The 115,343-nt window shown below is 31.0% G+C and carries 100 protein-coding genes and 1 pseudogene (1 of these 101 cut by a window edge); 25 read left to right on the top strand and 76 right to left on the bottom strand.

What is annotated here, in order from left to right; all coding sequences use genetic code 11:
• A partial coding sequence (locus HMPREF9709_RS07325; protein WP_005398966.1) for a G5 domain-containing protein occupies positions 1 to 6,004 on the bottom strand: 6,004 nt, incomplete at its 3' end.
• Between the two features lie 636 nt (positions 6,005 to 6,640).
• Here HMPREF9709_RS07325 and HMPREF9709_RS09690 point away from each other — a divergent pair.
• Positions 6,641 to 10,051 carry a SpaA isopeptide-forming pilin-related protein gene (locus HMPREF9709_RS09690; RefSeq protein WP_005398967.1) on the top strand — a complete coding sequence of 1,137 codons (3,411 nt, stop codon included), beginning with the start codon at positions 6,641 to 6,643 and terminating at the stop codon, positions 10,049 to 10,051.
• A gap of 69 nt (positions 10,052 to 10,120) precedes the next feature.
• On the opposite strand, the pseudogene HMPREF9709_RS07335 reads toward HMPREF9709_RS09690, so the two are convergent.
• The 3 genes and pseudogenes from HMPREF9709_RS07335 to HMPREF9709_RS07345 form a co-directional block, all read right to left on the bottom strand.
• Positions 10,121 to 10,600 (bottom strand): annotated as a pseudogene (locus HMPREF9709_RS07335) (IS3 family transposase); the annotation flags it as partial.
• Complete coding sequence (locus HMPREF9709_RS07340) at positions 10,575 to 10,916, bottom strand: helix-turn-helix domain-containing protein (RefSeq protein WP_005398969.1); 342 nt, start codon at positions 10,914 to 10,916, stop codon at positions 10,575 to 10,577. The gene HMPREF9709_RS07340 and the pseudogene HMPREF9709_RS07335, both read right to left, overlap by 26 nt.
• 336 nt (positions 10,917 to 11,252) lie before the next feature.
• The gene (locus HMPREF9709_RS07345) at positions 11,253 to 11,861 is read right to left on the bottom strand and encodes a TetR/AcrR family transcriptional regulator (RefSeq protein WP_005398970.1); all 609 of its coding nucleotides are present in this window, start codon (positions 11,859 to 11,861) and stop codon (positions 11,253 to 11,255) included.
• A gap of 259 nt (positions 11,862 to 12,120) precedes the next feature.
• Between HMPREF9709_RS07345 and HMPREF9709_RS07350 the strand changes: the two genes are divergently transcribed.
• Entirely contained in the window at positions 12,121 to 12,510 is a 390-nt protein-coding gene (locus HMPREF9709_RS07350) for a hypothetical protein (RefSeq protein ID WP_005398971.1), read from the top strand.
• Positions 12,511 to 12,707: 197 nt separating this feature from the next.
• On the opposite strand, the gene HMPREF9709_RS07355 is transcribed toward HMPREF9709_RS07350, so the two are convergent.
• The 3 genes from HMPREF9709_RS07355 to HMPREF9709_RS09695 are packed head-to-tail and all read right to left on the bottom strand — an operon-like array spanning position 12,708 to position 17,244.
• Positions 12,708 to 13,463, bottom strand: a complete 756-nt coding sequence (locus HMPREF9709_RS07355) for a Rib/alpha-like domain-containing protein (RefSeq protein ID WP_005398972.1) — start codon at positions 13,461 to 13,463, stop codon at positions 12,708 to 12,710.
• Positions 13,403 to 16,039, bottom strand: a complete 2,637-nt coding sequence (locus tag HMPREF9709_RS07360; protein ID WP_005398973.1) for an Ig-like domain-containing protein — start codon at positions 16,037 to 16,039, stop codon at positions 13,403 to 13,405. Before HMPREF9709_RS07360 ends, HMPREF9709_RS07355 begins: the two co-directional genes overlap by 61 nt.
• Before the next feature lie 5 nt (positions 16,040 to 16,044).
• Positions 16,045 to 17,244: a hypothetical protein gene (locus HMPREF9709_RS09695; RefSeq protein WP_050855444.1), complete on the bottom strand. Its 1,200-nt coding sequence runs from the start codon at positions 17,242 to 17,244 to the stop codon at positions 16,045 to 16,047.
• Between the two features lie 238 nt (positions 17,245 to 17,482).
• Here HMPREF9709_RS09695 and HMPREF9709_RS09970 point away from each other — a divergent pair, with 238 nt between their 5' ends.
• Positions 17,483 to 17,635 carry a hypothetical protein gene (locus HMPREF9709_RS09970; RefSeq protein WP_005398975.1) on the top strand — a complete coding sequence of 51 codons (153 nt, stop codon included), beginning with the start codon at positions 17,483 to 17,485 and terminating at the stop codon, positions 17,633 to 17,635.
• A 504-nt stretch (positions 17,636 to 18,139) separates the two neighbouring features.
• On the opposite strand, the gene HMPREF9709_RS07365 is transcribed toward HMPREF9709_RS09970, so the two are convergent.
• The 9 genes from HMPREF9709_RS07365 to agaB all read right to left on the bottom strand — a co-directional run bounded on the left by HMPREF9709_RS07365 (position 18,140) and on the right by agaB (position 27,288).
• On the bottom strand, positions 18,140 to 19,048 hold the full coding sequence (locus tag HMPREF9709_RS07365; protein WP_005398976.1) for an ROK family protein: 909 nt from the start codon (positions 19,046 to 19,048) through the stop codon (positions 18,140 to 18,142).
• A 2-nt stretch (positions 19,049 to 19,050) separates the two neighbouring features.
• Positions 19,051 to 19,755 (bottom strand): N-acetylmannosamine-6-phosphate 2-epimerase, encoded by a 705-nt coding sequence (locus HMPREF9709_RS07370; protein ID WP_005398977.1) that lies wholly within the window; start codon positions 19,753 to 19,755, stop codon positions 19,051 to 19,053.
• Positions 19,752 to 20,699, bottom strand: a complete 948-nt coding sequence (locus HMPREF9709_RS07375) for an ABC transporter permease (RefSeq protein WP_005398978.1) — start codon at positions 20,697 to 20,699, stop codon at positions 19,752 to 19,754. Before HMPREF9709_RS07375 ends, HMPREF9709_RS07370 begins: the two co-directional genes overlap by 4 nt.
• A complete protein-coding gene (locus HMPREF9709_RS07380) occupies positions 20,689 to 22,197 on the bottom strand; it encodes a sugar ABC transporter ATP-binding protein (protein ID WP_005398979.1) in 1,509 nt (502 codons plus the stop codon). The genes HMPREF9709_RS07375 and HMPREF9709_RS07380 overlap by 11 nt, the downstream gene beginning before the upstream one ends.
• Positions 22,198 to 22,214: 17 nt before the next feature.
• Positions 22,215 to 23,180, bottom strand: coding sequence for a sugar ABC transporter substrate-binding protein (locus HMPREF9709_RS07385; protein ID WP_005398980.1), 966 nt, complete (start codon positions 23,178 to 23,180; stop codon positions 22,215 to 22,217).
• A gap of 27 nt (positions 23,181 to 23,207) precedes the next feature.
• The gene (locus HMPREF9709_RS07390; RefSeq protein ID WP_005398981.1) at positions 23,208 to 23,930 is read right to left on the bottom strand and encodes a GntR family transcriptional regulator; all 723 of its coding nucleotides are present in this window, start codon (positions 23,928 to 23,930) and stop codon (positions 23,208 to 23,210) included.
• Positions 23,931 to 25,211: 1,281 nt separating this feature from the next.
• A complete protein-coding gene (agaD, locus tag HMPREF9709_RS07395) occupies positions 25,212 to 26,021 on the bottom strand; it encodes a PTS galactosamine transporter subunit IID (protein WP_005398982.1) in 810 nt (269 codons plus the stop codon).
• On the bottom strand, positions 26,011 to 26,805 hold the full coding sequence (agaC, locus tag HMPREF9709_RS07400) for a PTS galactosamine transporter subunit IIC (protein ID WP_005398983.1): 795 nt from the start codon (positions 26,803 to 26,805) through the stop codon (positions 26,011 to 26,013). Before agaC ends, agaD begins: the two co-directional genes overlap by 11 nt.
• 18 nt (positions 26,806 to 26,823) lie before the next feature.
• Entirely contained in the window at positions 26,824 to 27,288 is a 465-nt protein-coding gene (gene agaB, locus HMPREF9709_RS07405; protein WP_005398984.1) for a PTS galactosamine transporter subunit IIB, read from the bottom strand.
• A 456-nt stretch (positions 27,289 to 27,744) separates the two neighbouring features.
• Here agaB and HMPREF9709_RS07410 point away from each other — a divergent pair, with 456 nt between their 5' ends.
• The 3 genes from HMPREF9709_RS07410 (at position 27,745) to lacD (ending at position 30,914) form a co-directional block, all read left to right on the top strand.
• Entirely contained in the window at positions 27,745 to 28,674 is a 930-nt protein-coding gene (locus tag HMPREF9709_RS07410) for a 1-phosphofructokinase family hexose kinase (protein ID WP_005398985.1), read from the top strand.
• Between the two features lie 96 nt (positions 28,675 to 28,770).
• The gene (locus HMPREF9709_RS07415) at positions 28,771 to 29,922 is read left to right on the top strand and encodes an SIS domain-containing protein (RefSeq protein WP_005398986.1); all 1,152 of its coding nucleotides are present in this window, start codon (positions 28,771 to 28,773) and stop codon (positions 29,920 to 29,922) included.
• A 14-nt stretch (positions 29,923 to 29,936) separates the two neighbouring features.
• Positions 29,937 to 30,914 (top strand): tagatose-bisphosphate aldolase, encoded by a 978-nt coding sequence (gene lacD / locus HMPREF9709_RS07420; protein WP_005398987.1) that lies wholly within the window; start codon positions 29,937 to 29,939, stop codon positions 30,912 to 30,914.
• A 963-nt stretch (positions 30,915 to 31,877) separates the two neighbouring features.
• Here lacD and HMPREF9709_RS07425 read toward each other — a convergent pair.
• The 7 genes from HMPREF9709_RS07425 to HMPREF9709_RS07455 all read right to left on the bottom strand — a co-directional run bounded on the left by HMPREF9709_RS07425 (position 31,878) and on the right by HMPREF9709_RS07455 (position 41,893).
• Positions 31,878 to 37,472: a TIM-barrel domain-containing protein gene (locus HMPREF9709_RS07425; RefSeq protein WP_005398988.1), complete on the bottom strand. Its 5,595-nt coding sequence runs from the start codon at positions 37,470 to 37,472 to the stop codon at positions 31,878 to 31,880.
• A gap of 1,042 nt (positions 37,473 to 38,514) precedes the next feature.
• Positions 38,515 to 38,766, bottom strand: coding sequence for a hypothetical protein (locus tag HMPREF9709_RS07430; RefSeq protein ID WP_157573247.1), 252 nt, complete (start codon positions 38,764 to 38,766; stop codon positions 38,515 to 38,517).
• Between the two features lie 95 nt (positions 38,767 to 38,861).
• The gene (locus tag HMPREF9709_RS07435; RefSeq protein WP_005398989.1) at positions 38,862 to 39,287 is read right to left on the bottom strand and encodes a PTS sugar transporter subunit IIA; all 426 of its coding nucleotides are present in this window, start codon (positions 39,285 to 39,287) and stop codon (positions 38,862 to 38,864) included.
• Between the two features lies 1 nt (position 39,288).
• Positions 39,289 to 40,293, bottom strand: a complete 1,005-nt coding sequence (locus HMPREF9709_RS07440; RefSeq protein WP_005398990.1) for a PTS system mannose/fructose/sorbose family transporter subunit IID — start codon at positions 40,291 to 40,293, stop codon at positions 39,289 to 39,291.
• Positions 40,283 to 41,077, bottom strand: a complete 795-nt coding sequence (locus HMPREF9709_RS07445) for a PTS mannose/fructose/sorbose/N-acetylgalactosamine transporter subunit IIC (RefSeq protein ID WP_005398991.1) — start codon at positions 41,075 to 41,077, stop codon at positions 40,283 to 40,285. Before HMPREF9709_RS07445 ends, HMPREF9709_RS07440 begins: the two co-directional genes overlap by 11 nt.
• 33 nt (positions 41,078 to 41,110) lie before the next feature.
• Positions 41,111 to 41,590 carry a PTS N-acetylgalactosamine transporter subunit IIB gene (gene agaV, locus HMPREF9709_RS07450; RefSeq protein WP_005398992.1) on the bottom strand — a complete coding sequence of 160 codons (480 nt, stop codon included), beginning with the start codon at positions 41,588 to 41,590 and terminating at the stop codon, positions 41,111 to 41,113.
• A gap of 18 nt (positions 41,591 to 41,608) precedes the next feature.
• Positions 41,609 to 41,893 (bottom strand): preprotein translocase subunit YajC, encoded by a 285-nt coding sequence (locus tag HMPREF9709_RS07455; protein WP_005398993.1) that lies wholly within the window; start codon positions 41,891 to 41,893, stop codon positions 41,609 to 41,611.
• A 570-nt stretch (positions 41,894 to 42,463) separates the two neighbouring features.
• Between HMPREF9709_RS07455 and HMPREF9709_RS07460 the strand changes: the two genes are divergently transcribed.
• Complete coding sequence (locus tag HMPREF9709_RS07460) at positions 42,464 to 43,180, top strand: GntR family transcriptional regulator (RefSeq protein ID WP_005398994.1); 717 nt, start codon at positions 42,464 to 42,466, stop codon at positions 43,178 to 43,180.
• A 72-nt stretch (positions 43,181 to 43,252) separates the two neighbouring features.
• Here the strand turns inward: HMPREF9709_RS07460 and HMPREF9709_RS07465 are convergent, their stop codons facing one another.
• From HMPREF9709_RS07465 to HMPREF9709_RS07570, 23 genes are all read right to left on the bottom strand, one after another.
• Complete coding sequence (locus HMPREF9709_RS07465) at positions 43,253 to 43,696, bottom strand: PTS sugar transporter subunit IIA (RefSeq protein ID WP_005398995.1); 444 nt, start codon at positions 43,694 to 43,696, stop codon at positions 43,253 to 43,255.
• Positions 43,697 to 43,708: 12 nt separating this feature from the next.
• Positions 43,709 to 45,100: a PTS fructose transporter subunit IIC gene (locus tag HMPREF9709_RS07470; protein ID WP_005398996.1), complete on the bottom strand. Its 1,392-nt coding sequence runs from the start codon at positions 45,098 to 45,100 to the stop codon at positions 43,709 to 43,711.
• On the bottom strand, positions 45,097 to 46,035 hold the full coding sequence (gene pfkB, locus HMPREF9709_RS07475; RefSeq protein ID WP_005398997.1) for a 1-phosphofructokinase: 939 nt from the start codon (positions 46,033 to 46,035) through the stop codon (positions 45,097 to 45,099). Before pfkB ends, HMPREF9709_RS07470 begins: the two co-directional genes overlap by 4 nt.
• Before the next feature lie 74 nt (positions 46,036 to 46,109).
• Positions 46,110 to 46,430: a hypothetical protein gene (locus HMPREF9709_RS07480; RefSeq protein ID WP_005398998.1), complete on the bottom strand. Its 321-nt coding sequence runs from the start codon at positions 46,428 to 46,430 to the stop codon at positions 46,110 to 46,112.
• Between the two features lie 544 nt (positions 46,431 to 46,974).
• Positions 46,975 to 47,913 carry a hypothetical protein gene (locus tag HMPREF9709_RS10155; protein WP_211204499.1) on the bottom strand — a complete coding sequence of 313 codons (939 nt, stop codon included), beginning with the start codon at positions 47,911 to 47,913 and terminating at the stop codon, positions 46,975 to 46,977.
• A 191-nt stretch (positions 47,914 to 48,104) separates the two neighbouring features.
• Positions 48,105 to 49,580 carry a glycoside hydrolase family 38 N-terminal domain-containing protein gene (locus HMPREF9709_RS10160; protein WP_005399000.1) on the bottom strand — a complete coding sequence of 492 codons (1,476 nt, stop codon included), beginning with the start codon at positions 49,578 to 49,580 and terminating at the stop codon, positions 48,105 to 48,107.
• A complete protein-coding gene (locus tag HMPREF9709_RS07490) occupies positions 49,573 to 50,598 on the bottom strand; it encodes a PTS fructose transporter subunit IIC (RefSeq protein ID WP_005399001.1) in 1,026 nt (341 codons plus the stop codon). The genes HMPREF9709_RS10160 and HMPREF9709_RS07490 overlap by 8 nt, the downstream gene beginning before the upstream one ends.
• Positions 50,598 to 50,921 carry a PTS fructose transporter subunit IIB gene (locus tag HMPREF9709_RS07495; protein WP_005399002.1) on the bottom strand — a complete coding sequence of 108 codons (324 nt, stop codon included), beginning with the start codon at positions 50,919 to 50,921 and terminating at the stop codon, positions 50,598 to 50,600. The genes HMPREF9709_RS07490 and HMPREF9709_RS07495 overlap by 1 nt, the downstream gene beginning before the upstream one ends.
• Complete coding sequence (locus HMPREF9709_RS07500; protein WP_005399003.1) at positions 50,918 to 51,361, bottom strand: PTS sugar transporter subunit IIA; 444 nt, start codon at positions 51,359 to 51,361, stop codon at positions 50,918 to 50,920. Before HMPREF9709_RS07500 ends, HMPREF9709_RS07495 begins: the two co-directional genes overlap by 4 nt.
• Positions 51,358 to 53,283 carry a BglG family transcription antiterminator gene (locus HMPREF9709_RS07505; protein WP_005399004.1) on the bottom strand — a complete coding sequence of 642 codons (1,926 nt, stop codon included), beginning with the start codon at positions 53,281 to 53,283 and terminating at the stop codon, positions 51,358 to 51,360. Before HMPREF9709_RS07505 ends, HMPREF9709_RS07500 begins: the two co-directional genes overlap by 4 nt.
• A 185-nt stretch (positions 53,284 to 53,468) precedes the next feature.
• On the bottom strand, positions 53,469 to 54,467 hold the full coding sequence (locus HMPREF9709_RS07510; protein WP_005399005.1) for an SIS domain-containing protein: 999 nt from the start codon (positions 54,465 to 54,467) through the stop codon (positions 53,469 to 53,471).
• Between the two features lie 13 nt (positions 54,468 to 54,480).
• Entirely contained in the window at positions 54,481 to 55,299 is an 819-nt protein-coding gene (locus HMPREF9709_RS07515) for a PTS system mannose/fructose/sorbose family transporter subunit IID (RefSeq protein WP_005399006.1), read from the bottom strand.
• Entirely contained in the window at positions 55,289 to 56,083 is a 795-nt protein-coding gene (locus HMPREF9709_RS07520; RefSeq protein WP_005399007.1) for a PTS mannose/fructose/sorbose/N-acetylgalactosamine transporter subunit IIC, read from the bottom strand. Before HMPREF9709_RS07520 ends, HMPREF9709_RS07515 begins: the two co-directional genes overlap by 11 nt.
• 13 nt (positions 56,084 to 56,096) lie before the next feature.
• Positions 56,097 to 56,567 carry a PTS sugar transporter subunit IIB gene (locus HMPREF9709_RS07525; protein ID WP_005399008.1) on the bottom strand — a complete coding sequence of 157 codons (471 nt, stop codon included), beginning with the start codon at positions 56,565 to 56,567 and terminating at the stop codon, positions 56,097 to 56,099.
• Positions 56,568 to 56,576: 9 nt separating this feature from the next.
• Positions 56,577 to 56,990, bottom strand: coding sequence for a PTS sugar transporter subunit IIA (locus HMPREF9709_RS07530; RefSeq protein ID WP_005399009.1), 414 nt, complete (start codon positions 56,988 to 56,990; stop codon positions 56,577 to 56,579).
• Positions 56,987 to 57,808, bottom strand: coding sequence for a sugar phosphate isomerase/epimerase family protein (locus HMPREF9709_RS07535; RefSeq protein ID WP_005399010.1), 822 nt, complete (start codon positions 57,806 to 57,808; stop codon positions 56,987 to 56,989). The genes HMPREF9709_RS07530 and HMPREF9709_RS07535 overlap by 4 nt, the downstream gene beginning before the upstream one ends.
• A 104-nt stretch (positions 57,809 to 57,912) precedes the next feature.
• A complete protein-coding gene (locus tag HMPREF9709_RS07540; protein ID WP_005399011.1) occupies positions 57,913 to 58,626 on the bottom strand; it encodes a GntR family transcriptional regulator in 714 nt (237 codons plus the stop codon).
• A complete protein-coding gene (locus HMPREF9709_RS07545; protein ID WP_005399012.1) occupies positions 58,607 to 59,116 on the bottom strand; it encodes a hypothetical protein in 510 nt (169 codons plus the stop codon). Before HMPREF9709_RS07545 ends, HMPREF9709_RS07540 begins: the two co-directional genes overlap by 20 nt.
• 230 nt (positions 59,117 to 59,346) lie before the next feature.
• Positions 59,347 to 60,399, bottom strand: a complete 1,053-nt coding sequence (locus HMPREF9709_RS07550) for a s-methyl-5-thioribose-1-phosphate isomerase (RefSeq protein WP_005399013.1) — start codon at positions 60,397 to 60,399, stop codon at positions 59,347 to 59,349.
• Positions 60,400 to 60,413: 14 nt separating this feature from the next.
• The gene (locus tag HMPREF9709_RS07555; protein ID WP_005399014.1) at positions 60,414 to 61,580 is read right to left on the bottom strand and encodes an iron-containing alcohol dehydrogenase; all 1,167 of its coding nucleotides are present in this window, start codon (positions 61,578 to 61,580) and stop codon (positions 60,414 to 60,416) included.
• A 55-nt stretch (positions 61,581 to 61,635) separates the two neighbouring features.
• The gene (locus tag HMPREF9709_RS07560) at positions 61,636 to 62,313 is read right to left on the bottom strand and encodes a class II aldolase/adducin family protein (protein ID WP_005399015.1); all 678 of its coding nucleotides are present in this window, start codon (positions 62,311 to 62,313) and stop codon (positions 61,636 to 61,638) included.
• Between the two features lie 9 nt (positions 62,314 to 62,322).
• On the bottom strand, positions 62,323 to 63,531 hold the full coding sequence (gene mtnK, locus HMPREF9709_RS07565; RefSeq protein WP_005399016.1) for an S-methyl-5-thioribose kinase: 1,209 nt from the start codon (positions 63,529 to 63,531) through the stop codon (positions 62,323 to 62,325).
• Positions 63,532 to 63,541: 10 nt separating this feature from the next.
• Positions 63,542 to 64,870 carry a Na+/H+ antiporter NhaC family protein gene (locus tag HMPREF9709_RS07570; protein WP_005399017.1) on the bottom strand — a complete coding sequence of 443 codons (1,329 nt, stop codon included), beginning with the start codon at positions 64,868 to 64,870 and terminating at the stop codon, positions 63,542 to 63,544.
• Positions 64,871 to 65,056: 186 nt separating this feature from the next.
• On the opposite strand from HMPREF9709_RS07570, the gene HMPREF9709_RS07575 reads away from it, so the two are divergent.
• Positions 65,057 to 65,830 carry a DeoR/GlpR family DNA-binding transcription regulator gene (locus tag HMPREF9709_RS07575; RefSeq protein WP_005399018.1) on the top strand — a complete coding sequence of 258 codons (774 nt, stop codon included), beginning with the start codon at positions 65,057 to 65,059 and terminating at the stop codon, positions 65,828 to 65,830.
• A gap of 461 nt (positions 65,831 to 66,291) precedes the next feature.
• On the opposite strand, the gene HMPREF9709_RS07580 is transcribed toward HMPREF9709_RS07575, so the two are convergent.
• From HMPREF9709_RS07580 to rpe, 8 genes are all read right to left on the bottom strand, one after another.
• Positions 66,292 to 66,498: a DUF6904 family protein gene (locus HMPREF9709_RS07580; protein WP_005399019.1), complete on the bottom strand. Its 207-nt coding sequence runs from the start codon at positions 66,496 to 66,498 to the stop codon at positions 66,292 to 66,294.
• Complete coding sequence (locus HMPREF9709_RS07585; RefSeq protein WP_005399020.1) at positions 66,471 to 66,680, bottom strand: DUF6904 family protein; 210 nt, start codon at positions 66,678 to 66,680, stop codon at positions 66,471 to 66,473. The genes HMPREF9709_RS07580 and HMPREF9709_RS07585 overlap by 28 nt, the downstream gene beginning before the upstream one ends.
• Positions 66,681 to 66,821: 141 nt before the next feature.
• Positions 66,822 to 67,277 (bottom strand): hypothetical protein, encoded by a 456-nt coding sequence (locus tag HMPREF9709_RS07590; RefSeq protein WP_040463919.1) that lies wholly within the window; start codon positions 67,275 to 67,277, stop codon positions 66,822 to 66,824.
• A gap of 23 nt (positions 67,278 to 67,300) precedes the next feature.
• Positions 67,301 to 68,263 (bottom strand): oxygen-dependent tRNA uridine(34) hydroxylase TrhO, encoded by a 963-nt coding sequence (gene trhO, locus HMPREF9709_RS07595; protein ID WP_005399022.1) that lies wholly within the window; start codon positions 68,261 to 68,263, stop codon positions 67,301 to 67,303.
• Between the two features lie 78 nt (positions 68,264 to 68,341).
• Positions 68,342 to 70,183: an LTA synthase family protein gene (locus HMPREF9709_RS07600; RefSeq protein ID WP_005399023.1), complete on the bottom strand. Its 1,842-nt coding sequence runs from the start codon at positions 70,181 to 70,183 to the stop codon at positions 68,342 to 68,344.
• A 161-nt stretch (positions 70,184 to 70,344) separates the two neighbouring features.
• Entirely contained in the window at positions 70,345 to 71,733 is a 1,389-nt protein-coding gene (locus HMPREF9709_RS07605; RefSeq protein ID WP_005399024.1) for a PTS transporter subunit EIIC, read from the bottom strand.
• Positions 71,734 to 71,769: 36 nt separating this feature from the next.
• The gene (rpiB, locus tag HMPREF9709_RS07610) at positions 71,770 to 72,219 is read right to left on the bottom strand and encodes a ribose 5-phosphate isomerase B (protein ID WP_005399025.1); all 450 of its coding nucleotides are present in this window, start codon (positions 72,217 to 72,219) and stop codon (positions 71,770 to 71,772) included.
• Between the two features lie 32 nt (positions 72,220 to 72,251).
• Positions 72,252 to 72,905, bottom strand: coding sequence for a ribulose-phosphate 3-epimerase (rpe, locus tag HMPREF9709_RS07615; RefSeq protein ID WP_005399026.1), 654 nt, complete (start codon positions 72,903 to 72,905; stop codon positions 72,252 to 72,254).
• Between the two features lie 175 nt (positions 72,906 to 73,080).
• Between rpe and HMPREF9709_RS07620 the strand changes: the two genes are divergently transcribed.
• On the top strand, positions 73,081 to 74,079 hold the full coding sequence (locus tag HMPREF9709_RS07620) for a LacI family DNA-binding transcriptional regulator (protein WP_005399027.1): 999 nt from the start codon (positions 73,081 to 73,083) through the stop codon (positions 74,077 to 74,079).
• A 50-nt stretch (positions 74,080 to 74,129) separates the two neighbouring features.
• Positions 74,130 to 75,137, top strand: coding sequence for an alpha/beta hydrolase (locus HMPREF9709_RS07625; RefSeq protein WP_005399028.1), 1,008 nt, complete (start codon positions 74,130 to 74,132; stop codon positions 75,135 to 75,137).
• A gap of 117 nt (positions 75,138 to 75,254) precedes the next feature.
• On the opposite strand, the gene HMPREF9709_RS07630 is transcribed toward HMPREF9709_RS07625, so the two are convergent.
• Together HMPREF9709_RS07630 and HMPREF9709_RS07635 are read right to left on the bottom strand one after the other, a co-directional pair.
• Positions 75,255 to 75,992 carry a GntR family transcriptional regulator gene (locus tag HMPREF9709_RS07630; RefSeq protein WP_005399029.1) on the bottom strand — a complete coding sequence of 246 codons (738 nt, stop codon included), beginning with the start codon at positions 75,990 to 75,992 and terminating at the stop codon, positions 75,255 to 75,257.
• Between the two features lie 16 nt (positions 75,993 to 76,008).
• The gene (locus tag HMPREF9709_RS07635; RefSeq protein WP_005399030.1) at positions 76,009 to 76,401 is read right to left on the bottom strand and encodes a PTS sugar transporter subunit IIA; all 393 of its coding nucleotides are present in this window, start codon (positions 76,399 to 76,401) and stop codon (positions 76,009 to 76,011) included.
• A 173-nt stretch (positions 76,402 to 76,574) separates the two neighbouring features.
• On the opposite strand from HMPREF9709_RS07635, the gene HMPREF9709_RS07640 reads away from it, so the two are divergent.
• Genes HMPREF9709_RS07640 through HMPREF9709_RS07660 form a run of 5 tightly spaced genes read left to right on the top strand, consistent with a single transcriptional unit; the run spans position 76,575 to position 80,332 of the window.
• Positions 76,575 to 77,048, top strand: a complete 474-nt coding sequence (locus tag HMPREF9709_RS07640; protein WP_005399031.1) for a PTS sugar transporter subunit IIB — start codon at positions 76,575 to 76,577, stop codon at positions 77,046 to 77,048.
• 10 nt (positions 77,049 to 77,058) lie between these two features.
• The gene (locus tag HMPREF9709_RS07645; RefSeq protein ID WP_005399032.1) at positions 77,059 to 77,871 is read left to right on the top strand and encodes a PTS mannose/fructose/sorbose/N-acetylgalactosamine transporter subunit IIC; all 813 of its coding nucleotides are present in this window, start codon (positions 77,059 to 77,061) and stop codon (positions 77,869 to 77,871) included.
• Between the two features lie 11 nt (positions 77,872 to 77,882).
• The gene (locus tag HMPREF9709_RS07650; RefSeq protein WP_005399033.1) at positions 77,883 to 78,698 is read left to right on the top strand and encodes a PTS system mannose/fructose/sorbose family transporter subunit IID; all 816 of its coding nucleotides are present in this window, start codon (positions 77,883 to 77,885) and stop codon (positions 78,696 to 78,698) included.
• A 19-nt stretch (positions 78,699 to 78,717) separates the two neighbouring features.
• Positions 78,718 to 79,683, top strand: coding sequence for an SIS domain-containing protein (locus HMPREF9709_RS07655; protein ID WP_005399034.1), 966 nt, complete (start codon positions 78,718 to 78,720; stop codon positions 79,681 to 79,683).
• A 10-nt stretch (positions 79,684 to 79,693) separates the two neighbouring features.
• The gene (locus HMPREF9709_RS07660) at positions 79,694 to 80,332 is read left to right on the top strand and encodes an HAD family hydrolase (RefSeq protein WP_005399035.1); all 639 of its coding nucleotides are present in this window, start codon (positions 79,694 to 79,696) and stop codon (positions 80,330 to 80,332) included.
• 121 nt (positions 80,333 to 80,453) lie between these two features.
• Here the strand turns inward: HMPREF9709_RS07660 and HMPREF9709_RS07665 are convergent, their stop codons facing one another.
• Positions 80,454 to 81,002, bottom strand: a complete 549-nt coding sequence (locus HMPREF9709_RS07665) for a hypothetical protein (protein ID WP_005399036.1) — start codon at positions 81,000 to 81,002, stop codon at positions 80,454 to 80,456.
• Positions 81,003 to 81,170: 168 nt separating this feature from the next.
• Here HMPREF9709_RS07665 and HMPREF9709_RS07670 point away from each other — a divergent pair, with 168 nt between their 5' ends.
• Positions 81,171 to 81,761, top strand: coding sequence for a chromate transporter (locus HMPREF9709_RS07670; RefSeq protein WP_005399037.1), 591 nt, complete (start codon positions 81,171 to 81,173; stop codon positions 81,759 to 81,761).
• Positions 81,761 to 82,330, top strand: a complete 570-nt coding sequence (locus HMPREF9709_RS07675; RefSeq protein ID WP_005399038.1) for a chromate transporter — start codon at positions 81,761 to 81,763, stop codon at positions 82,328 to 82,330. The genes HMPREF9709_RS07670 and HMPREF9709_RS07675 overlap by 1 nt, the downstream gene beginning before the upstream one ends.
• Positions 82,331 to 82,697: 367 nt before the next feature.
• Here HMPREF9709_RS07675 and HMPREF9709_RS07680 read toward each other — a convergent pair whose 3' ends face one another.
• Positions 82,698 to 84,605, bottom strand: coding sequence for a leucine-rich repeat protein (locus HMPREF9709_RS07680; RefSeq protein WP_005399039.1), 1,908 nt, complete (start codon positions 84,603 to 84,605; stop codon positions 82,698 to 82,700).
• 110 nt (positions 84,606 to 84,715) lie between these two features.
• Between HMPREF9709_RS07680 and HMPREF9709_RS10330 the strand changes: the two genes are divergently transcribed.
• Positions 84,716 to 84,850 (top strand): hypothetical protein, encoded by a 135-nt coding sequence (locus HMPREF9709_RS10330; RefSeq protein ID WP_280985308.1) that lies wholly within the window; start codon positions 84,716 to 84,718, stop codon positions 84,848 to 84,850.
• A 656-nt stretch (positions 84,851 to 85,506) separates the two neighbouring features.
• Here the strand turns inward: HMPREF9709_RS10330 and HMPREF9709_RS07685 are convergent.
• A complete protein-coding gene (locus HMPREF9709_RS07685; protein ID WP_005399042.1) occupies positions 85,507 to 86,433 on the bottom strand; it encodes an AEC family transporter in 927 nt (308 codons plus the stop codon).
• Positions 86,434 to 86,676: 243 nt separating this feature from the next.
• Here HMPREF9709_RS07685 and HMPREF9709_RS07690 point away from each other — a divergent pair, with 243 nt between their 5' ends.
• Positions 86,677 to 87,327 carry an SIMPL domain-containing protein gene (locus tag HMPREF9709_RS07690; protein ID WP_005399043.1) on the top strand — a complete coding sequence of 217 codons (651 nt, stop codon included), beginning with the start codon at positions 86,677 to 86,679 and terminating at the stop codon, positions 87,325 to 87,327.
• A 207-nt stretch (positions 87,328 to 87,534) separates the two neighbouring features.
• Here HMPREF9709_RS07690 and HMPREF9709_RS07695 read toward each other — a convergent pair whose 3' ends face one another.
• The 8 genes from HMPREF9709_RS07695 to HMPREF9709_RS07730 all read right to left on the bottom strand — a co-directional run bounded on the left by HMPREF9709_RS07695 (position 87,535) and on the right by HMPREF9709_RS07730 (position 101,653).
• Positions 87,535 to 93,159: an endo-alpha-N-acetylgalactosaminidase family protein gene (locus HMPREF9709_RS07695; protein ID WP_005399044.1), complete on the bottom strand. Its 5,625-nt coding sequence runs from the start codon at positions 93,157 to 93,159 to the stop codon at positions 87,535 to 87,537.
• Positions 93,160 to 93,260: 101 nt separating this feature from the next.
• Positions 93,261 to 94,358 (bottom strand): ABC transporter ATP-binding protein, encoded by a 1,098-nt coding sequence (locus HMPREF9709_RS07700; protein WP_005399045.1) that lies wholly within the window; start codon positions 94,356 to 94,358, stop codon positions 93,261 to 93,263.
• A gap of 21 nt (positions 94,359 to 94,379) precedes the next feature.
• On the bottom strand, positions 94,380 to 94,559 hold the full coding sequence (locus HMPREF9709_RS07705) for a DUF6903 family protein (RefSeq protein WP_005399046.1): 180 nt from the start codon (positions 94,557 to 94,559) through the stop codon (positions 94,380 to 94,382).
• 3 nt (positions 94,560 to 94,562) lie between these two features.
• Positions 94,563 to 96,746 carry a 1,3-beta-galactosyl-N-acetylhexosamine phosphorylase gene (gene gnpA / locus HMPREF9709_RS07710; RefSeq protein ID WP_005399047.1) on the bottom strand — a complete coding sequence of 728 codons (2,184 nt, stop codon included), beginning with the start codon at positions 96,744 to 96,746 and terminating at the stop codon, positions 94,563 to 94,565.
• Complete coding sequence (locus HMPREF9709_RS07715) at positions 96,746 to 97,600, bottom strand: carbohydrate ABC transporter permease (RefSeq protein WP_005399048.1); 855 nt, start codon at positions 97,598 to 97,600, stop codon at positions 96,746 to 96,748. Before HMPREF9709_RS07715 ends, gnpA begins: the two co-directional genes overlap by 1 nt.
• An 8-nt stretch (positions 97,601 to 97,608) precedes the next feature.
• Entirely contained in the window at positions 97,609 to 98,502 is an 894-nt protein-coding gene (locus tag HMPREF9709_RS07720; protein ID WP_005399049.1) for a carbohydrate ABC transporter permease, read from the bottom strand.
• A gap of 57 nt (positions 98,503 to 98,559) precedes the next feature.
• A complete protein-coding gene (locus tag HMPREF9709_RS07725; RefSeq protein WP_005399050.1) occupies positions 98,560 to 99,981 on the bottom strand; it encodes a carbohydrate ABC transporter substrate-binding protein in 1,422 nt (473 codons plus the stop codon).
• Between the two features lie 280 nt (positions 99,982 to 100,261).
• Positions 100,262 to 101,653 carry a PhoH family protein gene (locus tag HMPREF9709_RS07730; RefSeq protein ID WP_005399051.1) on the bottom strand — a complete coding sequence of 464 codons (1,392 nt, stop codon included), beginning with the start codon at positions 101,651 to 101,653 and terminating at the stop codon, positions 100,262 to 100,264.
• Positions 101,654 to 101,893: 240 nt separating this feature from the next.
• Between HMPREF9709_RS07730 and HMPREF9709_RS07735 the strand changes: the two genes are divergently transcribed.
• Together HMPREF9709_RS07735 and HMPREF9709_RS07740 are read left to right on the top strand one after the other, a co-directional pair.
• Positions 101,894 to 102,325 carry an Hsp20/alpha crystallin family protein gene (locus HMPREF9709_RS07735; RefSeq protein ID WP_005399052.1) on the top strand — a complete coding sequence of 144 codons (432 nt, stop codon included), beginning with the start codon at positions 101,894 to 101,896 and terminating at the stop codon, positions 102,323 to 102,325.
• A gap of 141 nt (positions 102,326 to 102,466) precedes the next feature.
• Positions 102,467 to 102,697 (top strand): zinc-ribbon domain-containing protein, encoded by a 231-nt coding sequence (locus HMPREF9709_RS07740; RefSeq protein ID WP_005399053.1) that lies wholly within the window; start codon positions 102,467 to 102,469, stop codon positions 102,695 to 102,697.
• A 63-nt stretch (positions 102,698 to 102,760) separates the two neighbouring features.
• Here the strand turns inward: HMPREF9709_RS07740 and HMPREF9709_RS07745 are convergent, their stop codons facing one another.
• The 9 genes from HMPREF9709_RS07745 to HMPREF9709_RS07780 form a co-directional block, all read right to left on the bottom strand.
• A complete protein-coding gene (locus HMPREF9709_RS07745; RefSeq protein WP_005399054.1) occupies positions 102,761 to 103,348 on the bottom strand; it encodes a histidine phosphatase family protein in 588 nt (195 codons plus the stop codon).
• Positions 103,349 to 103,477: 129 nt separating this feature from the next.
• Complete coding sequence (locus HMPREF9709_RS07750) at positions 103,478 to 104,716, bottom strand: prolyl oligopeptidase family serine peptidase (RefSeq protein WP_280985310.1); 1,239 nt, start codon at positions 104,714 to 104,716, stop codon at positions 103,478 to 103,480.
• 6 nt (positions 104,717 to 104,722) lie between these two features.
• The gene (locus HMPREF9709_RS09975) at positions 104,723 to 104,869 is read right to left on the bottom strand and encodes a hypothetical protein (RefSeq protein WP_005399056.1); all 147 of its coding nucleotides are present in this window, start codon (positions 104,867 to 104,869) and stop codon (positions 104,723 to 104,725) included.
• 671 nt (positions 104,870 to 105,540) lie between these two features.
• Positions 105,541 to 106,557, bottom strand: a complete 1,017-nt coding sequence (locus HMPREF9709_RS07755; RefSeq protein WP_005399057.1) for a hypothetical protein — start codon at positions 106,555 to 106,557, stop codon at positions 105,541 to 105,543.
• A gap of 24 nt (positions 106,558 to 106,581) precedes the next feature.
• Positions 106,582 to 107,607, bottom strand: coding sequence for an SGNH/GDSL hydrolase family protein (locus HMPREF9709_RS07760; RefSeq protein ID WP_005399058.1), 1,026 nt, complete (start codon positions 107,605 to 107,607; stop codon positions 106,582 to 106,584).
• Between the two features lie 48 nt (positions 107,608 to 107,655).
• The gene (locus tag HMPREF9709_RS07765; protein ID WP_169311911.1) at positions 107,656 to 109,095 is read right to left on the bottom strand and encodes an MBOAT family O-acyltransferase; all 1,440 of its coding nucleotides are present in this window, start codon (positions 109,093 to 109,095) and stop codon (positions 107,656 to 107,658) included.
• Between the two features lie 142 nt (positions 109,096 to 109,237).
• Positions 109,238 to 109,468, bottom strand: coding sequence for an acyl carrier protein (locus HMPREF9709_RS07770; RefSeq protein WP_005399060.1), 231 nt, complete (start codon positions 109,466 to 109,468; stop codon positions 109,238 to 109,240).
• Entirely contained in the window at positions 109,455 to 110,237 is a 783-nt protein-coding gene (locus HMPREF9709_RS07775; RefSeq protein ID WP_005399061.1) for a GNAT family N-acetyltransferase, read from the bottom strand. Before HMPREF9709_RS07775 ends, HMPREF9709_RS07770 begins: the two co-directional genes overlap by 14 nt.
• Positions 110,227 to 111,744 carry an amino acid adenylation domain-containing protein gene (locus HMPREF9709_RS07780; RefSeq protein ID WP_005399062.1) on the bottom strand — a complete coding sequence of 506 codons (1,518 nt, stop codon included), beginning with the start codon at positions 111,742 to 111,744 and terminating at the stop codon, positions 110,227 to 110,229. The genes HMPREF9709_RS07775 and HMPREF9709_RS07780 overlap by 11 nt, the downstream gene beginning before the upstream one ends.
• A 315-nt stretch (positions 111,745 to 112,059) precedes the next feature.
• On the opposite strand from HMPREF9709_RS07780, the gene HMPREF9709_RS07785 reads away from it, so the two are divergent.
• The 4 genes from HMPREF9709_RS07785 to phnE (HMPREF9709_RS07800) form a co-directional block, all read left to right on the top strand.
• Positions 112,060 to 113,121, top strand: a complete 1,062-nt coding sequence (locus HMPREF9709_RS07785; protein WP_005399063.1) for a phosphate/phosphite/phosphonate ABC transporter substrate-binding protein — start codon at positions 112,060 to 112,062, stop codon at positions 113,119 to 113,121.
• An 83-nt stretch (positions 113,122 to 113,204) separates the two neighbouring features.
• Positions 113,205 to 114,053, top strand: coding sequence for a phosphonate ABC transporter ATP-binding protein (phnC, locus tag HMPREF9709_RS07790; RefSeq protein ID WP_005399064.1), 849 nt, complete (start codon positions 113,205 to 113,207; stop codon positions 114,051 to 114,053).
• Positions 114,053 to 114,874 (top strand): phosphonate ABC transporter, permease protein PhnE, encoded by an 822-nt coding sequence (phnE, locus tag HMPREF9709_RS07795; RefSeq protein ID WP_005399065.1) that lies wholly within the window; start codon positions 114,053 to 114,055, stop codon positions 114,872 to 114,874. Before phnC ends, phnE (HMPREF9709_RS07795) begins: the two co-directional genes overlap by 1 nt.
• A gap of 10 nt (positions 114,875 to 114,884) precedes the next feature.
• A protein-coding gene (gene phnE, locus HMPREF9709_RS07800) for a phosphonate ABC transporter, permease protein PhnE (RefSeq protein WP_005399066.1) crosses the window boundary here: on the top strand, positions 114,885 to 115,343 show its 5' portion. It continues 351 nt past the right edge of the window; the window shows 459 of its 810 coding nt (coding positions 1–459); the start codon lies at positions 114,885 to 114,887; the stop codon falls past the right edge of the window.

The following is a 115,343-nucleotide window of genomic DNA, read 5'->3' on the forward strand; positions in this document are numbered from 1 at the left end:
TTTCTGGGGCTTTTGGTTCTTCTTCCCTTGGAGTTTCTTCACCTGGTGTTTCTGGATCTTTTGGTTCTTCTTCAGATTTAGTTTCAGCCGGAACCAATGGTATTAATGGAATTTCACACACTTTCTTAGTACCAATCGCTATTATCTTTTTAACAGGATCTTTTTCTATTACTTCTTCTCTTGATTGTTCTTTATTATCTTCTACAGAAACAGTAGTTACTTTCTTGCCTACACTCCCTTCTTGTCTTGTTTCAGTTTTACCTGCTTCTAGATTAGAATCTTCAACAACCTCTACCTCATAAGGAATTTCACTTTCAATTATTACTTTTCCTTCTGTAGATTTAGTACCTACACGAATAATATGTTTAATAGGTTCTTCATTTGTTTTTTCTTCTAGTACTTTTGCTTCACCTTCAGGTTTACCATTAACTATATTTTGTTCATATTTTGTAGTCTTGTTTCCTGGTTTACCTTCTTGTTCTACAACTGATCTACCTTTTTCTAAAGTGTCATCTTCGATAACTTCTACTTCAAATGGTATTTCAGTAGTTACTTCATATTCATATTTTCCTGTAAGATCTTTTGTACCTACAACAATTATTTGTTTAGCTTTTGTTACAACTTCTTCTACAGTTTGTTCTACTTTACCAGTTTCAGGATTATATTTGTCAACAACCTTAGTTTCTACCTTACCAGGTATTAATTCTCCAGTTTCAACTACACCCTTATCCTTAGTATCATCGTAAACATATTCAATTTCTACTTCTACATCTTTTGAATAGTTGTTTTCAGGAGTCTCAACTTTTCTGCCAATTTCAATTATATGTTTTTTAGGTTCTACTCTTTTATCTTTAAGTTCAGTTTCAGTCATTTCTCCATCAGGTTGACCATTTTTGATGTTTTGTTTAAATTCAATAGTATATGATCCTTTTTCACCTTTTTGTATTTCTTTACTTGTACCTGCAGGTAGATCATCATTATATCTAACTTCTACTTCAAATGGTATATCGAAGTCTTTAGTATGTTTTACTTCACCTGTGAAATCTTCATCACCCACTAGAATAACTGCATTCTTAGCTTCTCTAGTAGTTTTATATTCAGACACTTCGGTTACTTGAGAGTTTACTATAGTGATTGTTCTCTCTTTTAGACCACTTTCACCTTTTTGTTGAACTCCATCTACTTCAGCATATTTCCATTCACCTTTCTTAAGTGATGGATCTTTTCTTACTTCAATTTCAAATGGAATTGTTTCTGTTTCTTTGTATTGACCATCTGTTTGAGAACCTACTCTGATTTTTCTATTAACTGGTTCTTTTGTTACTGTAGTCTTACCATAGCTTGGTTCCCCAGCTTCACCATTTGTGATTGCTCTTGTGACCTTAGTTTCTTGTTCACCAAGTTCACCCTTTTGGTCTTCTACAACTTCACCTGGTTTTAGGCTTGAATCAACTGTTACTTCTGTTTCAAATGGAATTGGATCTTTGTCCACATATTCCACTGTGCCAGTAAAATCAGCATTACCTACTTCGATAATTTCTTTAACTGGTGCTTTTGTTTGTTTTGGTTCAGAAGTATTGGTTACTTTTGAGTTTTCAATAGTAATTGTGTATTCTTCTTCACCTTCCACACCTTTTTGAACTACCTTATATTCGCCTTTTGGAAGCTCTGGGTTTACTCTTACTTCTACTTCAAATGGTTTTTTGCTTGTGTAAGTGTGTGTACCATTAGTTGTTCCTGGGCCAACTTCTACAATTCTCTTAACCGGATCCTTGGTTTGTTTAGTTTCCCCTTCTACTGACTCAGTAACTTGACCATTTACAATTGTATGAGTAACTAGTGTTTCTTTTTCACCAAGTTTACCTTCTTGTACTACTTTTACTTCACCTGGTTTTAATTCATTGTTAACTTTGTATTCTGTTTCAAATTCAATAGCTTCAGTCTTAGTTGTTTTGAATTCACCTGTGAAGTCTTTGTTACCAACTTTGATAACTGCATCAACTGGTTTAGTCTCTACAGTCTTTGGTTCCCCAACAACTTCAGAGTTTTTAATAGTCCAAGTAGTAATTCTTTCACCAACTCTACCTGGAGTTTCTTCTACATATTTACCTGCTTCTAATTCAGGATCATATTGAATTGTGTATTTAAATGGTAGTTCTTCCTTGTGTTCTACTTTACCTTCGGTATTTCTACCAACTTTTATAACTCTATTAACAGGAGTTATATTTTGTTCATATTCACCCTCTTTAGTTTCAGTAACCACACCATCTTCAATAGTTAGAGTATTAGTTCTAGTTTTTTCACCAAGTTTACCTTCTTGTGAAACTTTTTGTTCGCCTGGTGCAATATTATCATCAAATTCAATAATTGTTTCAAATGGAACCGGAACTTTTTCTACCACTTCATGAGTACCAGTATTTGTTCCCATACCAACATTGATGATAGCATCTTCAGATTCAACAATAACTTCTTTTGGTTCTCCAACAACTTCAGAATTTTTAATTGTCCATGTTGTTGTTTTAGTTCCAACCTTACCTGGTTTTACAATCTCGTATTCACCCTTCTTAAGTGTGTTTACTTCGTTTACCGTATATTTAAATGGTAATTCTTCAACGTGTTTTACTTCCCCTTCAGTATTTCTACCTACTTTGATAATTTTCTTTGTAGGAGCTTTTGTTTGAGTAAATTCACCTTCTTCAGTATTTATAACCTTGCCATTTTCAATTGTTAGAGTTGTATTTCTTGTTTTTTCACCTGGTACACCTTCTTGACTTACTACTTGTTCACCTGGTGCTAGGCTGTCATCAAACTGAATTTCAACTTCAAATGGTACTTCAACTACTTCTTGAATTTCATGAGTTCCATTAGATTTTGCACCTATTCTGATTTTTCTATTTACTGGATCTTTAGTTTGAATAGTTTCTCCACGTACTTCTTCACCAGCTTCACCATTTTTGATTTCTCTAGTTACTTTGGTTTCTTGTTCACCAAGAACTCCAGCCTGATCTTCTACGATCTTATTTGGTTCTAGATTTGTATCAATTGTTACTTCGGTTTCAAATGGTACTGGGTCCTTGTCGATGTATTCAACCTTACCAGTGAAGTCTTCATCACCTACTAGGATTACAGCGTTTTTCGGTTCTTTAATTGTCTTATATTCTGACTCTTCAGTAACTAGTGAATTTTCAATAGTAACAGTTCTTTCTTTTAGACCATTTTCACCAGTTTGTTGAACACCGTCAACTTCAGCATATTTCCATTCACCTTTTTTAAGTGATGGATCTTTTTTAACTTCTGTTTTAAATGGAATTATCTCTGTTTCCTTATATCGTCCTTTTGTATTAGATCCAACTCTTATTTTTCTTGTTACCGGCTCTTTAGTACGCGTAGTCTCACCACGAACTTCTTCACCAGCTTCACCATTTTTAATTTTTCTTGTTACTTTAGTTTCTTGTTCACCAAGTTTACCAGCTTGATCTACTTCTATAACATTTGGTGCAAGACTTGGATCAACTGTTACTTCAGTTTCGAAAGGTATCGGGTCTATGTCTACATATTCAAGGGTGCCTTCAAAGTCTTTGTTACCAACTTCTATAATAGCATATACTGGATCTTTTCTCTCTTCTTGAGTATCTACAATTTTAGAGTTCTCTATTGTCCAAGTAGTTTTTACTTCACCTGCTTGACCTTTTTGCTCTACTCCATCAACTGTTTTATATCTCCATTCACCTTTAGGTAGTTCATTATTAACTTCTACTTTTACGTCAAATGGTACTTTTTCTGTATGCTCTATTCTATTATTTGTACCAGAAGCTAAAAACTGTGCAGTTGCTTCTCGTGTACCAACATCTTGTCCATCTTCTAAATAATGAGCAGTTACAGGCACAGATATTATAGTTCCATCTAACTTATCTCCATCTTTTATATTAGGAATATTCGCTGTTACTATACCCGTTTTCTCATCAATTGATACAGTCCATTTGTTTCCTTTATTATCTGTGTACTCTGTATCCTCTATTGAGTATCTTGCTGGAGTTCTTGTATCCACTTCACCAGCTTTTTTTACTATAGGTGTAGAAGTTAGAGTTTCTCCTGCCTTACCATTTTTGGCATCATATCTTGGTGGTAGGTTTTCTTTTTGCTTTATAACGAACGCTGCCCTTACTTCTTCAGTAAATTTTATCTCAGGATTTTTCTCTTCTACATAGTGGGCTGTGACAGGGACTACTAGCTTTTCACCACCGATAAAATCTTTTGCATCCTTTGGTTTTACAGTAACAATCCCTGATTCAGTATCGATTGAAGCAGTCCATTCATTACCGTGGTCATCAGTATATGTGTCTTTTTCTATGGTGTATTCAACTGGTCGCCTTTTCTCTTGGTCTTCTGCTTTTATAGAAAGATGAGGTATAGAAGTTTCTGTTTCTGTAGGATATAAAACTTGTGAATAGTACTGTGGTATATTGTTGCCAGATTCTTTTACAATTAGTGAAACCTTATGAACATCAACAGAACCGTTTGTATAGGTATATCTAATCGAGAACGGCATATAATCTAAAGCTTTTGCACTCTTAGGAGGTGTGATTTTAATCTCTGTTATAGAATTATTACTCTCTATCTTCCATTGGTCCTCAGGTTCCTTGCCTTGGTTATATCTATCTAGAAAACTAGTATCAAGGCTGGCACTAGCATGCTTCCTACCTACTGCGTCTGTAATGTCATCTGTTGATTCTTGAGTGTTATTCTTTATTATATAAGGAATCCCTGCCCTAACATATGACACTTCTGATGTCGATGCCTTTACTCCATCTTCATCAATATAGTCTTGGTCATGGTATTTGGTATCGTCAAGATTTAGACTGAATTCACCGATTAAGTTGTAGTGGTCGTAGCGTGCAATACCTTGTTTATCGATAACTACCTCTTTGCCCTTATGGCTGATGGTTTCTGCACCCGCACCTGTTGATATGTAGACTCCATATTCTCCTGTTGCCGCTTGAAATTCATCAGCTGTTCTTGGACGGGCAAAGAATTTTACCCTTAAATTTTGAAGCCCTGTATAGGATTTGTCTTTGTAGAAGATAGAGTCTTTGTTGACAGACCCATCGTCATTTACAGCACCTTTTGGCATTTCGATGACAACCTTGTCTTGGTCGTTGATATGGGCACTGGCACCTGGGACCACTTGGCCCGTCTCTGGGTGATAGACTTGGCCGACTAGTCGCTCTCGAGCACTAGCATCAAGGTTTGATACTGTTACATTCGTTGATAAGGTTTGACCCTTGACAAATACTTTTTCATTATGGCTGCCGGTTAAAGTTATCAGTGAAAGCTGGTCATTTTCATTTGGCCATGGGTTCACTGTAAAGCTAAAGGAACTGCTTTCTCCTTGGGTAGCTTTAATTGTCTGATTACTTGCATCTTTTGAATAGTTACCCTTCCATCCTATGGTAGTATTCTCGTTTTCGATACTGTTAATATGTTCAAGGTCTTTTACAGTAGCATAAAGGTTTAAATTTCTTTGAGTCCTAATGCCGTCTATTATTATTTCTGATTCAGCTTTATAATTAGCCTCTTTAAAGTCTCCCTTTTCTGCAATTTTTACTCCTACGTCATTTGAAGGTATATTTCCAGTATTAAGATAAGTTGCCATGTTACCAGTGTTAGTAAATACAAAATCAGTATAGGTTCTTTGACCCTGGTCTTTATCAAATTCAAATTCTATCCCCCACTTGGTTTTGTCTGGACTAGTTGCAGAGGGTTCCAGGGTTTTATAGCGGAAGCCGTCTTTGAAATCCATGCTACGATCACTAGTACTAAATGTTGGACCATCACCTCTTGTCAATTGGGTGTCACGGTATTCGCCAACATTTTTCTCATCTTCTGCATAATTAGGCTCGCTAGTTTGAGCTTCAATATAGTTTATTGGTAAAAAACTTACAATCAAAGAAAAAGCTAAAAAAAAGCTTAACATTTTTCTTTTATTAATACTATCTTTTTTCATTGTTTCTCCTTATATTTATTTTTTTCTTTGTCAAAGGTTTTATATTCCCCTTGTATAATAAAATCTTTTTACCTGTATAGTATTATATTATCTTATAAAAAATTAATCTAATAAAACAATGATTAACTCTGTTTTATAAACATTGAAATTAAATATATTTACATTTTATATTTTATATTTTATATTTTTTAACAATGTATTGAGTTTATACAATATCGAATGATTTTCACCTATAAAAATTAATATAATTATCTATTTTATAAGTAAAATAAGTAAATTACAATCTTATAATGTATATACCTATTTTTACTAACATAAAAATACAATAAATTAGCATATTTATTAATTTATTTTTTAATATATTAAATTGCATTTTATTAATTTTTTGTAATACTTTTATATTATATTAAAACAAGCATTTTGCTATTTATGTAACTATATTTTAATTATAACCTCAATATTATATATATAACTTTGTTCATTTTGTTGTAAATCTTGTGTAAATATGTCATAATATATTTTCAAAATAATGATAAATAAAACATAAAAATAATTTATTCATATGCCGATAAATATTCAATATCGCCGTTAATTATTTTTAATTTATTTATCTATATAAATTTAAGGAGGATCTAGATGAGAAAAAAAATAACTCTTCTATTTTTAGCTTTAGTGCTAATTATAACAAGTCATGCCCCCCTGTCGGTGGCAGCAAGCTTAAGTAATTCTAACGGAACAGAAAATACTGATAATCATCCTTACATAGGATATCAAGAAGGTTCTACTGAACTTACTAATAAACTTTATGTTGAAAAAAAAGGTGACCCAAGTGTTAGACGAATTGTTTATTGCTTTAATAAAGCGTTACACTGGCCAGACACAAAGGGAACTTTAGGAGATTTAGCTTATGAAAAGACTACTGGCAGTGTAGATCATTTTAAAGATGAAGTCCATACAAATTCTAAGTATAAAGGTCAAGAGTTAATTGATAAGTTAAAAATTGTATTGTTAAATGGTTATCCAAATGCCAATAAGATTCAAAACGCTCTAAATCTTACAAATGACCAAATGCAAAAAGTTACACAAATGGCTGTCTGGCATTTTACAGATAACGTGTACACAAGATTAGGACACTTTCAAAGTGTATCTGAGCTCGAAGCTCTAGCTCTTGCTACCCTGATTGAAATGGCAAAGCCTATTGCCAATGGTGAAAGTACTTTAGGAGCCGATGTTTTAAATCATTTTGAAAATGAACATAAAAAAACTCATCCTGATTATGTAAGACCTGAGTCTGTAGAAATGCCTGAAAACTCAACTCTTGACTTATATATACAAAATGGAGTTAAACAAGAAGATGGAAAGGGATACCAAAATCTTCTAGGTGCATTTTTAATCAATTCAGATACAAAAGAAATAATCGAGATACCTAAAGATGAGAAACCTGTAGAAAGAAAAAAACTTACTCTTACAAAGTATAATTCTAATTATCAACAATTAGAAGGGGCAGAATTCGAGATATCAAAAGTTGATGAACCTAATAAAGTTATAACTACTGTAAAAAGTTCATCTAATGGTCCTGTTGAATTTGAACTTGAAGCAGGTTCCTATATACTAAATGAAACTGTTTCACCAAAAGGTTATCAAAAATTAACAGAGGTAAAATTCACTGTAGAAAATAATGGACGCATCACAATAGATGATTACGGAAAATATGAAGATAACTCAAAACCTGATTCTTTTGAACTATCTACTATGAGTAATAATTTTTATATTACTGATAAAGAAAAACCAGAGCAACCAGAAGAACCTGGTCATCCTGAAGAACCAACTCCTACAAACACAAAGGTAATAATTAGAAAATATGCAAAAGGAGACTATAAAAAGCTTCTTGAAGGTGCAGAACTGGAATTATATAAAATAAGTGATGATGAGAAAGAAGGCACACTTGTAGGAGGCTCAAGCTTTATATCAGATAACAAAGGTAAAGAATTTGAGCTAACTGACGGTTTTTATATATTAAAAGAAAAGAAAGCTCCAAAAGGCTATAAACTAGCTGATGATATAAACTTTGAAGTCAAAAACGGAAAAGTTCTTATAGATGGTAAAGAAGCTCCAAAAGGAATTTCAAATCCATTCTCCTATGAAGCATACTCAGACTTCAATAATGACGGCGAAATGATTGCTAATAATCCTTATGGGAAATTTTATTATGTGAAAAAAGAAGGACAAAACCAAGTTGTATATTGCTTTAACGCAACAAAACATGCTCCAGCTGAATCTTATGATGATGGAGATTCTATCACTTATGAACCTCAATATGGTGAAGTAAAATACAACAAGATTATAAACTCAGAAGAACTTTATAAATATGCTCAAAATCCTAGAATTGCATCCGCTGAATTAGCTACTAAAGTAACAAGAATTATCCACGCTGGATATCCAAACAATAAGGCTGGTATTCAAAATATAGGTCTAACAAATACCCAACTTCGTGCAGCAACCCAGCTTGCAATATACTACTATACAGACAGTGCTGATTTAACAGACGAAGGTCTTGAAAAACTAGGTGACGGCTTCCAACTATTAAAAGGTAATGGAGAAACAGAGTCTAAAATTAAAGATTATGCTAAAGCTTTAATAAACTATTCAAATTCCGACCAAGCACCTAGCGACCTATCTTATGACTTCTATGTAGCAAACAATGGACATTATCAAAACTTAATAGGTACAGCCTATGATTCAAGCGACCTACATTATGTAATTTCAATGGAAGACGAAGAAGATAAAGTTAAAGAAACTAAGGTTTCATTTAGCAAAACTGATATCCTTGGAGAAGAATTAAAAGGTGCTACTTTACAAATTAAAGATAAGTCAAACAATGAAGTAATAAAAGAATGGACTAGTGGTGACAAACCTGAAACTTTTAATTTCAAACCAGGTAAGTATGAATTTGTTGAAACTGCTGCTCCTAAGGGTTACAAGATCGCTACAGCTATTGACTTTGAAATCACTACTGATGGCAAGGTTGTAGCTAATAAAGATAGTCTAAAAACTGAAGGTTCTGAAAATATCATAACAATGGTTGATGACTATGAAACTATAGATAAATTGGTAATCAAAAAAGTATGGAAAGGAAAACCTGTAGATGACTTACCTATTTACTTCAGACTTCATAAAGGAGTTGAAGGCGGAGATAGTAGTATAGAAGATCCTACTGTACCAAGTAATTCATTAAATGGAAACCAAAATCCTATTAAGTATGAAAATAAAGATATCGTAATAGAAGGATTATCTTTACCTACTATTAATCAATATGGTAACAAAGTTAAATACTCACTGACAGAAGTTACCTTAAAAGATAACCTATATACAAAATGGGAAAAGGCTGGATATGAAACTGTAGTTGAGTCAAAAATTGAAGGCAACACATTAACATTCACAGTTACAAATAAAGAAAAAGAAACTAAAGAAACTAATGTATTCTTCAGCAAACAAGATATCTTAGGTAAAGAACTAAAAGGTGCTAAACTACAAATCAAAGATAAAGAAACTGGTAAAGTAGTTAAAGAATGGATTAGTGGTGAAACTCCTCAAACATTTGGATTAAAACCAGGTAAATATGAATTTGTTGAAACTGCTGCTCCTAAAGGCTACAAGATTGCTACAGCTATTGACTTTGAAATCACTACTGATGGACAAATCATAGCTAACAAGGAAAACTTAAAGACTGTTGGTTCAGCTAATATCTTAGTAATGATTGATGCATATGATATAGAGGAATCTGAAAAGGAAACTGAAAAAGAATCTGAAAAAGAATCTGAAAAAGAAACCGAAAAAGAATCTGAAAAAGAATCTGAAAAAGAATCTGAAAAAGAATCTGAAAAGGAATCTGGAAGCAAAAATCCAAAAAATAAAAATGGAAAAATCAAAAACCCTAAAACTGGTGATACCTTTAATATTATATATTATCTAGGAATATCAACATTAGCCATTTTCATTTTATTAATCATTTCAAATAAGAATAAAAAAAATTCCTCTGAAAGATAATAAATAATGAAAAAAAGCAACTGTATTAATGAAGTGAACCCGTAAACACGGACTAAATTTAATATTTATTTATGCGGATTGTAACCTGTATTTTACAGGGGACAATCCGTTTAATTTTTCTTTTATTCTATCGATATTATACCAACGTATATATTCTTCAATCTCAATTTTTAAATGTTGATAACTCTTAAATTTTTCACCATAAAACATTTCTTGTTTTAACAAACCAAAGAAATTTTCCATTGGCGAATTGTCTAGACAATTAACCTTTCTAGACATGCTCTGCTTGATACCTCTATTTTTACGTTTTTCAATCCACGAATTATGTTGATAATGAAATCCTTGATCTGAATGAATAACTAAATCTTCTAATATTTCAAACTTATTTAAAGCTTCATCTAATGCCTTATTTGTGAATTGTATGTTGGTTTTTTTGCTTATTGAATATGATATTATTTCTCCATTAAAAACGTCTAAAATTGGTGATAGATACAGTTTGTCTTCCTTTCCATCCAATCTAAATTCAGTTACATCTGTTAACCATACTTTCTTCTTCATATTTTTTTGTCCAAGATGCGACCATTGAAGCATTGCGGATATTGAAATGCTCAGCAGTTTCTCTGTATGACAAATTATTTATTTGTCTATATTTTATTACAGAGAGCTTAAATTCTCCACTATATTTATCATTTGAATGTTTTTTCATCAAACCTTCAATACCTTCAATATTAAACCAATTTATCCAATTTTCTAATGTGCTATTGGGGATATTGAATTTTTTAGAAACAAGTTCTCTACCTCCTGATTTTCCGTCTAAATATTCTTTGACTACTTTTATCTTAAAATCTAAACTATATTTTGGCATGAAAAAACCCCTCCATCCGTTGTCCGGATTTTGGGGTTCACTTCAAAAATTCCCTGGCTCATTTTATTTTTATTATTTTACATCATTATACGGACATTACTGTAAGAAATTGGTACTAAAATTGAAAATCTGTATTTGTTACCAAAACGGCACCAGAACGATGCCAAGCGGACACAAAACCATTACAGAGCCTATAATCCGCACAAATCTGCAAAACCTACAAAGTGCGAAGAAGCCCAAAATCTCAAAGCCCCATAAATCACACAGCATCCACAACCTCTACAGTAGATACCCCTCCGGGGTATCTTCCTCTTCTATCTTAAAAAATATCCACCACTATTCTTTTCTAATTATTTTCCTGATATTTCTATACAGGTATGGCTTGATTACTTCGATTTTGACGGGTTCTTCATGGATGATGCTTGAATATAGCACAGCGCCGAGCATTTCTAGTATGATGAATAGATTGATTAGGAATTCTTCGCTTGTGAATGTATCTTCGAATTCTTTTTGTAATTCATTTAGGACTTTGACAATGATGTTGTCGGAGTCATTTTTTTTTAACACTTCTTTATATAATGAGGTTGAAATGTTTTTATGAATTAAGCTTAGTAATGCTTTATCATTTAATAGGTAGTTGATGATGTAGTCGCAGAAGGCGATGATTTTGTCTTCTCGATTTTCGTAGCTTTTGGCTTGAATGTGTTTGTATGCCATTTCAAAGACTTCGCTGGATTTTTCTATGATTAGTTTATTTCTAATGTCGATTTTGTCCTTGAAATATAGGTAGAATGTTCCTTTTGCAACTTTTGAGTTTTTTGTAATTTCGTCTATTGATGTGTTGTCAAATCCATTCTCAATGAATAGCTGAAATGCTGATGATAAAAGTTTTTTAATTTTAAGGTATTTATTTTTTTCTCGTCTACTATTTTCTTTATTTTCCACGTTATCCTCACATTTTGAATGTTATTGCTTTGTATTTAATATAACACTTTGAGAAATTTATACAAGTGCTGTTGTAGTATATTTCAAAAATATCTCGACATCTAACCATTCCAAACTTCTCATTATAAACAAACTTATTATCTCACCCTATTTTTCCAATGATTTAAACTATTGACTTTTAGTCATAAATGCATATAATATTAATGTATAAAATAAATGACTAATAGTCAGTATTTTAAAATAAGGAAGGAGTTAGAGGATGAAAATAGGAAAGTTTGTGTCTAAATATAGTAAGATGATCCTTATCATTTCCACTATATTGCTGGTGCCGGCGGTATTGGGATTTATGGCAAGTGATATTAATTATGATATTTTGAGTTATTTGCCTCAGGATATTGGATCTACTAAAGGACAAGATATTTTAGATAAGAAGTTTAATAGTGCGGCTACTTCGATGTTGATTTTGGAGGATAAGACTGAGTTTGAAGTGGACGAGATTAAAGAAAAGATTGCAGAGGTGAAGGGTGTAAATGATGTAATTTCTAGATCAAGTTTAGTGCCTAATATGGTGCCAAAATCGACTGGCGAAATTGGTACTAAAATTAAAATTTCAAAATTTGGTGCCAAAATAGTGCCAACCCCAATATAGTAGCTATAAAATCTACATAGCCCACAGTAACCTTTTCCCACCATAAAGCTTACAAGACCCCTAAAACCTCCAAAATCCCACAGCCCCAAAGATTTCATAAAATTATTGTAGATACCCCGCAGGGGTATCTACCTCTCCCCATCATACACATAGAAAAAAGAGGCCGCAGCCTCTTTTTCCTCTTTTGCTTTATTATATTATCTTCTTCCTATTAACTTGCCATCCCAGGTAAAGTTGTGCCATTTTCCGTCAATCCATTGTCTTCCGGAAACTCTTGTACCTGTATTAGGTCTTAGATATCTCCAAACACCATCAATCCATTGCCATCCATATGCTTGAGTACCTGTGCCCGGTCTGAAATACATCCAACCTAATGAAAGTTTTTGCCAACCTGTTGCAAGTGTACCAGATCTTCTGAAGTATCTCCAGTAGCCATCAATGAATTGTCTTCCTTTAATCATTGTGCCAGAAGATAATCTAAAGAAGTATGTGAATCCATTTTCTGGATTTGTCCACCAACCTTTTTGATATCTTGTGTTTGGACCTTCTAGGGAAAGCCAATTCATGCCATTTTCGTGGTATGTTTGTGTCATGGACTCACCTTTATAATTGAAGAAATTCCATGTTTTATTTATCCATTTCCATTCTGACCTTGCTTGTTTACCATGATCATAGTATGTCCATTTATTTCCAACTTTTTCCCAACCATGTTTAATCACTGGTCTATCTTCAACAACTATTTTTATTTTCACTTCATCTGTTGAAGCATCTTCATACTTAACTATGATAGTTGCATCAAATGTACCAGCAGCCTTAGTTTCAATATTTTCTTTGAATTCCAGTTTAATGTTTTTTGGTAATTCAGAAATATTTAAAATTCCACTTGAAGGATTTATTTTTTCATTGACAAATACTTCAATATCCTTTCCTTTTGGATCGTAGATATCAGCCATCTTCTTATTGTAAACATTAGTAATGTTATATTGATAATATTCTGTAGATAGTTGTTTTCATGCCATACTCTTATAACCAAAACTTCATTTCCATTTTCTTGTCTTGTGATATGGTCAACTTTAGCATTGACATCATTAGGAATGATTGTTAAATCAGACAAACTATATTTGTCTTTGAAATCAATATTTTTAGCATCAATTTGAATGGACTCATCGCCTAATTTGATTGATTTTAACCCGTCTTTAATATTTCTATGACGTAAAACATGCAATCTCAACATATCTGAAGGCTTGCCATCCTCTGCAATTGCTGAAATTTTGAATGAATTTACCCCATTGTAGATTGGAAGAGTAAATTCTCCATTTTCTGACTCATAAACTTTTCCAAAATCTTCAATTTCTAATTTAATTTTTTGAGTATTTTCGCTCGCTCCAACATTGATTTTTATTTCTTTATCATCAGTTTCAGTTTGAATGAATAGATTATCCTTTAATTCACTGAAATTCTTCAATGAAGTACTGATTTTCTCTAATTTTGCTTCACTAGATTTGATTCTATTTAGCTTAATTGTCTTACCTTCTATTTGAACGGAATCTTTGCCAGCAATACTTAAAGCATCTTTCTTTCCCCCTTGCTTAATTTGAAGTTTTTCCAAATCAGCAGGAATGTCAATTGTCATGCCATCTTTCACAATTGTATTATTAACATATAAACTAGTATCCTCTTTATGTTCAAAATTTAGAAGGCCAACTACTCCATACGGTCCATAAAGTATATCTTTAGAATAAGGTAATATATGAATATCATAATAATCTGGTTTATTTATTGTGAAATATTGACCATCGAAAAATGTTAATTCTCCGTCTTTTTCTATAATCAACTTTAGATCATAGTCTTCAAAACCTACTATTTTAAATTTATTGTTTTCTACGTGAACCGGTTCAAACGTATCTACATTAGGTTTTGATATATATTTTTCTGTAAATTTATGTATTTCACCATTTTTCAGATTATCTTTATTGCCTTCAACAAGCATAAATTCTGACGCCTTTACAATAGTATCTGCTTGGTCTGCATTCCAACCTACGATTGCTAAAGTGATTTTATCTCCAAGATAACTTACGTCTTGTTCATGAATCAAGTTAATTTCACCATTTACATCAGAATATAGTTTTACAATTTTGCCTTGTTTTTCAATAATAAATTTAGCATCACGAATGCTATTTTCTTCAGATTTTTCTGTAGCTAATTCGTTTCCATTCCCATTTCTTTCAACGACGACACCAAAGCCATTTCCATGAGCTCTCTTACCAACAGATAAATAATTATCCTTATCGGCAGTACCATCATCCTTTAATTTCATCAATGAAAAGTACACAGAATCCCAGTTACCTTGCATTCTAAGCGGTAAATCTGAGAATCTTATAGAAGCTGTAAAATTATCTTTATTGACGCCATCCAATGATAATTTAACAAGATTTGATAGTTTATTTGTGCCACCCCACAAATCTTCACCATTTCCTCTTCTTTGGAATGCGATCTGATCTTCTGTAATTTTTAATGTATTCGTTGGATTTTCAACATTTATAAAGTCAGCATTTTTAATTTCTTCCACTGGTTTATAGCTAATCACATAAATGTCTTCTGTAACGCCATCAATTGTAATTTTTACTTTTTGCATGCCAGCTTTTTTCACGGTAAATTTATTATCTTTAATATCAAAATACTCATTTTCTTCAACTGATAGAGTAAATTGACTTTGTTTCAACCATTCATCATCTTTAAATACCACTAGATAAGGTTTTTCTTCTCCAACATAGTATACATATTTATCTAATCCAAGTTTATTTGACTTTTTATCCGCTACATTTATGGTTTTTATATTAGATTTAATTATTCTACCATTACAAATATAGTAAGCGTAAATATCTGTCTTTCCTTTTGAAATAGCAGTCACCATACCATCAGCATCGATTTGAGCCACGTCTGGATTTGTAGATACATAATTTATCTTTCCTACCGCTTCATCTGGAGATAATTTTTGTCTTGAATTCAACACTTTCAGATCATCTTTTAGGCTATAGTTATTTTCAGTCATACCTTCAATTAAAATGTTTTTCTTTAATCCATCATCATATTGATTTCCTTCGATTACAACATTATTTGATTTCTTAAATTCAAGAACATTTGATTGAGACCCTTCATTATTTTCAGGCCCTCCTGGTAGACTTTCCAATACTTTTATAACATCGCCTGATTTTTCAACATTAAGTTTTAATGTTTGATTAACACCCATCTCAGTTTCACTTATGTTAGCTTTTAGTGAAATATTTGGATTAAATCTATAAATCTTATTATTGATAAATTTCAAATTATCAACACTTTCAGCCCTTAATACACTGTCCACATCCATGAAGAATGTATTATTTTCAATTAAAATATTTTTGTGAACCGGATTGTTCGTATCAGGCAAATTAGCACCTTTTGTCACTGGATAGAAATAAATCGCAGGTGCATATTTCCACCAAGTTCTACCCTTTGTCCTTACGTTGAATGTATTGTTTCTAATAGTCAAATCTCTTATCGGACCAGACTCATACCATTCATTTGAATCATTTGAGAAGAAAGAGTATCTCTAGAATAAAATATCACCTTATCCCCAGGATAAAATTGTCTAAATCCGCCTTGTTGCTTATGCACATATAACAGCTTCAAAGTATTATCATTTATTCTCTTTTCAACTCTTGTAAATGTCCCGTGAATGTTAATCGGATCATCATGTGTATTTGTAAAATATGAATTAGATATTTTAATCTTGCCCTTAGCACCAGACACATGAATACCATCCGCATAAGAAGTTGCAGATTTTCCAGTCTCCATATCTGGTTCCAATCTCAATTTATCAAAGAACACATCCTCTGACATTTGAACTAAAAATCCAAACCCGTGTAGATATGAAATCTTCACATTTTCAAACTTAACATTTTTACTTTCCCAAACCATTGATCCCGCAGTTGGTCTCTTATTATTTTCAGTAAATTGATAAGTCATTGCAAGCTCAGGTTTCAATGCAGGTTTACCAAAATATTTAAATCTCAAAAGTCCATTCTCCAACTCTTCAATTGAATTCAAATTAGTAAATGGATCTTGATTAGAATAATGTATCCTAGCCATTAAATCCTGTGCATATTTTGTAGAAATGGCATAATTAGGATGCGCATTCCTCTTTTGCCAATAATAATTCCCTTTTGAATCTTTCTCAGATAACCAAGTTATCCCCCTATTTTCCACCTTATGTGTGAATGTCTTCGGAACAAAAAAGTCTACTTCATTTCCAGCCTCATTCACATTGAATATTGACATTTCAGTTGTAGATGCCACTTTCACATCCCAAGATAAATTATTTACCTTAATATTTTCTGACTGAAAAATTCCCAAATACATCATATCGCCTTCAAACACAATATGAGAATTATTACCTTCAATCGTTAAATTCTTTATCCCTTCAACCAAAACACCAATTTTCTTCACAGGAAAATCTACACTATCCGTATTAGAAGTATGTACTTCCCTCTCCAAAGCACTCTCCTTAGTAATCTTATACAATCCCTCTTTATCAAAAGAAAGAACTACTTGCTTACCTTCCTTACTAAGCTCTTTCGCTTTTTCCAACGCCTTCTGTATAGCCGGACCACTATCCTTCTGTCCAAATGAGTCCGCACCAAAATCCCCTACCTTCAACACAACACTTGATTCTGCATAAACGTCATACATCACCATAAAGCCTAAAAAGGCAAAAAAATTAACGACATTGCAAAACTTGCAACTCTATAAAATTTTCTTTCCATTTCCCCTCCTAGTGAAATCGTTATCTATATTTTACCATATATATTCAAAAATGACCATATATAATGTTAAAAAATTGATGAAGTTTTTGGGGGGGATGATGATTTATGGGATGGCTTTGGGGGGTGAGGGGGTCGGGATTGATGTAGGTTTATAGGATGGGGTTGGGAAAATGAAGGTTTTGGGGGATGTGGATTTTGGCTTTGGAGGTTTTGGGGTTGGTTTTGGAGGTGGAGATTTTGGCGTTGAACGTTTTGGAATTGGAAGAATGGTGTTAATGCAATTTTGGGACATGAAAATTCGCGGAATAGAGAGTTTAAGCTAAAAAAAAAGAAAAAAAGTAGTCGAGTTATTTCTAAGTGAAACTGGAAGAATTACATGTATATTATAGGATTTCCATTCTATACATGTACATTTAATGAAACAATTACATGTGTAATGGATGATTTATGATATATACATGTATATTCTGAGCTAGCTTTACATGTATAGTTTAGGATTTTTCTTTTACACATGTAATGGCTTGACGGATTTTACATGTATATTATAGGATTTTCATTCTATACATGTAATTGATGTGGTGGTTTTACATGTATATTTTGTGATTTCTGTTATGTACATGTAATCCTTGGAATTTTTTTACATGTGTATTATAGGGATTGTTGATTACACATGTAAATGGACAAATTTTTTTACATGTGTATAAAGATAATCACTTTTTACACATGTAAATCTTAAATGTTAAAATTATTAAGCTAAAAACCAACTTATTGATTTGTAATGAAAAAATGGTGTCAAATATGACTTTGACACCATTTCCTCAATTTACTTACATTTTGTTATTTATTAAAGTAAGATATGCCATACCGTATAGCCCAGCTAAATTTCCTAATTTAGCTGGTAAAACTTTTGGCTTAAAAATATTTGTTAAAGGTGATTTGTCTAACTTGGAAATAAGATTCTCCCACCAATAATCTTTTGTATCAATCAAACCTCCACCTAAAATAAACACTTCCGGATCAATTGTATTAGAAAGCATCTCAATTGACAAACATAGGTCATCTACAAATTTATTTAATACATTGTAAGCAACCTTATCTTTTTTATCAATTAATTCAAAAAACTCATATCCATTGGAAATTTTATTTTTAGCTTTTTCATTATAAGATTTTACTAAAGAAGTTCCTGAACAATATTGTTCCATACATCCATTTAATCCACAATTGCAATTTTCACCACCAGGATGAATTATCATATGTCCTATTTCTCCCGCGCTCCAATGATGACCTCTAATAAGCTTATCCTCAATAATAATCGCTCCTGCAACTCCTGTACCTAATGTTATACATATACTGCTTTTAGTTGATTTTGAATTTCCTAACCAGTATTCTCCTAAACCAGCTGCATTTACATCATTTTCAATAATTACAGTTTTATTATATTTATGATAAAGAATCTCTTTTAACTTTACCCCTGTCCAATTAGGTAAATTATCGGTTGCGTAATAAACTTCACCTTTAGCGAAATCTATCCTACCCGCGGAAGCTACTCCAAGAATTGGCACGTTTTCAAACATTAGTAATTCATCAATTATCTCAAACAATGAGTTAATAAGTCCATCTTTCCCTTTATTTTTTTTTGTAGAAATTTTCTTATCAATCTCAATTTCTCCATTAGAATTAATTATTGCTGCATGTAATTTAGTGCCTCCAATATCTACCACTAAAGACTTTTGCATAACTAATTCTCCTTATCAATAAATTCATTCATTTCATCAACAATTTTTTTTGTAATGATTTGTGGACGAGTAATTCCAGCACCGATAGTTACAGCGTAAGCTCCACAATCTAAAGCTTTTACAGCATTTTTCGCATCCCAAAATCTTCCTTCTGCAACAATTGGTGTATCTATTTTAGCTTTAAGTTCCTTTATTATTTCGAAATTAGGTTCTCTTAATTCAGTTATTAATTCACTATTTTTATCAACTGTGTCTGGTGTATATCCATATAATGTAGTTGCGACATAGTCTACTCCTAAACTTGCAGCATAAACTCCCTCTTCAACAGTTGAAATATCAGCTAATATTTCTACATCATATTTTTCTCTTATATTTTTTACAAATTCTTCTAATGTCAATCCATCAGGTCTATCATAAGAAGTTGCATCAATAGCTATAATTCTACAACCAATTTTATACAAATCATCTACTTCGGCCATTGTAGGTGTTATATAAGGATAAAATCCTTCATATTCTTTTTTTATCAATCCTATTAATGGAATGGAAATTTCTTTCAAACACGCTATAACATCAGCAGTTGTATTAACTCTTACAGCAGAAGCACCCCCTATTTCTGCCGCTTTTGCCAATTTTGCCATAATAATATTTCCATAAAGTGGCTCATCTGGTTTTGCTTGACAAGACACTATCAATCCTCTTTTTATCATAATTTCCTCAATTCTCCTTTTCTTTTAATTACTTTGTCGTATGAAACAGCAAATAATAAAACTAATCCTTTTGCAATCCATTGTACATATTCACTTATTCCTAAATGAATCATACCATTTGATAATATTCCTATAGCTAATACACCACCAAGCACCCCTGCAAGATCTCCTTCTCCTCCAGACATAGCTACTCCGCCTAGAACAACTGCTGTTATTACATCCATTTCATAGCCAAATCCTGCATCAGGTTGAGCAGTATTAACTCTAGAAAGTAAGACTAAACCAGCTATTGATGCTAAAATTGAACAAATAATAAACACTAAATATCTGTTCTTCCTTATATCAACTCCTGAAAGTCTTGATGCTTCCATATTTCCACCAATACTATAAACTTTCATACCAAAAGAAGTCTTTGAAAGAAATATGAAGCCTATTAAAAATATACTTAACATTATAATAACTGGTATAGGAACAGGTCCTAAATACCCTTGCCCTATTATCTTATATTTAGGGTCAAAACCATAAATTGGAATTCCACCAGTAATCAAATACGATATTCCTTTCAATACCTGTAAAGTGGCTAAAGTTACTATCATTGAGTTTAAGTTATATTCATGAGTGAAGTATGCATTTACAATTCCAACTAATACACTAGATAGAATAGCAATGATACAAGCTAAAATTATAGGATATCCAGAAGTCATTAGCTTTGACGCAATTACTCCTGATACCGCTATTACACCACCAACTGATAAATCTATTCCACCAGTTAATATGACAAATGTCATTCCAACAGAAACTATTCCAATAATAGAAGCTTGCCTAATAATATTCATCAAGTTTGTCAAAGTCATAAAATTTGAAGAGGTTGATGTAAATATTATTACCTCTAATATAACTATAATGTATATTCCAAATTTTCTGAAAAAATCTTTAATTTTCATTAATAGCCCCCTCACCTAATGATGCTAATTTCATAATGTTCTCTTCATTCATCTCATTTAGGTCTTTTATTTCTCCAGAAATTTCACCTTCACTCATTACAATAATCCTATCACTAATACCAATTAATTCTGGCATTTCCGAAGAAACGACTATTATTGCTTTACCACTTCTAGCCAATTCATCTATTACAGCATATATTTCTTTCTTAGCACCAACATCAATTCCTCTTGTGGGTTCATCTAAAATTAACATTTCACAATTGTTTAATAGCCATTTGGCTAATACAACTTTTTGTTGATTTCCACCACTTAAAGTACTAACATTCTGGTGCATATCTACCATTTTAGTATTTAGTGATTTATTTACTCTTTCGATATCTGCTTTTGAAGATTTCCTTTCTATAAATCCTAATTTATTACTCTCATAATCCTTTAAATTTGGTAATAAATTATTGAAATAAATACTCTTATTTAAAATTATTCCCTCTGATGCTCTGTTTTCAGGAACTAAACCTATACCTTTAGAAACTGCCTGACTTATAGATTTTATTTTAATATAATCATTTTTTAATCGGATTTGTCCTTTTTCCATTTTATCCGCACCAAAAATCATTTTCATCAATTCAGTTCTTCCTGCTCCTACAAGTCCTCCAAATCCTAAAACCTCACCTTTATATACATCAAAAGAAACATTTTTTACAATTCCTCCAGATATATTTTCAAAAGAAAATAATTTTTCTCCTTTTTGATTTCTTTTATCAGGATATATATTTGATAACTTTCTACCTACCATAGAAGTTATAATTTCATCTTTTGTAATTTCTTCATTTTCAATAGTTTTTATATATTTTCCATCCCTTAAAATTGTTACTCTATCAGCAATTTCAAGGACTTCATCAAGTTTATGAGAAATATAAATAATAGTTAACCCATTTCTATTTAATTCTTTTGTAATATTAAGCATTATTCTTACTTCATGCTCAGTTAGAGAAGAGCTAGGCTCATCCATAATTAAAAGTTTAACATTTTTTACCAAAGATTTAGCTATTTCAACCATTTGTTGATAAGCTATAGGTACTTCTCTAACTTTTTTTCTAACATCTACTTTTACACCTAAATTCTTTAATACTTCTTCCGTATCACGAATCATTTTGGGTCTGTCTAAAATCCCATTTTTCTTTGGTTCGATTCCAAAATAAACATTCTCATAAATAGTTAAATTTGGAAATAAATTTAGTTCTTGATAAATAACGGATATTCCAATACCTATTCTATCTTTTGGGCTTTTATCGTCTAAATCCTTGCCCTCAAATGTTATTTTTCCCGAGGTTAATTTAATAGCTCCGGAAATAGCTTTAATCAATGTACTTTTCCCAGCACCATTCTCACCACATAAAGCATGTATTTCACCTTTTTTAACATTAAAGCTTACATTATCAAGGGCTCGGACTCCAATATAATCTTTTGTTATATCTTCTATTTTTAATATCTCTTCCATAAGTCCAAGCCTCCAATCTATTTAATATAATTTTTTATATTTTTCTTAGTTACAGGAACCATATCTATAGGAATCATTTCTTTAATAGGTCCGTTTTCAATTACTTTTTTCATAGTTTCAACAATTAGTTCTCCTGTTCCTTTAGGATTAATGTCAACAGTTGCTCTATATATACTATCTTCAGAAATAAGTTTCAAAGCTTGATCTGTTGCATCTAATCCGCCCATAAAGAAGTTTTTCTTATCAATATTTGACGCATTAACTGTTTCATATGCTCCAAGAACTCCAGCATCATTTACTCCTACAACAACTTTTACATTTGGATATTTTTGTAAAGTAGCCTCCATTGCTTGCATTCCTTTTTCAGGAGTATTCGCTGAAATACTTTGTACTATTTTTGCTTGTGGAGCATTTTTAGTAATACCATCACGAATTCCATCACCCCTTGCAATAATAGACTCAATTTCTGGATAATCTAATACTAAAACTTCAACTCCATCTTTAAAATATTCATTTATCCATTTAGCAGCTACTTCTCCAATTACTTTTCCGTATTCATACTCTGGAACAGTAATAAAAGCATCGACTCCTTCAACGTTTTGATTAGTTGCAATTACTGGTATTCCAGCATCTTGAGCTTGTTTAACAACATCTTTTAACGCTTTATCGTCTGTAGGAGCAATCGCAATTGCATCAACTTTTTGACTTATGTAGTTTTCAATTTGGCTAATTTGTTTTGAAGGGTCTTGATCACCATTACCTATAATTGTTTTTATTCCTTTTTCTTTTCCATATTTTTCAAAACCTTCAGTTAGAGTAGTAAAATATGGATTATTAAGGGTTTGTACTGTATATGCAAAAGTTAATTCTTTTTTACCAGAATTTGAATCTTTATCTTTTTTTTCTCCATTTTGGCAAGCCACAAGATTAAACATAGTAATTAATATCAATACTAAACTTAGTAATTTTTTAAAATTTTTCATTTCTTCTCCTTTTCTCTTATATATTATTTATCTCTTCAAATTTATTTGATATTTAAATTTATCTCCTGCTATTACCGATTTTGTATATTCTATTATTAAATCTTTTTCTTTTGTTATCCTTTCTATTAACATACTAGGAAGACCAGCCCCATAATTTAACATTTTCGCTTCTGCCTCTCTAGTTATTACAGGTTGTAAAGTTTCTAAAGCACTACTAAATTCAACATTATATTCTTTAATTAGAATGTCATACATTGAATAGCTTCTAATCCTTACTTCACTCAAATCTAAAAACCTATTATAAAGTAAATGGTTTATTTCATACATAATAGGCTCTCCATCTGCATATCTTATTCTCTCTATCTTATATAGTTTCTCCCCCTCCTTACAATTCATTATTTTTGCCAATTTTTTATTTGAAATAATTATATTATATGACAATATTTTTGATGATGGAGTCTTGTTTAATTTTTTCATTTCTTCACTAAAACTATAAAATTTCAACAAGTCTTTTTTGAATTTTTTTTGTGATACAAAAGTTCCCTTTCCAGGAATTTTATATAAAATACCTTCTTGAATAAGTTCACTCAATGCTCTTCTTATTGTTGCTCTACTTACGTTGTATTTAATACTTAATTCCCTTTCTGACGGTATTACTGAATCAGCCTTTAAGTTATTATTGTCAATATAATCAATTATTTTATCTATGACTTGATCATATAAAGTCATTTGAGTATTTTTATTGTCCACTTTCCCTCCTAAATGAGGTACTAACCATTTGGTACGTACCGGTTAATGTAAATATATATTATGTTTTTAATTTTGTCAAGTAAATGTTTTCATATATTAAAAGTGTTAATTCGTAAATTATCTATTTTATCCATATTCAAGTATCTTAAATGTGCAGTTTTACTCTATGTCATATTTTGAATACGATATTCTAAAACAATTTTTGTGTAGGAAATAATATATTCTTTAGGACGAATTTAATAGATAATCTTTGAAAAGTCAGAATTATATAAATATTTAACGAGATTGTTTTATACATGTATATTGAATGAAACAATTACATGTGTAATGGACAATTTATGATATATACATGTACATTCTATGCTAGCTTTACATGTATAGCTTAGGATTTTTCTTATACACATGTAATGGGCGGACAGATTTTACATGTATATTATAGGATTTTCATTCTATACATGTAATTGATGTGGTGGTTTTACATGTATATTTTGTGATTTCTATTATGTACATGTAATCCTTGGAATTTTTTTACATGTGTATTATAGGAATTGTTGATTACACATGTAAATGGACAAATTTTTTTACATGTGTATTATAAGATTTGATGATTAGACATGTAAATGGACAAATTTTTTACATGTGAAACTCCAATATCTTCCTTTTCGCATGTAATCTCATATTTTTTTACGTCTAACCTACAAAAATCCATTTCAACCAACATTCTAAAATAAAGAATTTAATGTAGAAGTTTAGTTAATAGTATTCTGCTTATCACTTTTTTTCGATAGCTTAGCTTATAAAGTTTTGTATTTTCAGCTATGTTTGGTAATATACGTTTTTCTACTGAACCTCTATCTGAAAATTCAGCTATTTTCTTAAGATTATCTTTTTTTACTGAAGCTTTTTTTTAAGTTTCAGCTTAATTCGCTAATATTCAATTCTATACTGAACTTTTTGTCACAAAACTCAACTTTTTTTTCAAATTTTTATTTTATACTGAAATTGTTTCTAAAATTTCAGCTTAATTTGATTTTTTTCGTTTCTATACTGAAATTCAATCGTAAATATTCAGCTTTTTTTTTCAGATTCTCATTCTATACTGACAATTTTTTAAATTCAACAGCTTTTTTTCTTAATTTTTGATTTTCTACTGAACTTTTTCCAAATTTTTACTCTTTATGATAATTTTTTGCTAAACCTGAATATCCTTTATCTAAATATAAAAAACAAGCTGTCACAGAATAACCGAAAAGTTATTCTGTAACAGCTCTTTTGTTTTTTTTATAATATTCCTAAATAGGATAATACCATTACACCTAAGAAGGTTATGATAATCAAGGTTGTTGATTTTACTTTTTTGAACTTCATTAAGTAGTACATCAATATTGTGTATAAGAATGGTAATAGTTTTGGAAATATTGTGTCAATTAGGTCTTTTTGAATGTTTACCACGTTTCCTTCACCCATGGTTATTTCTGGTAGTAAAGTTATGTTTACGTAGTTTGCTATTAGGGCTCCTACTACTGTTACACCTAGGATTGTTGCAGCGTGAGCAATTTTTTTGGCATTTTCTGCGATTGTGTCAACTGCTTTGTAGCCTGCGTTATAGCCTAAATGAGTGAATGGGATTTTTACAAGAAACATTCCTAAGTAAACTAGGAAGAAAATTAATGGTCCTAGAATGTTTCCTTCTTGAGCAAATGATGCGGATATTCCTGCAACAATTGGTAGAAGGGTGAACCAAAATAGCGAGTCGCCTATTCCCGCGATTGGCCCAAACAAGGCTACCCTAAGACCTGATATGGTTTCTCTTTCTGCTTTTGCTTCTTCAAGTGATAGAAGCATTCCCATTAACATTCCTGCTAAAGGTGGTGAGGTGTTGATAAAGTTTAAGTTGTCTTTCATAGCTTCTCTAAGTCCATCTTTGTCGTCTTTGTAGATTTTCTTTAATTCTGGCAACATTGAAATTAGCCAACCACCTGATTGCATACGTTCATAATTAAACATACTTTGAAGTAATGTACATCTTAAACCAACTTTTGTTATATCGGATTTGCTTAAAACTTTTTTTGTTTCTTTGTTAGATTCCATCTTCATCTCCTTGTTCACTACTACTTGGTACAGTTTTCAGTTTATTTTCTAATTCAACATCGTTGAAATATGAAATTAGTCCTATAACTACACCTATTCCAGCAATTGGAAGTAAATTACTGTATTGAATAAAGTTGGATAGTATAAAACCTAAAATTAGATATGGAACATATTTTGCTTTTAGCATAGTTTTCAGCAATAGCCCAAAACCTATCGCAGGAAGAATGCCTCCTGCTACTTGGAATGCATGACTTAACCATTCAGGCATTGATGTTACTAAAGATTTCATAGCATCTTGAGCAGCATAAGCTGATAGAAAGACTATTATTGAATAACTTATACCAACAATTAATGTGGCAACTACTGCATTATTAATAATTCCTTTATCATTAAGTTCTTCTGCGTACTTGTCTGTACTAGAGGCAAATACTGTAAAGCTTGAATAATAGAATAAAATTATATATTGCATCAAAAAGCTAAAAGGTAATGCTAGACCTATTGCCTTTTCTGGTGATGAGCCTGTTGTATGTGCTAATACTACAGTCATTACACCTGCTAAAACTGGGTTTGGTGGTTGTGTACCTCCCGCAGGAGTTAATCCTGCAAAGATTAATTCTGTTAAACCGCCCGCAATAATACCAAGTTTTAAGTCTCCCAAAATGGCTCCTGTGAGAGTTGATACGATAATTGGTCTAAAAATAAAAAATGCCTCTAGCCAAAAATCAACACCAACGATGAATGCCATAATTGAGAGCAAAATACCTTGCGTTAATGTTATATTCATACATTCGCTCCTCTCTTTTTAATAATTTTTTATCTTGTCATTTGGTACATCTTGAGCATAGATTTTTACTCCTTTAGACTTAATAAAATCTAAATCAATTATATCTTGTTCATCCAAATAAACTTTTTTTGAAAATTCCTTTTTCCCTTCAGAAAAATGAAGATTTCCTAAATTTAGTTCCATAATTGGAACCCCGCCTTCTATAAGTTTTCTGGTATCTTGAATATCTCTCACAACAAGAAATATCTTTTGTGACGCTGAAGCTTTATGAATAATTTCGATTGTTTTTTCCAAACTGAAAAATCTTGTTCCAGCTCCAGAGTTATCGGCAGTAATTGACATTAATTTTTGCTGTAATGGATCTTTTGAAACATCATCATTTGCAACAACAATCAAATTTGCTCCCAAACTTCTAACCCAAGTTACCCCAACTTGCCCATGAATTAAACGATTATCTATTCTTGTTAGTAATATATTTGGCATTTCCCCTCCTTCCTTCTCATTTATTACAAAATATTCGCTAAATTGGTCATAACCAATTTTAACTTGTAGTTCTAAAATAAGAATATCACTATTTTACATAATTGTAAACATTTTCACAAATAATATAATTTTGATTTTGCTTAAAATTAAAGGAAATTAAATATTAATATTTTTTTAGGTAATATTATCGTGGTGCAACAAATTATATTACATTCTTCCCTTTATTATTTTCTTATTTTTATATATAATAGAAATATGGTAATAACCAGTTGGTACAAAGTAATATATGTAATTTTAGAAAATTCGACTAAGCATTAATTGTTGAAGATTTCGAGAGCTATAGAATTACCGGGTTCTGTAATTTCGATATAAATGGGTTTCAGCATGAAAAAGAAGAAGTCGTATACATTCTTACATAGTAAAACTATTGTAAAAAACTATTTAAAGGAGCAAAAATTGATAATTACAATCACGCCTAATCCTGCAATAGATATAGCGTATTTTATTGAGGATTTCAAAATAGATAATATACATAAAGTTTCTAAGATATTTAAGACTGCCGGTGGTAAAGGGTTAAATGTTTCGAAGGTGCTGAAAATCTTGGGTAGTGATATTTTGGCTACGGGATTTTTAGGTGGAAATAGTGGAAACTATATTAGAAATGAGTTGGAGAGAATTGGTATCAAAAATAAATTTATTGATACGGACGGAGAGACAAGAACGACTTATTCTATAAACGATAATTTGAATGGGACTACGACTGAAATTAGAGAGGCTGGTCCAAATATTTCTAAAAGTGAAAATGAAGAATTTTTTGAATATTTGTCTTCAATGGATGATGAAGGAAATATTTTTGCTTGTAGCGGATCTCTACCAAATGGTTTGGATAGCGGATTTTATGATAGGATGTTGGATATATTAGAAAACAATAAAGTAATTATTGATACTTCTGGGGCTAATCTTAGACATATTGTTTTTGATGCGAAGAAAAAGCCTTATGCTATTAAGCCAAATATTGATGAAATTAGAGATTTGTTTGGAGAAAAAATTGATTCAATGTCTAAGAGGGAACTTTTAGAGCAAGAAGCATTTAAGAACATTCCAATCGTGATTATAAGTCTTGGAAAAGATGGCTGTGTTGCTAAGATTCATAATAAATATTATGAATGCAAAGTTCCTAAGATTGAGGCGATCAATCCAGTGGGAAGTGGAGATTCTTCAATTGCTGGGCTGGCATATTCTATTAGTAATGATTTGAGTGAAGTAGCTACATTGAAATATTCTATGGCATGCGGTGTATTGAATGCTTTAGAAGAAGAAATTGGTCACATCAATATTGACAATTTAGAGTCAACTTTAGAAAAAATTGTGGTAAATGAAATTTAGTTTGAGATTTGTTTTTGTTTTATGAATGGGAGTATAGTATAATTAAAGTGGTAGTAACCAGTTAACTAAAATAGAAATTTAAATTAGGGAGGAGAAATGTTTAAATTAAGAAATCAAAACGTCGATGCAAAACACTATCAAAATACATTAAAAGAAATTAGTCATCAACCTGAAAAATGGAAGATAGCTTTTGAAAATTACAATAAGTATTCTCAAGAGATTGATGATTTTCTAAAATCAATTGAAGATTCATCAGAAGAAAAAGTTAGAGTTGTTTTTACAGGGGCTGGTACTTCAGAATATGTGGGAAACATTATTGCTGATTATTTAGGAAAGAATGATAGATTTAGATTTGAATCAATTGCAACAACAGATATTGTTTCATCTCCATACATTCACTTAAAGAATGAACCAACATTGTTAGTTTCATTTGCAAGAAGTGGTAACTCTCCTGAAAGTTTAGCTGCTGTAAAACTTGCAGATAAATTAATCGATAACATTCATCATTTAGCGATCACATGTTCACCAGAAGGTAAGTTAGCTCAACAATTGGGTACAAGAGATGATTCTTATGTTTTACTAATGCCTGAAGGTACAAATGATAAGGGATTTGCAATGACTTCATCATTCTCATCAATGATGCTAAGTTCCTTATTAATATTTGACACTTTAAGTGATGAAGAAAAGAAAACTAGAGTTGAATATATTACTAAACAAGCAGATTATGTTTTATCTCAAGAAGATAGAATAAACGAATTGGGTGATTTTGAATTTGACAGAATAATTTACCTTGGCTCTGGCCCATTATATGGACTTACAAATGAATGTAGATTGAAGATTTTAGAATTGACTGCAGGAAATATTTCTTCAATGTATGAATCAAGCTTAGGTTTCAGACATGGTCCTAAATCATATGTCGATGATAAAACATTCATCGTGGGATTAGTTTCAAACAATGATTACACAAGACAATATGATTTAGATATCTTGAATGAAATTCACGGAGATAATATTGCAAGAAAAATTTTAGCTCTATCCCCTAAAAAACTTGATGTAGAATTTGAACAATTTGTAATTGACACTCCAGAAAATATTGAAGATGTTTATATCGCACTAGTGTATGTAATCATCGCTCAACTATTCTCTGTAATGGCTTCAGTTTATGTAGGAAACGAAACTGATACACCATCTAAAACAGGTACAGTTAACAGAGTTGTAAAAGGCGTTACAATTCACGAATATAAATAAGTTTAGGAGTAAATATGAAAATTATATCAGAACAAAAATTTAAAAGACTTGAAAATTTATCAAATAAAGATGGCGTAATCGCAGCACTAGCAATTGACCAAAGAGGTGCATTCGAAAAAATGATGCCTGGTATTGAAGGCGAAGAAAGAACTTCAAAAATTAAGGAATACAAAAACCTTATTTCAGAACACTTAACGCCATACGCTTCTTCAATCCTACTTGATCCAGTTTATGGTTTAGATGCAATCAACAAGAGAGATAAAGATGCTGGTTTACTAATGGCGTACGAAATTACAGGTTATCGTGATGACTACAGACTATTAGATTTAACAGAAAATCTTTCAGTTAAAAGAATCAAAGAAATGGGTGCAGATGCAGTAAAAATCTTACTTTACTACGATGCAGACGATACTGAAGAAAACAATGACAAAAAAAGAGCTTCTATTGAGAGAGTTGGATCAGAATGTCTTGCTGAAGATATGCCATTCTTCCTAGAAATCTTAACATACGACAACAAAATCAAAGACCAAAAATCAAAAGAATTTGCCAAAGTTAAACCACACAAAGTTTTAAGTGCAATTAAAGAATTCTCAAAAGAACAATACAATGTTGACGTACTAAAATTAGAAGTTCCTGTAAATATGAACTATGTTGAAGGATTCTCTGATGACTATGTTTACACTAGAGAAGAAGCTCTAAAACATTTCAAAGACCAATCCGACAACACAAATCTTCCAATCCTATATCTAAGTGCTGGTGTTAGTGCAGAACTATTCCAAGACACTCTAAGATTTGCAAATGAAGCCGGAACAGAATTCCACGGTGTACTTTGCGGTAGAGCAACTTGGGCTGGCGGCGTAGATGTATTCCTAGAAAACAAAGAAGACGGAATAGAATGGATTAAAACTACAGGTAAGGACAACATCGAATCATTAAATAAAGTAATAAATGAAACATGTAAATCATGGAAAGAAAAACTTGGTACAAACTAATCCTCTTCACAATTTGCAACCACATGATTTACGCTTGCTTTTTTTAATAAAATGGTATATACTTTAATTGTAAAATTATTTGAGTACCATAATCATAAAAAGTACAGAGCCTGATACAAATGACTTCACAGTCATCTTGTAGCAGGTTCTGTGCTTTTAAAATGGAATTTTTAGGGTGTTTTTGGGTGTTGGAATGGGAGTTTGTGCAATGGACTTTCTGGAGGAAGAGAGTGATAGGTGTGGGAATAAAAATGTGGACAATAATGGGATTTTCTGGAGGATGGGAATGATGGTGCGTGGGAATGGGATTTTGAGGTATATAAGAGTTTCTGTAGGATGAGAGTGTTGGTGCGTGGAGATGGGATTTTGAGGTATAATGGATTTTCTGGAAGATGGGAGTGTTGGTCGTGGAGATGGTTTTTTTTGGTGAGATTAGCGGAATTATGGGTTGAAATGCAGTGTTGTGTATATTTATTTAATTAATTTATTAAATACACTTAATTTTATGGTCCGTTTATACCCCTCTAGGGTATTTCTAAGACCATACAAAATTTTTTTATGGTCTAAAATAACCCCTCTATGGTATATTTAGTACCATATTTTATGTTAATAATTTCACTTTTTATTTGATTTTTCTCTATTTTCTTAATTTTCCCTTTTATTTTTCATTTCATATTCAACTTTTCTGAATACATAAAATTTTATGGTATCTATTATACTCCCGAGTGGTAAATTCAGACCACAAATTTTTAATTTATACTCTTTTTTATACCTCCCCAGGGTATTTGGGTACCATTACTTCTCGAAAATTCTGAAATAACTGCACTTAAAATCTTGCTCCACAACACTCACTCCTTACACCTCTCTATTTAAACCGGTATATACCCTCCTCCGGGGTATCCTCCTCTTCCTTTTCTCCACAACAGAAAAAAGAGGCCGAAGCCTCTTTTTCCATTTTTTCATCTATCTTTTTCCAATCAGTCTTCCATCCCAAGTAAAGTTGTACCATCTTCCGTCAATCCATTGTTTTCCAGAAACTCTTGTACCTGTAGAAGGTCTTAGATATCTCCATACACCGTCAATGTATTGCCAGCCGTACGCTTGAGTGCCTGTGCCTTCTCTGAAGTACATCCAACCTAGTGGAAGTTTTTGCCAGCCTGTGGCAAGTGTTCCTGAATTTCTGAAGTATCTCCATGAGCCGTCGATAAATTGTTTACCTTGTACCATTGAGCCGGAACTTAATCTGAAGTAGTATTTTGCACCATTTTCAGGGTTTGTCCACCAGCCTTTTTGATATCTTGTTTCAGGTCCTTCAAGTGATAGCCAGATTTTATTATTTTCGTGGTATGTTTGAGCCATTGATTCACCCTTGGAATTGAAGAATTTCCATGTCTTGTTTATCCATTTCCATTCTGACTTGGCTTGTTTACCGTGGTCGTAATATGTCCATTTACTTCCAACTTGTTCCCAACCATGTCTTTCTTCAGGTTTTTCTTTATCAGCTAATTCTTTTTCTAGCTCTTCAGCTCTCTTTTCAGCTTCTTCTTTCGCTTTCTTCATAGATTCAAGCTCTTCCTTAAGTCTAGCTTCTTCTTTTTGTAGGTCTGAAATTTCTTTTTCTTTCTCTACAACTTTATCTTCAGCTTCCTTCTTATCCTTTTCAATTTGTTCCTTATCTTTCACTTCTTGCTCAAGTTCAGAAACTTTAGCTTCTAGAGATTTAACTTTTTCAGTCTTTTCTTTAAGTTCTTGTTCAACTTGTGCTTTTTGTGCAGTTAATTCTTCAAATTGTTTTGTTAATTCCGCTACTACCGCTCTAGCTTTAGCAACTTCTGATTCAGGATCTTCTAAAATATTTTCAAGTTCTTTCTTAGCTTTATCTAATTCAGCTTTTGTATCAGCAATTTCTTTTTCTAGAGCAGCTTTTTCATCTTCAAGTGCTTTAACTTTTTCTTTAAGAGAATTGATTTCTTCTTTAAGTTTTGCTATTTCTTGATTTGCCGCTTCTAGGCTTTTTTCAAGTTCTGATATCTTATCTTTAGATTCTGTTAATTCAGTTTCCTTAGAATCTAATTCTTTTTGTTTTTCAGCTAATTCTTTTTCTTTTTCAGCTAAGTCTTGTTTTAGTTTTTCAACTTCTTCTTTTAATTTTTCATCATTCATAGGTATTTCATAAAGTTCAATTTCTCCAATTGACATCATATAATTGGTTGTAACTTTATCGTAGGTATCTTTAACGATTACTTCTACCTTTGTATATGCAATATCATTAGTTAATATTTCTGCTATAGCATCGTCCACTTTGAATTGGTGATCTTTAGTAAATACTAGTTCTTTGCCGTTATAGACATTTACTGTAATATTCTTCAACGAACCATTACCATTAGGTCTTTTTGCAACTATTACTTTATTTAGTAATTCTCTTTCACCTTGTGGTGTCAATGTAATAGTTTGTGGCAGTTTAACATTTTCTGGTAATTTTCCATTTTCATCCCAGTTAGCTTCCCAATTCCATTTCAATTCTGCTAATGAAGTTCTATCCCCGTCGTTTACATTTGATAGAGGAGCACCATTCTTACTTTCGTACGCACTTTCATCACCTGAAACTACAATTTCATCAATTGGTACTCTAGTAACTTCAACTTCTGGAGTTGGTTCTTTTTCTTCTTCTCCAATAGCTTCTTTGTAGAATAGATTTTTATCAACTAATTGAGCATTTGTCATGTTAAAGTCAACTACAGTATCTTTCAACGCTTGTAATTCAATTGTTGCTAATTCACCATCAGTATTAATTGGGCTGATATTGCCATTTCCTAACATCATATAAATATCTGTCTTACCATCAGTATGGGTTCTTTCTTTAGAATATGAATCCATATCTTTTGTTAATTCAGCTTTTGAGATGCTCAATAGTTTGAAATTATCTTTATTTAGTGGAATTTCAGCACTTAATGCATTTACATCTTTTAGTCCCTTTCCTTTAAGAGTTAATGTAAGTTTTTCTCCACTTTTAACTTCAGTTTTATCTGCGGATAGGACAATATCTCCTGCAACTTTCTTCTCATTTGTGTATTGTCTATCTTCTGCTAATGTTTGAACTAAATTAATATCATAGGCATCGATTAAACCATTCTTATTGTAGTCGAATTTTTCAACATATCCATTCCAGTCTGAATCTACTGGTTTAAGACCTGAATAGTTTTCAAAGAATGTTAAATCTGAGGCATCAACAGTTCTATCGTTATTTGTATCTCCTAAGATTTCCATCTTTGATCCATTATCCTTCAAGATATAGAATTCAGAACCTGAACCAAATCCGCCCACTGCTTCTTTAATTAATATTCTTACATATCTTGCTTTTAGATCGCCGAAATCGTGATTTTTTGGATTACCTGTTCTTTCCCATGTTAAATCCTTACCTTCATCCCAATGTCTACCATCTAAACTTGTAGATATCTTGTACTTAGTGATTGTTCCATTTCCTGCATCTTCACGTGGAATGTATTCCAAATGATCTAAGCTATATATGCCACCTAAATCAGCTGTAACTGTGATTGGAACTTGAGAAATACCCCATTTTGTATGCCATGCAGTTGTTGGATCTAAATCGAACATATTTTTAACTGGTGTACCAGGTTGATCTTCCTTATCGATCGTTACATTTGTCGCTTTTATAGCATTTCTATAAGGATCTAATTCAGTAGTAACTTTTAGTTCTTCAGACCAATCAGAAACACCTTTTGTATTTCTTGATCTAATATTAAATGTATATTCTGTACCATTTTTTAGACTTTCAAATGCTTTTTCAATCCCTTTAATATTTGTATAAACATTTCCTTCAAATTCGATTTCGTATGTTTGTGCATTTTCTGCTTCATCCCATGCCAATTTAATTGAATCATGAGTTACTTCACTTGCTCTTAAATTTGTAGGAACGCTTGGTAATACTTCATCTGTAACTTCTACTTTATCTCCATTTACAAATCCTGTAAGATTTATCTTCAATTCAGTTTCATTAACATTTACCTTAGCTAATTTAACCTTAAGTACTGGATTTTTCTTGATTTCAACATCTTCAAATGATGAACCTTCTGTTGAGAATTGATTCAAATCAACATTTTCATCATAGAAATAAACATTCGCACTATTTTCATATTCTTCTAACGTCTTCACTTCTTTAAGATTAATAGTTGTGTCATTCGCTAATGCTTTTACTGTTTCAGGTTTTTCAGACACATTAATTAATAATTCTGTTGATCTGTCTGAAACCATTCCTTTATAATTACCTTTTGTCTTATTAATATTTACTTCAAGGTTTTTGTCTTTTTGATCTGCTGTGATTAAAGTAGTCGCACTTTCTCCATTTTCATAATTGAATGTCTTACCGTCATCTTCAAATACTTCAAACTCACTATGACCATCAGCGTAGATATCAAATATTCTATGACTTCTATCTATTTGATTTGGGTTATTATTTGGTTTGTACATTGGTAAGATTGAACCATTCTTAACGAATACTGGAAGCTTCCAGAATGGTGCATCAAATCCGTTTAATATTTGTCCACCTTCATATTGTTTACCTGTGAAATAATCAATCCAAGTTTCATTTTCTGGTAGATAAATACCGTCTCTAACGTCATCGTAAGTTTCTTCATTCATTTGTGTATCTTGATACACAGGTGCAACTAACAAGTTTTTACCAAACATATATTGATATTGTGTGCCAGTTCCATGAGTAAATTCATTAGGGAATTCTAAGAACATAGCTCTTATCATTGGCATACCTGTATCAGTAGCTTCTTTTGCTAGAGTATATGTGTATGGCATGAATTGTGATTTCATTTTTAGATACATTCTATTAATTGAAACATATGGTTCTCCATGTTCCCAAGGATTTTTTTGATATGTTCCCCAACCATCCATATATAATTGAATAGGAGTGAATGTCTTCCATTGTGTATCACGTGTCATTATTAATGGACTACCTCTCCAAATACCGTCCATATCTGAACCTACATTTGGAATACCTGACAATCCTGTACCGATATATGTTGGTAAGTGGAATCTAATATATTCCCAGTTACCACCAGATTGGTCACCAGTCCAAATTGAACCATATCTTTGTGTACCAACCCAACCATCTAATGTAACAATGCTAGGTCTTGTATTTGTTGCTTTCTTTTGGTATTCATATACATCAGCAATACCATCTAATCCAAAATCATATCCATATCCAACCCAAGCCACGTCAGTTTTTAACGCTCTAACGCCAGCAACAGAGATTTCTTTTTCAATATCTCTTTCGCCCTTCTTAGGATTTTCAGGATCTTTTGGATGCAATGCCTCTTGAGTCCAAAGTCCAGTTTCAATACCTTTACTATTTGCATACTCAGTAAATTGTTTTAGATTTTCAATATCTCCATCTAAACTATCAGTTTGACCATATCCCGCACCATAACCGTCGTTAGGTAAAAACCATCCTAATGGTACATCATTCTTAATATATCTATCAATAACAGCTCTTGCGGAGAATTGGTCATCATTGTTTAATGTTTCTTTATGTCCATCATCTCCAGAATATTGTCCTGGTTGATAATCTCTATACCATTTTCCATCTTCAAATAATTTTGCACCACGACTGCCTTCTGCAACTTCAACCCATTGGTCTCTGTTATATGCATTTAAATGAGCAGGATAAAAAGCAAATTCTGGTAGAAATGCAGGTTTACCTGAAAGATTAGTGTATTCGTCTAACACACCCTTTGGACCTTTACCAACAAAATAGAATGCATCTATTCTGTCTTCATTATGAATTGTTTTAACGACATTCGCATCAGATGAACCAAAATCATATTGTCCAGGTTTGAATGTATTTCTCACAACCCCATAACCATTTGTTGACCAATAAAATGGTGCTGGAGATGAAACTCCCCCATCAGTCCACCTGTTTTCATTAACAATTTTTATAACTTTTCCTCTATGAGAAAATCTACCATTTTGAACACCACCTCCATAGAAGTATTCATTCTTATCATTTGCTAAAGTTTGAATAGTACTTCCATCTTTATGATTAAGTGGTTTACTTTCTTCAAAAACTACTTTATCCCCATTAAGTAATTTCATTTTTGAAGTAGCTTTATCAACTTCTAAAACTAAATCCTTAGAAGCGATTTTTAACTTTCCATTTTCTTCCTTAACAGTAGCCTTTACCGCCAATCCTTCTGATTTATAATGATCGAAATCATGTAAAATCGGTGTGGTCTTATGCTCTTCGTTATTAGGAACAGGGTCTTCTACAAACTCCCCTGTAGGATCCATATACACTCTGACAAGGTTATCTTTGTAAAATTGAACTCTTACCTTTTCCCCAGTACTAATATTTAGAACCGTTGAATACTCATCTTGTTCAAAAGATTCAACAGTTCCCAACTGGTTGTAACCTTTATATGCTGTATCCATTTCCTGAGCATATGTATTCTTAAATCCGATCATATTTAATAACATAATCGCACTTAAAAGTAGACTAAAAATTCTTCTAAAATATTGATATTTTCGCATATTCCCTCCTTTTAATGTTACTTGGATTATATCAAAACACCGATTTAAATATCAACGATTTGGGATGAAATTGTTATCACCATTTTTACTGCGCAAGCGGTTACATAACGCGCAAGTGGATATTACCAGTGATTACAAAAATGTTAATAATATTTAACTTTTAGAAAGTGAATTGGCAAAATATTTTTTGAGGAGAAATTAAGCATATCCTTTGGAGATGTTAATAAATACAGTATTGATGGGAAATTATTCAATGAAAAGAATGTTGGATTAATTTATTTTCAAATATTTTAGAGAATATAAATGGTAGTTACCATTGTGGAGGGGGAGAATTTTTTGGTGCATCAATATCTGTTGGGGTTGCAGGGTGTGGCATTGTGGTCGAGTGTGGAACTTTAGAGGTGTGAGGGTTGTGGTTTGTTGTTGGACTTTAAGATGAGGGGTGAAGGTTCCGGGATCGTAGGTGTGGAACTTTTGTAGAAGAGGGGTACGCGATTGTGGTTGTGAGGTTTGTGGGTGGAATGGAGTGATTTGGGGTTGGGGGATTCCAGTTGGAGGTGGAAGTGATGTTAGTGGTGTTGGCCCAGGAAAACAAACACCATAAATATCAGTTTTTAATATATTAGCACCATATTAAATTTTCGCCTTTTTGGTGCTAATTTCGCCAAAAAATTTTAGCACCATTTGTTGTATTTTCATATTTGGTGCTAGTTGCAATCGAAAAGTCTAAAGGTTCTTAAAATATAAGTGATATTAATGCCCCATTCCTCATGATCCTATCATGAATGGAAGTAAATCCCTTTTTTTAAAATTTAGTTCCAAATGGGCTCGAACGCTTTGTTTCATAGGATAAATGAAATAACCGAAAAACGGTCCATGCTTATATCAACTACATTTTCGCTAGTCCTTTCCGCATTCTACAGCCTCCTCATTCTCACATAAAATCACACAATTCCTCCTTTAAAAAAAGGAAGAGCCTTGATACGATTACCAAGGCTCTGTATGAAAAAATTAAAAAAATAATATTTCTTAATACTTATTATTACCTTATATTTAATATATCACTAATTACTAAAAATGTACAGCTTAAAATAAAAACATAATCCAATATTGAAAGTTTTTCGTCTTCTTCATTAAATAGTTTTCTTTGAAAGAATATTATGAAGATGATAAATAAAATGTTTATCGCAATTTTAATATAAGGTAAAATTGTTTGATCAATAAATTTGTAAAAATAGAATTCTATAGAAAGTATTATTAAAAATATTATGGAAAATATGTATTTTTTCTTCATTATTTCATCCCTATTTAAAAGCTCAACCATAACTGTTGGGGTACCCCCTCCCCAGCAGTTATGGTGAACTTTACAACATATATAAATTTTTATTGTTAGATTCCATCGTCTGATATTTCTTCGTCGGACTCTACTAATTCGAAATAGTCAATGGATTCTTTTCCAGTTGTGATTATTTCTTCTAGATATTTTTCAATATCTTGTTCGTCACTTATTAACGCTTGATATGTAAGTGCAAAGTTAAGTCCTGATAATACTCTTACATTTTCTTGTTGCCCATATAGTAGGACTGATCTGTTGAATGGTGTGCCACCTTTTAGGTCAGTGATAAATACTATGTTTTGATAGTTTTGAAGTGATTCGTATGCTTCTTTTATCCTGCCGTCAAGTATGTCAAAGTTGACTCCCTCTTCAAAGTTGACTACTTTAAGGTTTTCCATTTCTCCAACTACTAGGTCTAAGCCTGATTTTAGTCCTTCTGCATATTTGCCGTGGGCAAGTATTATTACTCCATTAGCCATATTAGAATACTCCTAGGAATCCACCAGCGATACCGATTACTAATAGTAAACCAATACCGTAGATTGGAGTCCATTTTTTCTTAGTGAATAAGAAGTAAAGCATCATTGTTAATGCTAAAGGAATAGCGTTTGGAACGATTCCGTCCAAGATTTCTTGAACATTGATTTTAACTGGTTGTTTTTCATTTCTATTGAATTTGATTTCTGATTTGCCATTTCCTAAAGATACAACTGATGAATCATCTTTTAGTTTATCTGTGATTTTTCCATCTTTTTCTTCGTAAAGATATTTTGCATAATCAGGTAATTCTTTGTCATCAACTACTGCTACAACTGGAACAGCTACGTTAGTTTCCCCATTTGGAATTTCTAATTTAGTAGTTGTACCACCGTATAGGCAAGTTAATGCTCCTACAACGAATACACCAAGTATTGATGCTGCTCTTGTAAATTCTTTTGCATTTGCGGTCAATATTCCGATGGCATTTGTACCCATCTTATATGACCAATGCATTAGCCAATAACGAATACCGAATTGGAACACGTTAAATACTAATAAGAATATGAATGGTGCGGCAATGTTTCCTTGTAATGCCATGTTAGATGTCATACCTGCAACGATTGGTACAAGTGTGAACCAGAATAGTGCGTCACCGATACCACCAAGTGGTCCCATTGCAGAAACTCTAACCGCACGAATTGTTTGAATATCAGCTTTGTTTTGTTCAAGTGATAAAATTATTCCCATTACAAATGTTACTAAGAATGGGTGTGTGTTGAAAAATTCTAAGTTATGTGACATGGATGCTGATAAGTCGTCTTTATCAGTGTGAATTTTCTTCAATCCAGGCAACATACTGTATAGCCAGCCAGAAGCTTGCATTCTTTCATAGTTAAATGAAGCTTGTAAAAATAGTGATCTCCACACCATTTTATTAAGTGTCTTTTTGTCTATTTTTTCAGCTGGAGTTGTGTTTTTATATGAACTAGGTATATTATATTCCATCTTCTTCTCCTCCAGTCGCTTCTATGTTTTTAAGTTTTGTTTGGATTTGGTAATCCCAGAATGCTATTGCAAATCCTATTAATGCAAGTAATAGTAATGCAGAACCACCTAATTTACCTGTAGCCGCAACTATAACTGCAAGAGCAAATCCTGCAAAATAGAATCCCCATAAATCCTTTGATAACATTACTTTAAGTAATATTGCAAACCCAACGTATCTCATCATTCCACCTGCTGCTGATAAACCATTCATCAACCATTCAGGTATTGCTTCAGCTATTTGCTTACCATATGATGCACCAGCTAAGAAGAATATTAAAACAATGATTCCAAATATTGTTCCTAAAGCTGCCATTGCAAAATAGTTAAGTTTTTCAATACCTTTTGTGTCAGCTTCGTGAGCATACGCATCAGCTTTAGCCATTAATGGTGACATAAGTGTGAATATGAATGTTACACCATATTGTCCAAGTAATGCGAATGGTATTGCAGCTGCTACAGCCGCTGTTGGTTCAAATCCGGAAGTAATAGCAAATACAGTTGCCATAATTCCACCGATAACAGCATTTGGTGGTTGAGCTCCCCCAACAGGCATGTTACCAATTGTCATAAGTTGATAGGTCGCACCTACCACTAGTCCTGTGTCTACATCGCCTAAAATTGCACCAATTACAGGTCCCATTACAATAGGTTGATATATTGATTCTAGGAAACTGAACTGATCAATTGCAGCTATAAATGTAACTATAAACACAAGTACTATTTGTAAAATGTTATAATCCATTTTTTCCTCCTTTTATAGATTTTTATAACCGAATTAATTATTAAATAGTTTGTCGATATTTTCTTTATTTTCTGAAGGAACTTTTCTGATTTCTAATTCAATACCTTTATCTCTAAGCTTCTTGAATGTTTCTACATCGTCATCATCAACTGCCACAACTCCAACAACAACTCTTTTACCTTCTGCCATGTGCATGTTTCCGATATTTACTTTATCAATTGGAACTCCGCCTTCAACAAGTCTAAGTACATCTTGTGGAGTTTCACAAATTAAAAATATTTTTTGACGATCGGCTGCTTTCCCAATTACATCAATTGTTTTTTGAATGGAAAAATATCTTGTTGCAACTCCATTTGGTGCAGCCATGTCCATCAATCCTTGTCTCATCTTATCTTTCGCAACTTTATCATTAGCTACTAATAATAAATTTGCACCAATATGATTTGTCCATTGTGTAGCTACTTGACCGTGTATTAGCCTATTGTCAATTCTTGTAAGTAAAATGTTTGGCATATATTCCCCCCTTTTATTTTAATTAGATATAATCCTTGAAATGCTATATCTACTTGCCTTTACTTCTATACCTTTTGCTAATTCAACAAAAACAATATCATCTTTAACACTTGTGATTTTTCCATATAAACCATTGGAAATCATTACTTCAGCACCAGGCTTTAATGATAAATGTATTTCTGAGAATTTTTTCTTTTGTTTAGTTATCTTCACTAAATTTACTATCTGCAAAATAAGCAACATAATTGCAATAATAATAAATAATGCAATACCTGCAGATAATATCTCTCGCCATGTTGGCATATTACCTCCTTATTATGTTATATAAATATAAGTGGTTACTACCATTTTATTATAGCATACTTTCGACTATTTGCAAACAATTTCTTCATAATTTATTAAATAAATAATTTCTAATTAGCTGAATACTACTGATTGGCTCAATTACTCAGCTTTTATATAAAAAAAGATTTTTTTGACAATGATATCGAATCTATGATTTTGGGCATTTTACAGCATTTCAGAAACGTTTTATAAAAAATATAATTTTTATTATAATATAATGTTTAAATATAAGAAAACAAGCCATTTATAAGTATTAATCGTGTGAATGTTTGATTTGTTTTTTGCAAATGAAATATATATATCTTGTCTTAATGAATATAATGTAGTATAGTTAAATGGTAACGACCACTTAACCCCTGTGGTTACTAAAAAGCTTACCACTAAAGATATTGAAAATAACCATTTTAAAATTTTGAATAGCAAACATAATGTATATATGCTAAAATTATAAATATAAGTAAATATGAATTATAGAAAAAGCAAAAAATTCATATTTTTATTAAATATTGAGATTAAGAGAGGAAAATTTTGGAAGAAACAAATACTCTTTATAAAAAGTTAATAATGTCACTAAAAGAAGAAATATCTAATATGGATGTAGGTGATAAGATACCGTCTGAAAGACAACTATGTAATATTTACGACATTTCACGTACAACGGTTAGAAATGCGATTACCGATTTAGAACATTCCGGATTGTTGGAGAGAATTCAAGGTAAAGGTACTTTTGTTGCCAAACCTAAAGATAATAGACAAAACCTGTCAAATTACTACTCATTCACCGAAACAACACGAGAAATCGGTAAAACACCTAAAACCGTTATTTTAGAATACCATATTAGAACTCTGGATAAAGAAAATCTTGAAATCTTAGACGCAGAAGAAGATGAGCTATTTATCGACTTCACAAGACTTAGATTGGCAGACAACGAGCCGATGCTTTTAGAAACAACATATCTTAAATATGATGAATTCCCAGATATTACAAAGAAACTTCTTGAGGAATTGCCACTATATGAAATATTTGAACAAAAATATAATAGAAAGATTGTTAAAGTCACTGAAACATTCTCAGCGACAGTTCTAAACAGAGAGCAATCCTCACATCTAAAAGCCAAAGATCACTCGTCATGTCTAAAAATTACACGTTTCTCTTACGACAAGGGCAACAATGTGATTGAATTTACAAGATCTTATGCGCCTGAAGACAGATTTAATTATGAAACAACTTACTATCCTAAATAAACTTATTTAAAAGAAGAGGAGCTATTGCAGAATGACTTTTGGTTATTCTGTAACAGCTCTTCTTTTACATCTCTACGCCGACAACACCCCCATTATCTCCGCCTTATCATCAGTCGTTTTAAGGATGTTTACATTCTCTGCTTTCATCAATTTTTTAGAGACGGTTGCTAAATTTCTCAAATGTTCTTCTTCACCCTTTCCTTTTGGAATTAGGAAGGAAATGATGACTTCAACAGGGTTTTCGTCTAATGTTTCCCAATCGCTGATTTGTTGTGCATTCCTAAGAAATAGTATTTTTGGTTTCTTGATTGAATCGGATTTTGCGTGTGGAATGGAAAATCCGTTTATCATTCCTGTTGAGCCTACTTCTTCTCTTTCTAAATAGGCGTTGTATACATCATCAATGGAATCGCTAATACCTGCCTCTACAGAAATTTCCGCTAATCTTTTTAAGACTTCATTTCTTGTTGATAAATTTTCTGATAGAAAAATGTCTTTTTCTGTAATTAATGCCATTTTATTGCTCCTTTATTTCGATTTTTTTCTTGTCATTCCTAATGCTACGGCTCCAACTAAAGAACCTATCAATATTGCTATTACCCATTGGAATGGATGTGTAACCACTGGTAACACTAAGAATCCACCATGTGGTGCTGGCACTTGCACCTTAAACAAATAGGTCAAAACGGCTGCAACAGATGATCCTAACATAAAGCTTGGTATTGCCTTTAATGGATCTTTTGCGGCAAATGGAATTGCCCCTTCTGTGATGTGAGTTGAGCCAAGAATTGCATTCACATACGCTGAGTTCTTTTCTTCTTTTGTGAATCTGTCCTTAAATAGTAATGCTGAGAATGTTGTTATTAATGGTGGTGCAATACATGCAGCAGATACCCCTGCCATAAATGAGTAATTTCCTTGTGCAAGCAATGCTGTACCTGTAACATATGCTGCTTTATTGATTGGTCCACCAAAGTCAAATGCGCACATTACTCCTACTATTATTCCTAGAAGTATTGGGTTTGAACCTTCAAAACCAGCCAAGAAGTCCATCATGCTCTCGTTGATTGAATTCATAGGTGCGACAACTATTGTCATAATCAAACCGACAATCACAACACTTAGGACTGGATAAAGGAATATCGCTTTTAATCCATCTAATTTCTTAGATAAACCTCTCAATGCTCTTTCTAGCAATTTGATTGTATAACCTGCTAAGAAACCACCTAAAATACCACCAAGGAAACCAGCTCCGCCACTACTTGCTATCATACCAGCTACAAAACCTGACACTAACGCTGGTCTCTTACCAATACTTTGAGCAATATAAGCTGAAAGAATAGGAGTCATTAATCCCATTGCAACTCCACCGACTTGATTAAATCTCGCAGCAATTTCATTGAATTGTTCATTGTTTGGATCGGAAGAATATATTCCCCATAAAAATGAAATAGCGATTAAAACCCCACCACTTACTACAAATGGTAGCATGTGAGATACACCATTCATCAAGTGTTTATAGATTTGTCTACCAATGCTATTTGAATCTGATCCATCCGCATCATTCGTTAAAATATTTGAATCTTCATTGTCAATAGGATACTTTACTTTCCCTTTTCCAGCCAATGCATCTTGAATCAATTTTTCAGGTTGCTTGATTCCCTGTAAAACTGGAACATCTATGATTCTCTTTCCCTTAAATCTTTCATCGTGAACATCTTTATCAGAGGCAATAATGACAGCTTCCGCTTCTCGAATCTCTTCATTTGTCAATTCATTTTCGATGCCCACTTGTCCATGAGTTTCTACCTTAATGGTAACACCCAATTTTTCAGCAGCTTCTTCCAATTTTTCCTGCGCCATATATGTGTGTGCAATACCTGTTGTACACCCAGTGGCAGCAATTATTCTGTACTTCATTCGTTCCCCCTTCTTAAATTTTCCACTTTTATTTGTTTCATCAATTCATCAACATCTTCAAAATTAGTTAGGTTTTCTCTAAAAGCAGTAGAACTACCCGCAGCAACTGATTTTTTTAATGCCTCTTCTGGAGAATTATTTTTCATAATCTCCCCTACATACGTTGCAAGCAATGTATCCCCCGCCATTGCTGTATTTACCACTTGCCCCTTTGGAGCGTTACAATAAATAATCATGTCATTATTGATAAACATCGCACCTTCGCTTCCCAATGAAAGCAATATATTTTGAGCACCCATTCTTAACAACTCTTGACTCAATCGAATAAACTGTTCTCCATCCTTTACTTCTTCATTAAACCATGCGCAAAGTTCATCTTCATTTGGTTTTAGTAGGAATGGTCTATATTTGCATAAGTTTTTTACAAACATTGAAGAATTGTCTATTATCAACTTTACAGATTTTTCTTCTGTAATCTTACAAATCTCCTTCAGATATTCTTCATCTATTCCCTCTGGAAAACTTCCATTTATCGATAAAACATCATCCTTCTTCAAATTTTGTCTCAAATATTCGACAAATTCCTTTTTAGCCTCTTCCGAAATTTTTGGGCCCGGATTAACTTGAGTATATTCAGAATCCTCAGATAAAACCTTTGTGAATATATTAATCCTCGTTATCCCATCAACCTCTGGAAAATAAGTCTTAAGCCCCTGTTTTTCAATCTCTTCTTCAATAAAGTCACCTGTAAATCCTGCCTTAAATCCGGTAACAGTGCTCTCTATCCCCAATTCTTTCAAAACCAAAGAAAAATTTACACCCTTACCATTTGCAGTTAATTCTGTATAATTTGTTCTATTTACAGTGTTTGGTTCTAATCTTTCAGTCTCTACAAATAAGTCAATTGCTAAATTTGCTGTAAATGAATATATCATACATTCCTCCATTTCTACTTTAATTATATCATTAGGATGTTTTGTAAAATCATATTAAATATACCCTTTTACTCTCATTCTATTTCATGAAAAAAATTTATAGTTTCCTTTAACTCCTCACTAAAATCACTAATCTCTTCTATTGAAATAGCACCATCATTAATTAGCCTCGCAATATCAAATACCATATTAGACCTGCTTAACATAAGCCTTACACCAGGCTTCTTCTTATCACTATTAATCCTTTTTTCTAAAGCCCAAAACTTTGTAGATACAGGCAAATCCCTATCCAAACAATTAGCATATTCATCTAAAAGTCTTTCCATATATCTTTCTTGCCATCCTATAATTTTCTTCTTAAATAGTCTCCAATCTGACTCTAAAGGCTTATACATTTTATCTCCTCTCCGTTTTTCCATAATAGATCTTAAACTATTATTATATCTAGGTTTTGTAGATATATTTGGAAAAACTTCTTTTTTCATTATATCTTAAATAATTCGAAATATTCTAGTTATAATTAAATTTGTAATTTGGTGAAATTGAATCTTTATATTTTGTTAGCGAGAATGGGATTACATGTGAAAATGAGAAAATTAGTTTTACACATGTAGGATTTCTAAAATTACATGCGGGAATGAAAAAGTTAAGTTTACACATGTAATTCCATACTTGCGTTTACATGCGTAATATGGAGAGTGCAAATCACACATGTAAAATTACACTTTTGTCTACATGTGGGAATGAGAAATTGCGGATTAGACATGTAAAATTGCACTTTTCTATACATGCGAGAATGAAGAATTGGGAAATACACATGTAAAACAACTTTCCTTATCCAAATAATAAAAAATAAAAAGACCCAATAATTAAGAAAACAAATATATGTAATGTTTTCAAAATCATTAGGTCTTTATCTATCTACTAATTAGCTATATTTTATTTTATATATAAACTAATATAATCATATGGTTCAATAATCTTAGCACTATCTACTCGTTCCTCTAAAGCATTAATAAATTTGGAATCATCTATTAACTGCTTGTCTAAATTAATAGTTTTTTTAGTAGGATTGGCTAATCTAATCACATATCCAGCACTATTAAAATATGATGGATATATAGCTGAAATAATATAATCTTTTGAGAGATTTATGCCTTTATATTCTTTTGGTAGTTTTTTCTTATCACTTTGTAATGGCCAAATTTTATTATCTAATCTATAGATAAATTTATTTAGTTTTTGACTTTGATAAGAAATTGATGGCGATAATCTTTCTAAAGATTTTTTATATATTTTATTCTCATCAAATGTTCCTTCATCTAGCTTAAACGCAAACCTTCTATATACTTTCCCCGTTTCTTGAGCTAGTGGTGTTGGCATCATTATATGACCTTCATTTGTGGTATCTCCTGAAGCTCTACCAGGTCTCCATTCTAAATCAGGTTTCCCTAATTGTCCAGTTGTGGCAAATAAAGTGAAGTATAAATAATTATTTTTTCTTTCATACTCTTTTATAGCATCGAAGTATGTTGTAAAAATGTACCCATCATGCAATACGGAAACAGATTTATCAAATATTTCTATGTTTTCCGGTTTCTCTACATATTTTTTTTGCCATTCTTCTGGTATAACTTTAGTTGAATTATAGTTAAATCCATTCTGTATTTGAGCGATGGATTTTCCATCTTCTGATAATACATTTATCCTTAATCTCAATCTATGAGATAAAGTATTATTATCAAACTCTAATTTAGTTTCTATAGTCCCATCATGTAAAATAGAAATATATAGTTTATATCTTACTTCAACTTTATTTTCAGTATTATTGATTCTATCATCTAAATCATAAGGCAAATAATCTTTACCTTCTACCACAAGTTGATCTGTAATACTTCCCTTTTTATTAAATGCAGAATCAAACGTTAATATTTTTTCTTTTTCTTGTGGTAATGGAGAAAAATCATAGGTATCTCCATCATTACCCTGATCTGTTAATGTAAAAAGATTTTCTATTATAAGGTTATCTTCGAAATATAAGTTTATCCTTGAATCTTCAAAAATAATTTTTAAATTTTTTTTTCTATATACTTTTTATTATTTTCTTTTGCTGCATTTAACTCATTTTTGCTTTCTTTAAATTTTATTACTTTATAACCAAGAGCTGGTATTTTTACATCAATTAAAACATCTAGTTCGAAATATGGTGGCTCAGTAATAAAATCAAAACCTGTTGAAATTAATCTTTGCACATTTTCTCTTGGAGGATAATATTTTTCAGATAAAATTTCAGCCTTTACTCCTGATTCAAATTCTATATTTTTTGAATTAGTAACAATATGAATTTTCTTAAGACCGTCAAAATCATACAAGTCGGTATTGAGTACTATAACTTCATTATCATTCAATTCTATATTATCTGCTAATCTTTTTAATATAAGATTTTTAATTCCTTCAGCAATTTCTTTAGCTTCTTTTATTCTCTGATAAATATCAATTGCAACATCGTCACTTACACATCCACCAATGCTGTCATGAGCTTGATTTTGTAAAACTAATTTCCATAATCTATGTAATAGTCCTTTACCTATCTTAATTCCCAATTTTTCAGACATAACCATCATAGGTTCAATTTCTCTAATTATAGTTTGCTCTAAATTGAAATTTTCGATTTTTAATCCTGTTCTGGAAGAGCTTATGCTTCTATGCACCCTTGCATAAACAGGTTCTCTTAATTCTCCTCTATAAGCAGGTAAATCAGTCCTTTTTCTTATAATGTCAGCAAATTCTTCATAGTTCGATATTTTTATTTCATTTTCACTGAAACGATTTAGTTCATCAACTATAGAATTAATATTATGTAACATACTCTTCTGATCTATTCCTGAAGGAATAAGCACTTCTTCATTATTTCCTTTTTCGCTTAAAAAGTTTATAGAGGGATCTAATTTGTTTTCAACAAAATCTTTTTTATTATTTATAGAATCTAATGTCATTAATCCTGTCATATAACCAAAAGGAAAATAAATAGCATTGACACTTTTATCACCTAACCCTTTCCATTTAAAATATGGGGATGGCGAAATTTTATCAAAATTTATTCCTCTCCAAGCCATAAATGTGTCTATGCCCGCATGATTCAATATTGTAGGCAATTGAGAATTAAAACCAAAAGTATCTGGAAGATATCCTAACATCATAGGTTCTCCATATTTTATCTTTATATCATGAACACCTATAGTAAGATTTCTTAAAATTGATTCAGCATCTACTAACAATCCATCAGTTTGGCTATACCATGGCCCTACAAATAATCTATTTTCATTTATTAACTCTTTTATCAATGATAACTTTTCTGGATGAATTTCTAAATATTCATCCAAAATTGAAGACTGTCCATCTAAACAAAAATTTGCATCTTTATTTCTTTCTAGCTCTTCTAAAGCTTCTGTAAATACTTGATCACTTAGTACAATTGCATCTTCTTTAGTAAAATACCATTCTCTGTCCCAATGTGTGTGTTGTACAAAATATGCTTTAGTCATTTCTCTCCTCTACTTTTTTATGTTTTAATGATTTTAATAAATTAACCATCAATGCAGTTATAAGCCCACCAACTAAAATGGAAATTACATAACCAATAGGTTTATCTGTAAATGGTATTGCCATAAAAGTTGATAACATAGTCTGATGTGTCGCGCCAAACAAACCATTTAATCCTGCACCTATTGCAGAACCAACTACAATACTAGGTATTACTCTAAATGGATCATTTACGGCGAAAGGTATTGTTCCTTCCGTAATTCCTACAGCACCCATAATAATAGCTGTTTTTCCATTTTCAATTTCTTCTTTTGTATATAAATTTTTGTTCATTAAAGTAGCTAAGAACATTCCAAATGGTGGGATCGCAATAGCAAATAACATAGCAGTACTTGCCGCATATGCACCTGATGAAAATGATGCAACTCCGAATGCATAAGCAATTTTATTGATTGGACCACCCATATCAAACGCCATCATTCCACCTAGTAACGCTGATAACAACACTACATTAGTGCCAGACATGCCTTGCAGCCAATTAGTTATAGTTGTAGTCATTGAAGCTATTGGAGCCCCAATAATATACCAAAACACTAATCCAACTACTGCCGTTGTAACAGTTGGTATTAATATCAATGATTTTAATGTAATAACTTTCATTGGTATCTTTAATTTTTTTAACTCATTTGCTAGATAACCGCATGATAAACCAGTAATCATCCCGCCTATAAATCCAGTTCCCATTTCATTAGCTATCATACCTGTAATAAATGCTGGTGCTAATCCAGGTCTATCTGCAATAGAATACGCTACATAACCTGAAATCATTGGAACAATAAATTGAAGTCCCGTTTGACCAATCATTCTTACAACACCCCAAAAGGTATCAGTTGTATCCCAAACTGCTTGTCCACCAAAGATTACAGCTATCGATGTTAATAAACCAGCTGCAACAACTAATGGAATCATATATGAAACACCACTTTGGAAGTGTTTCATTACTCCTTTTTTATTTTTCATTATTTTCCTCCATTTTCTTCATATAGTTTAATAGCTTCTAATATAACTGATTCTCCATATTTTACTACATCATGAGTATCTTTATTAATTATAGTTTTTCCATCAAATCTATCTACATCAGATACATTTGTATCTACTGCAAAAATTACAATATCTGCACTATCTATATCCTCCTGTTCTAACCTATCTTCTACCCCCATAGCTCCTTGAGTTTCTACCAAAATATCTACATCGTGTTTTTTTGCAAATTTTTCTAAGTTTGCTTTAGCCATGTATGTGTGTGCTACTCCCGCAATACATGCTGTTACTCCTACGATTTTCATTGTTCCCCCCTTAATAATTTATATAATTCTTCTTTATTTTTACTTGTCTTTAATTTTTCTACAAAATCATCATCCATTAATTTCATTGATACATCCGCAAGCATCTTTAGATGTGTATTTCCTTCGCCTTCATCCGCCGCAAACATAATGATAATACTTATTTCTTCATTTTCAACTTCATCCCAAATAAATGGTTTTGAAAGCTTAGCAACTACGATTCCCGGTTTATTAACTGCATTGGTTTTACCATGTGGTATAGCAATCCCTTTACCAATACTTGTCGACATAGTCTCCTCTCTTTTATTTACCTCCTCGATATATTTTGATAAATCATTTAAATATCCATTTTTGTTGAAAACATTAGCTAGATACTTTATCGCATTCTCTTTATCTTCGATTTTTAAATTAAAAATAATATTATCTTTTTCTATATATTTCATAATCTTACTCCCCTAGAAAGAATTTTTATAACGTCTTTTTCATCTTTTGTATAACGTAAAGTGTTGATATTATTTTTATCAGAAATAAAATGATTAAAAAATTCATAAATTTTAAAAATTTTATCTTTAATAATTTGATTTAATCCAAAGAAAAATACTACGTATACAATATCTCCATCCCAATCAATTCCATTCTCATTAATATAAACATAAATAATAGGTTGTTTAATATATTCAATATTAGAATGAGGCATAGAAAAGTCATCTAAAGCTGTTGATGATAACTCTTCTCTTTGTAGAACATTATCCAAAATTCCCTTCTCCGCTAAGCCACTTTCTAATAATTTATCTGTTATATACTTCAACACTCCTTTATAATTTTCATTATATTTATTTGAAATTTTGATCATACTTAAAGAAATTAAATTAATAAATTCATTATTTTCGATATATTTGTTTTCGAATTCTTCATAAGAAACTTTACTCTCAATTTTTTTCACATCTACTTCATTCAGCATCGGACTTACAACAATAACAGGCGTTTCGCTATTTTCTATAGGTATAGTACTTATTACCAAATCTTCTATAATATCTGTATTTAAATATTCTCCAATTGATAAAACCCTATTAATTTTTATCTTATCTTTGAATTTATTTAAGATTCTCTGTTCCAAAAATTTGCTAGTACCATAACCACTACTACAAACTAAAACAACCGTGTATTCATCATCTTCTTTAATAGAAGAAATCATTTGTATATGTAGAGCTATAAAACTTAATTCATCTTCATTTAACTTAATACTAAATCTTTGTTCTAATCGTCTACCCAATGTAACACTTTGAGAAAATGCTAGTGGATATCCTTTTTTTATATCTATTTTATATGGATTTTTTATAGTAATATTTAACTTCAAGCGTCTTATTGCAGCATTCAAATGTAATATCATATTATTTAACGCTTTAATATTATTGTTTTTATTAATTATTGTGTTTTCTATTATTTCAATTAATTCATTTTTATATTCTAAATCTACTAAATTTGTCTTTTTACTTTTTTTATAAATCACTTTCTTTTCTATAGCATTCATATGAATTGCAATATAGTCTTTCTCTAAAACAGGAAAAATAATTTTAAACTCTTCTTCTATTTGATTAATAAGAGATGCTGCTGTTTTAGACTCATTTATTTCTAATTTGTCACTCGAATGTAAATAATTACCGTTTTTTATTCTTTCAATTGCAATTGCTATATGAATAATAAGAGATTGATATTCATATTCTGTTATGAAAATATTATTTTCTTTTATAAAGTCATTTATTATATCTGTTAATTTTTCCATAACTTCACTATCAATGAAATTACTGTTGTTATAATTAATATCTATTTTTATTCTTAATTCCTTATCATCAGCTACTAATCCACCCCAATAAAACTTCATAACTGAAGTTAACATTTTTCTCTTTACAATTTCACTTCCTTCTATTTTAATTCCATTTCTGTTACTAACATAGGTTAATCCTTTTGGAATCTTTCTTTCTCTTATTTCCCTTAAAGTATTCTCTAAAGTTGATCTACTTATATACATTTCTTCTGCTAAATCAATTATCTTTATATAGTTATTAGTCTGTAATAATCTCGACAATACATATACTTCCCTAGAATCTTTATCTGAAATATAGTCTCTATTTATTTCTATATCATCAATTATTTTAGCTAAATTACCTTCAACTTTAATGCCTTCTCCAGGTTTTATTATTATTTTTATATCTTTAACACATTTAAGTTCATATAAAATTTCATCTAGATATTCTTTTAAGGTTTTTTCTGAGATATTTAATTCTTTACAAATATCAGCATATGTAACATTGTTGTGTACAACTAAATAATTTAATATATCAAAAGAAGTTTTACTGATTCTCATTATTCTATCTCCTTATTTTCATTTAAATTATACAACCTATACCTTAATTCTAGTACATAATAAATTCCATTAATCAAACATAATATTTGAGTAGATAAAAGTATAAATTTAAGCCAATAAAAAAACACTTAAAACTAAAGTTTTAAATGTTTTTCTTTATACTATAAAATTGTTTTTACTATACACTAATAATCCAACTGTCTATAATATCTTCTTATTTCTGTTGGATGACAATTAATTCTTTCAATATGCGCATCTATTCTTGAATTAATCATTTTCATCACTAAATGAGATATACTTCCCCTATATTTTTCACTAATACCTGGTAAAGTATAGTCCTTTGTATCAATGATTGTATATCTTGAAGTAACTCTTGGTAAGAAGTTTGCCACTCTCTCACTTAATGGTCTTTGACTATCTTCTCCAACATATAACGTAACATTTGTGTCTCGATCAACAATTTCAAACATACCATGGAAAAATTCTCCACTATGAATAGATTTTGTTCTTAGCCAATGTTGTTCTTCCCAATAGCACATAGCGTATGAATATGTTGCTCCATACATATTGCCCGCTCCAACAAAATAATGTATTGGATCTTCATGATGATCTTCAGCAAATTTTTTAGCAAATTCTTCTGCTTCATAAGCTGTTTTAACTAATGCCTGTGGTAAATTTTCATCCATCTCTTTATAATATTCTTCATATTCAGGAAAAACTCCTTCTCTAAACATTAGTCTATCAGCAACCATAAAGAATTTTAATTGTTCATTTTGTGGATATGAAATAACATAGTCGGCATATTTTTCCATTGGTGTATTTTCTTTATCAATAAATGCTAATACAGTGGCTTTAGTTTGTTTTCTTAAAATTTCTAATGCTTTTATCATGTCATCTGTTGTTCCAGAAACTGAGGATAAAACAACAAGTGTATCATCTGTTATTCTTTTATTTCCGGTTACAAAATACTCATTAGAATTTTCTACAAAAAAGTCCAGTGAAGATTTTTCTCTCATATGAACTTCTGCTTGCATTGAAGAAGCATAAGTACCACCTACCCCAAACCAACAAATATTCTTAATTCCTTTGTCCCATATATTATCAATTATTTCATTAATTCTATCTCTTAATTTTAACGCTCCTGAAGTTGATTCTAATAATTCTTTCTCATCAAATTTAATCATTTTGTTCTCCTTTTTATACAAATACGCCAAAATACGCTCCTACTATACCTATTAATATTGTTACTAAGATTATCGCTATTACATTTACTTTCTTCTTAAGAAGCCAATAATATATCCATGTAACTGATAACCCAACAATTCCTGGCATAATTGAATTTAATATTTCTTGAATTGTTTGTGCACTTTCACCTTCACCAATAGTTGTAGCAAACTCAGTGTAAACCATTCCTGAGGCCATTCCACCTATAAGCATCATTGCTAATACTCCGGCTCCCATCATTAGTTTATCCATTGTACCTTTTCTTTGAAGTTCTGATAAATATGAAAATCCTAAATTATATCCTTTTTGTGCTCCTTTTATTCTCAAAAGAAAAGCAGGAATATTATAAATTAAAAAGTATAGTAATGGTCCTAATAGATTTCCTTTTAATGAGAAAGATAATCCTATACTCAATGCGATTATTCTAATCGCTCCTAAAAATATTGAATCACCGATACCTGAAAGTGGACCCATTAATGAAGCTTTTATTGATGATATTGCTGTAGGTTCAATTTCTCCCTCTTTTACAGCCTCTTCCATTGAAGCTACTACACCTCCAACAAATGGAGCAAATTGTGGTGTAATATTGAAAAATTCTAAATGTCTTTTTAGAGCTTTTTGATATCCCTCTGGATCATCATGATAGATCTTTCTTAGGGAAGGTTCCATCATGATACAAAAAGCTACATTCATCTGTCTTTCATAGTTCCATGAATATTCCATTCCTAAAGCGCCTTCATTTAAAGCCATCTTTAACATATCTTTATCTGTTAACATTTTTTTAGAATTCATCATCATCCTCCTCTTCATAATTTTGATTACCAGATGAAGTTGTTGCTACTGAAGATTTATCTGATAAAAATTCATAAGCCACTAATACGTAACATATACCTAATATTGCTATACCTAAAGTTGGCATATTTAAGAATGAGCTTAAAACAAATCCAACAAAGAAAAATGGAATCAATTCTTTCTTTATAACCATCTTCATAAGCATTGCAAAACCTAATGCAGGAAGTAATCCAGCTGCTGCTCCCAATCCTGTTATAATAAACTGAGGAACAGAGTCTAACACTCCTTGCATAGCATCAACACCTAATCTGTATGCTAAAAATACTAAAATGAATCTTCTAAATACTGTTAAGAATCCCATAAATCTATGTGTCCATTTGATTTGATTAATATTAGATTTATCTGCACCTCTATCAGCATATCTTAATGAGAATATTCCAATAATATCAATTAAGTTTCCAATCGCTAATGATAAAAGAGCTATAGGCATAGCTAATGCAAGTGCCACTTCAGCACCTTGTTTTGTTGATATAGCAAAAGCTGAGCCTAAAACACCACCAACTATAACATCCGGTGGTAGATATCCACCTATTGAAACTGCCCCCATAAAGAATAATTCTAAATTTGCACCAACAACTAATCCCGTATGTAAATCATTAAATAATAGCCCTACTAAAGGTCCTAATGTAATTGGTCTAAAAATGTAAAGTGTACCCATTTGGTAATCAAAAGTACCAAAAGCGGCAATTAGACCAAGAATAAGAGCCTGAACAGTCAAACTCATATTTTCCTCCTTTTTATAATAAATTTTTTACCAATTTTTTTGATTCACTTGCTAATTGTCTTATATCTATTTCTATACCTTTGTTAATTAACTCTTCTAGTGTAACTTCATCTTCTTTATCAATATAAAATGATTTCCCAATCTGCTTAGAATTTTGTGTTTTTTTTGCACCTCCTAAATTTAATTCTTTGATACTATCAACATTATCAATTAATTTTTTTGCATCTTTTATTGTTTCTGTAATGATAATCAATCTATATTTATCAGTAACTCCACTTGTTAAATTATCTATAGCATCGTTAATACTCTTTATTACAAGTTTTACACCTGATGGTTTAGCTAATTTCAAAGCTGTTTTCCACATTTCATTTTTAACAACATTATCACTTGCAATTAATATTGCATCTGCACTTAATGAGTTAGTCCATGAAAATGTCACCTGACCATGTAACAATCTATGATCAACTCTTGTTAATAAAATCATGATTTCCCCCTAAAATTTATCGTCCTCTATGTTAATACTTTCGCTTAAATTACAATTTATTAACCCATTTTTTGCTTCTTTAATACTCATTTTTATCAATTCATCAATTTCCATTTCTATATTTAATATTAAATATATTAATAGATATAAATTAGTTCCTGTAATTAATTTAATATCCTTAGTCCCTATAATTTTCATAAAAGCATTATTTACACTTCCGCCAAATAAATCAGTAAGACATATTATTTCATCATTTTCATCAAAGGAATCTAGAATATCACTTATTTCTTTTTCAACATCTTGTTCTTGATTTACATAACAATCTAAGCATGAAACAAAATTCTGCTCACCTAAAATGATTTTTGCTGAAGAATATAAACCACTTGCAAAATTTCCATGCCCTGCTAAAACTATTTTTTTCAACTATACCTCCTAATATTATTAAAAGATTGCTTATCTGCATTAAATGGATTTTTGTAGTATTTTTCAGAAGCTATCTCTAAACTCAAAAAATTACTATATCCATTCTCCTCTAAAATTCTTAAGTCATTAAGATAGTCTCTACTACCATCGCCAATAGCTAAGTGTCCTGTAGGATTACCATCTACAAAGTGTACATGTGCTATCTTATCACCAAATTTCTCAAAATATTCTTCAATATTTTCACCCGCTTTAGCCATTGCTCCTAAGTCAATACAAATATATAGATTATCTTCATTCACATCTGATAAATATTTTTCTAAATCAGAAATATTATTAACTAAATTTGTTTCAATTGGTTGAAGAGCTTCTATACATACCTTGATATTTTTTCTCAATGCATATTTGCAAATATTTCTTTGCATATTGACACTTCTTTCCCATGAAGTCTCTCTTTTTTTATCCAAAAAACCCCATCCAGATGTTGTAACTATTTTATCTGCTCCTACTTCATACGCAATATCAATAATTCTTTTATAATAGCTGAGAGTTCTATTCATTATATTCGAATTTGTACTTGCAATATTGTGTGGCTTTGGGTTAGTCTGTTCTGGACAAATACATTGTATTTTAATATCATATTTCTCAGAAAGAAATTTCAATGTTTCAACATCATCATTTTGTGAATAATCAACAAAAAAATGTTGAGGTGATGTCCAGATTTCAGCATATCTAAAACCTATGTTACTTATACTTTCAAAAAAAGTTTCTAATGAATAATATCTATAATGACAATTCATTGCACTAATATTAAATTTCATAATTGACCTCGATCTTTATTTAATCTAAGATTAACATCAAAAAAATTTTAGGGCAATCGTACATCATACGATTACCCTAATTTATAAACCACTTATTAAACCACTTATTTTTTCCTGATATATTTAAATTCAATATCCTCTAAATTAACATACGAATTAGTATATTCAACATTTATGTTGTCTTCTGTTTTTCCTATATATGTAGTCTTAAATACAGAAGTATCTTTTTTATTATCTAAAATAATGTTAACTTTTTCATCTACTATCACCTCAGTTATTTTATCAAATTTAACAGGTCTTTTACCTTTGTATTCCATATATTCATAAAGTGAAGATTCGCTAAAATCATATCTTATAGCATCAATAAATTGCTTAAATGGAAAATATGTATACTCTAAACTAGCTGGCTTTGAATCAACATATCTAATTCTACAAAGCTCATATATTGCATCAACTGAATTAAAAAATTTCTTAAAGTCTTTATTATCATAGATAACTTTAAAGGATAATACTCTGCTATTTGTATATCTACCTAGAGCAGACATATTTAAATTAAATGAATCTGGTGTAAAACTTGAAACTACCATCTTTCCTCTAGAATTTTTAATATTAGCTACAAAGGTACCACTACCATGTAATCTATATAAAATTCTATCTTCCACAAGCTTTGAAATGGCATTTCTAACGCTCATTCTATTTATATCTAAATCTTCAGAAATTTTTCTTTCTGACGGTATTTTTGATCCAGGCTTATATTCTAAATTGTGAATTTTATCAAGAATGTAATCTTGAACTTGTTTATAAAGATATTCCTTCATTATAATTATCCTCAAAAATAAAAGTTTCTAAATTTGTAAATTCTTCTTTATATAGAATTATTTCAGAATTCTGATAATATTTTGTTTTTATCAACAATATCTGATCACCGAAATTTACATTTAAGCTGCTACATTCACTATCTGAAGCATATACACATAACAAAGTTCTTTCAACTAAATTTACTGGATTTAAAAAGTTATCTTCAAATTTTAATAATTTAATTAAGGAATTTGTATTTGGTATATTTTCATTTAGATTTCTTTTTAGCAACCTAAAAACATTATGAGAGATAGTTTTATTTTCTCTATCCAAAATATCATATTTTAATAAAATTATTTCTTGATTATTTTTACAATTAAACAGTCTATCAGTAAATTTACTTCCTTTTTGACTAGATACTTCCAAGTTCTTTAATTTTACTGTATTAGTTTTATAAAAATTAATCCAAAATTTTTCATCGTCAATATTTCTTATATACTTTTTATTCATATAAATCACCTTAATTAAAAATATTTTATTATTAAATAAATTCTACCATATAAACTTTTATATTTTTGTTGAAACTCAAGAATGATTTTTTCCTATTAATAAATTTATCAGAATTTTATAAATGAAAATAAATATAGATATCAATATTAAAATCTATATTTTTATATTAATTTTAAATTTTAAGGGAGATTTATCATTTATCAAATAGCCTCCCTCAAATATATATTAAATTAATAAAATTCTTCCGTACTTTGTTCAAAATATTTTTTTAATTCATTAGGAACAAAAAAACCCTTATCAGTTACAATACACTTAACAAATTTTGAATCTGTATAATCAAAAGATGGATAATACCCTTTCACTTTTTCATTTACATGTTTAACACCATTAAACACTAAAACATCTTCTGGATTTCTCATTTCAATTTTAATATCTTCCCTAGATTTTTTTCCTTTATCTGGAATACCTGTAACATAGTACGGAACATTATAATTATCACACAATAAAGCTATTTGCAAAGTCCCAACTTTATTAACTACCGATCCATCTTCCAAGATAGTGTCCGCCGCAGAAGTGAAAACGTCAATCAGACCTTTACTTAATATATCAGCTACCATATTGTCTGTAATCACCGTAGTATCAAATCCTTCTTCAGCAAAACATGACGCTGTCAATCTTGCTCCTTGTAAAAACGGTCTTGTTTCTGCACATATTACTTTTATTTTTTTATTTCTCGATTTTAAAGCTCTTATTAAGGCACCAATGATAGTTTCTCCATAACATTGAGTAAGCAATGTTCCATTTTCAGGAATTAGTTTAACTAAATTATCTCCTACTTTCTGCATAGTAGAGTATCTTCTGTTTAAGGAGTTTATTGTATCTTCAACAATTGCAGATATTGGATCTACATTATTTATAATAGAAGTTTTAGCTATTTTTAGACATCTATCTGTAATCTTTCCATATCTACTTGCCGTAGTTACTCTAGAATTTTTTAATTCTTCACAAGCTTTTTCTAAATATTTTATTCTGTCTTCACCTTTCATGTTTCGAGATTCATAAGCCGCTAGTGCCATCCCCATACCAACCGCAGTATATGGTCCCGCACTCTGAGTAACAAGGTTTTGTATAGCCAAAACCACATCTTTATAACTATAACACTCTACATATTTTATTTCCTTAGGATAAACCCTTCTATCTAGAATCTTTACTATTCCATTTTCATACCAAGCAACATTTTCATACTTTAATAAAAATGGCATACCTTGATCTTCACGATTCATTGTTTCCCTCTTTCCTATAAGCATAATTTCAACACATCTATTATTTTTTTATTATCCAAAGGATAATAATGACCAATTTTAATTGTATTATTTTGAGTCGCTCGATTAGCCATATCTTCAAAATGAATAGAATCAATATCTAATTCACTTAATTTCGTTTTTAAACCTAATGATTTGAAAATATCCTCAAATTTATCCGCTAATACTATACACATTTCGGATTCTGTAAAAGAATTATAGTCAATATCAAATACCCTATTTGAAAGTTGAGCAATCTTCTTAGGATTTTTTCTAGACATATATCTTATATATCCTAATATAACAATAGCCATACCTTCTCCATGTGTCACATTATATTGTGCACTTATTTCATGTTCAATTCTATGTGAAGCCCAATCTGATTCCCTTCCAGTATCTAATAGATTGTTATGCGCAATTGTTGCTAACCATTGAATTTCTGATCTAACATTAATATTATTTGGATCTTTTATTATTTTATAAGCATTTAATAATAAAGCTTTTATTGCTCCTTCAATTAAATAGTCTGTAACATCTACATTTTTGACATTTGTAAAATATCTCTCAAGCAAATGAGATAAAATGTCAGCAATACCCACTGAAGTTTGGTAGAGAGGCAAGCTGAGAGTATACACAGGGTTCATTGCAGCAAAAACAGGAATTATACGATCATCTTCAAACCCTTTTTTATAAAGTCCGTTATTTATTATTGTAGCATTGGATGTTTCTGAGCCACTTGCTGGAATTGTTGATATTACCCCCACAGGAATAACTTCTACTATTTTAGCTTTTCCTTCAAAAAAATCCCAAACATCTCCCTCATATTTTATCCCAATAGATACAGCTTTAGCAGTGTCTATTGCACTCCCCCCACCTACCGCGATAATAAAATCGACCCTTTCCTCTCGAGAAATATTGATTAAATCTCTAGTCAGTTCGACTTTTGGGTTAGGTACTACTTTATCACTTTCTATCATATCAATACTTAAATCCTTACAAATATTAACAATATTATCATAAATTCCTAATTTTTTTACATATTCACCACCATAAATTAATAGCATTTTTCGTACTTTTCTTAATTCTAATACTTTTTTTATATCATCAAAGATAGTCTGACCAAAAAATATTTTGGATGGATTATAGTATTTAAAATCTAACATAGTATCTCCTTAAAAAATATTTACTAAATAAAAGTTAAGGCTTTATATTTTATACTTAACTAAAATAGTTTTTTGATTTATTTAATTCTTCTTTTTGACCATAACTTTTAAATTTATCTATTACAACATCAATCTCATTTTTTGATAGATAATTGGGTGTACCTGCACATAAACATTTCCATTGAATTTCAGACACCCATTCACATGTAGCTGCAAGACCATATGCAGCATTAAGACTTTTTCCCACAGTTATTATCCCATGATTTTCCATTAAACAAGCATTGCATTCACCTATTGTATTATAAACAGACTTTGCTAATTCTTTTGTACCGTATGTATGATACGGTGAAATAGGGACTTCAGCCGCGCCTACATCTGCTAATACGTAATGAACCGGCTTTATCGTTTGTTTCATAGACGCAAGAACTGTACAATAAATAGAATGAGTATGAACAACAGAATTTATACTGTCTCTTAATTTATACATATAAATGTGTAAATCACATTCACTAGACGGCTTTCTATTTCCTTCAATTATATTTTTACTCATATCTATAACTACTATATCTTCTGGTTTAAGTTCTAAATAATTCATACCAGAAGGAGTAATAGCAATATAATTAAATTCTCTATTTATTATACTAATGTTTCCTGCTGTTCCTTTCGTTAAATTATCTTCTACTAGTTTTTTTGAGTAAGCACATATTTCTTCTCTTTCTTTTTTCATCAACATAATTTACTCCTATCGATTAATTTTTACTGTACTATATTGTTTAATAATTTCATCTCCACATCTAATATTTTTTCGATTAATTATTAGTGTAATTCCTAATTCAATGAGCTGTTTGTGTAATTTATATTTATCTACGGTTTCTATATCTGTGACTTCTAACACTTTTGAGTCCCCAACAGTTCTTCGGATAATTTCTGTACCGGCATATCCTAAAGAATCAGATAATATTTCGTCTAAATACTGATTCATGAATTCATTATTATATATAGGTAATTTAACTCTTTCCTTAAATTTATTTTTAAATTTTTTACTAAATAAATCATATATTTCTGAAATTTGATTTTTTACCCATTCTATATATTCTGTATTTTCAGGATCTGTTATTTCTTTGTTTGCTAAAGAAAAAAATAGATTTCCAATTACATTCCCAATATCATAACCAGCAGGCCCATAAAATGCAAATTCTGGATCAATAACCTTGATTCCATTTTGATTAATAAAAATTGAACCCGAATGTAAATCTCCATGTATCAACGACTGTGAATAATTCATAAACCTATTTCTTAAATATCCTACTTCCGTATGTAACTTTTGATTATTATATAGATTTTCTTCAACAAATTGTTCTAAACCTTCAACAATAATATTTCTATTTTTATAGTTATAATAAGGTTCAGTAAATACTAAATCCTCTGAAATATCACATAAATCAATATTAGTAAATAATTTCACTTTCTCTTTCTTTTCATGTCTATCAATAATCAAATCAGTTGTTTCTAATAGAGTTTCAACTAAGTAAGTTGTTATATCTTTTGAAAAATTATTAAAAATTTTTCCTTTGTTAATTTCATATCTCATATTTTTATATTCAGAAATATCTTCCATTATCATACAATACATATTATTATCATAATAATATACTTTTGGAACATATTTAGGAACTAATTCATTTTGTTTTTTTAATATTTCATATTCTATTTTATTTCTATTTAAATCTAAGTTTCTTCCTGAAGATCTCAATTTATCATCAGCTTGTTTTACTACTACAGAATTATCTGTATCTTCATCCCAAACTTTAAATACATAATTAATATTCCCATCACTTAGCTCTTTAGATTTTAAATTAATACTATTTTTAAAAATATCCAATTTATCTTTTACAAAATCGATTACAGTATTTTCATTCAATAAAAAATGAGAATCATATATATTTTTCATTTATCCCCCTTTATTTATCAGCTAACTTTTTAGCTCTTTTATATCCTATACCGAATATTATAAATAATAAGCCAAAAATGACCATTAATATTGAATACCATACAAATGGCATTATGGATACAGGCGAAATGCCAGCCATAGTGCCTGCCACTAGCAATTGTCCTGCGTATGGAGTTAATCCATTAAAAGCTGATGAAAATAAGTCTAATATACTAGCAGTTCTTGCAGGAGCTATATCATATTGTTGAGATACATCTTTCGCAATTGGACCTACCGCAATTATTGCCATAGTATTATTAGTTGTAAATACATCTACCAAAGATACCAAAACTGCTATACTTATTTCTGCACCCTTTCTAGATTTTGTATTCTTAGCTAAATTGTTAAGTAACCAATCAATACCTCCAAGGTATTTCATCATACCAATAACACCGCCAACAAAAACTGCAATTATCGCCATATCTTGCATCCATTTCATTCCTTCATGAATAACCTTAAAACTTTCAATCAAAGTAAAATCATTATGTACAATTCCAATACCTAGACCAACTAGTATTGAAATCCCCATAGCTGGTATTACATGTAACCCTGCTAAAGATAATCCTATTATTAACACATAAGGTAATAAATTAATAATATTAATCTCTCCAGGTGCTACTATACTTGTAGCGTCTATCGGCCAAAAAGCTAAAGCCAAAATTGTAATTATTACCGCCGGTAAAACCATTATTATATTAGCTTTAAATTTATCTCTCATTGCTACATTCTGTGTAGCAGTTGCTGCTATTGTAGTATCAGAAATAAAAGATAAATTATCTCCAAACATCGCTCCACCAACTACAATTCCACAAACCAAAGGCAAACTCACCGCTGTTTTTGCTGCTATGTCAATTGCAATAGGTATCAAAGCAGCCACCGTTCCCATGGAAGTTCCCATAGAAAAACTTAATATACAAGCTATAATAAATAATCCAGGTAGTATAAGCCTAGCAGGTAATATTGAAATACCTAAATTTGTGACAGTATCTGTAGCATGCATAGAACCGGCTACACTATAAAACGCCCCAGCTAACATGTAAATAATTACCATTAATATTAAAGTGTCATCTCCACCACCTTCGCAAAATATTTTCACTTTTTCTTCAAAAGATTTCTTTTCTGCAACAGGGCTACTAATAATAAAAGACACTATTGTTGCAATAAACATTCCCACTAATAATGGTAAATTATCAAAACTTCCAGTTCCAATCCCCATAACAAAATATATTACTAAAAATGTTAATAAAGGGATAAATCCAATAAAACTTCCTTTATTTATTTTGTTAGTATTTACTTCCATATTATCCTCCAGATTTAATTATTTTTTACTAACTCATTACAACAACATATTACAACATTTTCCAACATAAGTCAACATGAAAACGAGTTCTTTTTTATTTTTAATTAATAAAATTGTGTGCTTTTGTTGTTTTGCTTTTTTTTCTTAATATATATATAATATTTGTAATAAGAAATAGGAGTCAATATGTTAAAAATTGATAGACATAAATTCATATTAAATGAAATTAATGCTAATGGAAGTGTTATGATTTCCGAAATGAGCAATATATTAAATTGCAGCGAAGAAACAATAAGAAGAGATTTTAAAGAATTAGAGAACAAAGGACTATTAAAAAGAATACATGGTGGAGCATTTCTACCAGATAAAGAAGATAAAGGCGCGCCAATACAATTAAGGGAAAAATATTTTTCCAAAGAAAAAAATGATATCGCAACATATGTTATTAATAATTTTTTAAATGACAATGATACCATAATGCTAGACAGTAGCACCACATGTTTAACCCTAGCTAAAGCTATTATTAAACATGACCTTAATTTAACTATTATTACAAACTCACTAAAAATAATGGAACTATTTGATAATAACAAAACAGGAATAACACTCATATCAATAGGTGGTTTATATAGAAAAAGATCTAGTTCATTTATAGGTTATAGAGCATTAGAAAACATATCTACTTATCTATCTGATAAATGTTTCATATCTCCTTCCGCTATAAGTATAAAACATGGTTTATTAGATAATAATCAGAATGAAGCTGAAATAAAAAAATATTTTTTGAAACATTCTAAAAAATGTTTCTTCATAGGAGATAATACAAAATTTCATGACTCTGCAGAATATATTATCTCTCCACTAAATACATTGGATTATGTTGTTTCGAATTTAAATCTTTCAGATGAATGGATTGAGGTATTAGAAAAAAATAAAATACATCATAGTTTTTTAAAATAATTGTTTTACAAACTATTACATCTACTTACTGAATCTAAGAGTTAACTATTTATAAAATAATTCTATAGCCCCATAGTAAAAGGGGCTATTTTTCACTTAGAATTTATGTTAACTACGAATAATTCCAAAAGATACTAAAAAATCTAACAAAATTTCTATTATTTATAATATTAAACGCATTAAATTCAAAGCTTAATATACCCCCCTACTCCTCAAGCAACCAGTCCACTATATAAGCAACTTTTATACCAGAAATTTCATTCACGCCTTCATATCTACCAGTGATTAGTGTCTTCTTAAAATTATCTTTTATTAATAATAAGTTGTCCGTTTCGTGGGTGTTTTGTGGGATTTGGTAGGTGACTTGTTAGTATTCTGTAAAATAGGAAGTATACTTCCAACTTTTACGATTTTTCGTGTTATTGGAAATATACTTCCTATCTATTTTATCTTATTAAGATTTACCACTTCCAATTTTCAGGTAAATCATGTTCAGGATTTCTTAGATCATATACTGAAGCGTTATATAATCTTGAAGATTCAAATAAGTCTTCTTCTAAGCTATAGTAGGCTCTAGGCCTTTTCACTATTCGTTTAGCAATATTTTTTAATTTAGTTTTCCTTTTTTCAGGCGCAGTTTTTATAAGCTCAACTTCTCTATCCCCCATAGATGCATAGCGAATATCATAGCACAATCCAATAACATTAACTTAACCCCATAATACGGATCGATAATATCCTCTTCTTCTGTTGTGATTCTGTAAATGCTATCTACTAAATCATAGAAATCGTGATAATCTCCTTTTATTGTAATTCCTGTCAACTTTTCTGTCGGCTTCATTGTAATCATAGTTCTCTCCTTGTATTGAAAATTTAGAAGTCGTTTTTTTTTATTATATCTTAAAACAAGAAAAATGTCGTTAATATTTGAATAAATGTATTTAGTCGTGGGAATAGGAAAATAGGGATTTATTTATCTAAACTTATAAATCTATTTAATAGAAATCTTATCTAACATATCATAAAACTCTTTGTTTCCTTCTTTAATTTCATAAAATGTAGAATTATCACCTGGCATTGATTCATGCAATTCTAAAATATTGTTGTCTGAAACACTAACAAGATACTGTTTATTCTTAAATTTTGCAGACATTGTGTACATTTTATTCCATTTTTCAAAGTGTTTATTTCTGTGAATTTTAAATTTCATATTTTGAACAATTTTAAGTAATTCCTTGTTTTGTTCAGCTGTTATATCAAATGTATCTGGTTTAAGATTTTCTTTATTTAAATCATCTGATGTTATCACATTAATATTTTGAAACTCAAAATCATTTGAAAATATTTCATTTCCAGATTTTATTCTATTTTTATTAAACCACATTATTATTAAAATGATAAATGCGATTAAAATTATTGGATAAATAAAATTTCTATGTTTTTTCATAATTTCATCCTTTTTTAATAAAATTATTCGCTCAAACTCTCCCCGATTGCATTTAGTCGTTCTTCCCATTCTTCCCTACTTAGGTTATGTTCAGTAACGTATCTATTTCTTTCGTGCTTTCTGCATTCTGGTGAGCAGGAACGTAAATATTTATGTTCATTTTCTTCTGACATTAGTGTTTGTCTATTGCATTCTGGGTTGGCGCAATTTCTGTATCTTTCACATGGCGTACCATCGAAGTAATCGCGACCAGTGATTGATGGATCAACATGGTTGATTGGGACGGAGATTCTTTCATCGAATACATACATGCTTCCTTCCCATAGTTCTCCTTTAACTTCTGGATCTTTTCCATAAGTATCTATACCACCATGAAGTTGTCCAACTTGGTCAGAAATGCCTTCTCTTAGCATCCAGCCTGAGAATTTTTCACAACGAACACCACCAGTGCAATACATTGCGACTTTTTTGTCCTTAAATAATTCTTCGTTTTCTTTTATCCATTCTGGAAGTTCACGGAAGTTTCTAATATCTGGTCTAATCGCTCCTTTGAAATGACCTAAGTCGTATTCGTAGTCATTTCTTGTATCAAGTACGATTGTGTCTTCATCTAAAATCGCTTCCTTAAATTCCTTTGGATTTAGATATTTTCCTGTTGTTTCATTTGGTGAAAAATCGTCTTCTAGGTTTAATGAAACAATTTCTTTTCTAAATTTTACTGACATCCTTGGATGTGTAAAATCATCCGCTTCATCTTCCTTAAACCATACATCTTCAAATCCTTTTAATGAATGAAGGAATTGTTTATATTTTTCAGTTTGTTCGACAGTACCTGAAACTGTACCATTGATACCTTCATATCCAACGATAATTCGACCCTTTAATCCTGTATTTTTACAAAATTCTAAATGTTCATCTCTGAACGCTTCCGGATCTTCTATATTTTGATATTTATAATATAGTAAAACTCTATAATTTTTTGACATATGTCCCCCTTTTATGTATAACTATTTTACACAAAAAGGGGAATAAAATACAGAAATGTTTATTATTTAACTAAAATTTTATTTATAAACATCATCTTTATCTTGCTTTGTTGCCCATGACTCTCTGTGGGAATCGTAGAATTCAGAACGTTTAGGAAGTTCCGTTTCCACTTTTTCTAAACCATCCTTCTCAAGCAATGTTTTGTCACCAGAGAATAAATCCGTACCCATTCCAAGCCTATTATCCTTAATTTCTACTCCAATAGAAGATAAAATAGTTGGGAACATGTCAAATGGCGCAAACATCCTATTATTTGTAATTTCTTTTGGTAAATCATTTCCATGGATTGAATTTAAGAACATATTTACAATCGTCCTATTGTATTGAGGATCCCATCCTTCAAAGAATTTTTTATCCATAGATTTGTGATCGCCTGTCACAACAATAGTCGTATCCTTGTACCATTCCTGCTGTTGAATCCATTGTACAAGTTTCACTGTTTCCTTTTGAGAATAGTGAATTACATTAGCGTATTGCATTTCAAATGGCTTGTCTTTCATGTTTTTAGACACATATCCATTCGGGAAATGTGTATCCGCATTCTCAATAATCAGGTAGAATGGTTTATCGGATTTTGCCAACTTGTTCATCTCATCTTTGGCATATTCGTAAAGTTTATCGTCCTCAAATCCCCACCAAACCTTATAGTTTTCTGGAATTAACTTTTGTTCACGAGCGTAGACTAAATCGAAAATTTTGAAATCACCATGTTTTTTATAGTAATCTCCAAGACCACCCCATTTACTGTCAGATCCAAGTATAAACTCAGTTTCATAACCATTTTTCTTCAAAATGTCACCAATTGTAGGAAAATCTGGATAAGATAAATTAGAACCATTCCTCATGCCCGCTGCAAGCATTGGTACCCCAGAATTCATGTTCACCATTCCCGCGATGGAATGACCTGAAGCATACGTCTGTTGAGGACCACCATGTTTATCCGTATGCGAGAATGATACCCCGCTGTCCGACAATTTTACCAAATCCGGCATCAGATTTTTATCATCATATCCGCCCAATTCCTTGGAATAATAGGAATTTTCGACAGACTCCATCCAAATATGAATCAAGTTCCTCTTCTTCTTAGGCATCTTCACATTTTCAGACGTTGGCATCACATAGTTATCGCCAACATATGTCGATTTTTCAAATTGCAATTTTATGATATCCCTCAGCGGAATAGTCTTAAACGCGTAAACTACAGACCCCGCAAACATAGATAGCAATAAAATAAATGCTACTAATTTTGTATGCTTGAAAATATATTTATTTTCTCCCTCTTTGGAATCATTTCTAAAGTTTTCAATAACTAAATTAGAACGTACAAATCCAACTAAACCACCAATAATTGCTGTCATAATAACTGGCACCATCATAGAGTTGAATATCTCCAAGTCCTGTGCCTTTGTGGATTCACCATTCCCTTGAGTGATTAAAAATATGAAATGATCCGCTGGTATTTCTCCGAAAGTTTTATTAAACCATGTTGGCACAAAGATAAGTGTTCCATTTAAAAATCCAAATAAAATCCCAACTAATACCAACACATAGTCTAAAATCTTCCACTTTCCATTCTTCTTTTCTAAATGGATTTTTCCTTCTAACAACATTGCAATCACTACAAGTATGAATGAAACTCCTATTGCAAACAGTGAATACTTAATCCAAAAAGTATTTCCATGCTCGCCACCATATAGATAAATCTTATTTCTAAAAAATATTAAAAAAAGACTTGAAAAAGAATTTGCAATAACAGAAATTGCAAGTCCCTTAAAAATGGCCTCTTTGTTTCTACCATAAAGCAAAATCATTGCAATAACTAATAATATAGTAATTATAATTTGGTTAATAATTAACATAAGCCCTCCGTGTGATAATTTTATCACACGATGTGTATAATTACTAGTGTGTTTAAATAATAAAAACTCATTTTCATATTAATAATCCTAAAATCAAAAATTTATTTAAGAATTAATTAATATTATAAATGAGTCTTTATCTTATTTAATTATATTAAATTTTATATATTAGTTTTTTGAAGATTTTTTTGTTCTTCAAATCCTAAAATATATGTTAGAACAGCTGATACAACCACACAAATCGATAAACCAATTATAGCGTGTAACATGTTATTTCCTTGTCCTCCAACAAATGTTGGTAATGTTGTTAATCCTCCGAAAACGAATGATTGAGCTGTTACACCCATGGCTCCTATATATGCTCCACCTGCAGCTCCACCAATTAGCGCAGCTAAGAATGGTTTTTTAAGTGGAATTGCCACACCATATATAGCTGGTTCTGTTATTCCTGAGAAAGCTATAGTAATAGCAGTTGTTAATGCATACTTTTTGTATGTCTTATCTTTAGCTTTTAGCCATACTCCTATGGCAGCACCCATCATTGCAAAGTTAGTTGCAAATGTGAATGGTACTATATAGTCATATCCTAAGGTAGCAATATTTTGAATCATAATTGGGTTTACCGCCCAATGTAAACCAACGGAAACTAGACCATTCCAACCGCCACCTATCAATAGACCTGTTAACATTCTATTTGATTCAATTAAATAATTAATAAAATCAGCTATTTTTGTACTAATCCATACTGTAACTGGTCCAATTGTCATTAATGTGAAAGGTATCATTATTAAGAAAGAAAATAATGGAACAAAAACTAAATGGCCACCTTCTGGAATAATTCTCTTCAATAATTTTTCAAGTTTAGAATATACTAAAATTGAAATTACTATAGGAAGCACTGTTGAGGCATAATTCATTAAAACAACTGGTATCCCCATAAAATCAACAGTCGTACCATTTCCAGTTTCACCCATCATAGCTATCAAATCAGGGTTAATTAAGGACGCTCCTATTACCATAGCAAATATTACATTAGCTTTTAAGGATTTAGCTGTAGTGTATGCTAAAAGTATTGGTAAGAAATAGAATACTGACATTGCAGCAATTGTTAGAATGTTATACGTACTACTTTCAGTGCTTAATATTCCTATTTGTGTTGCTAATAAAGTAAAACCTCTTAAAATACCTGCTCCAGCAAATGCTGGTAATAACGGTCCAAATATACCAGAAATAAATGTAAATACATTGAATTTAGTTTTTTTATTATCTTCTATATCATCATCTGCGTCAACATAACCTTCTGTTTTATCAGTAAATTGAGTAAGTTCATCATATACGCTAGCAACCTTTGTACCAATAACAACTTGATATTGACCACCTCGATTTAATACAGATATTACATCACCGCTTGACATAATTTCATCTGTATTAGCAATTGAATCATCTTTTAAATCAAATCTCAACCTTGTCGCACAATGAGATACTGAATTTATATTTTTTTCTCCACCTACATTATCAAATATTAATTTTGCAAGATTTTTATTATCCATAATATCCTCTTTAATTTATAAGTTCATATTGCATTTTTACCTGTCATTTTTATCTTCAATATCGCTAATCATACCTACTCGTCTTGCATGTCGTCCACCTTCAAATTCAGCATCTAACCATTCCTTCACAATCATTTTTGCTAATTCTGGTCCAACGACTCTTGAGCCAAATGCTAAAATATTTGTATTGTTGTGTTCTTTTGAAAGTTTTGCTGAATATGGCTCACTGCAAACTACGGCTCTGATTCCTCTAACTTTGTTCGCTGATATTGAGATGCCTACTCCTGTACCACAAATTAATATTCCTAAATCAAAATTTCCTGAAGCCACTTCTTTTGCTACAGTTTCACCGTATTTTGGATAATCGGTTCTTTCTGTAGAATCTGTTCCGAAGTCTTTTACTTCATGTCCTAGTTTTTTAAGATATTCTACGATTGTGGGTTTTAGTTCTTGCCCAACGTGATCGCCTCCTATTGCAATTTTCATTTTTCCTCCTTTTTTATATTTTGAGTTCATTTTTAAAGTTTTCTTAGATTTTCAATTATTTCTTTATATGATTCTTTTTTATTAAATAGTGATGAAGTTCCTAAAATAAAACCATTCACTCCAAGTTTAGAAAGATTTTCAATCTTTTTAGGCGAAATAGCTCCATCAACAAAAATTTCAAATTGAAATTTTTCTTTTAAATTTACCAATTTTTTTATCTTTTCATTTGTATAATCAAGGTATTTTTGCCCCGAAAATCCAGGATTAACAGTCATAACCATTACATAGTCAACAATTGAAAGTAATTCTATTATACTTTCAACTGATGTCCCCGGATTAATTGCTATCCCTGATTTTTTCCCTTTATCATTAATTTTTTGAATTGTCCTTGCTATTTGTTGCTCTGATTCGGGATGGACATAGATAATATCAGCTCCCATATCAGCGAATTTTTCTACATAATCACCTGGATTTTGTATCATTAAGTGAATGTCAACCAGCTTATCGGTTGATTTTCTCACTAATTCAAAATCTTGAAGTCCCATTCCGAAATTTGGTACAAAGCTTCCATCCATAAAATCCATATGATAAATATCAACGCCAGCATTTTCTAAGTTTTTGACCTCATCTTCTAGATGTCCAAAATTTGCGCACATCATAGAAGGACACAATATTTTCTTTTGCATTCATCTCTCCATTCTTCATAAATTTTTCATGAGTAATCAAGGGTAAAATAGAGTAATCGATTACTCAACTTTCTACTTGCATTATATTACGATATCGATATATTGTCAACTGTAATTGATTTTTTTGAGTAAATATGAGAAAATTAGACCATAATTGTACGGCATAGGAGGACGAATGAAAAACGTTACAATAAAAGATTTAGCTAAAATTACAGGTTTTTCTGTCGCAACAATTTCAAGAGTTATTAATAATAATGGGAGATTTTCAGAAGAAACTAGAGGAAAAGTTTTGGATGCAATTGAAAAAACTGGTTATCAAATGAATTATAGTGCGAAAAATTTAAGAATGAATAAGTCTTTTTCAATAGGGATAATTGTGCCAGATATAAGCAACTATTTCTTTAATCAGCTGGTTCAAAAAATTGAAATTCTTTTGTTTAATAATGGATATTCTACAATAATTTGTAACACTGATAGAAGTATTGAAAAGGAAAAATCCTATATAAAAACATTAGAAAATAAAGGAGTTGACGGCATCATTATAGTCTCTGGTAATCAACAATTTAAATTCGAAGATGTCAAACTACCTTATATTTGTATTGACAGAGAACCATTAAATAAAAAAAATACGATATTTATTTCCTCTGACCATTTTGATGGAGGCTACAAGGCGACGAGTGAGCTTATAAAACATGGATGTAAAAATCCAGCTATCGCCATGGTAAAAGATAGAGAATCTACATCATCCAACCTAAGATTCGCTGGATTTTTAAAAGCACTAAAAGATTATGAATTAGATTTTAATCCAAATATTTCAATAGTCTATTTAGATAAAAAAGAGGAAGTAAATGATAACATTATTAATCATTTACAAAAAAATAACATCGATGGACTATTTACCATTAATGATTTTATCGCCTTTAAATTTATCGATAAACTTAAATATTCGCATTTTAACATTCCAGAAGATATAAAAATTATTGGTTTTGATGACAATTATTTTAATAAATTTATTACACCTAAACTTTCATCGATCTATCAAGATCTTGACTTAATTTCTCAAGCTTCTGTTGATAGCTTGCTTAAAATGTTAGATAAAGACATAGTTTTAGGTCAATCAATATCCATTCCAATAGAGGTACATTTACGTGAATCAGTCGTAAAAAAAATCTAGAATAATTTGTATAGTTATTATATAATAACTATATATTTTAAGGAGAATATATGAAACGTAAAAATAAACTTATTAAAATCATTACAATTATCATAATCATCATCTTATTGGCCACTTATTTCATTGGAAATTACTTTGTTAATTTTGCATTAGTGCCAAATCAAGGTGGTAAAAATAGAAAGAAAGTTACTGAAGAAATTCCTGATGGAGTATCTAAAAAAGATAGCAAGATTGAAAAAATTATTAAGAAAAACAAAAACATTTCAGCTAAATCTGCTGAAGAATTCATTCATAAGGAAAGAAAAAACACAAAGGAAATTTCAATCTCAAGTCAGGATGGTTTTAGACTTGTAGGACATAAATATTTACAAGAAAATCCAACGGATAAATGGATGGTAATCGTGCACGGTTATCAATCAAGTGAGAATGAATCTAACAAATTAGCCTATCGATTCTATTCCCAAGGATTCAACATTTTAACATATAATCAGAGAGCAACTAAACCGAGCGAAGGTAACTATATCACAATGGGAATCAAAGAATCCGACGACCTAATCCTTTGGATTGAAGCAATCAAGAAAGAATACCCAAATGCCGAATTTGTACTTCACGGCACTTCAATGGGTTCCGCTACAGTTTTGCTTGCTTCAGGAAAGGAAAACTTACCAAAAGAAGTTAAAGCAATAATTGCGGACTGTGGATATTCTAGCGTTTGGGACATCTTTTCATCCGAACTAAAACAAAGATTCAACTTGCCACCATTCCCAATACTTCACATGGCAGGCTTAGTCGCAATACCAAAAGCTGGCATAAACCTAATGTCAGATGAAGGAAACGTCGCAGAACATGTTGAAAAATCAACCACTCCAACACTATTCATCCATGGAACCGCCGATGACTTCGTACCATATCCAATGGTGAATAAACTATATGATGCCTTAAAGATCAAAGAAAAGGACAAGTTTATTGTTGAAGGTGCAGGACACGCAGAAGCACAATATGTAGATCCGGATAAATATTTCGGAGCGATAGAAGAATTTTTGAAGGGAAAGATTTAAGGAATAATTTTATTGAGGATATTCAACACATTTTGGCGTTGTGGTCAAAATGTGTTGAATTATTTTGGGTTCATAAGTATGGGTTAGGAAAGAACCTGACGAATACTGATGAACTTTTTATATTTTAAAAATAAATTTATCAGATAGTAGGTATTCATATACTAGATGAATAATTTCCCCGTCCTGATTACATACAATGGCTTTAACTAATATAACAGGTGTGTTAAGCCTTATATTAAATACTTTAGAAATTTCTTCATCTGAATATATTATTTCAATAGTTTTTTCTAAAGTTTCTGTTATTATTCCTCGTTCTTCTTCTAAGTACTTATAAATTGATTTATTGTTAAAATCGAAGTTTTTTAAATCAAATAAATTACTATTAAAATGTGATACTTCGTATGCACATGGCTCTCCATCTGCATATCTTAATCTTTTCATTATCAATACATAATCTTGATCTGTTATATTAAAACTTACTTGATCTAATTTATCTGCTAACTCTATACTTGCACTAATTAATTTGGCCCCTGGCATTCTTCCACTTTCTAAAACCATATTACTAAAACTCTTTGTCTCTGCAATTGGTCTAACAATTTTATCTCTATTTAGAAAAGTACCTTTCCCCTGTTGTCTATTTATATAATTCTCTTTTTGAAGTAATTCCATTGATTGTCTAATAGTAACTCTACTTACATTAAAAATTTCGGATAATTTTCTTTCTGTAGGCAATCTATCATTTTTGTCAACAATTTTGCTTTCTTCGTTATTTTTAGCTTTACACAATTCTTCAATTAATATATCTGCTATCTGTTTATATAAAGGGGTAGATGAATTATTATCTATCCTTTCCATTTTCCACCTCAATTATCTAAATTTCTATCTCTTCAATACCAATAATACCATATTTCTTAGCTTCATATGATAATTCTTTTAAACTTAAGTCTTCTTTCGTCATCAAAACTTGGATAAGCATCGGAATATTAACTCCAGTTACTACTAGAGCATTTTCGTTACTAATACTGTATCTTACAGCAACATTAAATGGTGTACCACCTTTTAAATCAACTAAAAATAAAACATTATCACAATTATAAAAATTTTTAATTTTATTTATGTATTTATCCATAATATCTTCTGGTGAATCACTTTCAATAAATTCCACAGCAGCAATATTATTTTGTTCACCGATAATCATCTTAGCTGAGTTTACCAATTCAATACCAGTTTTACCATGAGTGCAAACAATTATTCCTGTGTTCATCTTATACCTTCTTTCTTTGAATTTTTTATAATATATTGGTATTATAACATACTTACCATATAATACAATAATTTATATTTTAGTCTTGACAATCGATTTCTAGTGTTATACTATATGAATATGATATAAGGTATTAATACCAATAATACCTATTATAGGAGAAAGGAGGAAAAATGATTAAATTCATAAGAATTGATTATAGGCTATTACATGGTCAGATAGTTGTGAGTTGGTTAAATAGGTATAGTATTGATAGGATAATAATCATCGATGATAAAGCTGGTTCAAGCAAAACCGAAAAATCTATTTTAAAACTAGCAAAACCATCTGGAACAAAGCTTAATATTTTTACAGTTAAAGATGCATTAGCTAGAAAAATAAAAATTAGTCAATTAAAAGATAATACGGCAATAATCTTTGGGAACACACAATCTTGTTTGGAATTCTTAAGAGAATTTAATAGTAATATCCACGAAGTTAATTATGGGGCTATTCCTAAAGTAAATGATTCGAAAGAATTTGATAAAGCATTATTTTTGACAGAAAAAGATATAGAAAATTCCAAAGAATTAATAAATCTAGGATATAAATTATATTCTCAACAAACTCCATCAAATAGTAGTATTGACTTAAACAAAATAATATAAGGAGGATAAAATGCTACTCAATGCTATATTAGTTGGTCTAGTCGGCATATTTTGTATGCTTGACTCAAGATTACTTGGAAGATTAAACTTCGAAAGACCATTAATAGGTTCCACATTAGTTGGTTTGGTCTTAGGAGATTTACATACAGGTTTAGTAGTAGGCGCACAGCTAGAATTAGTTTCATTAGGTCTTGTCAATGTTGGTGCAGCATCACCACCAGATATGGTTTTAGGATCAATAGTTGCATCTGCATTTGCAATATTGACAAAAGCTACTCCTGAAGAAGCTCTAACAATAGCAATACCTATTGCAGTATTAGGACAATTCATGGGAATACTATTAAGAACAATAATAGTAGGGCTAAACCATAGAGTTGATAATTTAATAGATGAAGGCGAATTTAAAAAGGCTGCAAATACTCATATTATCTGGGGAACAGTTTTATATTCCCTTTCATATTTCGTACCAATATTTTTAGCAATATATTTAGGTACCGATGTAGTTAAGAATTTCATTTCCACCGTCCCTGAATGGTTAACAAACGGTTTGAATTTAGCTTCAAAAATAATGCCAGCATATGGATTCGCATTACTACTTTCAATGATGATGACTAAAAAGAATGTTATGTATATGTTAGCAGGATTTTTATTAGCAGCTTATCTTAAATTAGATTTGACCGCTATTTCACTTATCGGAATTGTCGGCGCATTAATTTTAAGAGATGTTAAATTCGATAAACTATCAAGCGTAAGTAACAAAGATAACCAGGATGAATTAGATTCAGATGATTACGATATTTTGGACGAACCTGATGGATATTAAAGGAGGAACACATGGGAAAAGATAATAATAGTTGGAAATATAGACACTTCTTTTGGAGTTCCTGGGCAATTCAAAATACTTGGAACTATGAAAGACAAATGAATATGGGTTATTTATATGGAATGGCGCCTATATTAGATGAAATATATAAAGATAATGCTCCTGAAACCATCGAAATGAAGAAGGAAGCATATCATAGACATATGCAGTTATTTAACTGTACACCTCAAACAACCTCACTTGTTATGGGGATAACTGCAGCTATGGAAGAAGCTTATGCAGAAAATCCAGATGAAGTTCAACCAGAATCTATCGCGAATATTAAAACAAGTTTAATGGGGCCTTTATCTGGGATTGGTGATTCATTCTTCCAAGGAACAGTTAGAATTATCGCTTTCGGTCTAGGTATTTCCTTCGCAAAACAAGGAAATATATTAGGGCCTATTCTAGCAATGATAATATCATTTATTCCATCATTTTTAGTAACTTATTATGGTGGAAAAATAGGTTATAAAGAAGGTGCAAAGTCCATTGATAAATTACTAAAAGGTGGACTAATGGATCAAGTATTCTATGTAACAAGCGTTGCCGGATTATTCGTAATTGGTGGTATGATTGTAAACTTAATTGGTTTAACTACCCCATTAACATTTGGTGAGAATTTTGTTTTACAAGATACTTTAGACACAATAATGCCAGGTATTTTACCACTTTTATCTACATTATTAATGTTTTGGTTAACAAAAAAGAAAGTAAATACATTACTAATATTAGCCATAATTATAATTAGTGGAATACTACTAAGTTATTTTGGAATATTAGCATAAAAAATTATAGGAGTAAGTTATGAAAATAGATGTAAAAAAAATTGTAAGTGAAATATTGAAAAATGATATAAAAAGTGTATTTTTTGTAGGATGTGGTGCTTCAAAAGCAGACCTATATCCAGGTTATTATTTCTTAAAACATAATTCCACACTTAAAAGTGCACATTTAACTGCTAATGAATTTAATTTTGATACACCAAAAGATGTAAATGAACATTCAATCGTAGTGACAGCTTCATTAGGTGGTACAACTCCTGAAACTGTAGAAGCTACAAATAAGGCATTAGAGTTAGGCGCGAATGTAATTTCATTAACTAATGATGATGAATCTCCTATTGCAGAAAATCCTAAATATGTAATTGTACACGGATTTAAAGAAAGCTATGCTGCGAAATTAGAAAAGATGTCTTACGCATTACTTATCGCAATTGAAATAGCACAACAAACTGATGGGGTTGAAAATTACGATAAATATATTGAAGGATTTGAAAAACTACCAGAATTTGTAGAAAAAATCGCAAAATCTGTTAGATCTGATGCAAAACAATTTGCAAAAACATTTGAAAAATCTGACCCAATTTATGTACTAGGAAGTGGTCCAACAGCGGAAGTTGCATATGCTACATCACTTTGCCTATTACTTGAAATGCAATGGATAAACTCAGCAAGCATTCATTCTGGAGAATTCTTCCACGGTGCACTTGAAATAACAGACAAAGATGTACCATTCATACTATTTATGAATGAAGGTAAAACAAGAAAATTAGACGAAAGACTACTTACATTCTTACTAAGATTTGATGCTCAAGTAGCTGTAATTGATGGTAAAGATTTTGGATTATCTACAGAATTTGGAAGTGAAGTTGTAGATTACTTCAACCCTCTTGTACTTACTGTAGTTATGAGAATATACGCTGAAGAACTTTCATTTATTAGAGAACACCCACTTTCAAAAAGAAGATATATGTGGAAATTAGAATATTAAAGAGTCGCCTATGTATAAAGGGGTAATTTTTGATATGGATGGGGTTCTAATAGACTCGGAACAATTCTATTTAATAAGAAGATTAGACTTCTTTAAAGAAATTAGAGTCAAGCCTGGAACCCAAGATATCAACGACTTTATAGGTCAATCAAGCGACAATATTTGGAAATTACTAGTTCCTAATAATAAATCAAAAAGAGAACAAATAAAAGAAATTTATGAAAAAGACTATGTTCCAAAAAATGAAATTGATTATGTAAAATATTCAAGACATAACCTTAACATTTTATTTAAAAAACTCTACGTAAATAATATTAAAATCGGTATAGCTTCTGCATCCGCAGCCCATAACATAGAAAACATGTTAAATGAGACAAAAATCAAAAAATATATCGACTTTTATATTAGCGGAGAAGATTGCAGTAAAAACAAACCTGATCCTGAAATCTATGAATTGTCTGCAAAGAGAATTCAATTAGACAAAAACGAAATAGTTGTTATTGAAGATTCTGTTCACGGAATTGAATCAGCTAAAAAAGCAGGATTAAATGTCATCGCAATCAAACCAAGTGGATATAATATAAATCAGTCACAGGCTGATTATATAGTTGAAGATATACATGATATATTGGAATATATTCTTAAATAGATATATAAGATATTAAAGGTGATGTTGCAGAATAGTTAAACCTATTCTCCTCATCACCTTTTTTCAACGTTTTAATTTATCTATTAAATTTTTATTATAGTGAAACATTCAAAAGTCTATACTAATAGACAATATTATCAATCCTGACTATTGAAATATAGTACTTTCTGCCATCTTTATAAAGACCATTCTCCCTTAAAATATTTTTAATATTGTAATTGTCTACTTCTTGATGATCTCTAATATTAGATAACATCATACTTAATTTAGCATTCACATCTAAGGCTTCATCCAGTTTATTATCTGGAAATATTTTTTCTAAATAATCAAAGCTTTCATTTTTTATCATATTATTTAGAATTACATCATCAACACCTGTTTGTAGAGCCTCCCTCATAAAGCTATAGGATGGCTGATCGACTAATAGATACCAGATAATTTCCGTATCGTTAAAATTATTGATATATTTAAAAACATCTTCTTCAATATGACTAACGTCTATAAACACTAGATTGTAGCCATATTCATATTGAAAACTTTCCGCTTCTTCTAAATTATTGGCGGTATTTACAATATTTATATAGAAATTTTTCTCTATAAGTTTATTTAATATCGCTATTGAATTCTTTTTTGAAACATTAATAAATAAAAGTCTAATCGGTTTAAGCATATCACTCTCCTCAATAATATTATATACTTAAAGTTAAAATAAGTATATAATTATCAAAATAATATATATTATATTTCGAAATAATATTTTTCTATCTAATTTTATTGCTAAATGGTCTATAATATTATTAGACTAGATTTTAAACGAATTATTTTACAAGGAGTTAAAATGAATCAAAATAAAAAAAATATTAGTATAGCTGAAATGTTTATGATATTTTTGAAAATCGCATCATTTACATTTGGGGGTGGATATACTATCGTACCAGTTATGAAAGATGAATTTTCAGTAAAAAGAGGATTAATTGATGAAAAAGAAATGATTGACATAGTTTCCATTTCTACATCTGGACCAGGACCAATGGCTATAAACTGCGCCATTCTTACTGGATATAGATTGCACGGGGTCTTAGGAGCAGTCATGGCTGCCATTTCTTCTGCCATTCCTTCTTTAGTTATTATCACCGTTATCTCATATTTCTATAAGGAATTTTCAGAAAACTATTATGTAAAAGCAGCTCTTTCCGGAATGGGTGGTGTGATTGCCGGAGTACTTTTAATCACTTCATACGATATGGCAAAACAAGCATTAAAGAGCAATACGCTAATTAGCCTATTTATCATGGTTAGTGCATTTGTGGCAAGTTTTGTATTTAATATCAATACAGGCTTAATAATTTTAGTAGTAGCAATTTTTGGGCTATTCACTTATTCAATAATTAAAGATGAAGAAGAAAAATCTAAAGAGGAGAAATTATAATGTCAATATTAATCGCTTTATTTCTAACCTTCCTTCAAATTGGTGCTCTTGCATTTGGGGGTGGATATGCAATCCTGCCATTTATTCAAGAGCTAGTGGTCAATCATCATGGTTGGCTGTCTGTTAGAGAAATGACTGATGTTGTTACAATTTCACAAATGACTCCGGGACCAATCGCACTAAATGGAGCGACCTTTGTAGGTACCAAAGTTGCAGGCCTAATCGGCTCAATTGTAGCAACCACCGCAATCATATTACCACAACTTGTAATAATGCTAATCTTAGCAAAATTATATTTCTCAGATAAAGAAATCTCATTTATGCAAAAAATCATCAAAGCGTTGAGACCAGCCGTTGCCGGACTAATCTTTATCGCAACCATCGACATGATAAATGGTTCCGTCTTCAACGGATTAACATTCGCACTTGAAAACATCTCATACGTCGCACTTATAACCTTCTTTGTAGGATTCTTCCTATACATAAAGAAAGTTGGAATGATAAAACTAATCTCCATCGGCGCCGTTTTAGGAATACTGCTTACTGTCGTATTTGATAAGATTTTGTAGGAATGGATATGAGATAAGGAAAAGTTTAAGATATGGAGATATCGTCTTAAGGAATTGGGTGGTGTACGAGGATATTTATGAAATACGGATTTATCATCGTAGAAAAAGCGGCTGATGGACGAGGATATTTGTGAAATATTGAATTATCATCGTAGGAATATTCGCTGATGGACGAGGATATTTGTGAAATACGGATTTATCATCGTAGGAAAATCGACTGATGGACGAGGATAAATGATAAAATCTAGATTATCATCGTACATACTCCTAAATTTATACGAGGACATTTGTGATAATCGCAAATGTCCTCGTATTTTTTTACTATTTAGTTTACACCTCTAAGTTATAATACATTTTAATAAAATTATTATCTGCGTCCGAGTAACTTCCCTTCTGAGGTGAAGTTGTACCATTTTCTATCAATAAATTGTCTGCCCACTACTCTTGTACCAGTTTTTCTTAAATATCTCCAAGATCCATCGATAAACTGCCAACCGAATGCTTGAGTACCGCTACCTTTTCTAAAATACATCCAACCCAAAGGAAGTTTTTGCCAGCCTGTCGCCATTGTTCCAGAATTTCTGAAAAATCTCCATGAGCCATCAATAAACTGTCTACCCTTGACCATTGTTCCTGAAGATAATCTAAAGAAATACTTATATCCATTTTCTGGATTTGTCCACCATCCTTTTTTATATCTTGCATTTGGACCTTCTAGAGACAACCAAGTCATGCCATTCTCATGGAATGTTTGAGTCATAGACTCGCCTTTAGAATTAAAAAACTTCCAAGTTTTATTTATCCATTTCCATTCAGACTTAGCCTGTTTACCCTTATCAAAATATGTCCATTTGTTTCCTATTTTTTCCCAACCATTTTTTATTTCTGGTTTATTCAGACCTTCATCTTTATTTGGTTTTTCCGCTTTTAACACAACGATATTCTTAGGTGTTGCCCCCGCTTCAATCAATTCATTCTTAGCGTCATCACTATATACATGATATTTTATCTTTCTTTTTACATTCTCATCGATATCAAAAGTCTTAACTGATAATTTGATTTCATCAGATTTAAAAGTAATACTTTTAAGTGATGAAGTTTCACCAGAAATCACAAATTGTCCAAATTCTTTAGATCCCTTACCAAAAGTGATGCGTTCAAGACTTTCTAAACCATGGAATGCATTCTTACCATAAGTAGCGACAGAATCCGGAATATCAATTTCCTTAATTGCTATTGTATTATAGAAAGCTAATCTTCCAATCTTTTTAAGTCCCTCATTTAACTTGATTTGCTCAATATATTGAGCATCTCTAAAGGCAAAATCACCAATTTCTTGTACAGCTTTACCAAATTCTACTTTCTTTAGATTTACCGCATTATCAAAACTATATTGCGAAAGCTTCTTAACACTGTCCGGTATTCTTATCATAGTTGCGTCAGCATTTGATGGATATTTTATTAAATTACTTTTTGCCTTATCATATAAAACACCTTCAATATCCTCATATTTCTTATTATCTTTATCAACTTTAATTTCTGTCAAACTTGGTGTAACTGAAAACGCCCTATCCCCAATCAAATCAACATTCTTAGGAATGAATATCTTCTTCAACTTTTTATCTACAGAAAAAGCTTCGTGTCCGATAGTTTCAAGTTTAGAACCTTTCTCAATATTAAATTCACTTAACTCTTCGGCAAAACTAAACGCCCTGTTTCCAATAAATTCGACAGAATTTGGCAAAGTAATTTTCTTCAATTTTGAAAAATAAAAAGCGTTATGACCGATAAATTTTAATTTAGAATTTTTTTCAAATTTTACTTCAGTAACATATTCAGAATACTGAAATGCCCTATCTTGTATTTTCTCAACAGTATTAGGAACGATAACTGTTTTTATTTTCGGACCAAAAATTTTTCCAGAAAATTCATCATTCACATTACTGAACGCTTCACTTCCTATTTCAACAACCTCAAATTCCATTCCACCAAATTTCACTTTTTCAGGAATCTTAAGCTCTGCACCTTCATAGGAGATGTAGTTATTTCCATCACCCAGCTGAACTTTTCCTTTCCCTTTTTCAACACTCAAAATCTTATATTTCAAGTTGTCCACAACTATTACTTTTCCAACTTTTATTTCTTCCTTTTGCGACATTATCACATCTTGCTTCTTCGCCCCAGCCCCATCAATCGCACTAGCATATGAAGACTGATACATCATTGAAAATGCAACAGCAGCCGCACAAACCTTAATTATAAATTTCTTCCTCATATTATACCTCTCTTTTTTTTTAATTAGGTTTACCTAATTATATATTTTGGTTAACCTAATATGAATTGTACAATATTTTTATTTATAATTCAACATAATATGAATTTTTTTTGAGATTGAGGGAATTAAGAGTTGAAGGAATGGGTGAAGTTGGGAATAATGATGGTGTTGGAACAATGAGGGTGTTGGGAGATAAGCGAATTCAGGACAATGAGGGTGTCGTGAGAATGGGTGATATTAGATAAGTAACAACTGGGAAAATTGAAGATTTGAGTGTGTAAGTGAGGGTATTGGAGATGAATGGGATTTGGGACAATGATGGTGCTGGAGATGAATGTGTTTTGGAATTTTTTACATATATTACTATAAATATTACATTTTATCAACTATTCTATGGTCCCTATATACCCCACCCGGGTATATTTAAGACCATGTCCTATTTTTTATGGTCTGTAAAATACCCCCTAGGGGTATTTTTGGACCATGTCCACAAAGAATATTTCCGCTTGTATGGTCTGTTAATACCCCCCTACCGTATTTTTAGGGCCATTTTAAGTGATATATCTTAGTGTATAATCTTTGTATACAAAAAATATATGGTCCCTTTTATACCCACCCCGGGTATATCAGGACCATATTTTTTAAACTTATGGTCTGTAGTATACCCCACTGGGGTATTTTGGGACCATATTTTTAAAGTTTTATGGTCTTATTTATACCCCCCTGGGGTATCTGGCAACAACATATTCCCATAATCAACAATATATTTTTAATTTATCACAACTATTTATCACTTCTATCACCGACTATTTATCACATCTATAACCAACTATGAATTCTCACAGCTCCATACAAACTATATGTCATCAATAATCCTTACTCCCACAGTTATCCATTCTCACTAAACAAACAACACAACAGCTGTATAGACAATTAGGGTTACAATCATAAACATTGATACAAAGCCACTTGTAAATGATTCATCTTCCTTACTTTTATACAGCGGTTCTATGATTGGGATTAGTCCAAAGCCTGTCGGACTCATAAAGTATATGATTGGTGCTATCATATAGGTTGGGTCTGACATTTGTGTTGGGAAAAATATAAAGAATCCCAAAATTACTAATGTGCTTAGTATTGTTTTTAGGCCAATTAATTTAAGTATTGGTTGAAGTGATGTTTTATCTATGGTTAGGTTATATCCTAGGATAAATAATATTGTTGGAATGATTGGTTGCATAGCTTGTGATAATGTTGAACTGATCATTTTTCCAAAGCTACTTAATAGCAGTTTTTCATATATTCCTGTGATGTTAAGTAATAAGCCTAATAGCACGGCAATGACAAAGGTATTTGAGAAGATTTTCTTTAACATTTCTCCTTTGTCGCTTGTGGTTGAGGCTTCTTTTGATACGATGAATGGAAATATGATGAAGCACATTGTTACGCCGGCAATATCGTAAATGACGGTATTGCTGGAGATTCCAACGATGGATAGATAAAGCGGCAGTGAAACATTCCCACCTTCAACTACAGTTATTAGGTATGATGCGAAGTGAGAATATTTTGGCGTTAGTTTAGGTGTCACAATTTTACCTATGGCAAATTCGACAATAAAGACGATAAGTACGTATAGAATGATTCCAATTTTTGATGCGTCGAATTTTGCACCTGCCATTAGATTGAAAATCATAATCGGGAATAATATGTTGAAGACTAATGCATTTGCACCATTCTTTTGTTCTTCACTTATCCATCCCTTTCTTTTTGAAATATAACCTAAGATTAGCATAAAAAATACTGGCATCAAGGTGTTTAAGGCATCCACAATTTCCTCCTAATTTTAATATTTTACAAATATATCATATTACAGATTTTCATTTTTACAATGTAATTTATTTCCAATGGTAGGGAAATTGTAGGGCTTACACAAAGTACAAACACATTATTAATGGCATGTTTAGATACTTAGCAATGCGTTTATCGTAGAAGTGATTTAATCCCATATATTGGGAAAATAAGGGTATTAATATATTAGAATTTCGAAAATAATATAAAATTTGGAGGAATCATGGAAAAAACTATCACTGTTAGAGGAACTGGCTCTTTGAGCGTAAAACCAAACTATATTGAAATTTCAATCAATCTTGCAACAAAACATATGAACTATGAAGAGGCTTATAACAACTCATTGGAAAAGATTGATAAGTTGAATAGTGCCATTTCAAATGCAGGATTCAGCGCAGATAAATTAAAGACTACCAATTTTAATATTGAGAGTAGATACAAAAGTATAAGAGATGAAAATGACGAATATCAACAGATTTTCGATGGCTATGAAGTTTATCATAGCTTGAAATTGGGTTTTGATTTCAATCTTAACGATTTAAATAGAGTACTGTCTGAAATTACAAAATCAGCTAATAATCCAAATATTTCTATTCAATTTACTGTAAAAGATCATTCAGAAATTAAGGAAAAACTATTAGAAGATGTCGTAAAAAATGCCAAACAGATTGCAGAAGTTTTGTGCCAAAATTCAAATGTCACTCTTGGTGAATTAATTACTATTGACTATAGCTGGCAAGATATCAATCTATATTCTTCTACAGAATATAGACCGAAAATAATGCAAGAATCTTTAATGGAAAAGTCTATTGATATCAATCCAGACGATATTGAAATAAGTGATTCCGCTACTTTTGTGTGGAGGATTAAGTAAAGCTAATGATAGAGAATATTCTATTGTGAGTTATGATATATAATAAAAAGGAGCTGTTGCAAAATTACTTTTTAGTAGTTGCATAGCTCCTCTTTTATAATTTTATTTTTATCCTTCTATTGTAGATTTTAAAATCTATATATAAAGATTTGAAAAGACAACACAGTTTTTTATTCAAAAAAAAGAGGCCGAAGCCTCTTTTTCTATTTATCTTCTTCCTATCAACTTACCATCCCAAGTGAAGTTGTACCATCTTCCGTCAATCCATTGTCTTCCGGAAACTCTTGTACCTGTTGATGGTCTTAGATATCTCCATACGCCGTCAATCCATTGCCATCCGAATGCTTTGGTGCCTGTTCCTGGTCTGAAGTACATCCAACCTAATGGAAGTTTTTGCCAGCCAGTTGCTAATGTACCGGATTTTCTGAAGTATCTCCAGTTTCCGTCAATCCATTGCATTCCTTTAACCATTGTACCTGATGACAATCTGAAGTAATATGTGAATCCATTTTCTGGATTTGTCCACCAACCTCTTTGATATCTTCTATTTGGTCCTTCTAGTGATAACCAAATCCTGCCATTTTCATGGTATGTTTGAGTCATTGATTCACCTTTATAGTTGAAGAATTTCCAAGCGTTGTTGATCCATTTCCATTCTGACCTAGCTTGTTTACCGTGGTCATAATATGTCCATTTATTACCAACTTGTTTCCAACCATGTCTTACTGGTGGTTCTTCTGGTTCTTTTATAGAATCAGCAAGTTTAATTATTTCTTCCGCCTTAGCTTGATTTAATAGATTTAGTTTTTCAACTTCATCAAAGATATCTTTAATTGAATTTACTAAATCATTGTCTTTAACACCGCTATTTACGATCTTATCAAGTGCTTCTTTTACCAATTTATAATCTACAGCTTTTTCTGGCTCTTGTTTTTCTGCTAAGTTAAACTTAAATTCTCCAGCAGATGCAAAGTTATTATGTGCAGAAATTGGTGTGATTACTATTGATTTTGCATTGATTTGTTTATTAAATTCAACAACTTTTTCTTTTGTATCTACAGCCCAACCATCAAAAGTAAATTCATGGACTTTATCTTGATCGTCTGTTATTTCAATTTTACCAGCCTTGAATATACCATTTACACCGCCACCTTGTCTTGGAACGTATGTGAATTTGTCAATTAAGATTGGTTTCTTCAATTCAACTTTAATTGGATCTTTTGCACCTGTACCATTCCAAGGAGTATGCCAGAATGTTCCATTGTTGCCATCGAAGGCATTTTCAATTGGAGTATATTCGTTTACTACTTCTTGAGCAGCTTCTAAAGTCTTAATTTCGTCATTTGTTATGCTTTCTTTCACAAGTTTCAATTGTGATTGTGCTTCAACAACTTCCGCAACTAAGTCTTTAGCTTCTTTTACTGTCATATTTGTTGGATCAGCGTTTAATAATTTTATAACTTTATCTTTATATGCGTTTAATGTTTCTCTTTCATATTTATCTTGATTTTTTATTTCTCTTAATGTTGAAATGTAATTATCAAGAACCATTTTCGCAGTAAGTTTTACTTCTTTAATTTCAAGTTCATCTAGCATAAAGTCTTTATATCCACCAAAATCAGCTGCTGAATCGCTTGTACCTTTTGTATCTGCAGCAACTCCAGTAGAGTAAATACCAAACCAAGTTTGTCCTGTTTCTGAACCTTCAATTAATAGTTTTGCTTGACCGTGTTTTCCGTTTTTTTCCCAAGTATTGTTAAATGGAATCATTTCTAAGTCTTTTACTGAACCATTGAATGCATCATGGCCAACAACTGCAGCATATGTGCCGTTTGATCCAGCTTCATATTTGAATGTAACTTCATATGATTTACCTGGTTCAAATCTGAAGTTTTGTGGAATAGTTTGATAAACCATTTTACTTCTACCTGTTAAACCATTTGTTTTTACTGACCAATTGCCTTGCAATACATCATCAGTCATCTTGCCATTCCAGCCTCTGCTTGTGTATTTGTCATCAGCTTGGTTTCTTTCAGATAAGTGAGTACGGTTATCTATCACGCCTTCAACTCCACCTATAACAAATGGGAATATACCTTGAGGTGTTTCTTCAAAGTCTTGTCTAAATAGTTTGGCGTCTTGTGTTTCGTGTTTTCCATCAAACATTGTTGATTCATTTTCAAACACTCTAATATCATCAAAGTAAGCTACACCCTTACCTGCTTCTTTAGAAAGAGTAAGTGTGATATTATCTACTTTATCGCCTGTAGTAAAGAATACATACATATTTTGGAACATTGAGTAGTTATCAGCTGTCGCATTGTTTCTACCCGCTCTATAGTCTGTATTATGTGCATAAGCTTGAACATAATTGTAGGCTATAGATTTTTCTGTATAGTTTGAAATATCTTTACCATTGTTATTAATTGTCAATTTAGCCTTAGCATCACTTCTATTTTCAACACCTACGTAAACCGCATAGTTTGTATTTGGTTTTAGATCTGTAAGTTTTTGTGAAAGTTTTACTTCCTTGTCATTATCAGCAATTGCAAGCATTGGGTTATAACCTTGTGAATAAACTAGGTTAACACCTTTACTTAATTCTGAATTAGGTAATTTAATGCCTTTTGCAACTTCAGCATTTACAACATCCCATTTTTCCAATGATCCACTATTGAATCCTTGGTCAAAGATATGCATTCCCTCACTCCAATTCATGTTGATATTATCTTCTGTTGATTGTTTTGCTTTATATACAACATATGGAGTTTGAGCTTTTGCTTCTATAGTTAATTTACCGCTTGAAGCGTCTAAAACTTGTTCATTAGCTTTACCTAAATCTGTTAATTCATATACATATACTGTACCCTTCCAATCTGATGGTAAGTCCCAAGTTGAGCTTCCACCTTGTTGATTGTAGTGATACATTTTTTCTTTATCAGCTGATAATTTATTTCCATTCGCATCGTTATTCCATGGAATTAAGTATTTATCTCCATCGTAAACTTTTCTTCCATCAAGATGCATTATTCTATGTGAATATCCTGCTGAATTGAATGTATTATCTTTCCTTGTAATTACAAGTTCGTTGCCTTCGTCATTAACTAATCTTGCTTCATCTGTTGGTCTAAATCTTGAATTTATCGCATCGCCTAAAACCATTTTGTTTACTTTATAATGTTGAACAAATTTTGTAGGTAAGTTTGTTTTGAATAGATTTGTTACATAACCTTTGTAATCACTTCTACCTTGCCAACCTTCAAAATCTTTCATATCGTAACCAAATAGTATTGGAGCGATTGCTTCACCACCATATGATGGATATTGTCCAATCCATGAATCTTTTTGATGGTTTCTGATAAATCTTGTAATATCTGAGTTGATACCTTTAAGTGCTTTACCACCATAAGTTAAGTCTGCTGCCCAGTGTTGAAATGTTGAGTCGTATTCCCCAGCATAACCCCATTCAAAAGTAGGTCTCCAACCTAGGTCTTTCACTTCATTCGCAATGATATTTGTCATCCAAGCACCATTGTCGCCTGATTGTCCATTTCCCCAAACGTCAATATAAATGAAGTCTAATCCTTCACCTATTGTATTTTTTAAATCCTTAAATCTATCGAATCTTCCATGAGCTAAATCATAAGAAGCATCAATGTTTATACCTTGGTCTAACCAGTTCCAACCGAATGCATATTTTCCATTTACTTGTCTTAATCTATCTTCTTCGAAGTAAATTGATTCTGGATATGTTTCTGATGCATTTACGTGAATACCAAGTCTTGCACCAAATGGTTTAGATTTTGCAATTAATGTCTTAAAGTCTTTAGCTCCACCGATTCTCTTACCAATATCTGCGTAATTTAGATGTCCTGAGTCGTGCCCTTCACTACCATAACCTTTAAGAAGTATTGATTGACCTAATCCATCTGTGTTTAGTGATATTTTCTTAATACCATCTAATGTCATTAGATATGGGTTTTGAGCTTGTGAACCAAAGTTCATAGCTATACGATAAGCTACTAAATCCTTAACATATTCATGTCCTTTAGGATTGTTCATAATTTCTCTATATGCTATCGCACTGTCGTTCCAGTCAACGATATCGTCATTGTTTCTATCTCTTGTGATAATTACACTTGTTTTAGGTAATATCCAAGTTCTTTCATCATATACTTTATTCATTCCTTTACCGGAATATGCTCTTTGATAAATATATGGTGAAGATGTTAGTCCAAGATATGTTTCTCCTTCAATTACTTGTTTTGAAGCTGTTAATCTTGAATAGTCTCTTAATGAATTACTAAATTGTGAATTTGACCATATACCTGCTGATAATTTATCATTGGATACAAAACCATACATATAGTTGGTTCTAGCCAAATCATTCATTTGTTTCTTAACTTCTAAATAAACATCACCTTTAACTTCAGTATCTGTTGATAGATATGCCGCATCAAATCTAGGATTTTCTTGTGCGGATGATACTGAAATCAGATTATTATTTGGAAATTCTATTGCTCTTACTAATTTATCTACATTATCAATATTTTCACCAGCAACTGGTTTATTATTATTTACGATATCTACAATATCATAGTGAAGTTTTGTACCTTCTACCTTCATTTCTAATGTTAATACAGCATCAATTAAATTCTTTTCGTCTTTGACTACAAGTTTATATTGAGCTTTATCATCAGAAACTTTCTTATATGTTACTTCTGGTGTAACTTCAATATCGTTTATCTTAAGTGTTTTTACTGGATTTACTTGACCAGTTATATAGTCTTTATCAACTACATATCTTAACACTCTTGGGAAATCTTTATCGATTTCAACAGTCATATCTTTTGAAGCAATAGTATCGATGTTTTGATCTTCCACTAATGGATCGCCTTCTTCTGGCAATTGATCATCAACTTTAACATCTTCTTGGTTTAATGTTTCAATCATAGATTTTGTTCTATGTGTTCCCCATGAAGTTGCCTTTAATACTATTGTTTTGTTATCTTTTAATGCATCAAATAAAGCACCATCTATTACTTTGGTGTCAAATAAGCTGTTACCATCTAGATATGCATTTAATTGTCCATCAGATTTCAAGCTTATTGTTAATTCATTTTTTGAATCCAATTCTGGTGCTGATACTCTTTTACCTTGATACCAACCAGTACCTGCAGAAACTTTTGAAGATTTTACTTGCCAGAACCATCCCTCTTTATCATATCCGACAAAGATATTATTATTAGGATCTCCGTAGTGTAGGAAAACTCCAAATCTTCCTTGATCATCTGCAGATTTTTCTACAAATGTCAATTTAACTGTTGCACTACCATCATCTGATGTCTTCCATCCTTCTGGTTTTGTGAATAGAGCTAGTTTTGAACCATTATCTTGTCCATCAACTGATGATAATAGATTGTATCTAACTCCTTTTTCTTCTACAACTTCTACTGTACCTTTAGGAACTCCTGCTAATTCTACTGGAACCCATTCTAATAGGTCATCCGTAGTACTAGCTGCCTTTAGATTGACTTCTTCTTTAGATTTTTCTAAAGTGTCATCCTTTATTTCAGTTGTATCTTCGGTTTTTTTGTCAACTACTTCTTCCTCTTGTTGTTCAGCTTGCTCTTTAGTTGAAGCATCTTCCTCATCTTTTGCGGGAGATTTTTCCTCATCTTTTTCTTCTGAAATAGAGCTATCTTCAACAACTTCAGTATTTTTCTGAGTATCTAAAGAACTCGCGAAATTAACTGAATTAAACATCATTAAAAATACCAAAATTAATGACATTATCCTTGAAAATTTTTTTTCAAATTTTCTACTTTTCATACTTCCCCCTAATTAAAATATTTTGATTACCGTATAAAATAAAAGGCTCAACAATAACTGCGGACTAAACCACACAAAAGTTATTATTGAACCTAGTTTAATTAAAAGATATTTTTTTCTGTTTCTTTGTCAAAGAAGTGAAGCTTTTTGTCGTCCATATAAAGTTCGATTTCTTGACCTCTTTCAATTTCTTCGTCTGTGTTAAGTTTAGTAATTATTTCTTTGTCTTTAACGTTAAGATAAATGAATTTTTCAGACCCAAGCATTTCTACAAAATTGACTCTTCCCTTAAATTTAATATTTGTAGGTCTAATGCCATCATAGATATGTTCTGGTCTTATTCCCATAATTATAGGTTTATCCAAATATCCTTTTTCCTCTAATTCTCTTCCTTTATCTACACCAAGGGGCAGTTTTAACCCTTCTCCATTGATATAGTATTGGGAATCTTCTTTAGAGATTTTTACTTCTATAAAATTCATCTGTGGTGAACCAATAAAGCCCGCAACAAATAAATTTGATGGATAGAAGTAAACATTGTGGGGTGTATCAACTTGTTGTATTTCACCCGCATTCATAATTACTATCTTATTTCCCATAGTCATAGCTTCGGTTTGATCGTGTGTTACATAAATAAATGTCGTATCTAATCTATCATGTAATCTTGTGATTTCCGCACGCATTTGAACTCTTAATTTAGCATCCAAGTTTGATAATGGTTCATCCATTAAGAATACTTTCGGATTTCTTACGATAGCTCTACCTAAAGCAACTCTCTGTCTTTGACCACCAGACAATGCCGCAGGCTTTCTATCAAGCAAATCTTGAAGCCCTAAAATTCTTGCAGCTTCATTTACTTTCTCGTCTATCTCATCCATTGGTCTTTTCGCTAATCTAAGAGCATAACTCATATTTTCTCTTACAGTCATTTGTGGATAAAGTGCGTAGTTTTGGAATACCATCGCTATATCTCTATCTTTTGGTTCTACCTCATTTACCAATTGATCATCTATATATAGTTCACCTTTTGATATTTCTTCAAGACCAGCAACCATTCTTAATGTTGTAGATTTACCGCAACCAGATGGCCCAACAAAGACAACAAAATCTCTATCTTTTATTTCTAAGTTGAAGTCTTTTACCGCAGTCACTCCACCATCATAAATTTTATATAAGCTTTTAAAACTTAATCCTGCCATATTATTTCCCCTCAATCTTTATCATTTATATCTTCTGTTATATAAGAATAAAACTAAAATTAATACAGCTAAAGAAGCAAGTTGAATAAACAATCCCGTAGTTGATTCAATTCTATGTCCTATAAACTGCATTACTATTCCTACTAAAAAAATAATTGTTAGGATTATATTTCTAGCTTTTATCTTTTTATAATAATCCATAATTTACTCCTCGAACCAAATTAAATCAGCACTTTCAATCGTAACTTCTTTTGGATTTCCTTTACCGTCATATACTGTAGTTGTCACATCATCTAATGAGTTATTTATTACACAATATTTCTTTAGATTCTTAAATGCTGCTACTTCGACTCTTACATCTTCAGCATAATATTTCTTTAATTCATCTTCTTTATGAGCTACATAATGAATAGCTCTCTTTAATAATCTTGTATTTTCCTGAGAATATGGCAATCCCGCAATATAGAATGATCTTCCTTTACCATAATCATTTGCCGCCATATGAACTTCATGATTTGAATATTCTAATATTTCTGTATTTTCAGAAATTGAATATACATTTTTTTGACTTTCACCAAAATCAACATCTTTAGTTAAATCTTCAGTAATGAAATGTGATTCAACTTCATCTACAAAGTATTTATTTGTTGATTGTGAAAATCCTATTTCTTTATCTACACCCATTACATCAGCTAATTGGAAATATCTACCATTTCCATAGTGATGCGCTGATGGTTCACCAACTCCGATAAATCCACCACCATTGTAGACAAATTCTCTTAATTTAGTAACTATCTCTTCATCTTCAAAAATCGCTCCACCGGAGAAGGCTGTATATGCATCACCAGCATTGATTATTACATCTATATCTGGATCGATACCATTTCTAACATCTTCAAAATTGATGAATCTAACATCCATATCCATTCCAGATAAAGCTTCAGTAATACCCATATATGAATATGATAATTTGTACCATTTACCATGAGCAACTATCCATGGAGTCCATTTTCTTTGCGCACCCCAATGGTTTAATATAGCGACTGTCGCTTTTGCAACTGGTTTATCTTTAGTCACAATATCGTGTAAATCTCTAAATTCATCAGCAACTTTTTGGATATAGTCGATAAATTTAGTAAATTTATATGCTAATGCCATATATCCACCATAGCCGATTCTATCAAGTGGTTTTCTGATTAAAGCACGTCTTGCTTTCACCCAGTTATCTTTACCTTCAATTGTTGGATCATTTCCTTCATAGAATGTATCAGGAAAGAAATATGGTAAAAATCTTCCTTCTGTCATTGGTGTATCTATATCAGAAATTAATCTCAATGTAACACCATCACCTACAGAACCTACAACACCGTCTAATCCAATATTTGCAAAGTTTTTACCCCAAGGTTCAACACCTGTATAGTGATCACCTAAGAACATTATTGCTTTTTTACCATGTTTATGAACTATATCAACTAAACGTTTTGCCTTTTCAGTAACAAATTTATTTTGGAATTCAATATAGTCTCTAAACGCTTTACTTGGCACTCTAAATATTGAATTATAATATCCTTCATCAATGATATCTTCAGGTCTTAATTTATATCCATATTCTTTTTCAAATTCTTTAAATGCCTTTGGTGAAACTGTATTAGTATAACCAAACCATTCAACATGTTTTTCAAGCCCATGCTTGTTAAATATCAATGAGAATTGATAGAAGAATGTTGTAAATCTAATAACATCTGTTAAAGGATTTTTTTCTAAAAATTCATCTAAATATTTTTCTAAGAATTCCGCTGTCGCATCGTATCTTGGATCCAATGGTATAGCATGTGGAATGCTTGGATCCCAATCATTTGTAATGTAGTTGTACATGTGAACTGGATCCCAATAGCAATATGCTAAAAATGAAACTGTATATTCATGGAATGGGATAGTTTTTATATTTGCAATATTATTTTCTTTGTCAATTTCCCAATCATTGATATCAACAACTTCACCAGTGGTTCTATCGATTACTTCCCACCATTCCTTAACATCATGATCGTAGTCAGGTTTAATTTGTTGATCAAAATATTCTTCCATAAATTTAATTTGAGTTTCCTCAGATGTTGCTGTCACAAACTCACTCATTAAATAGAATCTTGTCACTTCTGTTGGATGCTCTTTAGCGAAATCATTGTGACCTCTCGCTGTTAAATATTTTGTATAAACACTTATTTCATCTAATTTCTTTAATTCATCTGGCAATTTTGTACCATCAGAATCTCTTAAAACATCTACACCCAATCTTTCGATTAGTTCGATAGTTTCATCGTAAAAGTTTTCCTCACTTGGCAAAGTGATTCTACCTGTTGTCTTGGCTTTTTTATATTTTTTTTCACTCATTATTTATCTCCTCCTACCATCATTCCTTCAGTTAATTGCTTTTGTACTAAAATATATAATATTAAAGTTGGTAACATTACTAATACCATACCTGCATATAATCTACCGTAATTAGCTGCTCCTCTTGCTGCTTGTTGCAAATTAATCAAACCAACTGGCAAAGTTCTTTTAGATTGATCTGGCATCAGAGTAAGAGCTAGTATATATTCATTCCAGAAAGATAGGAAGTTGAATAATATTACTGTTATAACGGCAGGTTTTGCCATAGGTAAAATTACATCCACCATTGTCCTAAAATACCCAGCACCATCTATTCTCGCTGCTTCTTCATATGATTTAGAAATCGTACTGAAGAAATTGGATAATAGATAAACTGTAAAAGGAATGGATGTTGCGGCATAAATCATCGCTAAGATTAATCTATTATTGATAAAAAATGTTATCTTAAATGCTTTATTTAAATCTAATAGTAGTAAAAATATTGGGATTACAATATATGATAAGTTAATGAAAACACCAGCTTTCATAAATGTTTTTAAGAATTTTTTACCTTTAAATTCTAATCTTGAAAGTATATAGGCACATGGCACTGAGACTATTAAAAGTATAGCCAATCCGGAAAATGTGACTATTACTGAGTTTAGTAAATAGTCTCCCATATTTGCGGAAGTCCATGCGTCCTTAAAGTTTTCCCAATAAAATCCTAATGGGAATGCCCACGGATTACCGTAAAATTCTTTATTTTCCTTTAATGCTGACATAAATACCCAAGCTACTGGAACAATTATAGAAAGGGCAAATATGACTAAAACTACATATACGAAAATCTTAAATAATTTAATATCTTTTTTCATTTCCCCTCCTAGAATTGTATAATGTCACGTTTAGTAACTCGGTTAACTACAGCTGATAATACAAATGAGAAGATAAATACAACTACACCAACAGCTAAACCATATCCAAACGCAGAGTTTGTATAGGCTTGTTCATATTGGTAATTTAATAATGTTGTACTTGCATTATTTGGTCCACCATTTGTAAGTACCTTTACTATTTGAAATGCAATATTAATATTTGATATTACATAAAAAGTAAGTGTAGTTCTTATTGTTTCCCAAGTTAATGGCAGTGTAATATCAAAAAACTGTTTAGTTGGACTTGCTCCATCTATCCTAGCTGCTTCATATAAATGTTCTGGTATTTGAGACATTGTTGACATGTACATTACCATATAATATCCAATAGCTTGCCAAATCATGGCAAATCCAATGGAGTATACAACTAAGTTTTTATCTCCTAAAAATGGAACATTTTTCCAAGTATTTGGATTAAATAATCTTCCTAATCCATTTATCATACCTGTGTCCATACCATAAATTGCTGAAAATATAGCAGCAACTACGGCAATAGATAAAATATTTGGAATGTAAAATATTATTCTAAAGAAGTTTTTTCCTTTTAGGTTTTCTTTAGTTAATATTGACGCAAATATTACCGCTAAAATCATAGTAACTATCGTCACTATAACCATAAGAAATATAGTATTTTGAAATGCTTTTATAAAGTTTTTATCTTTAAATAGTAAACTAAAATTCTTAATTCCTACAAATGTTTTGTTTCCAGATAGTCCACCTGTCTCATATAAAGACTCCTTAAACACACTAATTGTAGGATAGATAACAAATACTAAATAAAGAACAAAAGCAGGTAGCAGTCCAAAAAATATAAATCTTTTTTTACTTCTTGAGCTTTTCATCATAGCCTCCTGTTAAAAAAAGCAGCGAACATTGTCGCCGCTTTTTCTTAATTACTATTATTGAGCATTCATTGCTTCACTTATTTTTGTAACTGCATCTACAGTTGCTTGATGCCATTGATCTACTGTCATATCACCATTTACAACTGAGTCTAAAGATCCAAATAATGTTTTATTTAGATCTACACCAGGTACTGATGGTGCTGATTGGAAAGTACCAGAAGCAGCTTTTGCACCATTTTCATAAACTGCATAGAATAATTTTTGGTCTTCATCAGTTATTAATTTTGCAGAATCTTGGATTGGCATAACAGCCCCACCATTTTCGACAAATAATTTTGTAGCTTCATCTGAATATAGATAAGCTATAAATTCTTTAGCTAATTCTGGTTCTTTAGTATTTGCTGATACCCAAACTTGTTCTGTAAATGTATATGCATATCTGTCTTTGTCTTTTTCTACACTTGGTAATGCCATGAATCCCCATTTGAATCCATCCGCAACACCTTGAGCATCTTTCATTTCTCCAACAATCCATGTACCATTTGGCATGAATAGTGATTCATTTTTCATAACTGATAATTGGTTCTTTGTAAAACCTTCTTTATTAGCTTGAGATACTGTATTTGGATTTGTATCTTTTACAAGATTACCCATCGCTTCAAATACTGGTTTAGCTTCATTTTTCCATGCTTCAACATCATATGACATCAATTTGTCAAATAGATCTTTACCACCAATTGTATTAACTAAACCATAGAATACTTGGTCAAAATATCCAGCTATTGGATAAGTAAATACATGTGCTCCTTCAACCTTACCTTTTAATTCATTCATTTCATCAATTGTTGTTGGTAAAGTTAATTTACCTTCACCAAATAAGTCTGCATTATAGAATAATCCAGTTGGTGAATAGAAAATTGGTGCTAAGTAAGTTTTACCATCTCCATAAGGATTTGTTGTGAATGTATCTAAAATACCTGTCATCATTTTATCTTTTACAACTTTATCTTCTCCAGGTACTTTCATTGTAAATACATCTGAGATATCTAAAACTGCTTTTTCTTTTAACATAGTTTCTGTTAAACCATCTTGTCTACCAACACTTATATAGAAGACGTCTGCAGGTGTACCAGCTTGGATTTGTGGTCTTACTTCTTCTTCGATGTTTTTAGCAAATTGTGCATCAACTTTTGCTCCAGTTAAAGCTTCGAAACCAGCGATAACTTTATTCCATCCTTCGATTCCGTATCCACCTTCTAATCCAGCTAATTTTAATGTTTTACCAGCGAATTTCTTTTCGCCTTCTGAGGTGGTATCTTTTTCACCCTCTGAAGTGGTATCTTTTTCACCCTCAGTAGTGGTATCTTTTTCTGCTTGTGTGTCTTTGTTTTCATTGTTAGTATTACCGCATGCAACAAGTGTAAACACTAGTAATAAAGCCAAAATCAATGAAAATATTCTTTTTGTTTTGTTCATGTTTGTATCCTTCCTATATATAAATTTTTTCTAACTCAATTATATCATATTTCTTTTGTAATGCAATCGTGTATCATTTATTTTATTAATATATTAAAGTTTTTATGTATCATATGGATAAATATTATGAAATCTATAAGCATAATTACAAGATTAACAATGTGGCAAATACATTAAAAATCCCCGTTTAGATTGACTTTAAAAATCTAAACGGAGATTTACTATTCCATTTTTTCGTACTATTTAATTTATTTTGAAAAAGTTTCGAAATGTTAATAAATTAATTTCTTTTTCCATTTAAACCATGAAGATGTTCATTTTGAATTCTAAATACCACATCTTTAACCAATGCGCTTCTCTTACTTTCGCACTCTAAGAAACTGGTCTGACAACAGTATTCACTATCTTTCATCAAATTCATTGCGTAAACCAATCCATTTGTATACTGATTTACATATGGATTATCAATTTGATCTTCTGATGGATCTCCTATCATAACCAATTTTGAATTTTCTCCAGGTCTTGTAAGTATACCCACTGCGTGCTTTCTCAAAAGGTTTTGGGATTCATCACAAATTATATAGGTATCAGAAATATTTCTACCTCTAATATATGAAAATGATTCTACACGTATCTTTTCTTCAGAAATAAGTGAAATCAGCTTGTTATTAACTTTATGGTATTCGTAACCTTGTGCCATAAGTATTCTCTTAAGATTATCCCAGTATGGTCTCATTAATGGATCAATTTTTTCTTGTTCATTTCCTGGAAGTGCTGCGTCATTATCGTCTAACATCACATTTGGTCTAAGTAATAGTAATTGTCTGACTTTACCTTCTTTTAAAAATTCCATCCCCGCTGCAAGGGCAAGCAATGTTTTACCAGTACCTGCTGGTCCTTGAATGATTGCTAAAGGACAACAAGATAATAGCGCATCAAATGCAAACCTCTGTGCGTTATTTACCGGTCTTATACCACTAATCTTTATTTCAGACATATTGATGGATTCCATTAAACCTTTAGATGCTTTCGCTAAACAAAATCTCCCATTATCACCAATTAATGAAAAATACTCATTCTCAGATGCATCTGTGATACCTAATTCATCTAAAGGAACAGAATTACCTTCTAATAATTGTAAAAGTGCATCTCCAGGGACATCCTTTAATTCCCTTCTACCTTTATATGATGCCTTAACCATTTGATTTTTATATTCTTCAACTTGTAATTTAAATCTTGCAATGGCACGATTTGCCATACCATTATCATTTGTTACAAGTATTGTCGGTATATCTTCATCTAAATCTCTGACATATACAGCAGTTAATATGATTTCAGAATCGAATGGATCTCTCGTTGCTAAAGTGTCCATATATTCTTTGCTGTATGATTCAATAAAATGAATACTTCCTCCATTCTCCTTATGGTAGACTATTCCATTTTCTGAATCTTCTCCATCATAGTTTGCCATACATTCATTCAAGACATTTCTTATCACCCTATTTGCCGCCCTTGCTGATGCTGCCCTCTCCTTATTTCTATAATCTTCTTTAAGGTAATTTAATTCATCAGTTACAGCCGCCGGTATATAGACATTATTGTCTTCAAATCTATAAATGGCTTCCTCGTCTTGTATCAGAACATTTGTATCTAAGATATAATTTTTTTTCAAAATTTTTCTCCCTTACTTACTATTCTATTATTAAGATAATTTTTACATACAATTTATCTTAATTCCATTGTACCTAGTATATGTAAAGAATATATTAAAACTAAGTTAAATATATTCTATTAAATTTAACATAAGAGATATATAAATTTAACATAAAAAATGTTGACCATCTTTGACTTTTAGAAAATTTATGTTATAATATATTTGTAGGATATAGGTGTAGAAATTAAGGAGGTACTTATGAGAAGTTTATTACCAAGAGTAAGAAATGGATTTTTAGAACCTACATTTGATGACATGTATGATGTGTTTGATAGATTTATGAGTGACACACCAAGCCAACTATTTGAAAATAAATTCAAAGTTGACCTACAAAACAACGAAAAGGAATATGTCATAGATGCAGAGTTCCCAGGATACAGTAAAGAAGACATTAAGATAACAATTGAAAACGACCACTTAGTAATTGGTTGCGAACATAAAGAAGAAAAAGAAGACAAGGATAAAAACTATATTCATAAAGAAAGAAGCTATTCTTCAATGCAAAGAAGATTTTATTTACCAAATGCTGATGAAGAAAACATCACAGCAGAATTAAAAGACGGTGTTTTAAATATCGTAGTTCCAAAAGTTGAAGAATCTTCAAAACAAAAACATATATCAATTAAATAATATATCCTGCTAATTTTTGAGCTATTTCACTTATAGAGTTAAGTGTAATAGCTCTTTTTACATAAAATTTACATAGATTTTACATTATGCAAGTATTTTATTTCTCCCTTATGCTATAATATAAAAAAAAGGGAGGAAACCATGATTATTTGGGGTACAAAAGGTTTCAAAAATGAATTAGGGCCAACAAGATATCGAGCAGTTTGCAGACATTGTAATAATGAAGTGACATATACAGCCATTGAATATGGTAAGAAATTTTCATTATTCTTTATTCCATTAGTTCCTTTTGGGATAAAGAGAATGATTGTTTGTCCAATATGCGGATACGGATATGAAGTTTCAAAAGATGATTTAGAAAAATATATGTAATTAAATATTAATATAAAAAGGCTGTTATAAACTTATAATGTAAGTTATAAAACAGCCTTTTAATTATTTATTTTCTATATCACTGAAATCATGTGTAACTATTTCTTGTAAGATAAATTCCCCATCTACATAGTGATAATGAAATAATGAACAATTTTGTATACCACCTTCTCCTCGTCTCACTTCACTTTTATCTAACCAATATCTATAAAACTGAGCAATAGCAGCTCCGTGAGAAACGATTAATATATTTTCTCCTTCTGTATTTTCAGCAATTTCTGTAATTGTGTCAACCATTCTCTTTTGAAACTCAAATTCATCTTCACCACCAAATTGCACAAAGAAATCTCTATATGGTAATGGAGGATTTAGATGCTCACCTTCACCTTCTAAATCACCAAAATTCCATTCCCTCAAGCCTTTCACCCTTTTATATGGCATATCCACCATAATTTCTAATGTATCGCAAGCTCTCTCAGCAGTCGAACTAAATGCTGCATCAAATTTTAATCCCAATTTTTCAACATGCTTTCCAGCAATTTCTGCTTGCTTTACACCCAATTCAGTTAATGGAGAATCACACCATCCCTGTATTTTCTTCTGTCTATTAAATAAAGTTTGGCCATGTCTAACTAAATATAATGATTTCAATTTTTCCTCCTCTTTAAAAGCAATACTTATCTATAAAATTATTTCGTCATATATTGAAATACCCATAAACACTACATTTGCTTATATTAATTTTTAATTAAAAAGATAAGTATTACTAATGGTCTTCCTCTATCTTGATTGTTTTGCCAACCAATCAAATAAAGTTGTACCGTCATCAGATTTCACATCATTGTTATGAACATAAATCCAAGACCAATGCCCATTATATTGATATGACTTGCCCTCTTCATCTTTGTAATTTCCACTTAAATCATGAACATCATCAAATACAGTCTGCCTATAATCCTTAAATCCAGTTTTCTCAAATACCTCATTTACCGTGTATTCGTGAATTTTTGGATCTACAGTTGTATCATTTTTAGCATAAATCATCCAGATTGGTACATTTTTCATATTTACAATTTCCTCATCAGTGAAATTCTTCGCTTCATATGGAGGACATACTGGAAATGCCGCCGCAAAGAAATCTGGATATGTTGAAATCAAATCATAAGTCATAAAACCACCATTTGAACAACCTCCAACTAATATTCTATTTGTGTCAATATCAGGGTTGTCCGCAACATATTTATCAATTAATTCTTTTAGCGATTTAATATAAATACTATTCTCAGCACCAACACTCTCCAAATCCACTTTTCCATTCCCTGTATCCATCCAAAATGTAGGTGTTTGTGGAGCTAGCACATATGCATCATCCTCAAACTTACTTTGAAATTCTTCCTTTGCATAATTCACCGCCATATTACCAATAATTGGAAGCCTTGGATCATTACCGCCTTCACCTGCACCATGTAACCAAATAACTAAAGGCTTCTTTTCACCTTTTGCCTCTGGCTTATAATCAGCATAAGTTAACTTCTTACCATCTGATGCTGTAAATTCGCCATAAGTGAATTCATCAGGACTCGGAATACTCATCTTTTCATCATCTCTTAAATCAATAGATGCTTCTACATCCAACTTACCTATCTTACTTTCCTCTTTTATCTTTATCTCTTGCTCGAATGGATCACACCAAGTATTAAGACTTGTATTCATACTAAAAATTAATGGATTACCCTCATTTGGTGTAGCTTTTGTCTGAATTGTTATGTATTTTCCTTCTTTATCAGTAGTCTTCTCTCCATTTTCATCACTCAAATATACATCTTCAATTGTCCTAGGATTTTCAGAAATAATATGATCAGGAGCTTTCCCCTCTTTCTCAAATTTTTCCCAATCAAAAGCTTCCTTTCTTTCAATCATTGAAAAATCTTCTTTATTTATCTTATCTGCAGTGATGTTCTTATCCAACTCTATAACAGTTTTCACCACCGCTGGACCCCAATCAAAACCTTCAACAATTACTTTTTACTTCCCCTTATATTCCATAGGTTTACTCTCCTCATTCGACACTTCCATATTACTTTCTTCATTCGTTTCTTGTTGTTTAGCACAAGCCACAAAAAATAGTGATAAAACCATTAATGTAGAAAATATTTTAATAAACTTCTTCATTCTACACCCCCTTTAATATAGATATATCAAACGGATTACGTTTTCTCAATGTAGATTTTCTCCTGATGGGAGGAAAATTGTTGGATTGAAGTGAATGAGTTGAGGTTTGGGAGAATGAGGGGATGATAAATTGGACGGATGTAGATTTGGGAGAATAATGGCTGATAAATTGAACGGATGTAGGTTTGGGGCCGGGCGCATGTGGAAATGTATAGATTGACCCTAGCGTTTTGGATTTTTCTAAATTTGCTAGGGCTGAAAATCAAGGTTTGACCCTAGCGTTTCTGATTTTTTGTAATTCACTAGGGCTAAAATTCGCTTTTTCACCCTTGCGTTTTTATTTTTTCTTAATTCGCTAGGGTTAAAATTTCAATTTTGACCCTTGCAATTTTAAATTTTTCAAATCCGCTAGGGTTTTGAGGTCATTTTTCACCCTTGCATTTTTACCTTTTGGTTATCTGCTAGGGTCATGAAACTATTTTATTCTAATATCTTTACTTATTTAGTTAAATCATCAACATTTTGAATATTGTTACAAATATAATAGATTTTATTATCTAATCTATGGTCCGTATATATCCCACCCCAAACCTACACACTCTATAAACTAAAAAAGATACCCGACAGGGTATCTTTCTTTCTTAAATTCTAATTAATTCTATTCAAACCGCCTATTTCTCATATTTTCTATTTATTATCTCTATCTCTTTTTCAAATAATTGTTTTGTTTCGTTTGAGATGTTTTCTTTATATTCTGGGTAATTTGTTGAGATGTAATTAGCAAAGTATTTGCTGATTTTTTTGCCACCATTATAGTTTAGATGGGCATTGTCGTAGAAATCGGTTTTTGTGTCGATTCCTAATTGTGTGTATAGTTTTTCTGATGTAAAGTCTATTATTTTTAGATTGTGTTTTTTGGCGAATTTATGGTACTCTTCAATTTCATTAAGTGTATAATCCATTTTAGGTAAAATGTAAAGTATTACTTCTATATCGTTTGATTTAGCAAGATTGATGATTTTGGTTAAATATTTTTCTCCAACTTCTGACTTTTTGAAGTTTTTATCATACTTCATGTATTCAGGTGTGAAGTTTACTGGTTTTACCTTTTTCACTTGAAATGATGTGATTTCCTCTTTATCTTCAATTTCAAAGAAATCTTCTTTTTTTAGTCTATTCCATCTATCATGATATTTTAAGATTGGAATATAATAGCCCTTAGTGTAATCTTTATCGAATTCATTTTTTAATCCTTGTATGTACCCCTTTTTATTATCTATTGCAGTTAGTGCATAAAAGAAGTTTGTTTCATGATGTTCTATATTTGGATTTACTTCTCTAGTTAATCCAAGGATGTCTTGAAAAAGAAGTTTAACATCTTTATTTTCTTTTATATAGTCTTCAAAGAGATGATATGAAGCAAATGGGGATTGTAGGTTATGAGCAAGGCTAAATACAGGTATTCCACTATTTTCAAATATTTTAGCTTGGTTTATAGCTGTAAATGAGCCACTTGAACCAAGAAAAAGAGTTTTTGTATCTGAATTTGAGAAATCTTTCATTTTTTCATATCTGAATTTGTATTGATCACTTTTGTATTCCCACTTTTCTCTTAAAATATTCCCAGCAGAGAATATCATTACGATTAATATTAAATTAAATACTAATGCTTTTGTTAATTTTTTCATTAAAACACCTAAATTCTTTTTTACTTACTGTTGTTTTTCATATTTTGCTTTTATTATTCTTATTTCTCTTTCAAAGATGTCTCTTGTTGATTGAGATATGTCTGTTTGCAAATGAGGATAATTTTCTACAATGTAGTTTGAGAAATATTTACTGATTTTCTTGCCACCTTCATAATTTAAATGGATGGTATCAGCAAAATCTGTTTTTATATCGATGCCTACTTGGTTGAATAGTTGATCTGATGTGAAATCAATTATTGGCGCATTGTGTCGCTGTGCAAATTTATGGTATTCTTCAATTTCATTTAATGAGTAATCCATTTTTGGAAGAATATAAAACACGACATCTATATCGTTTGATTTTGCTAAATCTAGAATTTTCATTAAATACTTCTCACCAATGTCTGATTTTTTGAAGTCTTTATCCTCTTTCATATAGCCATCTTCATAGTTTATATCGGCTACTTTGGTTAATTGGTATGATGTGATTGTATTTACTTCATCAATTTCAAAGAAATCCTGACTTTTTAATCTGTTCCATCTGTCATGATATTTTAAAATTGGCATATAGTAGCTAATTCTAAAATCTTTATCAAATTCCGCTTTTAACTCATTTAGATATTTTTCTTTATCTTTAATTGATACTAAAGCGTTATAAAATCTCGTTTCACGCTCATGGTTATTTGGAGTTACCTCTCTTGTTAGACCTAGGATGTCTAAAAATAGTACTTCTACTCCCTCATTTTCTTTTATAAAATCTTCAAAAAGGTGATATGAAGTGAAAGGAGATTGTAAAAGATGCGCAAGATTTACCGTTGGCACTTCAGTCTCTTCAAATATTTTTGTTTGATTGATTGCAGTAAATGCCCCACTTGAACCAAGAAAGATTGATTTAATATCATTATTATTAAAATCATCCCTCATCATTTGATATCTAGTTTTGTATTGACCATCGTTATATTCCCATTTCTCTCTTAAAATATTTCCCGTATATAAGATGATCAGTATTAATATTAGATTAAATACTAACGTTTTAACTAATCTCTTCATCCAAACCCCTGTAACTTTCTGAAATGTCTAAATAAGAATTGTTCGTTTCTAAAATCCTCTATAAATGAAATCTGCCACTTGTATGCCGTCTCCGTAAATACCAAAGATTAAAACAAACATAATTGCTGCATAATACACAATCCATCTGAATATAATGTTTTGTTCAGCAATTGATTCTCTAATTTTAACACCATGTTCTTGTAATAAGCTGATAACTGTTAAAATTAAAATGGCAATGATAAGCAAGTTAAAATTAGGTCTATCTAATCCTAATTTATATAGGCTTCCATCACATAATATCCATGGATTTCTCACCGTTAATGAATTTTTCATCAATCTTAGACATTCCCTCAAACCGACATGAGCAGTTCTTGAAAAGAATCGACCAAATACGACAATTGCAATGGTACGGTTTACTTGCAAGAATTTCCAGCCAAATTTATCAGGATCTATATTGAATTTTTCATAAAATTTTAGATAAAGTGGTTCTAAAATTGTACTTGACATGATAATTATCCCATGGTAGATACCAAAGGCTACATAGACCCAATTGGCCCCATGCCAGATACCAACTAAAATAAATACTATCATGGACGCCAGACTTGGAGCTATTTGCTTACCAAATTTAGGTCCTAATTTTTTTCTTGAAAATTTACTTAACTTAGAAAATGGCTTTGATAATGATAAAGGATAAAATACATAATCTCTCATCCATGAACCAAGTGTAATGTGCCATCTCTTCCAAAATTCTGAGACGGATCTTGCAAAATATGGTCGTTCAAAGTTTTTAACAAGATTAATGCCAATAGCTTCGGAAATACCAGTGATGATATCCATTCCCCCTGAAAAATCACCATAAATTTGAATGGTATAAAATAGCACGGCAATAATTAGATACAAACCCTGATATTTTTGGGTATCAGCAAAAATCGTATCTACTATAATTTTAGCTCTGTCGGCTATAACAATTTTTTTGAAATATCCAAATAACATCAATTGCAGTCCAAATGTAAATTTCTTATAATCAAATATATGACCTGCTATTAATTGATCAAATAAATCACTGAATCTGTGTATTGGTCCTTGAATAATTTGTGGAAAATAAGCTAAAAATAGAGAAAATTGAAAGAAATTTTCAACAGGTTTCGCCTTATTTCTGTACACATCAATAAGATATCCCATAGCTTGAAATGTGTAAAATGAAATACCAAGAGGTAGAAACATTCTAAATATTGGGATATCGAAATTTAGATTGATGCTACTCAAAAATCTATTTATATTTCTAAAAATAAAAACGGAATACTTTAGATATCCAAGTATACCAAAGTTTAATACTAGAGCTAATACTAGCCACTTACGTTGATGTGACTTAATAATGTTTTTATCTTGCCTTGTTAATTTACCTGTATCGGGCTGATAATGTTCTCTAATACTATAAATTTTTTTCGCTATAAAATAAGTTGATAATGTTGTAATAAATAAATACACAGAAAACCATGTTTCTGTGAAGAAATAAAAGAAATAGCTACTTAATAGTAGCACTATCCATTGTTTGCTAGGTTTAGTTATAAAATATAATAAAAAAGTAACTGCAATAAAAATAAAAAAGTTTAATGAGGTCAGTCCCATATTACTCTAATTTCCCGTCAACTAATTCCACCATTGCTTCTAAAGTATTGAAATTATCTGGAACAAGTTCATCAACATCAATATCAATGTCAAATTCATCATTTAAATCTTGTACTAAAGAAACAATATCAAAAGAATCCAAAACACCTTCATCAATCATGTGTTTTTCTTCTCTAGGATCAATATCCGGTCTTAATTCCTCTAAAATTTGAATAATTCTACTTTCTGTCATTTGATGCCCTCCTAATCAATTGTACTGAAATCTTATCAGTATACTTAAATCCTAATTTTTCATATATTTTTCTCGCATTTAGATTATCCCTACTAACCCAAAGCAAGACTTTTTTATTAATATTTTCCAACATACCCATTATCATATCAATACCAATACCAAGTCCTCGACAAATTTTGTCAACTATGATATGAGATAAAAGGTAATGATTCTTATACTCTTTCCTCGTTATTGCAGATACTATTTTATTTTCTTTCTTATATACAAAAATTTCTTTTTTATCAATCAATACTTTGAATTCTTCAATACTTGGATAACTGTTTATCACAGGATCTAAGCCCGTTTCATATAAAAAGATTATCTCCTTATAATCATCCTCATTTGGAATAGTTAACTTAAATCTACTTTTATAATTTAACTTAGGCTCATCTAATCTCATCTCCACATTTTCACCAAAATGCTCGAATCCATTATTTTCCCAATAAACAATATGTTCTTCATTTCTTCTTTTATTTTCTTTATCAATTATTTCAATAATACAATCGTTATTTAATAAATTGTTAAATTCAGCTTCTTTATCAAAATTTATATAATAATACATGTGAAAAATAGACTTTGAAGTGTCTAAAAAATATAAACCATTTTCAGATTCAATGGTTTTTAAAGCATCTTCATTTTGCAATTCACGTAAAAATGAAACACCCATTAAATTATTTGATTTCTTAAAACCTTCAGATTTATATTTCTTTACTATTTCACTAAGCTCCACAATGTATTCCTTTTAATTTAACTCTATCAATCTTACTATTTTTTGTAACTGGTAACTTTTCATACCAAATCATTTCATTCGGTATCATATATTTTGGCAATAGCTCTTTCAACGTCAAATATACCTTTTTATTATCGTCTTCTTTTGATTCGTAAAACATAACGATTTTTTCGCGCTCTTCATTATAAACACATACGGAAGCATTGATAAAATCGACACTATTCGCAAGTTTTTCAATCTCTGCCAGCTCGATTCTATGTCCCATATGTTTTATTTGATGATCTTTTCTACCAATAAAAATTAATTCACCCAACTCATTATATTCAGCCAAATCTCCGGTACGATAAATTTTTTCTTCGTATGACTTATTTAATGGGTTTTGTACGAATGCTTTAGCTGTTATCTCAGGATCATTGTAATATCCTAAAGCTAAAGAAGACCCTCTAACACAAATCTCACCTTGAATGTTCGCCTCTGTAATCAATTTATCTTCATTATCAAGCAATAAGATTTCTGTATTTCTAAACGCCTTACCAATAGGTAAAGTATCTTTATCGTCAAATTCTTTTTCAACTTTATAGAAAGTGCAATTGCATGTAATTTCTGTAGGTCCATATAGATTCACATATTGTATATCAGGTTGGTTTTTTCTCCAATAATTTAACACCTTTGTCGGCATCACCTCACCTGAAAACATGGCAAGCTTAAGAGTCTGCATCTTATCTTTTTCAAGACCTTTTACATTTTCTACTATCCTAAAAACTGATGTCGCCCAGATTGCCGTATTTATTTTATTTTCATTAATATATTCAATTAGCTTAGTCGGGAACATAAAGCATACTTTTGGAATGACAATCAATGTCGCCCCATTTAACAATGTTGAATAAATATCTTTAACTGAAACATCAAAATCAAATGGCGCCTGATTTCCAAAAATATTATTCTCATCGAAATGAAACTCTTTTTTAAACTGATTAACCATATCCAATACCGCATACTGCTTAATCAGTACTCCCTTTGGTGTCCCAGTAGATCCAGAAGTAAAAATAGCATATAAAGGATCTGTATCAATCATGCTTTCTCTAACTTGATTTAGCAATTTTTCATCTATTTTAATATCTAAAAGTTCTTTATAGTTGAATAAAGGACATTTATCATTTCCATAATCAAGCTTTTCTTTTTTTGTCGCATTAATCAAAATACTTGGCTGTAGTTTATTTAAGATCTTCTCCACTCTTTCTTTAGGTTGATTGATATCTATTGGAGCATAAAAATTTCCACTATATGTGATACCAAGAAATGTGATTAATGATTCTATATTTCTATCTATAAAAACAACTATCGGATTATTTTTAACATTTACCTTTTGCAATAAACTTGTTGCAATGGATTTAGACAGTCTCTGTGCCTCAACATAACTCACGCTTGAAAATTGATCCTTAAATAGTGTTTTGTTTTGGTATTCATGACATGATTTTTCAAAAATGTCAAGAACTGTAATATCCATTAAATCCTCCACGGAAAATATTTGTTTCCAATTTGTAATGTATTCTATATAATCATACCTATATTTAGTATATAAATCAAATATCACAGATGGTTTATAAGGCTAAATTTTAGGCATCGAGCTAGTTTTATCGTATAAAACTTTAATATATTAGTTTTAAGCAACATTATTTAAATTACAAAATGATAGCGTAGACATCAAAAAATTCCATTCCTCCTAACAATAAAATATGAAAAATAATAGAATTAATGCTATACTTTATTTGACAAATAAATTTATTATATTTAAATTGTCTAATAAAATTTGGAGGAAATAATGAATATTTCAAAAAAAATAGTCAGTTTATTACTAGCATTAGCTATGGTTTTCTCATTAGTAGCTTGTGGAACATCTAACAATGAACCTAAAGATACTTCAAAAAAAGAAGGAGAATTAACTAAAGTTGATGAAATCTCAGTACAATTTGTACCTTCAAGAGATCCGGAAGATATTATAAATGCTACAAAACCTTTAGGGGATATCTTAAAGAAACATCTTAAAGAACAAGGTTTTGATGTAAATAAAATCGATATAAGTGTTGGTACAAACTACGAAGCTACAGGTGAAGCATTATCATCTGGCTCAATTGATGTAGGTTTAATCCCTGGTGGGACATATGTATTGTATGATGATGGAGCTGAAGTATTACTTACAGCTACAAGAAAAGGCTTAAGCAATGATTCTGAAAATGCAAAAGACTGGAACGAAAACAAACCTACAAAATTAACTGATAAACAAGTAACATATTACAGATCAATTATTATCGCTGGTCCATCTGAAAAAGGACAAGAATTAGCTAAAAAAGTTAACTCTGGCGCAGAATTAACATGGGATGATATTAAAGATGCAAAATGGGGTGTAAGAGGTATCTCTTCATCAGCTGGTTATATCTACCCATATCTATATCTAAAAGATAAATTTGGTAAGACAATACCTGATTTAAAATCAGTAGTTGAAATGGATAACTACAATACTTCAATGGCTCAATTAGCTACAGGTCAATTAGACGTTATTGTTGCTTTCGCAGACGCAAGAATGGATAATGAACCTAAATGGCAATCAGAATACCAAGGTAAAAACACAATTTGGGAAGATACAAATATTATCGGTGTAACTGATCCAATCTATAATGATACAGTTTCCGTATCAAAGAAATCTTCTAAAATGACAGCAGAATTAAAAGAAGCTCTTGCGAATGCATTTATCGAGTTAGCTAAAACAGATGAAGGTAAAGAAGTAATCAAGATTTACAATCACGAAGGTTACGAAAAGGCTAAATCAGAAGATTACGATAAAGAAAGACAAGCACAAAAAATTATGAAAGAATTAAATCAATAATAGAATACGAGGCTTCTCAATTTCTATATGGCCTGGACAGTTAGCTGCTCTGGGCCTTATTAATTTAAGAAATGGTGATTAAAATGATAGAATTTAAAAATGTAAGTAAAGTATACCCTGGTGGATTTACCGCACTTAAAGATATTAACTTAACCATTCATGAAGGTGAATTTATCGCAATTATTGGACGATCTGGTGCAGGTAAATCAACACTAATTAGAACAATTAATAAAATGATTGACATAAACGAAGGGACATTAACTGTAAAAGGTAAAAATGTTAGTCAATTAAATGGAAAAGATTTAAGAAAATTTAGAAGAAATATCGGTATGATATTTCAACAATTTAATCTTGTTGATAGAACAACTGTTATAAAAAATGTACTTGCAGGTTTTGTACCTGATTTAAATATGTTCCAAAGAATATTTGGGATTTATCCTAGAGAAAGTAAATTAAAAGCATTAGAAGCTTTGAGACAAGTAGATATTTTAGATAAAGCATATAATCGTGCTGATCAATTGTCTGGTGGTCAACAACAAAGAGTTGCACTAGCTAGGACATTGGCACAAAGTCCAGACATTATACTTGCTGATGAACCTGTTGCGAGCCTAGACCCTGTAACAGCAACACAAGTAATGGACTACTTTACAAAAATTAATAGAGAACAAAATATCGCTATATTGATAAACATTCACCATGTAGATTTAGCATTGGATTATGCGACTAGAGTTATTGGTATAAAAGATGGTGTAATAGTTTATGATGGTCCTGCTGATAAAGTAGATAAAGACGTTTTGAAAAATATTTATGGCGAAAAACTTAATGAAATCGAATTAAATGATGTTGAAATTAAAGATGATGAATCTGTAGAAGAAGTCATCGATGAAGTTGCTTTAAACGAAAATAAAGAAGACACAAACGAGGGATTATAATGAATATTTTTGATAAAATTTTTCCTCCTAAAAAATATGTATTGAAAGATGACACTATTGTTTATGAAAAGAGAAGTAAAGCCTTAGTGATAGTGCCTATTCTATTAGTATTAATCTATTTATCAATTAAGGCTACAAAGTTTGATTTATTAGTTCTAGTAGACAATTTTAAACAATTTAGCTTTATTTTGTCACAAATATTTAGCCCAAACTTTAATTATCTACCAAGAGTAATAGATCCTCTTTTAGAAACAATTAAAATGAGTTTATTGGGTTCATTTTTAGGTGGAATAATTTCCTTACCATTCGCATATCTTGCTGCATCCAATATGATGCAAAATAATTTTGTAAACTGGATAGTTAGATTGGTATTTTCTATAATGCGTACCATTCCTACGATTGTAAATGCACTTATCGCAACATTTATTTTTGGTATCGGCGCACTTGCGGGTACTGTAGCTATTTTCCTTTATTCATTTTCATATGTAGGTAAACTAACTTACGAACAAATCGAAAATGTTAATTTAGGTGCTTTCGAAGCGTTAATGTCTATGGGTTACACAAGACCTATTGCATTTATTAAATCAGTCTTGCCACAAGTATTACCAACCTTCATCTCAACTCTATTATATAACTTTGAAGGTAATGTTAGATATGCTGCAATTCTTGGCTACGTTGGTGCTGGTGGTATTGGTATATTAATCAAACATAATATTGGACTAAGACAATACGATAATCTTGGTGCAGTTTTATTATGTATCTTAATAACTATTATCATTATAGAAAATGTCAGCATTTACTTTAGAAATAAATTGAATTAAGGATAACAAAATGAATGAAGAAATATTAAAGAAATTAGAAAATGAGCCGAAAACAGGATTCAAAACAGCTGTAAATATCATCATTATTGTTGGTCTTTTAGTTTGGTCATTTTTAGGCATTCAACCTTCTGAAAGTAATATAAACGGCTGGGGAATTGTTGGAAAAATCTTTAGTGGAATATTTTCACCGGACTGGTCATTATTTAATCTTACAGGACAAGGGATACCATTCCTACTAGTCGAAACACTTGCAATAGGCTTATTAGGTACACTTATGGGAGCAATACTTGCAATACCTTTCAGCTTTTTACAAGCTTCAAATATTGTTCCAAAGTGGTTTTCCTATATTACAAGACTATTTTTAATCTTTGTAAGAACCATTCCAACACTTGTATATGGGCTAATCTTTATTAGAGTTGTTGGTCCTGGACCATTTGCCGGCATACTGACTATGGCAATGACTTCAATC

It is taken from the genome of Helcococcus kunzii ATCC 51366, assembly GCF_000245755.1.
Classification (GTDB): domain Bacteria; phylum Bacillota; class Clostridia; order Tissierellales; family Peptoniphilaceae; genus Helcococcus; species Helcococcus kunzii.

Excerpts from the sequence above, each read along its gene's own strand:
- HMPREF9709_RS07440 (WP_005398990.1), bottom strand. The coding sequence starts at position 40,293 with ATGGAATATAATATACCTAGTTCATATAAAAACACAACTCCAGCTGAA.
- HMPREF9709_RS10160 (WP_005399000.1), bottom strand. The coding sequence starts at position 49,580 with ATGACTAAAGCATATTTTGTACAACACACACATTGGGACAGAGAATGG.
- HMPREF9709_RS07490 (WP_005399001.1), bottom strand. The coding sequence starts at position 50,598 with ATGAAAAATAAAAAAGGAGTAATGAAACACTTCCAAAGTGGTGTTTCA.
- HMPREF9709_RS07690 (WP_005399043.1), top strand. The coding sequence starts at position 86,677 with ATGGAAAAAACTATCACTGTTAGAGGAACTGGCTCTTTGAGCGTAAAA.
- HMPREF9709_RS09970 (WP_005398975.1), top strand. The coding sequence starts at position 17,483 with ATGAAGGTTTTGGGGGATGTGGATTTTGGCTTTGGAGGTTTTGGGGTT.
- HMPREF9709_RS07560 (WP_005399015.1), bottom strand. The coding sequence starts at position 62,313 with ATGTTGATGAAAAAAGAAAGAGAAGAAATATGTGCTTACTCAAAAAAA.
- HMPREF9709_RS07375 (WP_005398978.1), bottom strand. The coding sequence starts at position 20,699 with ATGAAAATTAAAGATTTTTTCAGAAAATTTGGAATATACATTATAGTT.
- HMPREF9709_RS07380 (WP_005398979.1), bottom strand. The coding sequence starts at position 22,197 with ATGGAAGAGATATTAAAAATAGAAGATATAACAAAAGATTATATTGGA.
- phnE (WP_005399065.1), top strand. The coding sequence starts at position 114,053 with ATGAATATTTTTGATAAAATTTTTCCTCCTAAAAAATATGTATTGAAA.
- HMPREF9709_RS09975 (WP_005399056.1), bottom strand. The coding sequence starts at position 104,869 with ATGAAGAAGTTTATTAAAATATTTTCTACATTAATGGTTTTATCACTA.
- HMPREF9709_RS07370 (WP_005398977.1), bottom strand. The coding sequence starts at position 19,755 with ATGATAAAAAGAGGATTGATAGTGTCTTGTCAAGCAAAACCAGATGAG.
- HMPREF9709_RS07740 (WP_005399053.1), top strand. The coding sequence starts at position 102,467 with ATGATTATTTGGGGTACAAAAGGTTTCAAAAATGAATTAGGGCCAACA.
- HMPREF9709_RS07445 (WP_005398991.1), bottom strand. The coding sequence starts at position 41,077 with ATGGATTATAACATTTTACAAATAGTACTTGTGTTTATAGTTACATTT.
- HMPREF9709_RS07625 (WP_005399028.1), top strand. The coding sequence starts at position 74,130 with ATGAAACGTAAAAATAAACTTATTAAAATCATTACAATTATCATAATC.
- HMPREF9709_RS07525 (WP_005399008.1), bottom strand. The coding sequence starts at position 56,567 with ATGATTTTATTAACAAGAGTTGATCATAGATTGTTACATGGTCAGGTG.
- HMPREF9709_RS07735 (WP_005399052.1), top strand. The coding sequence starts at position 101,894 with ATGAGAAGTTTATTACCAAGAGTAAGAAATGGATTTTTAGAACCTACA.
- agaD (WP_005398982.1), bottom strand. The coding sequence starts at position 26,021 with ATGGAATCTAACAAAGAAACAAAAAAAGTTTTAAGCAAATCCGATATA.
- agaB (WP_005398984.1), bottom strand. The coding sequence starts at position 27,288 with ATGCCAAATATATTACTAACAAGAATAGATAATCGTTTAATTCATGGG.
- HMPREF9709_RS07665 (WP_005399036.1), bottom strand. The coding sequence starts at position 81,002 with ATGCTTAAACCGATTAGACTTTTATTTATTAATGTTTCAAAAAAGAAT.
- HMPREF9709_RS07720 (WP_005399049.1), bottom strand. The coding sequence starts at position 98,502 with ATGAAAAGCTCAAGAAGTAAAAAAAGATTTATATTTTTTGGACTGCTA.
- HMPREF9709_RS07640 (WP_005399031.1), top strand. The coding sequence starts at position 76,575 with ATGATTAAATTCATAAGAATTGATTATAGGCTATTACATGGTCAGATA.
- HMPREF9709_RS07505 (WP_005399004.1), bottom strand. The coding sequence starts at position 53,283 with ATGAGAATCAGTAAAACTTCTTTTGATATATTAAATTATTTAGTTGTA.
- HMPREF9709_RS07365 (WP_005398976.1), bottom strand. The coding sequence starts at position 19,048 with ATGCAAAAGTCTTTAGTGGTAGATATTGGAGGCACTAAATTACATGCA.
- HMPREF9709_RS07385 (WP_005398980.1), bottom strand. The coding sequence starts at position 23,180 with ATGAAAAATTTTAAAAAATTACTAAGTTTAGTATTGATATTAATTACT.
- HMPREF9709_RS07465 (WP_005398995.1), bottom strand. The coding sequence starts at position 43,696 with ATGGCATTAATTACAGAAAAAGACATTTTTCTATCAGAAAATTTATCA.
- HMPREF9709_RS07785 (WP_005399063.1), top strand. The coding sequence starts at position 112,060 with ATGAATATTTCAAAAAAAATAGTCAGTTTATTACTAGCATTAGCTATG.
- HMPREF9709_RS07670 (WP_005399037.1), top strand. The coding sequence starts at position 81,171 with ATGAATCAAAATAAAAAAAATATTAGTATAGCTGAAATGTTTATGATA.
- HMPREF9709_RS07645 (WP_005399032.1), top strand. The coding sequence starts at position 77,059 with ATGCTACTCAATGCTATATTAGTTGGTCTAGTCGGCATATTTTGTATG.
- HMPREF9709_RS07780 (WP_005399062.1), bottom strand. The coding sequence starts at position 111,744 with ATGGATATTACAGTTCTTGACATTTTTGAAAAATCATGTCATGAATAC.
- HMPREF9709_RS07650 (WP_005399033.1), top strand. The coding sequence starts at position 77,883 with ATGGGAAAAGATAATAATAGTTGGAAATATAGACACTTCTTTTGGAGT.
- HMPREF9709_RS07695 (WP_005399044.1), bottom strand. The coding sequence starts at position 93,159 with ATGAAAAGTAGAAAATTTGAAAAAAAATTTTCAAGGATAATGTCATTA.
- HMPREF9709_RS07655 (WP_005399034.1), top strand. The coding sequence starts at position 78,718 with ATGAAAATAGATGTAAAAAAAATTGTAAGTGAAATATTGAAAAATGAT.
- HMPREF9709_RS07725 (WP_005399050.1), bottom strand. The coding sequence starts at position 99,981 with ATGAACAAAACAAAAAGAATATTTTCATTGATTTTGGCTTTATTACTA.
- HMPREF9709_RS07470 (WP_005398996.1), bottom strand. The coding sequence starts at position 45,100 with ATGAAGTACAGAATAATTGCTGCCACTGGGTGTACAACAGGTATTGCA.
- HMPREF9709_RS07430 (WP_157573247.1), bottom strand. The coding sequence starts at position 38,766 with ATGAAGAAAAAATACATATTTTCCATAATATTTTTAATAATACTTTCT.
- HMPREF9709_RS07755 (WP_005399057.1), bottom strand. The coding sequence starts at position 106,557 with ATGAAAAAATTAACAAAAGCATTAGTATTTAATTTAATATTAATCGTA.
- HMPREF9709_RS07520 (WP_005399007.1), bottom strand. The coding sequence starts at position 56,083 with ATGAGTTTGACTGTTCAGGCTCTTATTCTTGGTCTAATTGCCGCTTTT.
- lacD (WP_005398987.1), top strand. The coding sequence starts at position 29,937 with ATGAAAATTATATCAGAACAAAAATTTAAAAGACTTGAAAATTTATCA.
- HMPREF9709_RS07770 (WP_005399060.1), bottom strand. The coding sequence starts at position 109,468 with ATGACAGAAAGTAGAATTATTCAAATTTTAGAGGAATTAAGACCGGAT.
- HMPREF9709_RS07680 (WP_005399039.1), bottom strand. The coding sequence starts at position 84,605 with ATGAGGAAGAAATTTATAATTAAGGTTTGTGCGGCTGCTGTTGCATTT.
- HMPREF9709_RS07455 (WP_005398993.1), bottom strand. The coding sequence starts at position 41,893 with ATGCCAACATGGCGAGAGATATTATCTGCAGGTATTGCATTATTTATT.
- HMPREF9709_RS07675 (WP_005399038.1), top strand. The coding sequence starts at position 81,761 with ATGTCAATATTAATCGCTTTATTTCTAACCTTCCTTCAAATTGGTGCT.
- HMPREF9709_RS07700 (WP_005399045.1), bottom strand. The coding sequence starts at position 94,358 with ATGGCAGGATTAAGTTTTAAAAGCTTATATAAAATTTATGATGGTGGA.
- HMPREF9709_RS07575 (WP_005399018.1), top strand. The coding sequence starts at position 65,057 with ATGTTAAAAATTGATAGACATAAATTCATATTAAATGAAATTAATGCT.
- HMPREF9709_RS07760 (WP_005399058.1), bottom strand. The coding sequence starts at position 107,607 with ATGAAGAGATTAGTTAAAACGTTAGTATTTAATCTAATATTAATACTG.
- HMPREF9709_RS07605 (WP_005399024.1), bottom strand. The coding sequence starts at position 71,733 with ATGGATAATAAAAATCTTGCAAAATTAATATTTGATAATGTAGGTGGA.
- HMPREF9709_RS07580 (WP_005399019.1), bottom strand. The coding sequence starts at position 66,498 with ATGGGGGATAGAGAAGTTGAGCTTATAAAAACTGCGCCTGAAAAAAGG.
- HMPREF9709_RS07620 (WP_005399027.1), top strand. The coding sequence starts at position 73,081 with ATGAAAAACGTTACAATAAAAGATTTAGCTAAAATTACAGGTTTTTCT.
- HMPREF9709_RS07585 (WP_005399020.1), bottom strand. The coding sequence starts at position 66,680 with ATGATTACAATGAAGCCGACAGAAAAGTTGACAGGAATTACAATAAAA.
- HMPREF9709_RS09690 (WP_005398967.1), top strand. The coding sequence starts at position 6,641 with ATGAGAAAAAAAATAACTCTTCTATTTTTAGCTTTAGTGCTAATTATA.
- HMPREF9709_RS07480 (WP_005398998.1), bottom strand. The coding sequence starts at position 46,430 with ATGTATAAGCCTTTAGAGTCAGATTGGAGACTATTTAAGAAGAAAATT.
- HMPREF9709_RS07425 (WP_005398988.1), bottom strand. The coding sequence starts at position 37,472 with ATGCGAAAATATCAATATTTTAGAAGAATTTTTAGTCTACTTTTAAGT.
- HMPREF9709_RS07545 (WP_005399012.1), bottom strand. The coding sequence starts at position 59,116 with ATGAATAAAAAGTATATAAGAAATATTGACGATGAAAAATTTTGGATT.
- HMPREF9709_RS07435 (WP_005398989.1), bottom strand. The coding sequence starts at position 39,287 with ATGGCTAATGGAGTAATAATACTTGCCCACGGCAAATATGCAGAAGGA.
- HMPREF9709_RS07500 (WP_005399003.1), bottom strand. The coding sequence starts at position 51,361 with ATGAAATATATAGAAAAAGATAATATTATTTTTAATTTAAAAATCGAA.
- HMPREF9709_RS07600 (WP_005399023.1), bottom strand. The coding sequence starts at position 70,183 with ATGTTAATTATTAACCAAATTATAATTACTATATTATTAGTTATTGCA.
- HMPREF9709_RS07510 (WP_005399005.1), bottom strand. The coding sequence starts at position 54,467 with ATGATTAAATTTGATGAGAAAGAATTATTAGAATCAACTTCAGGAGCG.
- HMPREF9709_RS07715 (WP_005399048.1), bottom strand. The coding sequence starts at position 97,600 with ATGAAAAAAGATATTAAATTATTTAAGATTTTCGTATATGTAGTTTTA.
- agaV (WP_005398992.1), bottom strand. The coding sequence starts at position 41,590 with ATGCCAAACATTTTACTTACAAGAATTGACAATAGGCTAATACACGGT.
- HMPREF9709_RS07555 (WP_005399014.1), bottom strand. The coding sequence starts at position 61,580 with ATGTTAGATTTTAAATACTATAATCCATCCAAAATATTTTTTGGTCAG.
- rpiB (WP_005399025.1), bottom strand. The coding sequence starts at position 72,219 with ATGAAAATTGCAATAGGAGGCGATCACGTTGGGCAAGAACTAAAACCC.
- HMPREF9709_RS09695 (WP_050855444.1), bottom strand. The coding sequence starts at position 17,244 with ATGGTGATGTATGACGTTTATGCAGAATCAAGTGTTGTGTTGAAGGTA.
- HMPREF9709_RS07535 (WP_005399010.1), bottom strand. The coding sequence starts at position 57,808 with ATGAAATTTAATATTAGTGCAATGAATTGTCATTATAGATATTATTCA.
- HMPREF9709_RS07635 (WP_005399030.1), bottom strand. The coding sequence starts at position 76,401 with ATGAACACAGGAATAATTGTTTGCACTCATGGTAAAACTGGTATTGAA.
- HMPREF9709_RS07415 (WP_005398986.1), top strand. The coding sequence starts at position 28,771 with ATGTTTAAATTAAGAAATCAAAACGTCGATGCAAAACACTATCAAAAT.
- HMPREF9709_RS07495 (WP_005399002.1), bottom strand. The coding sequence starts at position 50,921 with ATGAAAATCGTAGGAGTAACAGCATGTATTGCGGGAGTAGCACACACA.
- HMPREF9709_RS07350 (WP_005398971.1), top strand. The coding sequence starts at position 12,121 with ATGAAAATAGGAAAGTTTGTGTCTAAATATAGTAAGATGATCCTTATC.
- HMPREF9709_RS07660 (WP_005399035.1), top strand. The coding sequence starts at position 79,694 with ATGTATAAAGGGGTAATTTTTGATATGGATGGGGTTCTAATAGACTCG.
- pfkB (WP_005398997.1), bottom strand. The coding sequence starts at position 46,035 with ATGATATATTCATTTACAGCAAATTTAGCAATTGACTTATTTGTAGAG.
- HMPREF9709_RS07515 (WP_005399006.1), bottom strand. The coding sequence starts at position 55,299 with ATGAATTCTAAAAAAATGTTAACAGATAAAGATATGTTAAAGATGGCT.
- HMPREF9709_RS07355 (WP_005398972.1), bottom strand. The coding sequence starts at position 13,463 with ATGGCTGATATCTACGATCCAAAAGGAAAGGATATTGAAGTATTTGTC.
- HMPREF9709_RS07630 (WP_005399029.1), bottom strand. The coding sequence starts at position 75,992 with ATGGAAAGGATAGATAATAATTCATCTACCCCTTTATATAAACAGATA.
- gnpA (WP_005399047.1), bottom strand. The coding sequence starts at position 96,746 with ATGAGTGAAAAAAAATATAAAAAAGCCAAGACAACAGGTAGAATCACT.
- HMPREF9709_RS07570 (WP_005399017.1), bottom strand. The coding sequence starts at position 64,870 with ATGGAAGTAAATACTAACAAAATAAATAAAGGAAGTTTTATTGGATTT.
- trhO (WP_005399022.1), bottom strand. The coding sequence starts at position 68,263 with ATGTCAAAAAATTATAGAGTTTTACTATATTATAAATATCAAAATATA.
- HMPREF9709_RS07540 (WP_005399011.1), bottom strand. The coding sequence starts at position 58,626 with ATGAAGGAATATCTTTATAAACAAGTTCAAGATTACATTCTTGATAAA.
- agaC (WP_005398983.1), bottom strand. The coding sequence starts at position 26,805 with ATGAATATAACATTAACGCAAGGTATTTTGCTCTCAATTATGGCATTC.
- phnC (WP_005399064.1), top strand. The coding sequence starts at position 113,205 with ATGATAGAATTTAAAAATGTAAGTAAAGTATACCCTGGTGGATTTACC.
- HMPREF9709_RS07340 (WP_005398969.1), bottom strand. The coding sequence starts at position 10,916 with ATGCCAAAATATAGTTTAGATTTTAAGATAAAAGTAGTCAAAGAATAT.
- HMPREF9709_RS07550 (WP_005399013.1), bottom strand. The coding sequence starts at position 60,399 with ATGAATCGTGAAGATCAAGGTATGCCATTTTTATTAAAGTATGAAAAT.
- HMPREF9709_RS07705 (WP_005399046.1), bottom strand. The coding sequence starts at position 94,559 with ATGGATTATTATAAAAAGATAAAAGCTAGAAATATAATCCTAACAATT.
- mtnK (WP_005399016.1), bottom strand. The coding sequence starts at position 63,531 with ATGAAAAATATATATGATTCTCATTTTTTATTGAATGAAAATACTGTA.
- rpe (WP_005399026.1), bottom strand. The coding sequence starts at position 72,905 with ATGCAAAAGAAAATATTGTGTCCTTCTATGATGTGCGCAAATTTTGGA.
- HMPREF9709_RS07590 (WP_040463919.1), bottom strand. The coding sequence starts at position 67,277 with ATGAAAAAACATAGAAATTTTATTTATCCAATAATTTTAATCGCATTT.